This is a genomic window from Blautia coccoides, from assembly GCF_034355335.1.
GTDB classification, from domain to species: Bacteria; Bacillota; Clostridia; order Lachnospirales; family Lachnospiraceae; genus Blautia; species Blautia producta.
Genome location: NZ_CP136422.1, coordinates 1,665,417 through 1,780,759, shown reverse-complemented (window position 1 = coordinate 1,780,759; position 115,343 = coordinate 1,665,417). Strand labels below are relative to the sequence as shown.

The window sequence follows — 115,343 nt, the reverse complement described above, 5'->3', positions numbered from 1 at the left end:
TGGATATCATCTTTATAATAACCGTATTTGTCATACATGGCGATCATGGCATCCCACAGTGTCATGTTTTTTGTCTTGTAGTATGCGGCAGCCTCACACAGCGCCATAGTTGCCACAATGGCGTCCTTATCTCTTGCGTGGGTACCGATGAGGCAGCCGTAGCTCTCCTCAAATCCGAACAGATAGGTGCCTTTTCCTGATGTCTCGAATCCCAGTATCTGCTGGCCTATGTATTTGAATCCTGTGAGCACTTCGATGAAACGGATACCGTAATGTCTGGCAATGGCGCCTGCCATGTTGGTGGTAACAATGGTGGATACCATAGCTCCGTCCTCCGGCAGTCCCTTGTTCATCTCTTTTCTCTGACCGATCTCATAATCAGCAAGCAGGCAGCCTGACATATTGCCTGTCAGAGTGTGGTATTCCCCTGTTTTGCTGTCTTTTACGCGGACGCCCAGACGGTCTGCATCCGGGTCAGTTGCCAGCACCAGGTCTGCATCCACCTCTTTTGCAAGCTTCAAGCCCAGATCAAAGGCTTCGTCTGCCTCCGGGTTGGGGTAGCTGACTGTGGGGAATTCTCCATCCGGCAATTCCTGCTCTTTTACCACATATACATTTTCAAATCCCAGCTCTTTCAGCACGCGTCTTGCAGGAATATTTCCTGTGCCGTGCAGAGGGCTGTACACGATCTTCAACTCTTTTGCCATAGCTTTGATGGCATCCATATGGATCACCTGGCTTTTCAGCTCTTCCATGTAGGCATCATCCACTTCCTGACCGATCACCTGATACAGGCCGGCTGCCTTTGCTGAATCCTCATCCATTGTCTTCACTGCGGCAAAGTCTGTGACTTTTTTAACCTCGTCCATGATTCCTGTGTCATGAGGCGGTGTGATCTGAGCACCATCCTCCCAGTAAACCTTATAACCGTTGTATTCCGGCGGGTTATGGCTGGCTGTGATATTGATCCCGGCAATGCATCCGAGCTTTCTCACTGCAAAAGAAAGCTCCGGTGTGGGGCGCAGGGAATCGAAAATATAGGCTTTCACGCCGTTGGCAGCCAGGCACAGTGCCGCTTCTTTTGCAAATTCCGGGGACATACGGCGGGAATCGTGGGCGATCGCCACACCTTTTGCCTGCCCGTTCACTGCTGCTATGTAATTTGCCAGACCCTGTGTGGTCTTTCTCACGGTGTAGATGTTCATGCGGTTAATACCTGCACCGATCACACCTCTAAGGCCTGCGGTACCGAATTCCAGCTCTTTATAAAAGCGTTCTTTTATTTCATTCTCATCATCTTTGATCGCTTCTAACTCTTTTTTAGTCTCTTCATCAAAATACGGGTTGGAGAGCCATTCCTCATAAAGCTTTTTGTAGTCCATATTCTACTACCTCCCTGTGCAACGTTGATTTATAGTGTGCATCCCGGGCGCCAACTCCTCTATGGTCTGCCGGACAACACATTTATGGATTACATTATACACTATCACTGATGAAAATTCAAACATTGCACAGGGGTTTTCAGCAACTTTATACCGAAATATTTTCGACAAAGTTCATCCAATTATCATGCTGGGCTATGAGTTTCTCCAGTTTTTCCAGGTTTTTCTCAGAAATCCATGCCTTGCTGTGGGAATAGTAGTAGTTTGCCAGTTTCCAGTATTTCTCCGGATAGGCAAAACGGATGCGCAGGTTTTCCAGTTCCTGCACATTCAAGGGTTTCTCTTCGTGATAGGCCAGAAGCATCTGCCGCCCCATCTCCAGATCCCAGTTATGCTTTTCCAATATTTTGCGCATGAACTGGTAAAGGTCCTCCATCTGGATATCATAATGCCATCGGTCAAAATTAATGACCGCCGTATTCTGGGCCAATATCAGCACGTTATGCTGATTGTATTCTCCATGGCAGACATCCCCTGACTCCAGGGACCGGCATCGCAGATCCTCATACCCGGAGCAGTTAAGCCTCCTCTGAGCCTCCTCTGCATGCCACAGATAGCAGGAAATGCTGTCCAGATATCTAAGCTCGAAATCATTTTTCCGGCGTTTCTGGCAGACAAATTTGCGGATTTTCCGCAGCTCCCTGTTTTTCCTTTCATATTCCATGAGAAGCGGCTCCTTGACATAGTGTGTCTGAACCGGCATTTTCATTGTTTTATGTAGACTTGCCAGGGCTGTTACGCTGCGTTTGATGTCTTTCATTGACTGGGTATCACATTCTCTTCCTTCGTACCATCGCTTTACCACATAGGGTATGTTGTCTTTGTCAGTTGAGACGTATGCACCTTCCTGATTAGGAAGGAGTGAATCCACGCTGATTTGATTCCGGGTGCTTACGATCTCCAGAAGCTTCGCCTGATAACCAAGTTTTCTGGGTGATCCATTGTATTCACGGATTTGAACCAGACCGGCCTGGGTGTCGCAGATGAGTGCACCTCTTCCGCGGTATGTGGATTTTGCTTCCAGACCGTATTGCGCCAGTACGCTGAGACCCCTATCATACACTTCCTTGTCCCCCTTTACTTTGTGTCCTCTCTATTTTATGCAGGAGATGGAAGTAGTAGAAGGTGAAAAAATATGTGAGGTGGCGTGGACATGCAGGTGATATTGGAAAGAGCGGGAATGCAGATGGACGCAGATGGATGCAGGCGGACGGAAGCAGACGGGGAGGGCATGGCAGGGGGAGCAGCGGGTGGCTCCTGGCTCCGCTCCCCTCAGCTAACCGGCTCCCAGTTGCTAAATTCGTCAGCAATGGCTTCCTCATTAATCAACTGGGGCAGGTGGATCTTCGGCTCGCTCCACAAAACACTCGCCTCCCGCTGCTCCCCCTGCCATGCCCTCCCCGTCTGCTTCCTGACTTTTGACTTACTGCTTGTTTGTATTCGGCTTGCCTGTTGAAATAAATTTGTTATGTAATTGGTTCTCTCTATATTACAGGGGTAAGAACTCTTTTATTCTGTTAGACATTGGTTGGAAATAATGCTGATGTTAAAATATTTTTAAGAAATGGAAATTTACCTGGTTAAACAATATATAAGGATAGCTTGCTGAATTTGGAGTAAATATTGTTTAAACTCATAGCCGACAAAATATTCTGAATCTATTACATCCTCAGAAACTTCTTCTCCGCGGTAAAATGGAGGACAGGGGTTTAAAATTGCCCCTTTATTTGCCATTTTCATTACTTCAAGTGTAACTTGGCAGTTTTTAAAATCATGAAGCAAATTCGAGGGAAGAGAATCTGTACAAATAATATCTTTTCCTATAATTGCTTCTTTTATATTATTATAAACAGGTAATCCTTGCATCTCATGCCCTGTACTGCAGCATTGGGATAATTCAAATCCCATAACTTCGGATGCCTCCTTCCAGGCTAAACCAATATTCCCTAATTTACCGCAGAATAAATACTTATCCTTCACAAAATCTTCTCTTATCTTTGATAATGCATACATATCGGCAATGACTTCACAAGGATGATCAAAGTCCGTCATAGCATTTATAACCGGAACTTTTGAATAGGCAGCAAGTTGTTCTAGGATATGAATATCCTTATGTCTGGCAATAATTACATCTGCCCAATTATTCAGGTAGCCACATACATCTTTCAAATCTTCCTTCTTATCAAGACTTTCATTCGGAAACAAAATGGACTGTCCGTGCAACAAGTATATTCCTTTTTCAAAAGTAACCCTTGTTCTAATACTTGACTCCGGAAAAAACAGGACCACACTTTTTCCTTTTAAAATCCCCTTATAATTTCCTTGACAAATTCCATCCGCAATACGAAAAATATGATAAACCTCCCTGGAATCAAAATCCGTCAATCGAAGTAAATCTTTCATTCAGAATCACCTACACAATTCCAAAAATCTCAACACTCAACAACTTTTCCATATATCGCTCACCGTGAGGGCTCTCTTTCATCATTTCCCACACGTCTTCCACCGTCAGTCCGAACATGCGGTGCAGTATGAGAGGGCGGGCCAGGGATACAGACTGGCGAGTGTTCTGCGGAGCGAGCCGAAGATCCACTTGCCCCAGTTGATTAATGAGGAAGCCATTGCTGACGAATTTAACAACTGGGAGCAAGTTAGCTGAGGGGAGCGCAGCCAGGAGCCAGACTGTATCCCTGGCCCGCCCTCTCATACTGCACCGCATGTTCGGACGTCCGTGAGCCATAAACTTACAATCCAGTCTCCTAACCTTGCAATTCCTCCCTCACAATTTTCATCAATTCCCCCCTATCATTCCTATCCGGCTCCTCCAGCACCACCTGCAGCAGCCTCTCCAGCATCTCTCCCATTTCCGGACCCGGTTTCATACCCGCTGCGATCAAATCCCTTCCGTTGACAGCCAGCATCTTTACCGAAACGCACTCTTTCTTCTCCAGCACATCCCGGTAAATCTCCTCCACCTTCCGGATGCGCTCCAGCTTTTCCTCTCTTTGGTACTCACTCTGCGCCATACTGTCCGCATACTGCACTTTTAAAAGCAGAGGAAACAACTCCACGCCCACCTTATTCAGCGCTCTGCGCACTGCTTTGGGATTCGGTTCCGGCCGGTAATCATGCCAGTAAACCAGCTTTGTCACCTTGTCAATGGTGTCATTGTCAAGCTTCAGCCTTCTCAGCACATTCTTGGCAATTCTCTCACTGCCCAGACTATGCCCCTTAAAATGGTCTCTGCCATTCTCATCCGCAGTTTTGGAGGCCGGCTTTCCGGTGTCGTGAAGGAGCATGGTAAATCGCAGAACTTTATCTGCATCCACATACTCCAGGCTTTTCAGCGTGTGTTCACCCACGTTCAGATAATGATGGGGGGTATTCTGCGGAGTTTCCATCATAGCATCAAATTCCGGAAGGACAACAGCAGTGATGCCCGTCTCCCAGGCTGTTTTCAACAGATAAGGATTTTTTGATACCAGAAGCTTTGTCAGCTCTGACGCAATACGCTCCGCACTGATTTTTGCAAGTGAAGGGGCAAGCTCCCGGGCTGCCTTTTTTGTCTGCTCCTCTATGGAAAATCCCAACTGGGCCGCAAAACGGACTGCGCGCAGGATGCGCAGCGCATCTTCCGTAAAGCGCTCATAAGGGTCACCTACACAGCAGATGATCCCCTTTTCCAAATCCCTGATCCCGCCGAAAGCGTCCACCAGCCCTTCTCTGTCATTGTAGGCCATGGCATTGATGGTAAAATCCCGACGGCGGAGATCTTCCCTCAGTTCTCCTGTAAAGACCACCTCTTTTGGATGACGGCTGTCCTCATATTCCCCGTCAATACGGTATGTGGTCACCTCAAATCCTTCCCCGCCCAGCATGACCGTCACGGTTCCGTGAACAAGCCCTGTATCCACCGTGCGACGAAACAGCGCCTTGACTTCCATGGGTTTGGCTGATGTGGTAATATCCCAGTCCGCCGGAGACGAATGGAGGAGGCTGTCACGAACACAGCCTCCTACCGCATAAGCATCATATCCATGTTCCTGCAAGGTTTCTATTATCTCTTTTACTCTCTTAGGAACTTCTATTTTCATTCTAGTACGCACGCCCCCAGTAGACCATCTTCTTAGCCGGTTTTCCACAGCAGACACATTTATCTGATAAGGTTTCCTGCTCGAAAGGTATGCAGCGGGATGTTGCCTGGACGTCCTCTTTGATCTTATCTTCACATTCCTGGCATCCGCACCACATAGCTTTTACAAATCCCGGCTTCTCATTGACCGTCTGTTTGAACTCTTCATAATCAACTGCTACATATGTGTGTGCATCACGATGGGTTCTGGCACGCTCCAGCATATCACTCTGCATGGTTTCCAGGATTTCTGCTGCTTTCTCTGCCAGATCATCAAAGGATACCACTGTCTTCTCTCTGGTATCTCTTCGGACAATGACTGCCTGGTTGGCTTCCATGTCTTTTGGTCCGCATTCAATGCGGATCGGAATACCGCGCATCTCCTGCTCTGCAAATTTGAATCCCGGACTTTTATCTGTCTCATCCACCTTCACGCGGATTCCTGCAGCTTTCAATGCGTCGGCAAGTTCACGCGCTTTTTCCAGTACCCCTTCTTTTCTCTGCTGGATAGGAACAACCACAGCCTGCACCGGCGCGATCCTCGGGGGGAGCACAAGTCCGCTGTTGTCGCCGTGCACCATAATAATGGCACCGATCATACGTGTCGTCATTCCCCAGGATGTCTGGTGTACATATTTTAAGGTGTTGTCCTTGTCTGTATACTGAATGTCAAATGCCTTTGCAAATCCATCACCAAAGTTGTGGCTGGTACCTGACTGCAGGGCTTTTCCGTCATGCATAAGGGATTCGATAGTATAGGTTGCCTCTGCGCCTGCAAATTTTTCCTTGTCTGTCTTACGGCCCTTGATGACCGGAATCGCCAGAACTTCCTCGCAAAAATCAGCATACAGGTTCAGCATCTGCACTGTTCTCTCCTCTGCCTCCTCTGCTGTGGCATGGGCAGTGTGGCCCTCCTGCCATAAGAATTCCCTGGAGCGCAGGAACGGACGTGTTGTCTTCTCCCAACGGACAACTGAGCACCACTGGTTATATACCTTCGGCAGATCCCTGTGGGACTGGATGTCTCTTGCATACAGATCACAGAAAAGCGTCTCTGAAGTAGGACGGACACAGAGTCTCTCCTGAAGCGGTTCCAGACCGCCGTGTGTCACCCAGGCAACCTCCGGTGCGAAACCCTCTACGTGGTCCTTCTCTTTCTGGAGCAGACTTTCCGGGATGAACATGGGGAGATATACATTCTCCACACCTGTCTCCTTGAAACGTCTGTCCAGCTCATGCTGGATATTTTCCCAGATTGCATAACCTGCCGGTTTTATTACCATACAGCCTTTCACGCTGGTATAGTCTACCAGCTCTGCTTTTTTTACAACATCGGTATACCACTGCGCAAAATCTTCCTCCATGGAAGTAATGGCCTCTACCATTTTCTTGTCCTTTGCCATAGTAATGCTTTGTCTCCTTCTACTGTTTATTTTTTATAGGCAGCCGCACCCTGCCATCCACGGCCTTACAAAGGCGGCTCTGTAAACGGCACTGCTCACACATCAAAGCTGATGTTTCTGCCCGTGTGATTATATTTATAATATCGGACACCTGCGGCATCAAGCATTCGCTTGGAAGCCTGAACTGACGGAGTATCCGCGTATTTATCGCTGTCATAGACAATTGTCTTAATTCCTGCTTGAATGATAGCCTTGGCACATTCATTGCATGGAAACAGGGATACATAGAGCTTGGCACCTTCCAGTGAACCTCCCCTGTAGTTTAAGATGGCATTCAGCTCACTGTGGGTCACATAAAGATATTTGGTATCCAGTTCGCCGCCTTCCCTGGCCCATGGAAACACATCGTCTGAGCATCCCTTTGGGAACCCATTATAGCCCATAGACAAAATCTTGTTATCCGGGCTGACAATACAGGCCCCCACCTGGGAATTGGGATCTTTGGAACGCATTCCGGAAAGTTTTGCAACGCCCATAAAATACTCGTCCCAGGATATATAGTCACTTCTCTTATCTGTCATCTTGTAAAACCTCCCGAAAACACCTGCTATTTAGTTCCGAAAATACGGTCTCCGGCGTCACCAAGTCCAGGCACGATATAGCCGTGATCGTTTAAATGTTCATCCAGGGCGCCGATATAGATATCAACATCCGGATGTGCCTCACTTAAGGCCTTTACCCCTTCCGGAGCCGCGATAACACACATAAAATGGATATTTTTCACGCCTTTTTCTTTCAGCATGGAGATAGCTGCCTCTGCGGAGCCGCCCGTAGCCAGCATAGGATCTGTAACAAAAACTTCCCTCTCTTCACAGTCAGCAGGCAGCTTGCAGTAGTATTCCACCGGCTTGAGTGTCTCCGGGTCACGATACAGACCGATATGGCCTACCTTAGCGGCAGGTATCATGGTGAGCATACCCTCCACCATGCCCAGTCCTGCACGCAGAATGGGAACTACAGCCAGTTTCTTTCCTGCCAGTTCTTTGACAGTCGTCTTTGTGATCGGTGTGTCTATTTCAATGTCTCTTAACTTCAGACCTCTCGTAGCTTCATATGCCATAAACATGGCGATTTCACTTACCAGCTCCCGGAAATCCTTTGAGCTTGTCTCTGTGCGGCGGATAATACCGATCTTGTGCTGAATGAGCGGATGCTCCATTACCATTATTTTCCCCATCTATTTTCTCCTTTGTCCTCTATTTTTTAGTCTTGTTTTATCTTCGATTCGTAACTGTTCAGTTCCCTTCAGTTACGAGCCAAAATCCATGCAAATCGCCTTTGGCGATGGGATTTTTGCCTGGCTGATGAACGTTTTCTTACGGTCAGCACAGTAAATGTGCAGATTTACTGAATAGTTACTTCTATTCTTCTATCAGATCGATCCTTCTCTGATGTCTCTCCTCACCGGAAAACTCTGTATTCAAAAAAGTATCCACTATCTTCACAGCCAGCCCCGGCCCTACTACGCGGCCTCCCAATGCCAGTACATTGGCATTGTTGTGCTGTCTGGTGGCCTCAGCACAGAAGCAGTCTGTACAGAGCGCTGCACGGATTCCCTTCATCTTGTTCGCTGCTATGGAAATGCCTATACCTGTGCCGCAGATCAAAATTCCCTTGTCACACTCTCCGCTCTGAATGGCTTTTCCGACTTTTCTCGCATAAATGGGATAATCCACAGACTTATTGCTGTCACATCCGAAATCCTTGTATGGAATCTTGTGCTCCTCCAGATATCCGATAATCTCCTGTTTCAGCTCAAATCCGCCATGGTCACAGCCTAATGCTAACATGTAATTTTCCTCCTGTATTTTACTTTCTATTATGACAGTGCAGACACACTCTGACACAGCCTGCGGCCGATAGGATCGTGTGTCTTGTCACGCCCAATATCCCTTTTTCCGGTCTCCGGCTGCAAGGGCGTCAAACGTGTATAAGATGATGCCCTGCTGCCTTGAGCAGACGATTCATAATGGCCTGTCCCATCCTTGGTGTATCAAAAGCCTCCGAAAAAATATAGTCCACCTGTTCCTGGTCAAATTCTCTCAAAAGTCCGAACAGATGTCTCGCTATACTCTCCTCGTCCTGCCGCGCTCCGATACTTTTTATAACCTGTGCCTCATAGTATCCCACAGTCTCGTCCGTGCCGATAACACCCACACGCTTGCCCTTTGACTGCAGATCACGGCTTTTTTCATTGATGGTTCTAATGACCATCTCTGTACTGCCTTCCACAATAGTCAAACCGGCCTTTGGCGCATAGTGGCGGTACTTCATCCCCGGGGCCTTTGGCTTAATATTTTCATCTGTGATCAAAAGCCCTCTGTCCATCCGCACAGGTCCTATCACGTCCTCAGCCATCTTCTGATTAATATATCCGGGACGCAGAATGACGGGGATTTCTTCTGTAAAATCCACGATCGTGGACTCCAGGCCGATCCCCACATCTCCGCCGTCCAGGATCATGTCCACTTTTCCGGTTAGATCCTCTGCTACATGGGAGGCACTGGTGGGACTTGGACGCCCGGAGGTATTGGCACTGGGCGCTGCAATATATCCTCCGCCGTGACGGATCAGCGCCAGGGCTACCGGGTGAGAGGGCATCCGCACCGCTACGCTGTCAAGACCGCCCGTAGTCTCATAAGGCACCGCATCGCTCTTTTTTAAAATCATGGTCAGCGGGCCGGGCCAGAACTTTTCAGCCATTTTCTTTGCCTTTTCCGGAATCTCCTTGACAATCCTGCCAAGGCTCTCCATGTCCGCAATATGGATAATAAGCGGATTGTCAGAGGGCCTGCCTTTTGCCGCATATATTTTTTCAGAGGATTCTGCGTTCAGCCCGTCTCCGCCCAGCCCGTACACAGTCTCTGTGGGAAAAGCCACCAGGCCGCCGTTTTTCAGGATTTCTCCCGCCTGTCTGATCACAGTTTCATCCGGGTGTTCCCTGTCTACTGTCAATAATATGGTATTCACATTTTCTCTCTTCTTCCTGTCTGTTCTTTACATACATAACCATAATACCATTGTCTCTGCGGTTTTTCCACAATTTTTTTATAACCGACATAAGAAAGTGTTACCGAACTCAACAGTCCAGGCAGGTCCAGGCATTTACTGTGCTGACTGTACGAACAGGCAGTGCCATCGGTCAGTCATTAGACATTTGGCTTCACAGCAGCAGGAGTACACACACAGACTGTATCAGATACAGTCCGGTGTGTGGCTGCTCCGGGATTTCCCTGCATTTTAAATTCATTTCTATTTGTCACCCAAATATGTAAGAATGCCGTCCCGGACTGCTTTTGCCACCTTATCCTGATATTCGTCTGATTCCAGCAGACCTGCCTCCCTGGTATTACTCAAAAAACCGCATTCCACAATATTTAAGATTCCCTCGCTGCGCTTCAGCAGATAATAGGTAGAATTTGCTTTCTCTATCCTTGGTCTGCTCACATCAAGCTGGCTGTTCATGGCGTCCTGAATGCACTTTGCCAGCTTTCCTCCCTCTGACGAGTGAGTAAAATAGAAAACTTGCGGACCGCAGACTGCCTCGTCAGGATAACTGTTCTGGTGGATACTCACAGTGAGAAGCGGCTGTTTTTCTTTGATAAGCTCGCACCGCTTCTGCATATCCTGCACTTTCTTGTTCCTGCTGTCCGCATCGTACAGCCCCCCATCCTCAGACCTGGTCATTATCACCTGATATCCCTCTTTTTCCAATAGCTTCTGGAGTTTTTTTGATATTTTCAGGTTTATTTCTTTTTCCTCCAGTTTTTTTATGCCCACCACTCCGGGATCCATTCCCCCGTGTCCGGCATCCACAACAATGACACCTTTCTTTCCTTCTGCTTCTTTGCTCACCAGCCGCGCGCCTTCCCTGGAGAGGAGAAATGCGGATGCGAGCAGAAGAACAGCCATCCCCAGTTCCACAAAACGTCTTTTCTTCATCAAATAAAAATCCCTCAAAGCCTACTCGTTAAAGTATATGCTTTGAGGGACTATCCTAATCTTTTAATTTTCCGCAGCCGTCCAATACCCTGACTGTCATGTGTAAAAACCATGCCGTATGGTCTTTGGCAAATTTTGCCCGGACACGGAACGGTACTAACCGCCGCTTTAGTGAATGCGCAGAACTGCTGAATCGTTACAGATTTTCAAAGAACTTCTCAGCGGGCACCGGACGCCCGAAATAAAAGCCCTGTATCAGTCTCAGCCCCATATTGCCCACACTGCCGTACTCCTCTTTTGTCTCCACACCTTCCAGGCAGACCTGTTTGCCTACATCATTGCACAATTCCGTGATAGACCGGATGAATGTGGCGTTGAACAGATCTGTGGTGATTCCTTTCACAAATCCCCTGTCAATCTTTACAATATCGGCAGGGATATGCTTGAGCATAGACAGTGAGGAATACCCCACTCCAAAATCATCCATTGCCACCCGGACACCCATTTTCTGAAAACTCTCCAGTGTCTCCCTGACAATGGCATCCTCTTTTACAAAGTATGACTCTGTCAGCTCCAGCGTAAGATTGGAGGGGCTGAGATCCACCTCTTTCAGCGTGTCTCTTACAAAGGACGTCAAATCTCCTTCCAGAAACTGTTGATAAGACAGATTTACGCTCATATTAAAATCCGGTTTCCGTTCACACCATTTTTTGCACTGAGCTGCGGCTTTGCGCAGGATCCACATGCCCATCGAGACGATCAGACCATTCTGTTCCAGCAGAGGTATAAACTCACCCGGGGAAACATCGCCATATTTGCTGCAGTGCCAGCGCGCAAGTGCCTCCGCGCCGTAAAGCTCTCCTGTCTTTGCATCCACCTGGGGCTGGTAACAGACAGAAAAGCCTGCAAAACCTCTCTCTACGCTCTCTCTGAGCATCTGTACCATTTCCAGCTTCTTCTCTTTTTCCTTAGGTATCTCTGAAGAATAGACCGTCATCCTGTTCTTGCCCATAGCCTTGGAGCGTTCAAGCGCATAGTTGGCACACTTTAAAAGCTCCAGATAATTATCTGCATTATCAGGACAGACTGCATATCCCCCTGATATGGTGCAGTAATATTTCTTTCCATTATATTCCTGCTGGCGTGTATATTGCTTCTGGATCTCTGAGAAAATATCCTCTGCGTCCTTTTCCGTTCCGTTTGTGATGATAATGCCAAACTCGTCTCCGTCGAGACGGTAAATTCTGGAATTTTCCGGAAGTATGCTTCTTATATTCCCTGCCGTCATCCGAAGGATCTCATCTCCAAACATCCGGTCATAGAGATCGTTTATATTTTTGAAAGCGTCCATATCCAGGATCATGACTCCGATCCGGGTGATCTGGCTGCCATCCATGAGATATTTCTTAATGCTGCCTTCAAATTCAAACCGATTGTACAGTCCAGTCATATGGTCGATCTGTTTTTCTTTGCCCAGATTCGTGATCATTCCGGCAAACATGTCAGGATTGCCGTACTGATCGCGGACCAATTTTCCTCTGCATCTCAGCCAGATCCATTCACCTTCTGCATTTCTTGCCCGGTACTCAATGTCGTGCTCCTCTGCACGCCCATCCGCAATTTCCTGATTGCTCTCTAAAAAATGCGCTTCATCATGGGGATGGATCAAACCGCTCCAACAGGCTGCTGCATTCTCCACCACCTCACCCGGCAGAGCAAATTCTGCCGCCATTGCAGGCGGGTATCTGAAAACACCGGTCTTCATATTACCTATAAATATATAGTCATCTGTACTCGCTGTCAGTGCATCGTAAAGACGTGCCTGATTATATTGAAAATCATCTTCGGTTACCGATTCCGCATCAGCATGCTTCAATTTGCTTTTCGCGCGCAAAATATGGTAATTCCGCTTCTGCACATACATCAGTTCGTCCGCTTTCGCTATAATATCCGAAACCGTAAAGCAGTCCTCCGGGTAGATTTCCACTGCCCCGTAGGAAAAAGACGGACTGCATTCCAGTCCATACTCCTCATACTCTCCTGCCAGTATTTCCAAAATCTTCTGTATACGTTTATCCGCACTGGCCAGCTCTTCCCCATAAACTGCCACAATAAACTCATCACTGCTCAGACGGAAAATAATATCCTCGGGACGCAGACAACGCCTGGAAGCAGACGTGACAAATTGAAGCACTCTGTCACCTGCCCTGTCTCCATAACGGTTATTTATCCAATTCAGACTGTCAATATCAAACATTGCCACTGTCAGCGTCTTTTTCTCTTTTTTAGCCCTTTTTATGATCAATTCCAGCCTGTCCTTGCCTTCTCTCCGGCTTGATACTCCTGTCAAAGTATCTGTTGCTGCCAGCTGCCACAACTCCCTGTGCTCCATAACGACCTCTCCTACACAAAAAACCTTATCCCTCTGCTGCTTGCTATTATAGATGACAGCAGGGAGCGATACAAGTCTATTCTACCACATATTGACAATAAATTCAAAAAAGTCCCCGGGATTTGTCTTCCCGGGGCAATAGGCAGTAAAAATCATACTCCGCTTTTCAGCTTCTATCTTTCGTTTTCCAGTTCTTCCTCAAGAAGAGCCTCATCTTCTTCACTCAGAAGTTTTGATATCTGCATTGCAATTTTGGAGTCTTCATCTTCCTCAAACTCCTCAAGTTCCGCAATATCATCCAGTGCATCCAAAAGATCCAGTTCCTGGGTATCTCCCAAATGAAGCTCCTCTGCATCCTCCGCCGGCGGCGGAAGTTCTACATCCGGCTCCTCTTCAATATCATTCAGTGATGTAGGCATTGTACTGATGATCTGATGTACCTCTTTATAAGAAGCCATGAAACGCTTCTGGGCCTGATTGATCAACTGTACGATCTCATTCATCTCATCCTGAACCGCTATGTATTTTTTCTTGCCCTCCCGCAGTTTATCATCAATTTCTGACTGCACTGCTTCCACGCGCTGTTTTGCCTCTGCTTCCGCGTCGGAAATCATGGTATTGCACTTCTCCTCAGCCTCTTTGATCATGGCGTCTGACTTTAACTGGGCATCAAAGACCAGTTTTCCTATGCTCTCATAATTGTCAATGTACTTCTGATATTTCTCATGGATTTCCATTTCCAGACGCTCCTGATGGGCGTCCTTTAACTCAATGCGCTTCATAAGCTCTGCTATCTTGGCATCCTTTTCCGAAATAAGCTTTTTCAGCCTTAACTGTTCAGAGGCAGCTTCATCCTTCATTCGCTGCACCTGTTCCAGCACATCCTCCTTATCAAATCCCCCCATGATCGTGGTTTTAAACAATTCGTGTTCTCCCATTACTCCACCTGTTCCTTTCTGAATCACATTCTTGCTGTTTTTGGCCTTTACTGCAGGTACTGGCTGATGGTGTTCCACACATCAGCTCTCTCAAATCCCAGTTTCCATTCTGCCACGCCTCCCAGCTCATACTTTTGTATCAACTGCATCTTGGCATCCAGTGACTGCTCATCCTCCAGCCATATCTGATACAGGCCGTTATCTGTAGCCAGTTCCGCATAATTTTGTGAAACCTCTTTGTTCCAATACTTTTCCATACCCATCTCTGCCACAATCTTATCTGCCTGGTCCATACCCATAATCTCACTCGTCACAGTTCCGGCATTGTCCGTAAACCAAAGTCTCGTATAGAAGGGAACCCCATTGATCACCTTATTCTTCGGAACCTCCTTCAATGTCTGCTGAATTCCCTCCTCCACAAATGGCAGGGAGGCAACAGAACCTGCTTTCTCAGTTCCGTCTGTATGCTCATCATACCCCATGATAATGACATAATCTGCCACGATTCCCTGTTCTTTCCTATTATAAAAGGAAGTAAACTGCGGAACCGGATCATCTATGGACAGAACCAGATTGTTTTTCCGGCAGGAAATGGACAGTTCGCGGATAAACTGGATAAAATGAGGTGCTTCCTCCTGGGTCAGCGTCTCAAAATCCACGTTAATGCCGTCCAGACCCACTCTTGCCGCTTCTTCTATGAGTTTCTGAATGAGATGTTCTCTGGATGTGCGGTTTGACAGCGTGTCCAGAGTGCTCACATCTTTGTTGAAATTATCGATCAGGCCCCAGACTTCCAGCCCCTTTTCATGGGCCAGCTTCACATAATCCGCACTGGCCAGGGAGGAGATGGTTCCCTCTGCCCCCGTGACGGAAAACCACGTGGGAGAAATCACATTGATCCCTGTTATGCCCTCCAGCGTCTGGGCTAGCCCGGCATTGGCATCCTCAGAGGTAACCTGATGCCACGCCAGATTGATCTTATGATCTCTTGTGAGACTGGTAAACTCTTCTTTATAGCTGCCGTCATACTCCACGTCCTTCTCCTCTGACGCTGTCAGGTCTTCTTTTGCCACATAGCCGTTGAAGCCGTCCGGAGTTGCCACCTGAGACCAATTGTCCAGCTCTTCTATCAATGTCAGTTCCGTACCTTTTGCCACATCTGCCAAAATATCGCTCTTGATGCCGCCCCGGTAACGGATCACCGTGTCATTCTTCGCTTTTACGATCTTTTCACTCCCCCACTGGTAGCGAATTACCGCCTTGTTGGGGTTTTCTGTCACCGTACTGGTGATTTTCATATATTTCTGAATAAAATCAAGTGCCAGATAAATTTTATCATCGGTCTGGCGGATGATCTTATAGCCTTCGTCTTTATTTTCACCGTTCACTGTATAAGCAGTGCTCTCCGGTGCTATGGTAAGAATCTCATTTGGTGTGGTGTAAAGCATCTGTGAGCTGTCCGCTTCCCAGTAAAAACGCCCTCCCAGCACATTTGACACGGTATCGTAATCCAGATAGACGTGTCCATCCATCAATTTACCCTTCGCTTCACTCACTGTATTCTGGAGCACTAAGGCCACATCATCCTCTTTCTCCAATCCATAATACGTGTTCAGATCCATTCTCGTATCGGAAGGTGTACGTCTCTTGATCGCGGCAGTCAGCACTCCCACAGCTGCAACCACTACTATGAGAAGGATAACTACCAGTACCATAACGGCATTGCTGTTCCTTCTCCTTCTCCGCCTTCTCTTCTTTTGACTCATAATTTAACTCCTTATTTTTTCTCGCATTTCTCCACCATTATAACATACTTTTTTCGTTCGTCATTACTTTCTTCGACAATTTATATTTTTTTAATAGTAGAACTTAACAGCCGGATTGGGGAAAATCCCTCACAAGCACAGAGATCCCCCCTGTTCCGGCCCCCTGTCATACATACCGGGAACGCAAATATCACAGGGTTTCCTAAATGGCTTACTCGTTTTTCACGAAATCAAACTGCAGCTTTTCAACCTCCCCTCTCTCATTCTGCACATAGTCCCGCATATAGACACCTTCCTCTGCGACACTGCATGCCTGTTCAATTTCTTCCGGAGTGCTCGGACTTCCGTTCAGCATAAGGGGAATCCCCTGACGCCGGTAGGTTTCCAGTTCACACCGGAGCGCTGAAGTTTCCTTGTCTTTCTTCATGTTTACTGTGGACAGCAGTTCGTGATATATTATACCTCTGCCCTCTCCTTTCTTCTTGAAACGCGGTTCCAATATTACAGATAAAGAAAGGCGCTGTAATCCCCATAAAAAATATATCCATAGTCTGTGTTCTCTGTCACATGGGATCATGCAAATCGTACAGAATGTACTCTCTGCCTGCGGTCAGACGCCGCCTGAAATGAAAATTAAGAATATTGTCATTGACGAAGGCCTACGGGATGTCATCACTCCCCTCTGTAAAAAATTTTACAGCACTCCTTCTTTGTCTGTGGAAATCATTATATCATATATGAATTTGACTTAGCAAGCCATTTTATGTAATTATTTCTTATTTTGATCATATTTTTACTTTTTTCCACATATATGAAAAAAGTATGAAGCGCTTTACATACCTGCGTTTCATAGTATATAATATAAGTGAGATACCAGCATCTTTGTTTTGCCTGAAGGGCAGAACTGACAGATAGACAGGATGTGATAAAATGAAGATAGAAAAAATCAACGACAACCAGATACGTTGCACGCTCACAAAGGCTGATCTGGAAGACCGTCAGATTCGTTTAAGTGAACTGGCTTATGGTACGGAAAAGGCCAAAGACCTGTTCCGTGATATGATGCAGCAGGCAAACTATGAATTCGGTTTTGAAGCCGATAATATACCGCTGATGATTGAGGCGATTCCGGTTTCTGCGGACAGCATTATCTTGATCATTACCAAGGTGGAAGATCCCGAGGAACTGGACACACGTTTTTCCAAGTTTACGCCTTTCGGCGGACCTGCAGGAGATAATTCACAGCCGCCTTTAGAATTTGAAGGAGCTGATGACATCATTGATGTATTCCAGAAAATTTATGAGGCCAAAGCAAAAAGCGCAGCCAAGAAAAAGGGAGTGAAAACACCAGCGCCGACAGAGTCACCGGAAGTACCGGTCCGTCTTATACGGCAGTACCGTTTTCAGGACCTGGACGGCGTGATCCGCGCAGCCCGCGGTCTGAACAATTTCTTCCAGGGAGAGAACTCCCTCTACAAGGACGGTGCAACAGGGGAATATGAACTGGTCATTCACCAGTCAGAGAACACCCCGTCCGATTTTAATAAAGTCTGCAACATGCTTTCCGAATACGGAAAAGGCAGTGCTTTTTCACAGGCAGGCGAAGCTTATCTGAGGGAACACGCCGAACGCATTATTGCCGGCAAAGCACTACAGAAATTGGCAGCCCTATAACCGGATGCTGGTAAAAAGCCCCGGCGGATATCCATTTTTATGGAGACCGCCGGGGCTTTTCATCTTCAATTATTTATCTGCCAGAAAATCGTTGATCTGAGCAGCCAGAACATCTGCATCAATTCCATGAACCATAGCAGCTTCTTCCAGGCTTTCACCCTGAGCGGAAGGACAGCCGATGCAGTGCATACCGGCTCTCATCAGAATCGGAACAATATTTTCATCCACACGGAGTAATTCGCCGATTGTCATATCTTTGGAAATTGTCATGATAGTTTCCTCCTTTTTTCGTACTGTGTATTATTATAAACTCTTTTTCTCCTATATTCAACTGTTTTTCTCCGGTTTTCTTTTTCTTTCCAAAAATTGTGGCAGTGATCACAGCAGATGCCTTGAAACGGACAGCTGGTACTCCTGTCTGCAGACTTGAACTCCATTTCCCGCCGGATAGCCCACTTGCCTGCAAACAAGAATAATTCACGGATTGTTTAGAAATAAAGACTTGTATTCTAATACCAAATATATTAGAATATGCGTAAGAACTGAATCTTATACCAACGGATGTTCCGAATTTTACCGCTGCGCTGACGCGGGGATAAGATAAGGTAGGGTTCAGAAATTATAAAAGGAGGATTTTAAGTATGGCATATGTAATTACAGACGAATGCGTAAGCTGTGGAACTTGCGAAGGAGAATGCCCATCTGAAGCTATCTCCCAGGGCGATGACAAATACGTTATCGATGCTGACAAATGTGTTGACTGCGGAACTTGCGCAGAAGCATGTCCTACAGAAGCAATCGTAGAGGCTTAATAAAAAAAACACAAACCTGTTTTACTGCAGGTTTGTGTTTTTTTATTATCTTTTTTTCTTAAACAATTTTTTATTCTTCTGCCGCTCCTGCTCCATGGCCGCCGCCACTTCCCTGCGGGATTTCTGACAGATTCTGATTCTCTCATCCAGCCTTTTATAGCGTTCTTCCCCGGAATGAAGGGTCCGCATCCGCTCTTTTACCAACCTGTCCAGTATTTCCATAAACTCTGCCGGAACCTGGCTTTCAGCTTCCGCCTCAGCCTGTACTGGCGCCTGCCGCGTTTTGCCGGTGACTGCACGGTTCTTTTCCTGAGCGGAGTTATGATTCTGAACCGGGTTATGATTCTGAACCGGCCTGTTCTTTCTGGAGGCCGCTTTTCTTGCAGCTGCCCTTTTGCTTTTCCTTGATGTAGGTATTTCTCTTCTCTGCTCTGCCGGTCTCTGTCCTGCCGGCTCCGGTGTTTTTTGCTGTACCGTTTCAGTCACTTTCTCCCGGCTGCCGGTTGTCCTTTGTTCTGTCTCATCCCGGTTTTCCTCATCCTTATATAAAAAGGGAATCAGGCTGCCGATTTCTTTTAATGCAAGTCCCTTTTTCTTCAGTTCTTTAATAGCCAGAAGTACCTGGATATCATATCGGGTGTAGTATCTGTGCCCCATTTCGTTTCTGTCGATCGGCAGATGCAGCTCCTCTTCCCAAAAGCGCAGGACATGTGACTGCACGTCCAAAAGCTTCGCCGTTTCAGAAACCGAATAGCTGGTTTCACTCATACACTGACCCCTTCCATTTTGCGTCGCAACTGTTCAGTATCTTCAAAGTTTGCGTCTTTCTTTAAGGAATATTATAGCAGGGGATGAAAAAAATGCAAGAAAATGTGTTCGACAAAAGCTGCGGGAATCTTATTGGCAAACGTAAGCTCCATCCACGATCAGGTCGGTTCCGGTCGTATATGCAGAGGAATCCCCGGCCAGATAAAGAACCGCCCCGATAAGTTCTTCCGGAGTCCCCATCCTGCCGTAGGGCATCATGCCTTTCCAGGCATCTTTAAGCTCCTGGGGTGTATCGACAGACATTGGTGTGGATATGTATCCGGGACTTAAACTGTTTACCCGTATTCCGTAGGGAATCCATTCCAGAGCCAGAGACTTTGTCAGATGTATCACACCGGCTTTTGAGGCATTATAGGAGGCCTGCCACTGAGGTATGTTCACAATGGTACCTGACATGGATGCCATGTTGATGATGCTTCCGTGTATCTTTTTCCGTACCATAAGCTTTGCAGCGCTGCGGGCCATAATATACTCCCCGGTCAGGTTCACATCAACCACACGCCTGAATTCCTCGATACTGGCCTCAAAGGTACTTTTGTGGATGCAGATACCGGCATTGTTGAACAGCACATGAATACCGCCGCTTCTCTTCTCAATCTCTTCTACCGCCCGGTCCACGCTCTTCTCATCCGTCACATCTGCCTTGATATCATAGGCCCTATTCCCATCCTCCTGAATGATCCTTACCGTTTCGCCCCCACCGGAACGGCTTAATATGACAACCTCAGCCCCTGCATTTGCCAGTCCTCTGGCAACTACCTGACCAATTCCCCGGTTTCCTCCCGTTACAACAGCAGTCTTGCCCTCAAGTCCAAAAAGTTTGTCCAGATATCTTCCTGATTTTTCAGACACGATCATATCCCTCCTTCAGCTCTCTGTAGATTTCTTCTATATCCGCGATTCTGGGGTTTGCCTGATAATCAGGCAGTTCATGTCCCCTCTCTGCTATCTTCCTAAGTATATCATATTCCACACCAAATTGAGGGAAATTCAGCCACATTCCTATATCTTTCATGAGTTTTTCTATTTCCCTGCAGCACTCTGACGCGGCTTTGGCATCAGGTGCCTCTCTCAGGGCAGGATTGAAGATACGCCCAACTTCTGCAAATTTTTTCTCCGCCGCCGGACAGGTAAACTGCAAAAAGGACGGGTATATCAAGGCCAGAGATTCCCCGTGCATGATCTGGGGGCAATGGCCGCTAATAGTCATGCCCACACCATGGGGAAGCGTCACTCCTGCATTGGCAATCGCCAGCCCACCGCACGTGTCTGCCCAGGCCATTCCTTCTCTGGCGTCCATATCCTCACCGTTTTTCACTGCTCTTCTCAGATATTCCACAGTGTACTTCATACCCTCAAGTGCGATCATGTCCGTATACGGAGAAGCCTTGACATTGATATAGCTTTCAAAGCAGTGACAGAACGCATCAAATCCGGTGGACGCTGTTATATGGGCCGGCATGGAAACGGTAAGTTCAGGATCGATCAGTGCAACGCGGGGATAGATCAAATTGTTGAAAATAGCGCTCTTAGTACAGGTCTCTGTCTCTGTCATGACCGCTACCTGCGTCACCTGTGACCCTGTACCCGCGGTTGTCGGTACCGCGATCACAGGCAGCGTGGCTTTTGGCTGCGGACTTTTAAAAAACAGATGATCCCACGCCTTGCCTCCGCTGGCCGCCGTCACAGCAATGGCTTTTGCCGTATCCATGACAGAACCACCCCCAAGGCCTATCACTGCCTGACATCCTTCTTTTTTTGCAACAGCGGTACCCTCCTCCACGCATTTTGTGGTGGGGTTTTGTGCTACGTTATCAAAGTGCCAAACAGTAAGTCCGCTGCTTTTCAGGCTTTCTATGATTCCATCATACAATTTTTCCCTGGTGGACTTTTTCCTGCTCGTGACCAGAAGGATCTTATCACCAAATCCCGCTGCCAAACCGGGAAGTTCTACAATGCTGCCCTTTCCGAAAATAATTTTTGTTGTCTGCTCATATTCAAACCGTTTGTTCATATGCACGCCCCCGTCATCCGTAAATATTCTTTCTCTTGATCTTCAGGACAGTGGCAATGTTGTTCTTCCTGACATTTGCTGTGTCAATAAGGAGTACGTCATCTTTTGCAGTCCATGTAAGCGGCCGTCCGTCACCCAGAACGCTTATGCTCTCAATCTCCTCTTTATAGACCATCGGAAGTATATGGTGCAGTGCCGTCTTGTCTCCTATTTTTCCCAGCGCGGATGCATAGATATATTCGTCCCTCATGGTATACCGAATGTCTCTCGGTGTATATTCCACTTCATCCATCTCACAAAAAGCACCGGAGCCTGTCATTTTTGTAGGTCCTTCCTCTGCTGTGCGCCATGGTGTAGTATCATAGACAGCTTCCCCGTTCTCTTCAAGCCATTCTCCCATTTCCAGAAGGATTTTTCGGGCTTCTTCGGGAATCGTTCCATCCGGCTTTGGTCCCACATTCAGAAGCAGATATCCGTTTTTACTCACATTGTCCAGCAGATAGTGGATCAGGGATTTGGCTGATTTATACTCTGCATCCTGCATATATCCCCATGCTTCCCCTGCGTCCACGGTGGTGTCGGTGATCCAGTCATGATATGTAGCTTCAGCAAATCTTCCCTGTTCCAGATCAATCAGACCGGCTCCCACGGGCAGATGGTTCCATTTATAGGAAACTGCTGTCTCCTGTCTGTTTTTCTCTGCCATATCCCTGTAATACGTCAGAAATTTTCTCTGGTAAAAATCATTGATAAAGGCCAGACCGAAATCAAACCATATGTAATCCGGCCTATATGCGTCTATAACCTCTTTCAGCTTTATAAACCACTTTTCATGGAATGCGGCACTTGGAAGGTCCTGGGCTATCCACTGCCTGTCTATGGCTCCGTCCATGGTATTAGACCAGCGGATCGGTTCCGGCATATATCTCTTATCAGAACCCCAGTCCATATTGTGTGCTTCTCCGTACAGGCCTGCGTATCTGGGATCTGAGGTGTCGTATTCTTTTACCCAGTGAGGGTAAAACTTCCAGTTCTCTGCGTGATGAAAAGCTGTCATAAAATACATGCCCTGTTCCCGCACCGCTTTTTCCAACTCTCCTACCACATCCCTCTTAGGTCCCATAGCTGCCGCATTCCATTCATTCACACGGCTGTCCCACATGCTGAACCCGTCATGGTGCTCCGCCACCGGGCCTGCAAATTTAGCACCTGCTTTTTTAAACAGCTCTGCCCATTCTGCGGCATCAAATTTTTCTCCGGTGAACATAGGGATCAAATCTTTATATCCCGTTTTTGACGGATGTCCGAAATGTTTGCAGTGATAAGCAAACTGATCCGTCCCCTCCTGGTACATCTTATATGGATACCAGGAAACATTCGGTCCGAATGCCGGCACACTGTAGACACCCCAATGAGTGTAAATGCCGAATTTTGCTTTTCTCATCCATTCCGGTGTCCGGTAATCTGTCAGTTCTTTCCATTCTTTAACTTTTATCCCCATAAATTTCTTCTCCTTTTTTATTTATTGGCTCCGCTTGTCAGTCCTTTAACCACATTTTCCTGAAGCACCAGATACATGGTAAGAGGCGGCAGAATAGCTATGAAAATGGCTGCCATCAGCGCACCGTAATCACTTTTTCTGGCCCCTACAAAATTCAGCAGACCCACAGAAATGGTTCTGAGTTCTGCTTTTCCGATGAATACCATGGAGACCAGAAGGTCATTCCAGGTATACATAAATACAAATATCCCCACAGTGGCAATGGCAGGCTTTACAAGCGGCAGGATAATTCTGGTGAACACTTTGTATATACTGCATCCATCAATGATCGCAGCTTCCTCCAGAGAGGTGGGCAGACTGTTCATGGAGCCTGTTATGATAAAGGTGGCCAGAGGCATATGTGACGCCGTAAAAAGCAGGATCAGGATCAGATAGTTGTCCCGGATGTCAAAATTATTGATCGCCCAGGCTAAAGGTACAATGATACTCTGAATAGGCACCATCATGCCCATGACAAAATAGACTCTGACTGCCCCTTGTCCCTTAAAGCGCAGACGTGAGATGGCAAAGGATACCATGCTTGCCGCCAGCGCCGTCAGTGCCAGCGTCACAACGGCCAGGAACATACTGTTCAAAAACTGCCTTCCTATATTTCCAATTTCAATAGCCGTTTTATAATTTTCAAAATGAAACGCCGAAGGAAATTTAAACGGTGATGTAAAAATCTCTGTATTCGTTTTAACGGATGATATCATAACAAAATACAATGGGTAAATAAAAATAAAGAGAAAAAATAGGGAAACCAGGTATAATATGACTTTTTTCGTTATTTTTCTAGCGTGATCGTTCATTTTTCCTCCTTAATATTCCAGCCGTTCCCGTTTTGTAATGCGGAGACTTATGACAGTAAATATAATGCTCAGGATAAAGATATAAACACCGATAACAGATGCTTTCCCAAAGTCATTGTATCGAAATGCCTCTTTATAAAGCAGTGTACTCGGCACATCTGTCAGGCCGTTTGGACCTCCTTCTGTCATAACATAGACAAGATCAAAGGTTTTCAAAACCGCAGTTACGATGACCACAATGCTTGAAATAATAGATTCCCAGATCATTGGAATGATTATATGGAACACCTTCTTTATTCCCACAGCTCCGTCCAGCTTCGCAGCCTCCACCACATCATCAGGGATCCCTGAAATGGCAGCATAGCTGACTGTCATGTGGAAACCGATGCCGCACCAGGCATTTACCAGGATAATGGTTGTCATGGCAGTATTTTTATCCACCAGCCAGCTCTTTACCAGGCTGTCCAGACCGATTCCCTGAAGCATGGTGTTCAAAACACCTGTGGGCATCAGTATAAAATACCATAAGAGACCGATAACCGTTGTGGACAGTACCTGTGGTACAAAATAAGCAAATTTGAATAAACGGTATCCCCGGAATCTCTCACTGAGCATAACTGCCAACAAAAGCCCTATGGGAAGCTGCGTACACAATGTCAGCACCATGAACCACATGATATTTTTGATGGAATGCCAAAACATGGCATCTGTGATAACCGCCTTAAAATTACTGAACCCCACAAACACCATGGGGACATTCTTGATCCCGTTCCATTTAAAAAAGGACATAACCAGGGAACCGCCGATGGGAACCATTAAAAGTACCGTATATAAAAGGAACCCGGGAAGCAGAAAACATAACACTGCCTTTTTATTCCTTCTTATTCTCTCCATTGCTGTGCCTCCTTTTCTGAAGAGGCCGCCGCAGCATCATACTGCAGCGGCCTCGTGCTGCTCCCGGTTATTGACCTGAACCGGCCGCCTCCAAACGGCTCTGGATCTGTTCTGCCGCTTCATCTGCCGTCATTCCTGTAAGTGCTCCGATAAATGCTTCTCCGACGATATCTTCCAATACGGCTACAGTATCGTATGCCCACGCATCACTGCCCCATACCTTTACGTCCTTTTCCTTGATCTCCAGCAGATCAGAGAGGAGCGGACTCATTTTGTCTGCATCCAATTCCACATCGTTTCTGACCGGAATATTTCCGCAGTCATATGCGTATCTCTGCTGGGTCTCTTTGTCAGCGAACATACAAGCCAGTTCCCACACGTATTTCAGTTTCTCCGGTTCATCCTTCAAGTGTCCTCCCAATTCCAACTGTGACGGATACGCAATGTCATTGTCTTTAAATTCTTCTCTGTCTGACATATACGGCATACGGAATACGCCCACATTGTCCTCCATATCGGTCAGTTCTGCGATCCTCCAGCTTCCGTCAAATGACATGGCTGTCTGTCCGCTTACAAACATGGCTTTTTCCGTTTCATAGTCAAGTCCCAGGTAATCTTCTCCAAAGATTCCTCTGTCTGCCAGGTCCTGGATAAATGCAATAGTCTCCACAACATCTTCATCTGTCCATTTTGCTTTTCTTCCGCCCAGTTCTTTTGCCTTTTCCACACCGCACATTTTATAGAGAAGCCCTGTCTGGATATGTACCACACGCCATGCATTGGATGCCCCCACCACCCATGGCGTGACGCCTGATTCTTTTAATTTATCGCACACTTCATAGAATTCATCCCAGGTTTCCGGTGTTTTCTCAATCCCCGCTTTTTGGAACAGTTCTTTATTATAATAGAAGACTTCCATCTGGTTGTTAATGGGCAACGCATATGTTCCCTCTGTCCCCACAGAAGATAATTCCATCATATCGAGAAGTGTGGCGTCCACATTGTCTTTCACATCCGGTGTCTCTGCGATCAAATCCGTCAAATCCAGAAAAACACCTGTATCTGCGTATTCTTTCATAATACTGATACCCGGCCACTGGATAATATCCGCTACATTTCCGGATGCAATATCTGTCTTAAACTGGTTTGTAAAGCTGTTGCTGTCATTGGTGCTCTCATCCTGGATCGTAATACCCGGATATTTCTCCTGAAACTCCTTGAGCACTTCCTCTTTCAGCTTGGTACCGCTGTCAGCCCCTGACATTCTTGTGAGAAGCCGGATCGTGATCCCTTCTCCGCTTCCTTCTTTGTCAGAATCCGTTTTCCCAGCTTCTTCCTTTGCCTCTGTCCCGCTTCCTGCATCCTGGCCTTTGCCCCCTGTATCCGACTCATTGCTGCCACATGCGGAAAGTCCTGTTGCTGCCATAGCTGCTGCCAAAAGTGCTGCGATTTTCTTTCTCATTCCTTTACTCATGATCAATACCTCCATAATTTTTGCTGTACCCCTAAAGTGCGTTTATATTTATTTCGGATCTAATTCCCATATTTAATGAACTTTTTCAGCACCAGGGACGCAGACCCGACTGCGGTGCCGTTCTCACCCATCTGAGAAATTACTAACTTCACCTGCCTTCCTGCAAATTTCATCTGCCTCTCACGAAGCACTTCCTTAATTTTCTTTAAAAATATATCACCTGCGTTAGTCAGACCTCCAAATAATATGATCAGGTCCGGATCCAGCAGATTAATATAATTTGCCAGCCCAATTCCGATATACTGCATGGCGCGCTCTGTGATCTGGATCGCCATTTGGTCTCCCAGATGTGCCGCTTCAAATACTGTCTTCGCCTCAATGCGGTTGATGTCTCCATTTACCAATTCCATTATTTTTGATGCATTGCCCTCCAGCACTGCTATCTTGGCATCTCTGGCAATCGCGTTTCCTGAGGCAATGGCCTCCAGGCATCCTTTGTTGCCGCAGTTGCATTTTGGCCCGTTCTTTTCCAGAATGATATGTCCGATTTCCCCGCTGCTTCCGGAACTTCCCCTGTAAAATTCCCCTTCCCGCATAATAGCAGAACCAATACCGTGACCCAGATTCACAACTAAAAAATTTCTGGAATCTACTCCGGCGCCAAAGTAATACTCTCCCATAGCCAATGCACGGTTGGCATTTTCGATTGTTATATCCATCTTAAACCGCTCACGGATGGGTGTGAGCATATCCACATTCTCCCATTTAAAATCAGGAGAAAACAGAACTTTCCCGCTTTCCTCATCCAGAATTCCCGGCATACCGATTCCCATTCCTAAAATCTGCTTCTCCGGCAGACCGCTTTCCCGTATCACATTTTCTATTACCCGGATCAGTCTAGATATCCATACCTCCGGCACCACTGTGCCTCCTGTCTCCATGATCTCACGGATAAAAACCTCACCTGCAAGGTTCATCATCAGCACATTTGTTTTGCTGCGCCCTACCCCCACTCCGATAATATATTTTGAGTCGGGTATCAGTTCCAGTAATTCCGGGCGTTTCCCCCCGCTGGATTCCCCTTTTCCCACATCCTGCACAAACTGTTTATGAGAAAATTCCTCCGTTATTTTCATAACTGTCGGAATGCTGAGGCCAATGGTTCTGGCGATCTCCGCACGGCTGATCGGTCCTTTTCTTCTGATCAGATCAAAGACCATGCTCCGGTTCATCTGTGCCATTGCAAACTTATCGTATTTCACTATTCTCTGCTCCTCGTTAACTTACTTAATTTAACTAACTAACTGAATAAAAAAAATAAATATACAAAATTACGACAAATTATTATTTTTCATTCTAATATGCGCTCTAATTTACTCTTAATTCAACAGTTACTTAATTAACTTAACTAACTTTATATGTGAATTATAACGTACTGTTTTTCAATTGTCAACTCTTTTTTGTGCGTTTTAACGTAAAATTTAAAAATGCATTATTTTATTACTGCCTTACAAAAGACATGCTTTTGCGAATGCTGACAAAAGTGCTGCCGTAAAGCCCCCAAAAGACTTTACGACAGCTTCTGTGTCCGTCAAAGTTCCCCTCCGTTTTCTATAAACAACCTTATCAGCATGGCGGCAGCACCTATGGCTGTAGCGTATTCTCCCAGGGTACCGGTCCTTATAGACACATTTTTCCCGGAATACTTCATTTTGTATTTTTCTACTGTCCTCTGCAGCTGGTCCAAAAACAAATCTTTAGATTTTGTGAGGCCGCCGGCCAGTATGATCATATCCGGGTCCAGCAGATTAATGCTGCTGGCTATGGCGATCCCCACATACTCCATTGCCTCATCTATTATTTTCCGGCTCAGTATATCGCCTGCCCTGGCGGCCTCAAATACCATCTCCGCCTCTATTTTCCCCTGTTTAACCGCTGCCCTGCTGACTAGAGTCTGCTTTCCTTCCATTATTTCCCCTTCCATCCGCTTTGCAATGGCGTTCCCGGAAGCCAGCGCCTCCAGACACCCCTGATTGCCGCAATCACAGAGAGGACCGTCCGGCTCCATGATCATATGTCCGAATTCGCCGCAGGTCCCGCTTTTACCATAGAGCAGCTGGCCGCTCTCAATAATTGCCGCCCCAATACCGTATCCCAGATTGATGCAGAGGATATAGTCCGCGTTTTTTGCCGCGCCGTAGATATATTCTCCAAGCGCCAGAGCACGGTTAGCATTTTCCAGAAAGATCTTGTAAAACGGGAGTCGGTTCCTGAATATCTCCATCAGCGGCACATTTACCCAGTTAAAGTCCGGGGAAAAAATAACGTCTCCCCTGGCGTAATCCAGAATCCCCGGCATACCAATGCCGATCCCCATAAAGCGTCCTTTGGAAATCCCGCTTTTTATGATCAGAGCTTCCACACGTTCGGCTATTTTTTCCAGAAACTGTTTCGGTTGTTTAATGTCCTCCTCCGTAGTAGGAAAACATTCTTTTGACATAATGACAGCCGCCATATCGATAATCACGATTTTCACGTAATGGCGGCCAATATCTATTCCTGTTATGTAATAGGCATTTGAAACGAATTCCAGTAAATCAGGTCTTTTTCCTCCTGTTGACTCACCTTTTCCGATAGTTTTTACCAGATTCTCCCGTTCAAATTCCTCTGTGATCTTCATTACAGTGGGAATACTCAGCTCAGCCTTTCTTGCGATTTCCGCTTTATTGATGGGGCCTTGTGTACGAATCATTTCCAGCACTATCTTCTTGTTCAATTGTGCCAACATAGCCTTGTTATATGACATTCTCTTCCCTCGTTTTTCTCCCTGATGTACTCTCGTAATCTCCTGGTGTTTTTTTCCAGGGTTTCTACTTCTTTTATTTTAATCTAGGCTATTCAATTTTTCAACTGTTGATTTGCAGCTTCTCTTTTGCGCTTCTCTTTTATCTTTCCCTGTTTTTACAGATGACCGGCAGATAGATTCTGCCGGTCATCATAATACGTCTCTGCTTCTGGTTTCAGGTTTCCCACTTAAAAATGACAATGCCTGCAATGGCCACTGCCATGCCAATCAGCTTTCTCCACTCAAATCCTACTTTTTCCACTCCAAAGACACCGAAAACCTCGATCAGGTATGCCACTGCAAGCTGTGCTATTACGATGAGCATAGCTGCGCGGGCTGGTCCCAGGGAAGACATACTCTGGATAACCGTAACTGTGATGAACGCGCCGATGACTCCCCCTAATAAAATGTACTTGTGGTCAACTCTCGCCAAATCGGTTATCTTGTCCCGTCCTGTAAACAGCCATGCGGCTATGCAGACCAGAAATGCCGATATCTGCACCCATCCTGTAGATACCCATAAGCTGGTCTGTTTTGTCAGCGCTGTATTAAAAACACCCTGTACGCTCATCAGCGCACCTGACAGAAGCGCAACTAAAATTCCCCACATAAAAAATCCCTCCACATCCTTTTTCTTACTAGAATGTCCCAAAAAACAATTTTTATGTGGATATGCCGCAACAATCTAATAGGTCTGCGCATTTCCTGCAGTATATAAATACGGACCATCCGCATATGGACAGTCCGCATCTTTTCTGATTTCATATATTTAAAAGCTTTTTTCTAATTTTTCTATCATCTCATCCACATCCCGCTCCGTGATCACAAGAGGCGGCACAAGGCGCAGCACATCACTGCCTGCAGATATGACCATCAGGCCGTTCTCTATAGCTTTTGACACGATTTCTCCCACCGGACGGCCAGTGACAACAATCCCCTGCATCAGTCCTTTTCCTCTCCTTGCTGTAAGGAAATCGTATTTCTGCACAAGTGCATCCAGCTTCTCTTCCAGGTATGCGGATATTTTTTTTACATGTTCCAATATTTTTTCACTCTCGAACAAGTCGAAAACCTTGCTGACTGCTGCACAGGCAAAAGGATTTCCCCCGTATGTGGTTCCGTGGTCCCCCGGCACTAGAGACTTTTCTGCAGTCTTTTGATTCAGGACAAATGCTCCAACGGGAACACCACAGCCCAGTGCTTTGGCAGTTGTCATCACATCCGGCTCGACACCGTAATCCTGGAACGCGAACATACATCCGGTCCGGCCCATACCGCACTGGATCTCATCCAGGATCAGCAGGATATCATGCTCATCACACAGAGCACGCACACCTTTTAAGAATTCCGGTTCTACCGGATAGATACCGCCCTCTCCCTGGACGGTTTCCATGATGACAGCACAGGTCTTCTCTGTGATCTGACTCTTTACACTCTCCAGATCATTAAAATCAGCAAACTTAATACCGCCGATCAACGGCTTAAACGGTTCCTGATAATGGGTGTTGCCTGTTACAGACAAGGCGCCCAAACTCCTGCCGTGGAAAGAATGCCTCATGGCAATGATCTCATGGTCTGTATTTTTATCTTTCAGCCAGGCATATTTTCTTGCCACTTTAATAGCCCCCTCAATAGCCTCTGTCCCGCTGTTGGTAAAAAATGCCTTGTCAAGGCCGGAAGCTTTTGTGAGCTTTTCAGCCGCTTCTACCATGGGCACATTGTAGAACAGGTTTGAGGTGTGGATCACTTTGTCAATCTGGTCTTTCAGCGCCTGATTATATGCCTGATTGTTATAACCCAGAGCAAAAACAGCAATACCTGCCGCAAAATCCAGGTATTCTTTTCCGTCCACATCGTAGAGACGGACACCGTCTCCTTTTTCCAGAACTACCGGAAAACGGTTATACGTGTGAAGGATCACATTCTCGGCACGTTCCATATATGCATTACTCTTGGTCTTCATGATAATATTTCCCCTCGCCTTTCCTTAAGATTGCTGTTCCGATCCCTTTATTTGTGAAGATTTCCAGAAGCAGACAGTGCGGAATCCTGCCGTCTAATATATGTACTCTGGAAACGCCTTCCTCAATGGCGTCAATGCAGTTCTGAAGCTTCGGGATCATACCACCGCCCACATTTCCGTTTTCAATGAGGTTTCTTGCATCATTTACGAAAAGCTCTGATATGAGGCTGGAAGGGTCATCCGGGTTTCTGTATACCCCTTCAATATCTGTCAGGAATGCCAGTTTCTCAGCTTTCATGGAACAGGCAATGGCACAGGCAGCATCATCGGCATTGATATTATAGGTTGCGAAATCATCTCCCAATCCTATGGGACACACAATGGGAAGAAAATCTTTTTCCAGCAGATCGTAGAGGATCTTTGGATTCACTGTTTTCACGTCTCCCACATATCCGATATCCTGTCCGTCGGAAAGTTTTTTGTTGACTGACAAAAGACCGCCGTCTTTTCCGCTGATACCCACAGCCCTTACACCCAGGGACTGTACCAGAGTCACAAGTTCTTTGTTGACTTTTCCCAGGACCATCTCTGCGATCTCCATAGTCTCATCATCTGTGACACGCAGACCGTTTACGAATTTGGCTTCTTTTCCCACTTTGCCTACCCAGCGGCTGATTTCCTTGCCTCCGCCGTGGACAATAATGGGTTTGAAACCAACCAGCTTTAAAAGTACCACATCCTTGATGACATCGCGTTTGAGCTGTTCATCCACCATTGCGCTTCCGCCGTATTTTACAACGATCACTTTCCTGTTAAAACGTTGTATGTACGGGAGCGCCTCAATGAGTACCTCCGCTTTGTCCAGATATTTTTGATTCACCATTTCCCTATCCTCCGTTACTGTTCTGTGTTATTACTGTTCTGTTTGATTTTTGTTCTGTATGGTTACTGCTCTATACGCTTTTTGTTCCGTTTCTTTTATGACCGGTAATCCGCGTTTATCTTTACATAGTCATAGGTCAGGTCGCATCCCCATGCCGCAGCCTGGGCCTCTCCCATCTTAATATCCGCAATAGCTGTCACTTCTTTTTCTGACAGTATCTTTGTGGCCTCTTCCTCGCTGTATCCGGTTGCCACACCATCTTCGATTATTTTCAGTTTTCCTGCTGCGCTCTCAAAGTATAAATCCACTTTTTCAGGATCAAACTTGGCACCAGAATATCCCATAGCGCACAGGATACGTCCCCAGTTTGCGTCGTGTCCGAAAATAGCTGCTTTTGTAAGGTTTGAGGTGATAATGGATTTGCTCAGGGTCACTGCCTGCTCCTTGCTTTCCGCATGGATAACTTTTACCTCAAACAATGCGGTAGCACCCTCTCCGTCCGCTGCAATGTGTTTTGACAGCCAGGTATTCACATATCCGAGAGCTTCTGTAAATTTGGAATAATCCTCATTTTTCTCTGTGATCTCTTTATTGCCTGCCTGACCGTTAGCCAGGAGGAGCACCGTGTCGTTGGTGGATGTATCCCCGTCTACGGAAACCATATTGTAAGTGTCCTTGACATTGTCACTGAGTGCTTCCTGCAGCAGCTCTTTGCTAATATTCACATCTGTGGTCAAAAAGCCGAGCATGGTACACATATTGGGATGGATCATGCCGGAACCCTTGCACATTCCGCCGATGGTGACTTTTTTACCGTTGATCTCTGTCTCTACTGCGATTTCCTTCTTCACAGTATCTGTGGTCATAATGGATTCTGCCGCCAGTGTGCCTGCCGCCTCTGTTTCTGAGAGCAGGGGAACCATTTTCTTCACACCTGCCTCCAGGATATCCATGGGAAGCTGTTTTCCGATAACCCCTGTGGAAGCCACCAATACGGAATCCTCCGGGATTCCCAGGATCGCTGCTGCTGTCTGAGCTGTCTTTTTGCAGTAGCTGTATCCCTCTTCCCCTGTACATGCATTGGCAATACCGCTGTTGCAGACTACCGCCTGCGCTGCTGGTGCATGATAGACGATCTGCTGGTCCCATTTGACAGGGGCTGCTTTTACAATATTGGTGGTAAAGGTTCCCGCTGCCCTGCAGGGCACTGTGCTGTAAATCATTGCCATGTCCTTTGCGTTTCCTTTTTTGATCCCTGCTGCGATACCTGCTGCCTGAAATCCCTGTGCCGCGGTCACACCGCCATTTATTACTTTCATCTTCTTCATCCTCCTATCATTTACGGGAACATGGGTACCAGCTTCAGCCCCTCTGTCTCCTCAAATCCAAACATGAGATTCATATTCTGCACCGCCTGCCCTGCTGCGCCTTTCACCAGGTTGTCAATAGCGCCCATCATGATCACACGGTTTGTTCTGCTGTCGATCTTAAAATTCACATCCACAAAATTACTGCCCTCCACCCATTTTGTCTGGGGGCACGCCTCTTTATCCAGAAGACGTATAAAATATTCACTTCCATAATATTTCTCATAAGCTGCGCGGATGGTGTCATAGTCTGCGTCCTTTGCCAAGGAAGCATAGGCAGTCACCAGGATTCCCCTGTTCATGGGTACCAGATGCGGTGTAAAATTCAGACAAAACGCTTTGCCTGCCGCATACCCCAGCTGCTCTTCTATCTCAGGTGTGTGCCGGTGAGTTGCCACGCCGTACGCCTTAATATTTTCATTGACCTCACAGTAGAGATTATCAATCTTGGCTCCCCTGCCTGCACCGGAAGTCCCTGATTTTGCGTCAATGATCAGTGTCTCAGGCCGGATCAGTCCCTCCTTTACCAGAGGATAACAGGTCAGGATACTGCATGTGGTGTAACAGCCCGGGTTTGCCACCAGACGTGCTGCTTTTACATCCTCGCGGTTGAGTTCACAGAGTCCATAGACAGCTTCTTCAATATACTCAGGAGCTTTATGCTGTATTTTATACCACTCCTCGTACACTTTTACATCCTTCAGGCGGAAATCCGCACTCAGATCCACAATTTTTACTTTCGAGAGAATCTCCTCATTCACCAGAGATGCACACAATCCCTGAGGTGTCGCCGTAAAAATCACATCCACTTCATCTGCCAGAGCTTCCATATTGTCATCCATACACTTATCGTCTACCAGTTTGAACATGTTCTGGTAAACCTCGTAGTATTTTTTATCTATGTAGCTTCTGGAACCGTACCATTTAATTTCCACTTCTTTATGATTTAAAAGTAATCTGACAAGTTCGCCTCCGGCATAACCGGTAGCTCCGATGATTCCTGCTTTTATCATGTTCTTCAACAACCTTTCTCAATGATCTTGATATTCATTCGTGTCTGCGGCGCTGCGGCCGCCCGTGTATGCTTTTATCATACTCCAGTTATTTTGCATAGTAAAGCTTTATCCTGTCAACAGGATTCGTTACTATTCAGCCTTTCGGCTTCATAGCAACAAAAGCATGTAAACAGACTGCAAAAACCGCAGTCTGGCGCATGGCTGTCTCGGGATTGCCTTGCAAATGCCAGGCAACACCTCGCGGGACAGTGGAAGTCTGAACTGTTACCAGGATTCTGCATAAACTGTTCTTTGATTGCATAATCATACATCTTTTCTGTATAATATGCAAGCTTTTTCTTGAGAATTTTTCCAGTTTTTTTGTTATATGAGTTTAGAAAATTCCATATATTAATTAAGGAAACTTCCTTTCTCAAAAATATCTCTCCTAAAATAATTTTACATTTTTTTCATTTTCCTATTGCATAAATATAAAAGATGTTGTATAGTAAAGCATGTCGAAAGCAAATACAAAATTTTTAGTACATAGAAAACGGAAAATACAGGAGGAATTCATCATGAAGGAAAAAGTTATCTTAGCATATTCAGGCGGACTGGACACCACAGCGCTGATACCGTGGCTGAAAGAAAATTTTGATTACGAAGTTATCTGCTGCTGTGTGGACTGCGGACAGGGAAATGAACTGGACGGACTGGACGAACGTGCCAAATTATCAGGCGCTTCCAAATTATATATTGAAAACATCATTGACGAGTTCTGTGACGACTACATTGTACCGTGTGTACAGGCAGGCGCTGTATACGAACACAAATACCTGCTGGGAACCTCCATGGCACGTCCGGGAATCGCAAAAAAACTGGTTGAGATCGCAAGAAAAGAAGGCGCTACCGCTGTCTGCCACGGCGCTACCGGAAAAGGAAATGACCAGATCCGTTTTGAACTTGGGATCAAAGCTCTGGCACCTGATCTGAAGATCATCGCTCCATGGCGTATGACAGATGTATGGACCATGCAGTCACGTGAGGACGAGATTGAGTTCTGTAAGGCACACGGCATTAACCTTCCCTTTGACGCCAGCCACAGCTACAGCCGTGACCGTAACTTATGGCACATCAGCCACGAAGGACTGGAACTGGAAGATCCGGCACAGGAACCGAATTACGACGACCTGCTGGTTCTGGGTGTAACACCTGAGAAGGCTCCTGATGAAGGGGAATATGTGACAATGACCTTTGAAAAAGGTGTTCCCACAAGTCTGAACGGAAAATCCATGAAGGTTTCCGAAATCATAACAGAGCTGAATGCCATGGGCGGAAAACATGGGATCGGTATCATTGATATCGTGGAAAACCGTGTTGTTGGTATGAAATCCCGCGGAGTTTATGAGACACCGGGCGGAACTATCTTAATGGAGGCTCATGACCAGTTAGAAGAACTGATCCTGGACCGTGACACTATGGAGACCAAGAAAAAACTGGGCAGCCAGTTTGCTCAGATCGTATATGAAGGAAAATGGTTCACACCACTGCGCGAAGCTATCCAGGCTTTTGTTGAGAGCACACAGCAGTATGTGACAGGTGAAGTGAAATTCAAATTGTACAAAGGTAATATTATCAAAGCCGGTACCACTTCCCCGTACAGCCTGTACAGTGAGTCACTGGCCTCCTTCACAACCGGAGATCTGTACGACCACCACGATGCGGACGGATTTATCACCTTGTTCGGTCTCCCACTGAAGGTTCGCGCTATGAAGATGGCTGAAGCAGAAAAGAGCCAGAATAAATAAGCCTGTATTTTCTTTTACTTATATTTTATGCCAAAGGCAGCCGGGACTTTTCCTGACTGCCTTTTTGCATATCAGAATCCGGAATAGAAAGATTTACAGGCACAGTGTACTGCCTTTTTATTATGATTGGGTCTGCATGGATATTTTCGTAACTGTGAATATACGGAACAGTTCCGATAATATCATAGATGATAAGATGCAGTCCGCCGGACGGGCAGATTCCCGCCCGGTACTGCAAAGAAATTTATAGATATGAGAATTTAGATATGATACTGTTTTAATAGCCGATCCCTGAGTTCAGGATCTTCTGTTATAAGCGGTATCTGTTCTGCCTTGCCATCACGGAGAAGAAGCCTGATCAGCTTTGACATTTGGGCCAAGCCCTCTTCTCTGCCTTCTTCTCTTCCTTCCTGTTCTCTGTCCAACAGTAACTCCTCAAATTTCATATACTTCGCCTCCCATTCCCGGCTCTTTTTCAGCTCTGTAACTTGATCATGGATCGTCTTGATCACCGGGTCATTTGCTTTCTCCACAAACTCGTCTGTGGTGTTTTCCACATATTTGAGAAAATGCACGAGTTCAAGGGGTACATCTGGATCATTTCTCCCTTTTGTGTTTAGAAATATCTTTTTTGTTCCGTCATTGAGGGGCATACCTCCGGTATTCCTAAAACCAATGCAAACAGAAACGCATTGCTCAGATCAAGCTCCTGAAAGGTTTCGCTTTTTGCCATATTTGCTCCTATCCGGCAGTTATCTGCGGACGGAAATCTTTCTCTTCCTACCTCTTATTATGAAGAAAATGTGTTACCTTGTCAACGGAAACCATTCAACAAAAAAACCAATTTTTCAACTTAAAATACCAAAACCCCGGAATAATCCCAAGGTCATTTAGACAAACAGACATTCCCTGCCGGTGCCTCTTTTCCAGTCACGTCCGGGACGATGTTCAGCAGCACCGAGGCATAGAATACTCCCGCTTTCTGCTCAAACTGCGCGGTCCCGCCATACCGTACAGCAATCTCCCGAACAGAGTAAGTTCCAATCCCGGCTCCCTTTCGTTTGGAAGACAAGGGCATGTCCCCGTCAAACACAACAGGTGTCAGGCATGGATTATCCACCAGGATCAGAAGTGCCGAGCCGCCTCGCTGCTTTATCCGAAGCTTGATGGTCTGAGCCGTGTTCGCCTGCCGTTTACAGGCTTCCACCGCGTTCTCTAACAGGTTCCCCAACAGCACCGTGATATCCGTGCTGGACACCGGGCAGTTTTCCGGGTAATCGATCCCCGTTTCAAACCCGATACCGCCATCCTGCGCCAGAGCAGCATAATAGCAGACGACAGCGTTCACCACATCGTTTTGACAATACCGCTCCCGCAGGTCCGGGGAAGATGGTTTTGATAGAGGCGAATATAGTCGGCAAGGCCCGCCTTGTCGTCGCGCTCTATGTAAGACTGCACCGCAGCCAGATGCTGACGGAGGTCGTGGCGGGCTTTCTTCATTTCCTCCATATGGGAGGTAAGGCTTTCAAACTGTTTTTTCTGCACCGACATACTGCGGTCAGCGTATTCCAGAGCGGCTTCCAGCTGCACCCGTCTGCGAGAGGTTTCCAGCACCTTCAAAGCCACATAAGACACATAGCAGGCCCCGAACAGCATGAGGTAGCGGGACACCATAAACTGCCATGTGGCATAGGCGTACACATCTTCGGTGAAGCAGTACAGCATACCGAACAGGGTGGGAAACAGCGGAATGACCCACAGATACCGCCACATGATCCTGTCCTCGATTTTCAGCGCATCTCTCACCGTATGACAGAGGAACCGGAACACGAATGGGCAGGTGATCATGTAGATCACCACACGAGCCATATTGTAAACCAGGTACGGGTGCAGTTCGGAAAGCTCCCAGAAATACCGGCTTTCAATAAAATTCGCATTGCCATACACAAAAAACGACCACGCCATCATCAGCAGATAAGTAAACATCAGCTTTGATAAGCTCTCCTTGATGAGAAGGAAGGATAACACCAGGTTGACCAGCGTGAAGCCGTAGCGCATGAACGTCGTCCACTGTGCCGCTGTCTCATACCCGCCTAAGTTGATGTAGTAAAAAACCATGCTGTTGACTGCCGCAAGTATAACCATCATCGCCATGATATACCGAAACGGAATCCGCAGCCTGTCCCGGAACAGCCAGTACCGGGGCAGGCCAAAAACTTCAAGTTTAGGCCATCCTATTGAAAAAACAGCCTTTGTTTACTCTATGGCAAAGAGGTAAAAAAAGCCCCGCCAGATGAAGAATATCTAATCCAGCATGGACTTTCTGTTCGATGACCCTTGCAAAGTCAAATATTGTCAGCAATAAGCTTTCAAAGTAAAGTTAAGAAAAAGGCCGACAAACAGTATTTGTCTGTCGACCTGGTAAACGTGATGCTTCAAATATCATGCTTTAAATGACATTTGGAATAAACCGTTCCTTTTTCTTTAATCCTCATCCACATATCTCTGAATATTGGAGGCATTCACATATTTTTTTGTCTCCTCACCATTGATCACGATCAGTGTCGGAGCCTGCATAACGCCAAACTTGCGGGCCAGTTCAGGATTCTTTTCCGCATCCACCAGCTCGTAATCCTCACCTTCCAGCATCTGTTTTGCAATCTTACAGTTTGGACAGGTTTCTGTGGTAAAGAGATATTTTGCCGTAACCTGTCCGGCATCTGACTCCTGGATCCTCACATCGCTCTCTGGCGCTGCCGTCATTTGGGTCTGGATCTTGAAATCGGAATGGGCAATGTCATAGACCGTACGGTTCTTGTATTCCTGGCTTTTTCCGTCGTTCCAGTTCTGTACAGGACGATAATAGCCTGTAATACGGCTGTAAACCTCAGCCTTTTTGCCGCATTTGGGGCAGACAAAATGTTCACCGGAGAGATATCCGTGGTCTTTGCAGACAGAATAGGTTGGTGACAAGGTATAGTAAGGAAGGCGGTAATTCTGTGCGATCTTTCTCACAAGTGCCGCGGCAGCCTTCCAGTCAGGCAGTTTTTCTCCCAAAAAGGCATGGAATACTGTGCCTGAGGTGTACAGAGTCTGCAGTTCATCCTGAATATCCAGCGCGTCGAAAATATCTGCTGTATAATCCACCGGAAGATGGGAACTGTTGGTGTAATATGGAGTATCTCCCTCATTTCCCGCTGTTCTGATATCCGGCCAGCGTTTTCTGTCATGCTTTGCCAGACGATAGGAGGTGGACTCCGCGGGAGTTGCCTCCAGGTTGTATAGATCGCCGTACTCTTCCTGATAATCTTTCAGACGTTCTCTCATGTGGTTCAGTACACGTTTTGAGAACTCCTGGGTCCTCTCATCTGACATATCACATTTCAGCCACCTGGCATTCAGACCTGCTTCGTTCATGCCCAGAAGACCAATGGTGGAAAAATGATTCTCAAAGCTTCCCAGGTATCTCTTGGTGTATGGGTAGAGGCCTTCATCCAAAAGCTTTGTGATCACATCTCTCTTAATTTTCAGAGAACGGGCGGAAATATCCATCATATGATCCAGACGGCGGAAAAAGTCCTCCTCATCCTCCGCCATGTAAGCGATCCTCGGCATATTGATGGTCACAACACCCACAGATCCGGTACTCTCCCCTGAGCCGAAAAATCCGCCTGTTTTCTTTCTCAGTTCCCTCAGATCAAGACGGAGACGGCAGCACATACTTCTGACGTCACTCGGCTCCATATCACTGTTGATATAATTTGAAAAATATGGTGTGCCGTATTTGGAAGTCATCTCAAATAACAGCTTATTATTCTCTGTGTCAGACCAGTCAAAATCTCTGGTTATGGAGTAGGTGGGAATGGGATACTGGAAACCGCGGCCGTTTGCATCGCCCTCGATCATAGTCTCAATGAAGGCTTTATTCACCATATCCATCTCTTTTTTGCAGTCCTTGTACTTAAACGGCATCTCTTTTCCGCCTACGATTGCCGGAAGCTCTGCCAGATCATTGGGCACAGTCCAGTCCAGGGTAATGTTAGAAAATGGTGCCTGGGTACCCCAGCGGCTCGGTGTGTTGACACCGTAAATAAAGGATTCCACACATTTCTTCACTTCCGGATAACTCAGGCTGTCGGCCTTGACAAAGGGTGCCAGATACGTGTCAAAGGAAGAAAAAGCCTGTGCCCCTGCCCATTCATTCTGCATGATCCCCAAAAAATTCACCATCTGGTTACAGAGTACGCTCAGGTGCTTGGCCGGAGAGGACGTGATCTTTCCTTCAATGCCGCCCAGTCCTTCTTTGATCAGCTGTTTTAAAGACCAGCCGGCGCAGTATCCTGTCAGCATGGACAGATCATGAATATGGATATCCGCATTCCTGTGCGCTTCAGCAATCTCTGTGTCGTAAATCTCGGACAGCCAGTAATTAGCGGTTACAGCACCGGAATTGCTCAGGATCAGGCCTCCCACAGAGTAAGTCACTGTGGAGTTTTCCTTTACCCTCCAGTCTTCCACTTTTACATAGCTGTTTACGATCTCTTTGTAGTCCAAGATCGTAGACTTCATATTGCGGATTTTTTCTCTCTGCTTTCTGTACAGGATATAAGACTTTGCCACATCAGAGTAGCCTGCCTGGATCAGTACATTCTCCACGCTGTCCTGGATATCCTCCACAGAAACTTTCCCCTTTACAATTTTCTTCTGGAAATCTGATGTCACACGGAGTGCCAGCAGATCCAGCATGTCACTGCTGTATTCATTCTCTGTGGCATCAAATGCTTTCTTGACTGCTTCAGCAATCTTATCCAGACGAAATTCTGCAATTTCCCCATCACGTTTTACTACCTGAAACATTCCTTTTCCTCCTTATATGTAAAGAAGCAGGACCGTCTTGCCGTCCCGCCTCGCATTCACAGAGTATGGCCTCTGTATAAACGCTGTAGGTCTATTGTAGCAAAGGTTATACTTTTCGTCAACAGTAAAAACTACCATATATTGTAAACATTCTTTGAAGTTTCCAATATATGGTAGTTTATTAATCAAATTATTAATTCCGGTCTTGGCATTTATCTGCCTGCTGACTGCAGGAATGACAGCCTACAGCCGTCCGTAGATGTCCTTGGGAACCCTTGCTTTTACTGCGATCCCGCCGTCTGTGTACTCCTCTTCCATAAGCTGTCCGTACTTCCTGATCTGCTGCAGAATCCCCGCGTCTTTATAAGGGATTACACGCTCCAGATAGATCTGATCCTCTGTCACGATTTTCTCCAGCACATCCTTAAGCTGTTCCAGTCCCTCCCCTGTTTTCGCTGAGATACGCAGCACATGATCCGCATTGGGATCTCTGAGGATCTGTTCTGTCAAAAGCTTATCCTGCTTATTAAAAGGAGTAACCATCTTTTTATTGGTCACTTCCAACTCCTGGAGGGTGTCATATACCACTCCCATCTGATCTTCCATCTGAGGATTGGACGCATCCACTACATGCAGAATGATATCCGCATATTTTGCTTCCTCCAGAGTGCTTTTAAATGCCTCGATCAGGTGATGGGGCAGTTTCCGGATAAATCCTACGGTATCTGTAAGGTAAATCCTGGTTCCCCCGGATAGCTCCAGCATTCTCGTTGTGGGATCCAGAGTGGCAAACAGTTTGTCCTCCGACAAAACGCCTGCATCTGTGAGTGTGTTCAGAAGAGTGGATTTTCCGGCGTTGGTGTATCCCACGATAGCGGCTGTCATGACCCGCTCTCTTTTCCTACCCTCCCGAAGTAATTCTCTGTGGCGCTTTACCTGTTCCAATTCTCTCTTCAACTGGGAGATCCGCTCTTTGATCAGACGTCTGTCCATCTCCAGCTTCTTCTCACCGGGTCCTCTGGTTCCGATCCCGCCGCCCAGACGTGACAGGGAATTCCCTAGTCCCACAAGACGGACAGCCCGGTAACGGAGCTGTGCCAGTTCCACCTGGATCTTCCCTTCACTGGTGGACGCATGGTCTGCAAAAATATCGAGTATCAGAAGCGTCCTGTCCATCACCTTGCAGTCCAGTTCCTGCTGCAGATTGTTCATCTGCACCGGTGACAGCTCATCATCACAGATGATTCCTGTGGCGTCCAGCGCTGTGAGCAGCATTTTCAGCTCCTCCATCTTGCCTTTTCCCACATAGGTGCCGGGATGGATCCGCTCTCTTTTCTGGATCACAGTGCCCACCACCTGCGCGCCTGCCGTCTTGGAAAGCTCTGCAAGTTCTTCCACGGATTCCTCCGCGTCCTCACCGTCCCCCTCCTGTACCCCCACCAGGATAACGCGTTCCTCTACATCGTTCAAATCGTATAACTGCATAAATATCTCCTATAATAAGCCGTATTAAAATCCGTATAAATAAAACTGTCCTATCATCATAACGCTTTTTCTATACGCTGACAAGGGGACATTTTTCACAAAAACGTTCCTTCTATTACAGGCAGACCGGATACAACTCATATACACTCTTTTTTCTCATATATTTTCATTGAGATCCAAAAGGATAAGGAAGTAAACGCGATACAAAATACCCCAAATCCCACCACTGCTATATTCTGATTCTGTCTCAGAAATTCTGTCATGGAAGTAAAAAGGGAGGAGCTTGCAAACATTGAACTGGCAAATCCCAGGATCACTACAGTACCCGATAGTAAATATTGAACCTTTATCACTCCTACCTTATATACAACAGGAATAAATATGCCCATCAGCAAAAGATAAACGGAAAATACCTGCATGATTTGCCATATATATAATATCTTTCCGCTCATGACCAGACCAACCGCTTCATATCCTGCTGCGCAAAGCAAAAAAAACAGACTCATCACCAAATATCTCACAGCCACCAGCATTTTCCTGGAACAGGGCGCACACAACAGCGCGATCTCACCACCGGGACATTTTTCTTCCTCTGTACATATATTTCCAAAAAGGATCAGTCCCAGTATACTGGACATCAGCAAAAGGGGGACTCCGCCCGCATCCATTTTTGTATCGACTCTCCAAAAAAGAAAAATCGGCATACCAATAATCATGACAGCCATAACAGCAAAATTTTTCCTGATCAGCCTGATATCTTTCATAAACAGCGCTCTTACCATATCCCTAGCTCTCCTTTCCCATACATGACATCAGAATTTCCTCCATATCCGGCTTCTCAAACAATACATCCGGAACCAGATGTCTCATTTCCTCCACTTTGTTCGTGACACCGGTAAATCCGTATTTTGTTTTCCGGAGACTGATACACAATTCTTCTGCCTCACGGCTCAGATCCCTGCTGTCCCCCTTTGCTATCCTGTATTCTTCCATCAGAACATCCTTCTCCTTCTGGAATACAATTCTGCCTTTTTCAATGAGTATCACAATATCCGCCACCTTCTCAATGTCTGTTGCAATATGAGTGGAAAAAAATACACCTCTGCCTTCCCGCTCCATATACTCCCGCAGACTCTCCAGGATCTGCGCCCTGGTAAGCAGATCAAGACCGCTGGAGGGTTCATCCATGATCAAAAATTCCGCGTGATGGGACATGGCAAGAGCAAGGGCGAACTTCACCTTCATTCCCCTTGACAATTCCTGTATCCTCTGCTTCTCATTCAGGGAAAACTTTTTGATCCAGTCCTTATATACCGAGTCATCCCAGTTCCTGTACAGGGAAGAAAAAAGGGAGGCTGTTTCCTTTAATGTGAACATTCCGTAAAAACCTCCGCTGTCGGTAACTACACCGATGCGGTTTTTGATCTCCTGTTCCCTCTCCTTTTTTTCATTCATATCCATTCCCAGAATCTGTACCTGGCCGCCGTCTCTGTGGATCAGATTCAAAATGGCACGTATGGTGGTGGTCTTACCGGCACCGTTATTTCCCACAAATCCCGCAATACAGCCCTCCGGGATGGCAAAGCTCACATCCTGAAGCTCAAATCTGGTATATTTTTTTCTAAGACCTCTTACTTCCAGCACATTATCCATTTCCAATCTCCTCACTTAAAATGTCGATCATCTCCATGATCTCCTCTTTACCGATATCCAGCATGGAAGCCAGTTTCAGAGCCTCGGTAAGCTTTTCCTCGATCATTCTTCGCTTAGACTCCTTAAAAAGCTCTGTATTCCCTGCCTTTACAAAAGTTCCCACTCCTACCTGGCTGACCACAAATCCTTCTTTTTCCAGTTCCTCATAGACTCTTCGGATGGTCAGAACACTGACCTTGAGATCATTGGCAAAACTGCGGATCGAGGGCAGCAGTTCTCCCTCCTGTAACTCTCCGCTCAGAATACTCTCTTTCATCTGCTCCATGATCTGCTGGTACAGAGGTTCATTGGCAGTGTTTGATATTGTTATCTTCATGTTTCACCCCTTTAGTGTGTATCTCTATACATCACACTATACACTTACATATCACTCTTGTCAATAGCAGGACGAAAAAAACTGCTGAAGGTAACGGTTCAGACAATCTGAACAGTTACCTTCGGCAGCTCAATACGATTCGTTTATGCTTCAAGATCCGGTTGATACAGTCTTATGTTTCCTTCCAACTTTTCCACTCTCCACTGTTTTTTGCCAAAGGGCACCGTGAGAGCAAACCGTCCTATGGAATCCGGAATGTGAGGTTCAAATCGAAATCCCTTCTCCTCTTTTGGGTCAGGACGTATCCCCGCCAGTTCTTCTATCAAAATACTGATGGGCGCAGATGCCCAGGGATGACACAGGCTGGTATTCCATTTCTGTTCCTTTCCCCATGCCTCAAAGCAGGTGTCAGCCCCTTCCCGCAGCATGTTGACCCAGCCGTGCTCCCCTTCATTGACAAGAAGCCGGTATACACCTTCATAGCGTCCGGCCTTTCCAAGGGCTTTCAGAAGAAAAAAGCTTGGCATAACACCGCAGCAAAATCCCTTTTTCTCAAGAAAATCTCCCACGCACTCCACCGCTTCCTCCGGCACCAGATCAAAATACAGGGCGTATATATTGGAGTGAAGAGAACAATGTACACTGGTTTCACTGTCGGCGAACAGTTTTTTATCCGGCCTGTAGAACGCTTTGATATAAGACCCCCTCACTTTTTCAAAGGAATACGAGACAGGCAGACCCAGGATCCTTTCTATTTCCGTCAAAGTCTTTATGGCCCCTGCATACAGGGCATTGATGACATTGTGACAGCCTTTTGCCACTATGGGACGGCTCAGGATAAAATCATAATCATCCCGCAGGTTTTCCGGCCAGTCCACCAGATTCCATTTTTCTGACACCTGATCCAGCAGGCCTTTTTCATCCTCATATCCGGTAAAATAATGTACAATGCCTTTGGCAGTCTCATAATATTTTCTCAAATATTCCCTGTCCCCTGTAAATACATGATCCGTCAGCAAAAGCTGTGACCACAGCAGGGAAAAATCAGCGATCTCCTGCATAAAAGCCCCGGGAGCCACAGCCATTAGACCCGGGCAGATCTTCTCTGTCAGGGCAAACTGGTCAATACATTTTCTCAGCATATCCGTCTTTCCTGTAAGCCACACATGGGAACGTGATGTGATAACAGCATCCCCCAGATACTGTCCCTTCTCTCTTGTGGGACAGTCAAGATATGCCTCCTGCGTGCCGTATTTTACTGCATTTTTGCAGATAGAAAAAATGCCCGCCAGCTTTTCATCTGTAGTCTTCAATGTGCACAGAGCATCCTCCATGGGGTAATGGCGTACCTCTGCGCAGACCTCCAGGATCTCCACCCTGCTTCCAAAGTGGATTTCCCCATAACGAAATCCTTTATAATCATATGGTTCCAGCTCACATATACCACCGTCCAGTGTCCATATCTCCCGGTAACAGCAGCCGCAGCGCATATCAAAGCGGACACTGCCGTCCTCCTCCCGTTCCTCCCCACAGAGGATCTCCACCTTCTCGCCGGGAGGGCCGGAGGCTTTTATACACAGGCTCCCTGTGATCTCCCGGCCTATATCCACAGACCAGCAGCCCTCCTCTTTTTTTATCACCTCCGGCTCTCTTCTGTATACTGTCAGCATTTCCGTGGGCTGTTTGATCAGCTTGTAGTCCGCCCATTCTGCCGCTTCCATTGGCTCCCACCGGCTGTCATCAAAGTCCGCGAGATTCCAGCCGGCATCCCAGCGTCTGCTGTCAAAATCCTCCAGAAATTGTGTCTCATATCCAATGGTCCTGCCGGAATAGGCCTCCGATATTTTATATCTCCATATAAGGGGGAGCACTTCTTCCCCTGTATTCCCGCAGACAAGCTGCGCGGCCAGGGCAAACCGCCCGTCTCCGCTGTTCCAGACACGGTTCACAAGTCCCTGATAATACAGATGCACAGCTAGCACATTTTTTCCCGGCCGGAAAAACGGGGTGATATCTATCTCATTATAATAGTATTTCTCCGGCCACGCCGGGGCCGGTCCCTGTCCGGCAAAAGTGCCGTTGATCCAGAGCTTGTAGTGATCATCTGCAGATATGCGCAACAGATATCTTTGTCCGTCCCCTTCTGCCTCCACGTCTGTCCGGGCAAGTACATGCAGATTTTTTACCGGAAATTCCTCATGATCACAGTTCTCCTGTTCCTTGTGGTAAGGTGTTTCCGGTTTTATGCAGGCAAACTGAGGGATGGTCAGCCAGTCCGGTTCAAATTTTTTCATAAGTCTCACTCCTGTCGATTCGCTGAAAGTTTTTATTCATCCATATGCTATATCTTAATGCATTCCGGATTTTAAGTACATGTAACTTTTTTTGATTATATGTACTATTTCGTAACAGTTCAGCCCTCCACTGTCCCGCGAGGTGGATCTATGGCATAACGCGTACGTTCTCATAAAACCGCCTTTTTAAATGAAAGGTAAGCGCTCAGACAATAGATCAAATAGATACTGAAGAAGACACCTGCCGTCATCCCCAGAATGCCCATGCCCTCACCAAATCCTATTAAAGTCATTCCCTGATATGCGTCCCAGTTTATGCTGCCTGTGATTGCCATGTACACAGCAGCACCGCCTAAAGCGGCGGGAAGTACCGGAAGGAAATAATAGACGGCAAAATACCTACGCAGTATCCTCCTCTGCTCTGACTGATCCATCCCGCATTCTCCCAGTATGGCAAACTGCCGCCTCTCCTGCTCCAGATCACTCAATATCTGTACAGTCATGATAGTTGCCGCAGCCGCCAGAAAGATAAATGCCAGATAAAACAGGGGAAAAGAAAAGCTCATGACAACAGAAGCCCCAGTCTCCCGAATCTCCGGCTTGCCGGTCAGATACGTCCTATCCCCCCGTTCAATAGACAAAAGTCCCTCATAATCTTCCATGGACAGCTCTTTTGGCGTCACCCCCACATACAGTTCCTCTATCACCTGCATATGCTCCACCGTCCAGTCCGGCACGATCAAAAGATAATAACTGCCGTTTCCGAAGAACTCCTGCTGAAAAAACGCGCCTGTGAATGCCCCGCCGAAGGAAAGGATCTCATCCTCTTTGCCATTCACTTCCAGATTCCGGCTTTTTGCATACCGCTCCAGCTTCTCTTTTGCAAATCCGCTACAGTGCATATAATAGCTGTCCTGGTCAAGATGCACCTTTTCCATCCCCAGCATATCTCTCAACTGCTCATATACGGACATTTTCATATAGCAGTCATTATCCATGGCATCCATGTGGGAAAATCCCATAAATTTCCCCATATTTTCCGTAGAAAAATACCGGCCAAAATCCCGTTCTCCGGAGGTGTAGATCTGATACTCCCCAGTGACAGCCTCAGGCAGTTTACTCTGTGCATATTCCTTAAAAAGTGTCAGGTCCTCCTGCCCGTACAGGGAACCTGCGGCAAAGTCAAAGGCTGTCTCCTCCACCCTGCTGTCCACACGCCTGTTAAAAAACAGGCCCAGGCTCACTGCCAGAAATACCAACAGGAATAAAATGCTGACACTGGCTAACGTCAAACTGAGATTCCGTATTTTACCTGAAAAAATGCGGCCCAGGACAAGATTTCTGCCTCTGTATTTCCACTTCACTCTGTCAAGCCTCTGTTCCAGGACTGCCGGAAATCCCATAAAAAACCCAAACACGGACAGCACGATCATAACAAGGCCCAGCAAAGCCACCGCCCCTCCTGCATCATTACCCACTTCACTAAAAAGAAGCGCCGCAAGCAAGACACAGCCAAGAAACAGGGCAGATATAGACAATAGAAAAAGAATCCTCTTCCGCTTCTTATTCTGCACAGGCGCTTTTTCGTTCTCCGTGTCCATGGAGAGCAGTTCCCGAATGCTGACCGCCATCACCTTCTTTTTTATCCTTTTCCCTGAAAGACCAAATATACAGAACAGATACACACCAGTCAGGCAAAACGCCTCCCAGGATACATCCAATCCCATATGGAAAGGCCGCAGAAGCAGGCGCATGACCATGGCTTTTAAAATCTGATAAAAATAAGTGCCTCCCACCAGCCCTGCGATCCATGCTGCCACTCCTATCATTCTGCTCTCACGGGCAAACATTTTAGCGATCTCCCGGTTTTCAATTCCCAGCATCATGTAGGTTCCGAACTCCCGGCTCCTTTTCCTGAATATAAACTCCGTGATATAGCTCACCAGTCTTCCCAGGATCAGTACAATGACAATACTGATGAAAATAATGATAAAGGGCATCATAGACCACGAACCCAACACGGCCTTCACTTCCTCTGAAAATACCAGCAGGTGAAAAGAATACATCAGTGTCACAGACAGGATCAATGTCAGAAGATACACCATATAATCCTGCATCTGCCGAAACGCATTTCTCCTTGACAGCTTTTTCAGCATGATACCTCACCTCCCAGAAGGGACTGTACCTGTAGGATCTCCTCATAAAACTCCCGCTGTTCCTTTTCTCCCCGCACGATCTCATTAAAAATCCTTCCGTCCTTCAGGAAAAGAACACGTCTCCCAAAGCTGGCACAATAGGAGTCATGGGTCACCATGAGTATGGTCACCTGCAGTTCCCGGTTCAGTTCCTCCAAAAGTCCCATAAGCTGCCTGGAGCTGCGGGAATCCAGCGCCCCGGTAGGCTCGTCTGCCAAAAGGATCCTGGGCTTTTTGACCAGTGCCCTTGCACAGGCACACCTCTGCTTCTGTCCCCCTGATACCTGATAAGGGAATCTGGATGCGATCTCCGCAATTCCAAGCCTCTCCATCATCTCTACGCTTTTAGCGTGCACCTTTTCTGCCGGCATTCCCAGCAGGACCAGAGGCAGGGCAATATTCTCCTCAATAGTCAGACGGTCCAGGAGATTAAAATCCTGCACCACAAACCCCAGATTTTCCCTGCGGAATTTTGCCTGTGCCCCCTGTTCCACCGCAGTGATGTCCATGACTCCCAAAGCCCCCTGCTTTCCCGTGTTCAGATAAATATGTCCCGCACTCACACAGTCCACAGTGGAAATACAGTTAAGCAGCGTTGTCTTGCCGGAGCCGGAGGCCCCCATGATACCGGTGAACTCACCTTCCTCCACCTGAAAGCTCAGGCCGTCCAGTGCTTTTTTCAGATTCTCCTTTGTGCCGTAATATTTTTCTATCTGTTCCGCTCTCAAAACCTCTGTCATCTTTTCTTCCCCGCCTTTCTTCTTAAAATGCAAATGCGCATACCTGCCGGATCGCTGCATTCTTTTTACTTTTCTATTATAAAGAAAATGAGGCCGGGATACCTGTGATCTTACCGAATGTTATCTTACACTTTCGTAAGATGGAGGCAGATGTTCCGTTTGTATTGCTGTGGGCATTTCAAATATGATCCTTGTATACTCCCCCCATACTGACTCTGCCCGTACAGCCATTCCCAGCTTTTTACAGAGTTCTCTGCAGATATACAGACCCATTCCCGTAGACTCCCTGTTTTTTCTGCCATTGCTGCCTGTGAATCCCTTGTCGAATATTCTCCCTATTTCACTGTCCCGGATTCCGCATCCATTATCCTCCACAGACAGGAACACAGTGCTCTCGTTTTGTTTGGCCTCTATTTTTATGCAGGGAGATTCCCCCATATATTTCAGACTGTTTGACAATACCTGCCGCAGCATAAAGGTCAGCCACTTACTGTCTGTACTGGCTTCTGCCTTAAGGCCCTCTGTCTCGATCCTTACGCCTCTCTGTCTGAAAGTCTCCTGGTCTGCCGCTGCAGCCTGTGCCACGCAGGAATCCATTGAGGTTTTTCGTATGATATAATCCTGTTCCGGGTTTTCCATCCGGCTCATATAGAGAGCCTGCTCAATCTCCCTGTCTATATTTTCCAGGCTTTTTAAGATCCGGCGGTTTTCTTTCTTTTTATCATTTTCACATATGAGCTGGGCTGAAGTGAGGGGCAGCTTAACCTGGTGTACCCAGTTCTCCACATATTCCTGATAAGCTCTGCGCCTCTGCTCAGCCTCAAAGACCTGCTCCTCCATTGCCTTCATGGAAATCTTCACGGCCTCCCAGTATTTCTTTCCCTCCCAGGTATCCGGGGATTTTAAAACCTCTGTGACCAACCACGGTTTTTCCATCTCCCTGACGGTCTCTATAAGCTGTTTAAAATATTTTCTCTCCCTGTAAAAAGAAAACCCGGTCCAGGCAGCAAAAATCCCGAACCAGGTGATCAGAAGCAGCGCTGCTTCCCTTGTCTGTACTCCAAGCGCCGTCAAAAAAACAAAAAGTGCCCAGGCTGCTCCCAGCTGCAGAAGCACCACGCCTGTTTTATCTCCTAAAAACTCTCTGAATTTCATACCTTATATCCCATCCCCCTCTTTGTCTGTATCAGACCGGGCAGGCCTATGGAGGCCAGCTTCTCTCTGAGTCTGCGCACATTTACGCTGAGTGTGTTGTCATCAATATAAATCTGGTTTTCCCAGAGATGATCCATCAGTTCCTCCCGGCTCACAACATTTCCGGCATGTTCAAAAAGCCTGCACAGTATCTTCTGTTCATTTCTGCCAAGCTCCAGACTCTTTTCCCCATAAGTCAGCCGGGCAGCCCCCAGATCAAGGGTGATGCCCCGATATTCCAGAACTGCAGGCTTTTCCGGTCCTTTGGTTCTGCGCAGCACGGTCTGTATCCGTGCCAGCAGGATCGGTGCCTTATAGGGTTTTGTGATAAAATCATCCCCGCCGCTTTGCAGGGCTTCCAGTTCATCCATGGAAGTGCTGCGGCCTGTAAGGAAGATCACAGGAAGTGAACACACGGTTCTGATCTCCCTGCACAGGGCAAATCCGTCCTGCCCCGGCAGATTAATGTCCAACAGGATCAGATCAGGCCCCGTTTCTTCTATGATATCCCTAACGCTTCCTCTTCCGTCCCAGAAAACGGCCGCGTATCCCTGGTTTTTCAAAACAGAGGACAGACCCCAGGCGATCTCTTCCTCGTCCTCCACGATCAATATCTTATCCATGTTCTGTCCTCCTCTGTTACAAAGCCCCAGGTAGAACCGCCTTTAGCGGTGGAATTCCTGTCCAGGCACTGAACTGCTGCTTTTCTCTTTAAAAGATAAAAGAACAGAGTATACTCACATACTCTGTTCTGTAAAATCGGAAATCCGGCATTTCTCTACCTTGTCTCCAGAAAATAATTTTCTTTCACTGCCCTTTCATCTGTGGGATATGCCTCCAGATAAGCAGCAATTTTCTCTTTTGCGGACGCATAGTCCATTTTCTTTTCATAGGCCACGATTTCATTGAACAGAAGTGCCTGTCTCTCGTCCTGGTCTCCTGTATCCAGTCCCTTCTGGATATTGGAGAGGGCACTGTCATAGTCCCCGTCCAGGATATCACAGTAAGCCATACCGTTGTAAGCTTTTGCCTGCAGTGACTGTTCACTCAGGCTCTCTTTATAATTGGCCCGGGCATTGGCTGTATCTCCCTGTTCCGCATATACCTTGCCCAGATAAATGGACGCCTCCTTATATCCGTCGTTGTAGGATGTGGTCAGCTCCTTCTTGGCCTCATCATACTCCTCCAGATAATAGTAGACACGGCCTCTGTCGTAGTGGTCCTGTTCATCGCTGCCCTCAATATCCAGAGCCAACTCCAGATAGGACTCCCCGTCCGCCTTCATGTCACACTCTTCGTACACACGGTAAATTTCCAGATAGTCATTGTACTCTTTGGAATCCGCCACCACTTTTCCAAAGTCGGAAGCGGCCTTGTCATACTGGTCTAAATGAAGATAGGCAGTTCCCCTGAGGAAATATCCCTCTTTACTGTTCTTCACATCCAGCAGCTGGTCGCAGGTGGCCGCACTTACCTCAAAATCGCCTCTCTGATACTGTACTACGGCCAGATAAGCCAGTATATCGGCTCTCAGGGCCTTCTCCGAATCAGCAGCCAGGTCCCTGGCTTTTTCCAGGGCCTGCTGTGCCTCCTCGTATTTTCCCATTTTCAGATAGGCAATGCCCTCTCCCCTGAGCGCCTCCACCTCATACTTCTCCTCAGCGATGGCCAGTTCAAAGTTTTCTATGGCACTCTGATAGTTTTTCCCCTCTAAATCTTCCGCACCCAGTTCATAATAGCTGGGCGTCTCTTTTTGGCATCCTGCCATAAGGCAGAGGATGCATCCTGTCAGTACAATAAATTTTCCCTTCACAAATAAGTTCCCCGTCTGCTTACTGCACGATCAGATTCTCAGACCTCATGACAGCAATCACTCTATCTACATTTTCTTCACAGATTTCATTGGAAGCTGCCTCCACCATAACGCGGATAACAGGCTCCGTACCACTTTCACGCACCAGGATCCTTCCGTCATCTCCCAGGACTTTTTCCACCTCTGCGATGGCTTTTATCACTTCCGGATTCTCTCTGGCTTCTTTCTTATCATATACCCGCACATTTTTCAGTACCTGGGGATAAATCTTCACTTCTTTTGTCAGCACGCTGAGGGGCTGTTTTTTCTCTATGATAACTTCCATCAGTTTCAGGGAAGTGAGAATTCCATCACCTGTGGTGGCGTGTTTTGAGAAGATAATATGTCCTGACTGCTCGCCTCCGATGGAATGGCCGTTTGCCATCATATTCTCGCAGACATATTTGTCTCCCACGGCTGTTTTCTCATATGCGATGCCCTCTCTCTCGCAGGCTTTGTAAAGGCCCAGGTTGGACATGATGGTGGTGACAATGGTGTTGTTGTTTAGCTTGCCCTGCTCCTGCATGAATTTGCCGCACACATACATGATCAGGTCGCCGTTCACTTCCTCACCGTTCTCATCCACTGCGATACAGCGGTCAGCATCTCCGTCATAGGCAAAGCCCACATCCAGGTGGTTTTCCCTGACAAAGTTTTTCAGCTCCTCAATATGTGTGGAACCGCAGTTTGTATTGATGTTAGTTCCGTCTGGGTCATTGTGGATCACATAGGTCTTGGCTCCCAGCGCGTCAAATACGCTCTTCGCAATGGCAGACGCACTGCCGTTGGCGCAGTCAAGTCCCACTCTTTTATTCTTAAAAGCACGTGTCGGAATGGAGATCAGATAGCCGATATAGCGGTTTCTTCCTGCTGAAAAGTCAACGGTACGGCCGATATCTTCTCTCTTTGCCAGCGGCAGCTCCGGTACCTTTCCGTCAATGTAGGCTTCGATCTGCTCCTCAACGGATGCCTCCATCTTCTGTCCATTGCCGTTGATGATCTTGATCCCGTTGTCATAGAAAGGATTATGGCTGGCAGAGATCATGATACCGCAGTCAAAATTCTCTGTGCGAACAACATAGGAAACACTTGGTGTTGTTGTCACGTGCAGAAGATATACATCCGCGCCGGATGCTGTCAGACCGGCAACCAGTGAGTATTCAAACATATAGCTGCTTCTTCTGGTATCCTTGCCTATTACGATCTGAGCCTTATGTTCCTGTCCGAAATACCATCCCAGGAAACGTCCCACTTTAAACGCATGCTCAACTGTCAGGTTTACGTTAGCTTCCCCGCGGAAACCGTCTGTTCCAAAATATTTTCCCATATCTGACTCCTTATACAAATATTCCATTTTTTTGTCTTTTCGTTACCGTATTATAAAATATCATATTTCCGGCTATTTGTCACTGTTATTGCAAAATCTTTATCCGCCTGCTGATGTTTACAGCGGTGTATTTTCCGGCCCTGCTCCATTATGCGTATAAATTTTCCGCGTAAACACCCTGCCTCACCAGATCTGAAAAAGCCTCTGTCACTTTTTCCTTGTCCTCCTGGTATGTAACGCCAAACCAGGTGTCATGTGACTTTAAAACTGCCACATCCGCTTTCTGCTCTTTGATGAGTTTATCCACGATCGTTGGAAGCAGATATTCTTTTTTCAGATCCTCAGGTCCGCATTCCTTCAAAAACTCCACAAATCCCTCTTCCAGAGTCTTTAAGAATGCAGGTGTCAGTCCCCACATATTCATGGATACCAGATTTTTGGGGTCCAGCATACGCAGACTTTTGTCCTCATTCTCCACTGCAGGGCCTTTTGCTGTCTTTTTAATATTATAGGTCTCAGCAATCCCCACCAGATTTTTATTGTCATCCAGGGAACAGATACCTCTTGTCACAGAACCGTTGTCACTCAATGTGTTCTCCAGGATAAAGCCTGCCATGCAGATATCCAGCTTTCCTGTGTCCTGATGCTCTTCCACCAGATAGTCGTGGATTTTCACATAGGCTTCTTTGCCGTAGTAATCATCTGCGTTGATAACAATGAACGGCTCAGAGAGCACATCCTTAGCTGCCAGGATCGCCTGACCGGTTCCCCACGGCTTTGTGCGCTTTTGCGGACAGGTAAAGCCTTCGGGAAGGTCGTGCAGGTCCTGGAATACATATTCCACCTCTGCTGTTTTTTCAATCCTGTTTCCGATCACCTCACGGAACTCTTCCTCTATATCTTTTCTGATGATAAATACAATCTTGTTGAATCCTGCCTCCAGGGCATCGTGAATGGAATAGTCCATGATGATCTCTCCGCTCGGACCTACTTTTGCGAGCTGCTTGATTCCTTTTCCAAAGCGGCTGCCGATTCCGGCTGCCATGATTACCAGTGCAGTTTTTTTCATGATTTTTCTCCCGTTCCTCATTCCTATATTCTATATGTTCCCGGCCAGCCTGTCTGTATGTCAAGCCGGCAGTATACCAATTACCACTTTTACCAAAAAATACTTACTTCCATAATATATTACAATTTACAGGGAAATGCAATGTCATTTTCCTTATGGTAACAGGAAACCTGCCCTTATTTTTCAGGAACTATTCCTGATTACGGTTTCTATTGTATCATAGATATGCTGTCATACACAACCTGGAATTCCCGTATGAGTACGTTTTTCATAACAGTTCAGACTTTCAATGTCCCGCCAGGTGCGGCCCTGCATTTGCAGAGCAATCCCGAAGCAGACACGCGCCGGACTGCGGCTTTCGCAGTCTGTGTGCATGCTTTTTGCTATGAAGGCGAAAGGCTGAATAGGAACTGTTTTTCCCCTGCTGCCGTATCGATAAAATCCCCCTTATCAGCCTATTACAGCTAATAAGGGGGATCTATTACCACAACACAAGAGCTGTGCTCTCAATTATTTTTCATTCATCTTCGTCAGCTTAGCCGCCTGATCCGCAGCGGTCAGACTGTCAATGATCTCTTCCAGATCACCGTTCAGCACACCATCCAGACGATGGAGTGTCAGCTTGATCCTGTGGTCAGTCACCCGCCCCTGGGGGAAGTTGTAGGTTCTGATCTTTTCAGAACGGTCTCCTGTACCTACTTGGCTTCTTCTGGATTCCGCTTCCTCGTCGTGGCGCTTCTCCAGTTCCATCTCATACAGTCTGGAACGCAGGACCTTTAGCGCCTTGTCCTTGTTCTTGAGCTGTGACTTTTCATCCTGGCAGGAGATGACGATTCCTGTGGGGATATGGGTCAGACGCACCGCGGAGTCTGTGGTATTGACACACTGTCCGCCGTTTCCGGAAGCACGGAACACGTCGAACTTACAGTCATTCATATCAAGGTGGAAATCAATCTCCTCTGCCTCCGGCATGATGGCCACGGTTATGGTTGAGGTATGGATCCGTCCGCCGCTCTCTGTCTCGGGCACACGCTGCACCCGGTGTACACCGCTTTCATACTTCAGCCTGGAATAAGCGCCTCTTCCGTTGATCATAAAGGTGACCTCTTTGAAACCGCCGATGCCGTTCTCATTGAGACTCATCATATCTGTCTTCCAATTCTGGGATTCTGCAAATTTTACATACATGCGGTAGATCTCTGCGGCAAAAAGTGCTGCCTCATCCCCGCCGGCCCCTGCTCTGATCTCCACAATAACATTTTTCTCGTCATTGGGGTCTTTTGGCAGAAGTAAGATCTTCAGATCACGCTCCAGCTCCTCGATGCGCTTCTTGGCATCTGAAAGCTCTTCCTTGAGCATTTCCCGCATCTCAGGGTCTGATTCTTCGTCCAGCATCATAAGGCTGTCTTCCACTGTCTGCTTACAGTTTTTATATTCACGATACGCATCCGCTATGGGCTGCAGGTCGCTCTGTTCCTTCATCAGCTTCTGGAAGCGCGCCGTGTCATTCGCTACGGTAGGCTCATTTAATTCATTTAAAATCTCCTCCAGGCGAATCAAAATATCATCTAACTTATCAAACATGGTGTTCCTCCTGTTTCTTTCTTCCCAGCACCACCCGGTCAAGGCCTGCCAGGTCTTTCACTACTCTTGTCTCTTCATATCCGGCGTTTTCCAGCATAAGGCGCACCGGGCCGCCCTGATCATATCCGATCTCAAATGCCAGGATCCCTCCCGACTTCAGATATCCCCCGGCTTCATGGGATATCTTCCTATAAAAATGCAGTCCGTCCGCGGTTCCGTCAAGTGCCATTCTCGGCTCATGGTCCCTTACCTCCTCCATGAGACTGTCAATGACATGACTCTCTATATAAGGGGGATTGGAGACGATGATATCATATGTCCCGCTGATATGGGAAAACAGATCACTCTTCTTCCAAACAGCCCCAATCCCCAGCTCCCTGCTGTTTCTCTCAGCCACAGAAAGGGCATCTCCTGACAGATCAGCGCCTGTCCCCTCCGCTTCTTTCAAAACGGACAAAAGAGCCAGCAAAATGCAGCCGCTGCCTGTGCACATATCCAGGATTCTGAATCTGCTGCTGCCTGCCTGCATCTTCCCGGCTTCGAGGAGAACCTCCTCAACCAGAACTTCCGTATCCAGACGCGGGGTGAGCACACGCTCATCCACATAGAATTTCAGTCCGCAGAACCAGGCCTCATGGGTGATATGCTGGAGGGGGATATGCTGCGCCCGCCTCTGTATCATATTCCTGTAACTCTCTGCCTGGTCTTTCGGCATTTCCTCTGTCTCCCTCAGAAAATAGGAAGCCCGCGTCATACCTGTCACATATTCCATCAGAAGCCACGCATCTGCCGTATGATCTGCAATGCCTGCCTCCTCCAGTATCTTTCTTCCTTCTAACTGAAGTTCCCTATACGTCTGCATAACAGCCCTCTCCTGTTTCACATCTGTGTGAAGCAGCAGTCTGCCCCAGCTCCGCCTGCGCGATTTCCTTTCCGGCATCCGGAAAATTCTCCAGAAGATATGCTTTCCAGTCAAAGACTGCCTCCACCGCTGCTATGGCAACCTCCGCCATATCCGGTGTAGGTTCTTTTGTAGTCAGCTTCTGCATGGCCATACCGGGCTTGGAAAGAGCACACACAATGGGATTCTCACTTCTTCCCGCCAGACGGATGATCTCATAGGAAATACCTGCTATCACCGGCACCAGCAGTATACGGATCACAACGCGCAGCCACATGGTATGTACCGGTACAACAGCAAAAAATCCCAGAAAGAATATAATACTCACAATAATAACAAAAAATAAAAAGCTGGTTCCGCAGCGTTTGTGGAGTCTGGAACTTTCCATGACATTTTCCACGGTCAGTGCTTTTCCATGTTCCACACAGTTGATGCACTTGTGCTCCGCCCCATGGTACATGAACACTCTCTGGATATCCTCCATCTTGGAGATCAAGAGCAGATATCCCAAAAAGAGCAGAATTCTCACAAGTGCCTCCGCCAGAGTCACCCCTGTCTCAGACGCTCCTACCTTATGAAGCAGGCTGGCGATCAGATAGGGCAGTACCATAAAAAGACCAATGGAAAGGACAACTGAAAATATCACGGTTCCTGTCATCAGGATATTTTCCATCTTCTTCTGCTTTGCGTCGTATTTTTCCCGGTCTTCCTTGTTCAGAGCTTCTCTCTTCCTGATCTCCTCCTCTTCCTCCTCAAAGAACGTGGCAGAGTACATCAGACATTTTGTACCCACCACCAGGGAATCAATAAAATTGAACACCCCTCTGATAATAGGAAGAGAAAGAATTTTTTTGTTCTTGATAAAACTCTTGTAGTCTTCTATCTTAACTTCAATCTCTTTATCCGGCTTTCTGACAGCTATGGAATACTGGTCCTGATGACGCATCATGATGCCTTCCATGACCGCCTGTCCGCCGATGTTGGATGATTTCATCTATACCTCCATAAAATCCCGATCCCAAAGGCTGCTCTTGCGATACCAAAGCAGAGAGACTGCCCGGGAGATACAATAAGAGGCTGAAGTCCTAAAACCTCAGCCTCTCCCGTTTTTTTATTTGTCCATGCCGTATTTTTTGTTGAACTTATCAATACGTCCACGAGCCTGTGCAGCTTTCTGCTGTCCTGTATAGAAAGGATGACATTTAGAGCAAACTTCTACGTGGAGTTCTTTCTTTGTAGAACCTGTTTTAAATGTATTTCCACAGTTGCATACTACTGTACATTCCTGGTAGTTTGGATGGATTCCTTCTTTCATCTTTTTCACCTCTTCTATCGTTTGTTATTTATCTTTATTTTGCGTTTTACAAATTCAAACAGCTTTTAAATTATAGCATATGATTTTTATAAATGCAAGTATTATTATAGAAATCGTTGTTTTTTCACTGTCTGCACAAATTCGTTGTTATTGCGGGTATGTGCGAACATATTCAGGATGTTTTCCAGGGCGTCATCCGCCTTCATACCGTTCAGGGCTTTGCGCATGATATCCACTGCTTCATGCTCTTCTTTTGTGAGCAGAAGGTCCTCTCTTCTGGTTCCTGATTTGGCAATATCAATGGCCGGGAATACACGTTTCTCCTGAAGTCTTCTGTCCAGCACCAGCTCCATGTTACCGGTACCCTTGAATTCCTCGTAGACCACATCATCCATCTTGCTTCCTGTATCCACAAGGGCTGTAGCAAGGATGGTAAGGCTTCCGCCCTCTCTCATATTCCTGGCGGCACCAAAGAAACGCTTGGGCATATGCAGGGCTGCCGGGTCAAGACCGCCGGACAGGGTACGGCCGCTGGGCGGGACTGTCAGGTTGTAGGCTCTGGCCAGTCTTGTGATACTGTCTATGAAGATGGTCACATCCTTCTTATGCTCAACCAGACGTTTTGCACGCTCTATGGTCATCTCGGAAACTCTCTTGTGGTGCTCCGGAAGCTCATCAAAGGTAGAATAGATAATTTCCACATTCGGTCCCTGGATGGCCTCCCTGATATCGGTAACCTCTTCCGGACGCTCATCGATCAGAAGGATGATCAGATGCATCTCCGGACTGTTTTTCAAAATGGATTTGGCGGCGTCTTTTAAAAGGGTTGTCTTACCGGCTTTTGGCGGTGATACGATCATTCCCCTCTGTCCCTTGCCGATGGGGCTTACCAGATCCACGATCCGCATGGCAAGGCTTCCGCCCGGACGCTCCAGGTGAAGTCTCTCATTGGGGAATATCGGTGTCATATCTTCAAAATTGAGCCTGCGCATCTCATTGGGCTTGATCCCATTGATGGAGGTCACGTACAGAAGGGCAGAAAATTTTTCATTCTGGCTCTTCACTCTTGTATTGCCCCGCAGGATATCCCCGGTCTTCAGATTGAATCTGCGGATCTGTGAGGGAGACACATACACGTCATTTTCACCCGGCAGATAATTCTCACTTCGGATAAATCCGTATCCATCGGGCAGAACTTCCAGAATACCACTTACACTCATGCCGCTGTCAAGATCCGACTGCTCCATAGGAGGACGCTCTGTACGGCTCTCCTGCCTGGACTCCTGGCGCTCTTCCTGACGATTCGATGCTCTGCTCTCCTGTCGTTCTTCCTGACGATTCGATACTCTGCTCTCCTGGCGCTCTTCTGTTTTGCCTGCTCTTGCCCCGCTTCTCGACTCCTGCTCATTTTCCCTGGGAGCACTGCTCTCCTTCATCTGGCGTTCTTTCTCGTCTTCCTGGACCATGCGCTCCACGAGTTCACTTTTTTTCAAGGTGGAAATTCCTTTCATACCTCTGGCCTTAGCTATTTCTTTTAATGCCCCCAAAGACAGGGACTCATACTTTTCTCTCATTATACTGATCCTTTCTTTAAAAATCTGTAGCTGTCCAATACACTCACGGCTGCGGACAAAAATCGTAACAAATGGGTAATCGTCTGATTCGACATGAATAGATCTATGAATATTTCCGTTTCTTTTTTAATCCTATCATACTTTCTGGAAAAAAGCAAAAGAATAATATATCTTATTGTCATCTTCCCTTTCTTATTTTATAATATAAAAAAAGAAAAGGAGACTGAATTTTATGAAATTTCAAATGATACATGAAAATTATAACGTAGCAGACCTGTCACGCTCCCTGGCATTTTATGAGGAGGCACTGGGGCTTACGGAAAAACGGCGTATCACCGCTGATGACGGTTCCTTTATCATCGTGTACGTGGGAAATGAGACAACAGACTTTGAATTGGAACTGACATGGCTCCGCGACAGAGAAGAGCCGTACAATCTGGGTGACAATGAATTCCATCTGGCCTTCCGGACAGATAACTTTGAAGAATCCCACAGTCTTCATGAAAAAATGGGATGTATCTGTTTTGAAAATCATGATATGGGCATATATTTCATCTCAGACCCAGACGGCTACTGGCTGGAGGTTGTTCCCGCCAAATGATCCCCAATGCATGGGAGAGATATCCCATATTTCAAGGGCTGCTGCATCAGGTAAAACCTCTGATGCGCAGTCCTTTTATTGAGTAACAGTTCAGCCTTCCACTATTCCGGGAGGTGTTGCATTGTATGGGGAGCTGCCGGCCCCCGCAGGCAGGATCTTCCTGCCAACGTTGTCAAGTTCATGTTAGGTCAGTTCATGCCGATCCTGGGAACCTCCTGGCCCCGGAGAAGGATTCTCGGACCGCCGGTGTGTTCAATATATTCCTTAGTGATTATCACTTCCCCAATATTCTCATCCTTGGGAATTTCATACATGATATCCAGCATGTATTCCTCCAAAATAGCGCGCAGCGCTCTGGCTCCTGTGTGTTTCTCCAACGCCATCTTAGCGATGGCGCCCAAAGCCCCGTCGTCAAATTCCAGCTTCACCTCATCCAGTGCCAGCAGTTTCTGGTACTGCTTTAAAATGGCATTCTTAGGCTCTTTGAGTATCTGTACCAGCATCTCCTCTGTCAGCCCGCTGAGTGTGAAGATTATGGGAAGACGTCCCAAAAATTCAGGAATCATTCCAAACTTCTTCAGATCATCCACAATAACCTTATCCAATATATTGGCATCATGGTCGTACTTATCCTTCAGATCCGCGAAGAAGCCGATGGATGCCTGCTTATTCAGACGCTCCTTGATAATATTCTCCAGATCCGGAAATGCCCCGCCGCAGATAAACAGAATGTTCCTTGTGTCCACAGTGGTCAGGGGCACCATGGCATTCTTGCTGTTGGCTCCCACTGGAACCTCCACCTCGCTGCCCTCCAAAAGCTTCAGCATTCCCTGCTGTACAGCCTCACCGCTTACGTCCCTCTGGTTTGTATTCTTTTTCTTGGCAATTTTATCAATCTCATCAATAAATATAATACCGTGTTCAGCGCGCTCCACATCATTGCCCGCAGCCGCCAGAAGCTTGCTGACAACACTCTCAATGTCATCACCGATATAGCCCGCTTCGGTCAGGGAGGTGGCGTCCGTGATGGCCAGGGGTACGTCCAAAAGTCTGGCTAAGGTCTTCACGAGATATGTCTTGCCGCTTCCTGTCGGCCCGATCATCAGCATGTTGGACTTTTCAATTTCGATATCATCTTCCCTGTCCGCAAACACTCTCTTATAGTGGTTGTAGACAGCCACTGACATGACTTTCTTTGCCCGCTCCTGTCCAATCACATATTCGTCCAGGCTGGCTTTTATTTTGTGAGGCGCGGGAATACTTCTGATGTCAAATGCCTTTGGCGCTGTGTTCTCCTGCTTTGGCTCCTCTTTTTTCTTCTTCACACGCTGACGCTTTGGAATCTGGTTCTGCAGCGTGTTCAGATCGATCATGCTTACATTTGGCATGTTCTTCATTAAATCATTGTAGTCAATAGGCGCGTTGTTCATTGTGTCAAAGCTCTTCTGCATGCATTCCACACAGATATGGATATCGTTCGGCAGATCGATCATCTTCCCCGCCTTACTCTCCGGTCTTCTGCACATGAAACATATCTTCTCATAATCTTCCTCATCATTTGAGGCGTTGTCTGCTGTTGTTTTGTCTTTATCGGATTTCTCCAAATAGTCCTTATCGTCTGCCATTTCCTGTTATACCTGCCTTTTCTATATAAAATCCACACTAAAAAGTTTCTGCATCGTTTGTGGGTATCTTATCACAAAATTGTATGAGTAACAAGTAAACTTTTCATTAACTGCCTTCCCAAACTAACCAAAAGGTGTCTGCCTGCACGCTGACGCATACAGGCAGACACCTTTCTCTATACTTTTGGACCTTAACGGTTCTTTTCATCTTCTGTGGTTGTTGTCTTGGCATCTTTCTTGGCACCCAGAGTCACTGTGATGGTCTGCTCTTTGTACTCCCCGTTCTGAGCACGTGAGATGACAAAATCCACGCTCTCCCCTGCTTCATAGTATTGCAGTCTCTCGATCAGCTCATCCCTGGTATTTAAGCTTGTGCCGTCAATTTTCAGGATGACATCACCCTTCTGGATTCCTGCCTGTGCTGCAGGACCGTCTTCTTCCAGGCTGTAGACAAAGACACCTACCGGCATACCATATACCTGAACAGCCTCAGATGTCACATCCGTACACGTAATTCCCAGATATGACGCCTTACTCTCATCCTCCACCTTATATCTGGTCTCTTTGCTCATCAGATCATCCAGAATCGGCTCTGCTTTGGAGATCGGAATTGCAAATCCCACACCTTCCACCTCATTGGACGCGATTTTTGCAGAGTTGATGCCTACCAGTTCCCCGTTCATATTCAAAAGCGCACCGCCGCTGTTGCCTGGGTTTATCGCTGCGTCTGTCTGGATAAAGGTACTGTTGGCATTCTCAGAGCTTACCTGGCGGTTCAGGGCACTCACATAACCGCTGGTCACAGACTGTCCGTAACCAAGGGCGTTTCCGATAGCCACTACCTGATCTCCCATTGCCAGGGCATCGGAATCACCGATAGATGCCACTTTGATCTCCTCCAGAATATCCTGAGGAATGTCAGAGAGCTTTACTGAGATCACTGCAAGGTCATTGTCGGCATCTGTGCCTTTCACCTGAGCTGCAACTGCGCTTCCCGGATTATCAGAATCATCATTGGCATCATTCTGTCCGCTGCTGGTCTTCTCTACCTGGGAGCTTGTAACTGCGCTGCCGTCCTGGTTGGTAAAAAATACAGTGAGAGAATCCGCGCCGCTCACCACATGATTGTTGGTAGCTATAAGGAGTTCCGTGTCATTCTGGCTGACGATGATTCCCGAACCGCTGCTTTTTGCCTCCTGAGGCTGATTGCCGTAGAAATATTTGTAGATGTCAGGAAGTTCCTGAACACTCACACCCACAATGGATACAATAGAAGGCATGGCATTCTTAGCCACCTGTGCAACGGTTGCACCGGATGTATCGGAACTGCCTGTGCTGATGGCGTCATTTCCCTTTGATGCGTTGTCTCCTGTGGTCTGGGTGCTCTCTATCTTTATATTCTCTTTTGGGATTGCCTTGCCGCCCACATAATTCGTAGCCTGAAAAACCACACCTGCCACCAGACCGAAGACTGCTGCGCAGGCTGCCGCTGTGCCCAGCTTCTTTCCGATCCCGCCCTGTGGTCTTTTTGGCTTCTCTTTTTTATTATTTTCCGGAGGAACTGGGGAAGTAAATCTGTAGGAATCATAATTTTTCTTCTGTTCCTTCTCATACCATTCTTCTTTTTTCGGTTCGCTCTTGTAAGATTTGGCGTACACCGGGTTCTCCGGCGTGGGAGCTGCAGCGGGATCACCTTTGCTCTGCGGTGCATTGTCAGGCTGCTGTGTGCTGCTGCCGGACTGCTGTGTACTGCCGGTCTGCTGTTCATTGGCTGCAGCCGCTTCCGCCATTATGTCCCCATTCCCATAGTTGGGTGCCCCTGTTCCTGCTGCCGGACCAGGTGCTGCCTGTTCCGGTGATACCGGTGCTGCCTGTTCCGGCTGTGACGGCCTTTCATCTGCTGTATCTTTCATGGTAAAGTTCACTCCACCAGGAGTTTCCATACCGGAAGCACTCTCCTGCGGTCCCTTATGTTCTTCCGCCATACCGCGGTCCTCATTCATGCCCTCTTTAAATTCTTCACTCATAACACATTCTCCCTTCGCTGCTATCTATTACTTTAGTAACTATTCTGTAAGGGTACTGAACAGTTACATTGCCTTTTTATCTTTCTGAACATAGTCTACCAGGCATTTGTGTTCAAATTGTGATAAAACAGCAAAGAAAAGATGAAATTCTACTCTACAGTCACAGATTTTGCCAGATTTCTCGGTTTATCCACATCCAGGCCTTTTCCCAGTGATACGTAATATGCAAAAAGCTGAAGAGGCACTACTGCCAGAGAGTTGGTGAAATATTTATTGGTCTTTGGCAGGTAGATCACATAATCTGCTGTTTTTTCAATCTCTGTGTTGCCCACATTTGTCACAGCCAGCACAAACGCGCCTCTTGTCTTGACTTCCTGGATATTGCTGAGGGTTTTCTTGTACAGCTCCTCCTGGGTGGCAACCGCGGTCACCAGGGTATCCTCCTCGATCAGGGAGATTGTGCCGTGCTTTAATTCCCCTGCCGCGTACGCCTCTGAATGGATATAGGAGATTTCCTTTAATTTCAGGGAACCTTCCAGTGAGATCGCATAATCCAGACCCCTGCCGATAAAAAACACATGCTCTGTAGCCAGATAACGGTTGGCAAATTTCTGGATCCTCTTTTTGTTCTCCAGAAGCATTTCAATCTGTCCCGGAAGTTTCTTTAGATCCTCCACCATCTCTGCCATCTGCGCATCGTCGATCTCACCCCTGGCTTTTGCGAATTTCAGTGCCAGCAGGTAGTGGGCGATCAGTTGTGTGCTGTATGCTTTTGTGGTTGCAACGGCAATCTCCGGACCGGCCCAGGTATACATCACATTGTCTGCTTCTCTGGCAATGGAGCTTCCCACTACATTGACAATTCCCAACACCTTGATCCCGTGTTCCTTCGCCTCCCGGAGCGCTGCCAGGGAATCCGCAGTTTCTCCTGACTGGCTCACGATGATCGCCAGGGTATCCGGCTCATAGATGGGATGGCGGTAGCGGAACTCACTGGCCAGATCTACCTCCACCGGAATTCTCGCAAGCCCCTCAAATACATATTTTGCGGACACGCAGGTGTGATAAGCGGAACCACAGGCGATCATATAGATCTTTCGTATACTGCGGATCTCATCGTCGGACATGCCCAGCTCTTCAATGACCACATTTCCGTCCTTAATGCGGGGATTCAGTGTATCACCTACTGCCTGGGGCTGTTCATACATTTCTTTGAGCATAAAAAACTCATAACCGCCTTTTTCAGCCGCATCTATATCCCACTCAATAGTGGTTGGCTCTTTCTCCAGCTCCTCTTCATCGATATTAAAGAAGGTAATGTCATTCTTTGTCATGCAGACAATCTCTTCATTCTCAATAAAGTACACATCTCTTGTGTATTTCAGCACTGCCGGTACGTCAGAAGCGATCAGGTTGCCCACACTGCTTCTGCCCACGATCAGGGGACTGTCTTTTCTAACAGCGTAAAGCTTATCCGGCTGATCACTGAACATGATTCCCAGCGCATAGGAGCCTTCCATGCGGTGCATGATCTTTGCGATAGTCTCCAGCGGATCCCCTTTATAGTAATAATCCAACAGGTGGGCGATAATCTCTGTATCTGTCTCAGACACAAATTCATAGCCTTTGGATTCCAGCTTCTTTTTCAGCTTCATATAGTTCTCAATGATCCCATTATGTACTACCACAATGGATCTGTCTTTATTAAAATGAGGATGAGCATTGACATCAGACGGCGAGCCGTGGGTTGCCCATCTGGTGTGCCCGATTCCCACTGTTCCCGGAAGAGTTGCCCCGCCGTGGGTGAGTTCATCCAGAATTTTTAATCTGCCCATGGATTTCATCATCTCAATGGATGTTCCATTATAGACAGCGATCCCCGCGGAATCATATCCTCTGTATTCCAGTTTCTCCAGGCCCTCCAGCAAAATAGGCGCTGCCTGTTCTTCTCCGATATAACCAACTATTCCACACATAATCATTTCCTCCATGTAGCCGGATTCCTCTTCATAAGATTTATCGTAACTGTTCCGTACCCTTGCAGTCACTATTTATCTTATTATCCGGTGTGTTTATCTTTCTATCCATGAAACATGGCTTATTTTAGCAGATTATTGTGTTGATGTCCAGTAAGAAGCGTTCATGGTACAAAATTTTATTACGAATTCTGGCAAACGGCGATAGGATTTTCCCATTCGGTATCCCAGAAATTTAAATCCGCTCTTCACAACCAGCTCTGCGATGAGCCAGGGCTTGTGTATTTTACACAGGTATCCTGCTGTCTGCTTTACCAGACGGATGCCCTCACTCTCAGAGCGGATACCTGCAAAGATTTCCGGATGGTCAGCCTGGGAGACCGCCAGATCAAAATTACGCCGGAACTGCTGCATACATCCATAGTTGTGAGAATGGATCACCCTGGCATCTGCCCGGTATGCCACACTGCCGCCATTGAGGATCAGCCGCCCGGCAAAAATCATATCCTCATTGAAAATAGTATGCGTGATAAACCCTCCCAGTTCCTCGAATGTGCTCCTTTTGTAAGCCGCGCATACATTGGAGCAGAAAAAAGTTTTGATTCCCAGCTCCGGCAGATCTTCTTTGCTCTTGATGCTGCTCTCTGCCGGATAGTTGAAGGAACGTGTATACTTTTCAATGATCCTGCAGTCCTTGTCAGCAAGCTGTCTGCCGTAGGCTGCCCCTACCCGCGGATCCTGAAAGGCCTTCACCAGTTCTTCCACCACATGTTCATCTGCCGGCACTGCATCCTGTGTAAAAAATACCAGTATATTACCTGTACTCATGGCCGCCGCCCTGGCCCTTGTTCCCCCGTGGTCGAATTCCTCTTTTTTCAAATGCTCCACCCGGACATTCTCGATTCCCTGGATCCAGGCATATTTCCAGTATTCTTTTTCTGTATTCATGATCAGGATTTCTTTTATGGGATAGGTCTGTCTCTTCAGCCCATTCATCAGTCTCCTGAACTTTTCATCCGGTTTGTATACAGGTATGATCACTGTCACTGTATAAGAATCCATAGGATCCCTCCTTTATATGGCACAGGGGATGCCGTGTTATACACACAACATCCCCTGCCGCTTTTCTTATTTTTATTCGTAAGATTCTTCTCCGCTGCTTCCGTTGTCACCGGAATCATCTGAACCGCCGTCGCTATATCCGCTGTCTCCGCTGTCTCCGCTGTCTCCGCCGTCACTGTAACCATTGTCATTATTGCTGCCAGAGTCATTGGAATCATCATAATCGTCTCCGCTGTTGTAATCAGAGGAGCCGTCGTCGCTGTAGTCGGAATCACTGTAACCGGAAGACCCGCTGTCGCTGTAGTCGGAATCACTGTAACCGGAAGATCCGCTGTCGCTGTAGTCACTATAGTCGCTGTAATCACTGTCATTATTATCATTGGAACTGACAGAACCGCTGCCGCCTGACTGTTTCAGAGCTGACCCGTCATAAGTAGATGCCCGTTCCGATATCAATCCTTTTTGTTCATCTGAAACATACGAATTTCCAAATCCTGAAAAACCTGCTATATAATCGCTCCTCTTCTTTACCGTTTCAGAAGGTTCATAGCTCTCTTCGCCAAAAAGGAAATGATGCAGCGCCTTGACATTTGTCTCCAGAGTTGTAGGTATCACATAATCCTGGCCAATCGGACTTCTCTTCACCTCTTCTCCCATTATGTTGCTTGTGGGGAATCCACTGGTCTCTCCCAGCTTATAGGATAAAATACCCATGCCCAGCTTTACTAGATCGCTCTTGCTGAAGTCCGTGGCGATCATAGGAAATACCTGATCCATAATATCATTCAGCGTGGAAAGACTGGCTTTTTTGGCTTTTTCCACAATGAGGGAAATGATATATCTCTGACGCTCCGTACGCTTCATATCCCAGCCGCTGGTGTATCGGATACGGCAGTATGAAGTTGCCTGTACACCGTTCAGATGAAAGGATCCCAGGATTTCTGATTCCTGTTTGTCATCACCGGGATACTCCGGCATTTCGATAGGCTCATAATCCATGCCTGTCACCTCTGAAGTCTCAACGCAGTAGTCATTCATATTCTTGATCTCGACATAGGTCATCTCCACATCCAAACCGCCCAGACAGTCGATTGCCGTAGCCAAAGCCTTAAAATTCACGGCCACATAATTGGTGATATTCAAATCCAGGTTGGTGTTTATCATGGACATTGCCTGTGTGGGACCGCCGGTATTATATGCGGCATTACATCTGGTATAGACGTCATTGCCGATATTCAGATACGTATCTCTGTAAAGTGAAACCAGCTTTACTTCCTTAGTGTCATTATTGATGCTGGCAATAATGGTCGTATCACTCTGTCCTGATTTTACATTTTCTTCTCTATTATCCACACCAAACAAAGCGATATTGGTAAATCCCTTCAACGTTTTACTTCCAATTACATCCTCATTGACTTCAACCTTGCTTGCTTCCTCCGAGTTGTTGTCAAGATCCAGCTTGTTCATCTTTTCATTGACTTTCGCGTATATGAAGAGTCCGCCCACCAAGATCAGCAGTACAAACAGTTCAATACCAAAAAGCACTCTTCTTTTTCTGCGCCTTCTGACGCTTTTGTTCTTTTTTGCCATTTCACTTCCCCTTATTTACTAATAAGCGTTTTTGTTTACAAAGCCCTTAAACACCGTGAGAAACAGTATCTTTATGTCAAGTCCGATGGTCCAGTTTTCAATGTAGTACAGATCATACTCAATTCGTTTACGGATAGAAGTGTTTCCTCTGTATCCGTTCACCTGAGCCCATCCTGTAAGTCCTGGGCGTACCTGATGTTTGATCATATATCTGGGAATCTCCTCCCGGAACTTCTCCACAAAAAAGGGGCGCTCCGGTCTGGGACCAACCAGGCTCATCTCTCCGCGCAGTACATTGAAAAGCTGAGGCAGTTCGTCAATACTTGTTCTTCTCATGAATTTGCCGAAATTGGTGACCCTCGGGTCATCCTTAACGGTCCAGGCTTTTTTCTCCTCTTCAGGCGGCTGTACATCCATGGAGCGGAATTTGTACATCATAAAATTCCTGTTGTGCAGACCCACCCTCTCCTGCTTATAAATAAGCGGCCCGGGAGATGTGATTTTTATCATGATCACCGAGAAAAGCATAATCGGTGAAAATAATACAATTGCGGCCAGTGCACCTCCGAAATCCATAATGCGCTTGATCAGAGCATTAAAGGTATTGGAAAGGGGCACATATCGGATATTGATGACCGGCAGGCCCAGAATATCCTCTGTGTAAGGCTTTGTAGGGATGATACGGTTATAATCCGGTATAAACTTCGTGTGCACACCTGATTTTTCACAGAGCGCAACAATCTGTTCCAGACGGTAATATTCATTCAGCCCGAGAGTTATAGCGATCTCATCCAAATGGTTCTGCGGAAGGATCACCATTAAGTTTGCTATCCTCCCCAGCACTTTGATTCCCTTATACTCTGTACCGGCTTCAATATGGTCATCCAGAATCCCTCTCACCTTGTATCCCCACTGGGGATTGGCAAGTATACGGTCTATATATTCCTCTGCTGCACGGCTGTAGCCCACCAAAAGCACATGCTTCTGATTATATCCCTTGGAGCGCATCTGACGCAGTCCCAGGCGTATGAGGTTTCTGGACACTGTCTCCAGAATAATATTGACCACGTAAAAAATAAAGATGACATGGCGGGAAAAGTCTATCTGTTTGACCAGATATAAGGCCCCGACAAACAGGAACATCCCAATGGTATTGGCCTTGATGATATTGGAAAGCTCCAGCCTTCTTCCCTGCATACGCTTAGGCGTATACATATTAAACGCATAATTTAATATCAAATATCCGGGCACAATGAACAGCAGCGCCGACATGTAGACCCGGAAAGGTAATCTTCCTTCATTGTCGTTCAGGAAAGGTACATAAAACTTAATGACCCACGCCAGAAAATAAGAGAGTGCAATCACAAAAGCATCGATCACCACCTGCAGACGGTTGAAATGCTTTTGGTTCTCTTTTATCAAGGTTTATCACCTTCTCTTCTTAATAATTCGCAGCCATCTACACTTTACTGTATCAGCTGGCTACGATAATTCTAACTAATAATACTATAAATCTTACGAAAAGGCAACAAAACATTTTCTGAAGACTCCTTAAGAAGGCAAAAAAAGGGCGTTTTGCAGATTTTTTTACCACAAAATGCCCTTTTTCTATGTAACATTATCCCATATTTTTGTTAAATATTTACAATTTTCCCACGATTTCCCTGCAGATTTCTTCTGCGCTTTTTTTGTCCGTATCCACAATAAAATCTGCGGCTGCCATATATTTTTCTCTGCGCTTTTCCATAAGCGAACTGATGTACTCCACAGTCTTGTTGCCCTCAATGACAGGACGTTCATGGCTGTCCTTTACCCTCTCCAGGATCACCTCCGGTGAGGCTGATAAAAGTGCCACTCTGCCGTTCTTTTTCATCTCCGCAACATTGCGCTCCCGCATGGGCACACCGCCTCCGCAGGATATGACTACATTTTTTCTGTTCTGCAGCTCTATCAGAAGTTCTGTCTCCAGATCACGGAAGTATTCCTCCCCCCGTGACTCAAATATCTCCGGTATGCTCATATTCTCCCGCTGGGATATAAGCTGATCCATCTCCACCACTTCCAGGCCATACATATCACTCAGTGTGCGGGCAATTGTGGATTTCCCCGCTCCCATAAATCCGATCAGGACAATATTACAGCCAAAATCTCGCTTGTCTCTCATGCTGTTCCCCTGTTTCTCTTTCTAGACCCTCTGCGCATCAGCCAGAAGGCACTGAACCGTTACTGGACTTTATTATAGCAGAAACAGGAAAAATAGCAATTATTTTTTCATCAGACCGCAAACAGGTCGTTGAACGCCTCACTCATGGTAGGATGCGTATAGATCTGATCACGCAGCACCTGATACGGAGCGCCCAGATCCATGGCCAGTTTTATGGTATTTATCATCTCATAGGACTCCTCACAAAGAAGCATTGCTCCCAGGATCTGTCCTGTCTCTTCCTGGATCACTGCCTTCAACATTCCCTGAGGGTTCTTCAAAACCTGTGCTTTTGGAATGGCTGCCGCGGGAAGTTTTGCAATTTTCACCGGAATGCCTGCTTTTTTTGCCTCCGTCTCACTCATTCCCACACGGGAATAAGACGGGGAGATAAATACGCTGTAGGGAACCGCCTTTCTCTTTGAAAGGGCATAGCTGCCGCCGTTCATCAAAGACCATATAATTCTGAAATCATCTAAGGAAGTATAGGTAAACTGCAGGCCCCCGTGTACATCTCCCATGGCCCAGATATTGTCAGCCGTGGTCTTCAGCTCATCGTCCACCACTACCGCGCCTCTCCTGTTCAGCTCAACCCCTGCCCGCTCCGGGCGCAGGCCCTCTGTGTTTGGTTTTCTTCCTGTTGCGATCAGCACGGCATCTGCCTCCAGGATTTCCTCCTGTCCCTTGAATGTCAGTTTTATCCGGGCATGCCCGTCTGCCCGGACAATCTCCTGGATCTGTGCTCCCAGTTTGAATGTCACGCCGCGGTTTTCCAGTACACCCTGAATGGCCTCCGCTACATCTCTGTCTTCTCTTGGGATCAGCACTTCCCCGTCCTGCAGGACCGTTACTTTTGTCCCAAAACCGGAATACATAGAAGAAAATTCAAGTCCGATATAACCGCCGCCCACGATCACCAACTGCTTTGGATATTCTCTCAGATCCATCAGTTCCGCGCTGGTGTATACATAGGGATTGCCTTCCAGACCTTTGATGGGCGGGATCACAGGAGTTCCTCCTGTATTGATAAAAATTTTTTCTCCTTCAATTTCAAGAGTTTCCTCAGACGTCTTTATTTCCACAACCGTGTTGGAGACAAAAGACGCGGTTCCATTGTATACATCCACATTGGCCAGGTCATCCAATTTTTTGAAATTCTTTTCCCTTAACATGGAAGTGAGCCGTCTCTTTTCATCTATAGCCGCCTCATAATCCGCAGCCCTCTCTTCCAGGGAAGCGTCTTTCTTATTAAATGCAAGTCCGGAGCTTCTGACCAGAGATTTTGACGGGATACAGCCCACATTGATACAGGTTCCGCCGTACATACCCGCATCTTTCTCGATCATTGCCACCTTTTTCCCCTGTCCTGCCAGCTTACCCGCCAGTGTCTTGCCGCCCTTGCCGAAACCGATAATCACCGCATCGTATTTTTTCATTTTCCTTTCCCCTTCTTTCCTTGGAAAATCTTTCTGTCTATATCCTCTATTGTGATCTGACTCAATTTTTCTCTGCACACTTCATTGAGCTGTCCGTAAATGTCATCCATGATATCCGCCATTCCCGAGGCCACCATGCAGTCCATATCAGGATTGCCGGACTTCCAGGAAGGGCACACTGCCTCTGTCTCCAATGCGTCATAGATCATGGCAAGGTTCACATCTGCCGCCTCCATGGAAGTGTGATACCCTCCATTTTGTCCCTCTTTTGTTGCAATGAGATCCTTCTTTTTCAGTTTTGCCATAACCTTTCTGATACGTGCAGGATTGGTACAGACATTCTTGGCCAGCTCCTCACTGGCCAGAGTCTCCTGCTTATGGTTCAGATAAACCAGCGCATGTACTGCAATTGCAAATTCACTTGTCATTTTTCTCACCCTCACTCCTGTTCTTTTTTATACTTGTGCATATAGCGCCCCGTTTACAGCTCCTGATACAGTCGCCGCAGCGGATACACTCTCTGCTGTTGGGATTTTCCCATACACGGATATCCATCCTGCAGGCTCTCTGACAGCTTCCGCACTGATTGCACTTGGTCTCATCCACCTGATATCTGTACAGGGCAATGGGATTAAAGAGACCATAAATCGCTCCCAGAGGACATAAATACTTACAGAACGGCCTGTATACCATAATGGAAAGAAGTACCACCACTGCCAGTATTGCAGCCTTCCAGGCAAACAGAAAACCGACGGCCCCTTGCAGGTCATTATTTAAAAGTACCAGGGGAATTCCTGCTGTCAAGGTTCCGCTGGGACAGATAAACTGACAGAACCAGGGACTTCCCTGTCCGATGATATCCACATAGAACATAGGCAGCAGTATGACAAACACCACTAAGATCACATATTTCAGCCATACTAACAGCTTATGCCCCGGCAGGTTCTTCCTCTTTCGGAAAAATGGGATCTTGTAAAGCAAATCCTGTATAAGCCCGAAGGGGCACAGCCACCCGCACACAAATCTTCCGATCAGGGAACCGATAAAGATCAAAAAACCAATGATGTAAAAGGAAAACCGGTAATTCCGGCTCCCCAGCACTGCCTGCAGAGAACCAATGGGGCAGGCCCCAAGCGCTCCCGGACAGGAGTAACAGTTAAGTCCCGGCACACACAGTGCCTTGGTGGGCCCTTTATATATTTTTCCTTTGATAAATCCTAAAACATAGCCATTTGTCAGAGCAGTGAATCCCACCTGCACTATGAGCCGCAGCCTGTTTTTCATCTTCTGCAAGATATCAGCCAATTCCTATACACTCCAAACATATATTGATCGCTTTTGTAAGTACCGTATCTGCCTCTCCCCGGCTCACTCCAAAAATTATGAAAGCTGCCGCCGTAACGAGAAGCAGAGTTCTGATCACTGCCGCTCTTCTATTACTCATTCTGCACCTTCTCAAGCATTTCGTCAATAACTGCTGTCCACTGCTTCTTACTCTTTGCCCCCGGATAAGTATCGCCTACCTGATTGCCGTCCTTATCCAGAAAGATGGTTGTGGGCACTACCTGCGCGTTTTTCAGGATCCTGTACTGCATATTTGCATCCTTGGGAATCACCAGGTGCGTGTAGTCCGCCTCTGTTTTCTTTACGATCTCAAGTGCCGTGTCATCTTCCGGCTGGCTCACATCGCTGATGATGCCTACCATCTGAAATCCTTTGTCTGCATATTCCCGGCTCAGTTCTCCAAGCTCCGGCATTTCCCTGATACATGGCCCGCAGAAGGTTCCCCAGATGTTCACCATAGTCAGATCTGCCTTTGCAAATATATCCTGGTCCACCTCCTCACCGTCCAGAGTTTTTGTCTTAAACTCCCCGAAGATCTCATTTTTCTCAGACGCTTCTGCTGTATTGTCTGCCTGGGCATCTGCCTGGGCATCTGCCTGCGCTGTCTCTGCCTGGCTGTTGTCCGTTCCAGTGTCCTGCTTTTTCTCTTCTTCTGCCTGCACGTTTTCTTCAGACGCATCCTTGCCTGCGCTTTTGGAAACTGCACTTTCCTCTTTCTGGCTTTCTGCGCTCTCCTCAGTCTGTGCCTTTGTCTTAGCTGTATCATCCTCTTTATTTCCACAACCTGCAAGTACCCCGGCCGCTACCACTGCTGTCACTGCCATTGCCGCCAAATACTGTCTCCGTCTTCTCATGGTATAACCTCCATATTGTTATTTTCATTGTTACAGTTCATACTGAAATTATATTAGTTACAGTTACAAATGTCAATAGGTTTTCTCCATAAATTTCATATTTATAAATCTTATGTGACCAGATCACATAATTTCTGTTTGATCTGGGTATTTTTCAGAGCTTTATTATCATAAGAAAGACGCAGGCTTCCATTTGGAAAAAAGGGATACTTTCACAGAACATGATAAGAGCTGCCGGGTGAAAATCTTTCATCTTCCACCCGGCAGCTCTCACAATATCACATTATTTTTCCGGAGAGATAATGTACTTCCCATTGGCCCTTATCTCCGGCCTGCTCAATACATCCTCCAATTCATTAAGCCCGCATACCTCATACACCATACTGCTCACATCCAGTCTTCCGGAATTGATCAGGTCCAAGGCCCTTCTCTGTGTATAAGGATTAATATAAGATGCCTTCAGCACCAGCTCCTTCTGGAAGATCTGAAATGGTTTCACTGCAATCTGTTCATCCGGCTTTGTCAGTCCAAACATCATCACAACTGCTTTATTCCCTGCTATGTCAATGGCCTGCTCAATTGTGGACGGACGTCCCACACATTCGATCACCACATTCACCCAGTTCATCCCGCATTCTGCCAGACGGCTTTTTACATCTTCTCTCATGGGGTCAATGCAGATATCAGCACCCAGCTTCTTTCCCACTTCTCTTTTATTTTCCACCGGCTCCAGAAGTGCCACCTTAGCTGCTCCGGCCAGCTTTGCAAGCTGAAGCATCAGAAGGCCGATCATTCCGCCTCCGATAACGACCACTTGGTGTCCGGGCTGGATCTCACACATGTCGATCCCATGAAGACAGCAGGCCACAGGTTCTGCCATAGCTCCCTGTTCAAAGGTGGTATTCTCTCCCAGAAGATATACCTGACGTTCATCTACCGAGCAATATTCTGCAAAACCGCCGTCCACGGTAGTTCCGTATCCTATCATATTCTCACAGTAGTGTGCAACCCCATTCCTGCACGGGTCACAGGCTCCGCAGTAACAGTTGGGGTCAATGCATACCCGGTCTCCCGGCTTGTAATTCTTCACCTGACTTCCCACTTCACTGATGATGCCGGCAAATTCATGCCCTAAAATAGTGGGCGGAGTCACTTCCGCAGCCCCCTTATCCCCCTCATAGATATGGACATCCGTTCCGCACACACCACATGCCTTAACCTGGATCAGTACATCATGGGGGCCCACAGCAGGCACCTCATGCTCTTCCACCCTCAGATCATGTTTTCCGTAAAATACCGCACTTCTCATATCCGAATCCTCCTGAACTATAAATTATCCAACTTATGATTATGTATTACGCATAAGTTCACTATATAGCAAAGGACAAACGATTACAATTGACAATAATGCCAATATTATATATAAATTTTTATTCATTTTGCTATATCTTTTGATTAGTAATTGTGTTTTTCTTTTCTGCATACTAAAATAGAATCAGCAAGACAGCGGGAGGAATTTTATGAAGACAACTGGAATGACCACAATGGAAATAAAAAAAATAAATAAAAGCAAAGTATATCATCTCATATATGACAGCAGGACCATCTCCAAGCAGGGAATTGCCTCTGCTCTGGAGATGGGTATGAACACTGTCACACAGAATCTGAAGCTTCTGGAAGAAGAGGGTATGATCGAGCGGAAGGGCTGCTTTGAGTCTACAGGAGGCAGAAAGGCCCGGGCGATCCGCATCCTGCCAACGGCGCGGATTTCTCTCGGCATTGAGATCCTCAGGAAAAGGCTTCATATTGCCGCTGTGGATCTGTACGGCAATATTCTGGAGCAGGAATCCTACACCATCCCTTTCCAGGTTTCCTCTGCCTACTGTGAACAGGTGGGGCAAAAGGTAAATGCTTTCACGGTAAAATACGCGTTTTCCCCAAGCCGGATCCTGGGGGCCGCAATCGCGATCCAGGGTCTGATCTCCACTGACGGCTCTTCGGTTAGCTATGGCAGGGTACTGGACCATACGGGTATGAAGCTTTCTGATTTTTCCCGCCATATTCCCTACCCCTGCCGTCTGGAGCACGACTCCAAGGCTGCCGGTTATCTGGAGACCTGGCATCAGGAAAAATTCCGTGATTCCATTGTTGTTCTGCTGAACCAGAATCTGGGCGGCGCCGTCATATTGGACGGAAAAGTACATAACGGCCTGGGTATGCACAGTGGTTCCATCGAACATATGTGCATCAATCCCGATGGTCCCCTCTGCTATTGCGGAGAACGGGGCTGTCTGGAAACCTACTGTTCCGCAGACAGCCTGGAGCATGCTGCCGGTACTGATATTCCCTCCTTTTTCGCGGAGCTGCGTCTCGGTAATCCTGCATTTTCTAAAATCTGGAAGGATTATCTGCGGCACCTGGCATTTGCAGTCTGCAGCCTGAATGTGGTGCTGGACTGCTATGTCATCATAAGCGGATATCTGGCCCCCTTTTTTCTCCCGGAGGATCTGGAACTGCTGACACAAATGATCACAGACATCTCACCCTTCAAACAGCAGAATGATTTTATCTTTTTGAGCAGTCACGGACAGCTTGCCCCACCTGTGGGCGCCGCCCTATACTATATTGATGAATTTCTGCACAACATGTAAAGAGGAACGGGAGCCGTCCGGTTGACTGCTCCCGTTCCTCTATTCAACTGTTTCCTCTATTCCTCATAAAAACAGACCTGGTTTTTCCCGCGTTTTTTTGCTTCATAGAGCGCCTTATCCGATTTCTGATAAAGCTCAGAAAAGGCTGTCCCGTCCCGGGGAACCAGCGCCACGCCTATACTGACGGACAATCTGCATCCGCCAAACCCTTCCGGCAGGCTGCTCTGGAAATTCACCATGAGCTGCCCGGTCTTCCTGGAAATTTTCTGGCGTTCATTGACATTTTTAATATATACCACAAACTCATCACCGCCCATACGCCCTATAAAATCATCCTGGCGGAACGTATTTTTCATACAGGCCGCAAAGAGCTGAAGCACCCTGTCCCCCTGGGGATGTCCCAGCGTATCGTTCACATTCTTAAAATTATCCAGATCCATGATCAGGAACGCTCCTGTATTACCGCTCTCCTCGATCATTTTGTCCATCTCCTGTTCCAAGGCCCTCTTATTTTTTAAACCGGTCAGAGAATCCCTGCCTGCGCTTTTGACAGCTTCTTTGAGCTGCTGCTTCTGATGGCTGATATCTATAAAGGCACACTGTACCACCAGGCTGCCCTCCTGTCTCTGCACATCAAAATTCCCATATGCCCATTTGTTCTGCTCATTCCTGCATTGTATGAGAAATTCTCTGGAGACCAGCCCTTCCCTGAGATTCAAAAACCACTCCCGGTCCTCCTCATCCAAAACCGGCTGAAGGGACGTACCATACTTTTTCCGGTACTCCTCAGCAGAATATTCCATAAACTGATAGAACCCATTGTTTGAATCCAGGATCGGCAGATCCCCTTCCAGGCGAAAACGCACTATGGCGCTGGGCACAGTCCGGTAAATAGAGCGGATATTTTCATACGCCTGTTTTATTTTTTTATGGGTTTTGCGGCGGCTGTTCAGCATTCCAAATGCCATCAGCCCCAGCACCAGAAGAACTGCGACGCAGTAAACCGCAGTGCCGTCAATGATGTCTTTTGTCTTGGCATCCACCACATTACAGGGGATCACCAAAAGCAGATACCAGTCATTGATCCCTACAGCCGTATATTCCAATATATACTCTTTGCCGCTTTTCTGATAACGGATATACCCATTTTCCTTTTCTTTCATGTGATCCGCAAACTCCCGGAGATCCTGTCTGCTGAACGCTCTGCCGATCACATTTTCCAGATCCTCCAGTATATTTTCTTTTGCGTTCCCCTGCTCTGAGTGCACTAAAACTTCGCCTGTGGAATCTGTGATATAGTTATATCCCTCTCCGTTAAAATATTGAATGGACATGAGATCTTCCAGCTCGTCCATGGTATACTGTCCCAGCACAACACCTTTCACCTCATTGTCACGATAAATAGGTACGCTGATCACCATCATTCTGCCGCTGTTGGTGCCGGTCACGCTTTCCACCGAACTCTCTCCCTGAACGGCCTTTTGGAAATATCCCCTGACCTTCACATTCCTCTGCTGTTCCATGCCGTTAAAATACATATTCCCGTCCAGATCCACCACAGCAAGCCTGGTAAAACGTGTAATCTTTGACTTTTGCTCCAGAATATCTAAAACTCTCTGGGAATTGACAGGCGTTGTCTGTCCTCCGATAGAATCGGCTATCCCTTCCAGATACAGATAGTCATTATTCACCCTCTCATTGATCAGCTTGATACTCTGCTGCGCAAGCTCCTGGGCATAGGCATTCGTTTCATTTTCCAGAATGTCATGAATATAAGCAGCATAGTAAAAGGATGCTCCTATTATGAAACCAATTGCAAAGATGAGAAGAACTGCTGTCATCCACCTCTTTTTTCTCTGCATAGTATTCCTTCTTCCCGATTTCCGGCTCTCTGCCTTTTCTATCTATTATATAGGAGCAGGGATGCCGCGTCAATTTGATAATGAATAAACTCCTTTACAGTTTCCCGGCAAGTCGATTATAATGAAAATATAGCGAAAAAGAGGAGGTACATTATGGAAAAAGCAAAAACCGTTTTGAAAGGCATTGGTATCCTTTTACTGATACTTGCAGGAATCTTACTGCTTCTTTTGGTTTTCCTGACAATACGGGAATACCGGCCAAAGGCGGAGGAGACTCTGACAGGCAGTTACAAAGACGGGGAACTCCTCTCCCTTAGCCGTCCATTCTCTGTCATGAGCTACAACACCGGCTATGCATCGCTGAGCAAGGACGAGGATTTTTTCATGGACGGCGGAAGCAAAGTTAAACCGGATTCCAAAGCTCTGGTAGAAGACAATCTGTCCGGTATCACAAACGTCCTAAAGGACAATCCCTCCGACATGTACTTTCTACAGGAGGTTGACATTAATTCCACTCGCTCTTACGGCATTGACCAGCGCACTGCCTACAGCGAAGCGCTGAATAAGAACAGCTTCTTTGCGTATAATTTCAAGTGCGATTTCGTACCTTATCCGCTTCCTCCCATTGGCCATGTGGAAAGCGGCCTGGTAACTTTAACGGATAACTATGTGACAGATGCTTCCAGAATTTCACTGCCGGAATCTTTCTCCTGGCCTGTTAAGACCTGTAACCTGAAGCGCTGTCTTCTGGTCACAAGGTTCCCGCTAAAGGATTCCTCCAACGAATTAGTGCTTATCAATTTCCATCTGGAGGCTTACGACAGCGGAGAGGGGAAAATAGCCCAGAGCAAAATGCTTGCAGATATACTTTCCCAAGAATATGAAAAAGGAAACTATGTCATTGCGGGAGGAGATTTTAACCAGACTTTCCAGGGCGTTGACAAATACCCTGTCACCAACAAGGAGGACTGGACCCCGGGTATCATCGGAGACAGTGACCTGCCCGATCACTTTTCCTTTGCCATTGACGATTCCTATCCCACCTGCCGTCTGCTGAATGCCCCTTACACAGGATCTTATGACACCTCTCAGGTATATGTCATTGACGGTTTCATCGTGTCTGACAACCTGGCAGTCAGAAGTGTAAATGTCATTGATGTGGGATTTGAACATACAGACCACCAGCCCGTGCGCCTGGAGGTTGCATTTAAGTAAGTATACTGATTTGAAGGATTCCCGCATAGAGTATCTACAGAAGATATTCTGTGAAAAGGAGTCTTTACATGAAAGAGATCAGCCATATCAAATTACAAAACAAGGGAGACTTCATAGTGCGCCCCGGCTTTGTCTATGTGGACTGCCGGGGCAGCCGGATCTATGAGAAGGGACGCACCATGCTCGCCACCGGTGCTTCCGCCACCATAAGCCTTAAGGATCACGGAATACCGGAAGGCTCCTGCATAACCTTTTATGCGGAAATTCCGCAGGGGCCTGACCGGGAGGCCCATCAGATATTTGTATACTCGGAATCCTGCCGGAATACAGCCAGCTATGTCATCAGCGGCACAGCGGCTGACAGTACCTTGGGTTTTATCTCTGATACACTCTGAGCCTTCTGTACACAGAATGGACAGCAAAAAATCAGGTATCGTCTGATACCTGATTTTTTGCTGCAGAAGAGACCCCCAGGCCTTCACACACAGGCGCGGGATTCCTGCGGGCAGTATTTCTGCCTGTCCGGTAGCATTCCCCGAAAAATAATGTTATATTATTGACTGAAGAACATGCATGATATATAGAGAAAATAATTACGGAGGAAAATATTGTGGGAAGTGAAATGGAATTACAGCAGGTGATCTACCATATTTTTGTGACACAGATAGAATTCGGCACCTATCGCTTAGGTGACCGTCTGCCGACAATAGAGGAGGCGGGCCAACTGCTGTTCGTTTCCCCGGACACTGTCCGTTCCGCCTATTTACGTCTGAAAAAGGAAGGGTATATCACACTTTCCAAACACATCGGAGCTGCCGTTGCCGTTCAATTTAACGAACAGGAGATCAGCAGTCACATACTGTCTTATTTTGCATTGAGAAAAAATGCCATGCTTGATCTGAGTCTCTCCATGAAGCCGCTTTTTGCCCATATCCAATGTGTCTGTCTAAAAAATGCCGGACCAAAATTATTGGATCAGATCGAGTCCATCACATCGCAGCAGGACTGCCTTGCCTCTTACTCCTTGATACAGTATATGCTGCACATCTACGGTTCCCTGAAAAATGATCTCCTCATGCGCCTGGTCTGGCAGGTATTCATGTTTTTTCAGGCTCCTTTTCTCAGCGTTCCACAAAATATAAAGCACTTTAAGTGGAAGGACAGCCCTCTGCTGCACACGCTCCAACTATGCCGGGAACAAAATTGGCCTTCGCTCCGGACTTCCGTGGAAGCCTTTCAGGACCGCCTGGCATCTGTATTATACGATTTCTATGAAAATAATATAGACTCCGGGGAACCCGTAACCCAAACAGCCTTCCATTGGAACAGTTATAAAAAAGCCTCCCAGCTCTGTTATACCCTTGGCATGGAAATATTGACGGATATCAACAGGGGCCGATATACTCCCGGAAGCTTTTTGCCCTCCCTGGAAAAAATGGCAAAAGAAAAGCAGGTCTCAGTCAGCACCATACGGCGCACCCTTTCCCTGCTCAACAGTATCGGGGTCACAAAGTCCGTAAACGGGCACGGCACCAAAATACTGCATAAGAATGAAATTTCAGAAAACTGCGACCTGACTCAGCCTGCTGTCAGGAGACGCCTTTCGGATTATGCACAGAGCCTCCAGATCCTCTTTTTATCATGCAGGGAAGTTTCAAAAATCACTGTGGAATCCCTGGATCAGGAGGCAAGGCTTCAGTTTATAAAGCGGCTGACTTTGCTGCGACGCCTTCAGAGATATGAACTGGCTGTCTACGGCATTCTGGAACTGCTCACACACTTTGCACCGCTGCAGGCCATCCGAATCGTATACGGTGAATTGTTTCGGCAGCTTTTGTGGGGGTATCCACTGCGGAGCATAAAGGAAGACAGCGAAGAATCAAAAAAAATCTGCCTTGCCTCCCTTGATCATTTTCTGGAATGTCTCAGCCGTTCCGATTGGGAGGAATTTTCCGCCAAACTGGAAGAACTGCTCCAATCTGAACTGGCCTTTACCGCAGAACAGCTCACCGCCATGGGAATCCGGTCATTCCATCCATTTATTTAACACATCAAGCAGCCTTTTTATTTCAATGGGCTTTGCGATATGGTCATTCATTCCCTTGCTGCGGGCTTTTGCCACATCCGCGGTAAATGCATCTGCTGTCAATGCTATGATCGGCACTGTTCCGGCGTCGCACCGGTTCAGTGACCGAATGGCAGTGGTCGCGTCGTAGCCATTCATGACCGGCATCTGTATGTCCATCAGGACCGCATTATATTCACCTATGGCGGAAGCTTCAAACGCTTCCACAGCACGCTGTCCGTTTTCCACTGCGTCTACAAGGATATTCTGCATCTGAAGCAGTTCCACTGCTATCTCACGGTTCATATCATTGTCCTCTGCCAGCAGGATCTTTTTACAGTCCATCCGGGTATGTATATTCTCCTCCTGCACATTTCTTTCATCACCACTGTCAGATGAGAGGAATACATGGAGGACCTGCAGCATTTTTGATTTAAAGAGAGGCTTTGTGATAAACGCATCTGCCCCTGCCTGCAAAAATTCATCCTCTATTTCAGAGTAATCATAAGCTGAGACGATTATGATTGGCACATCCGTATCCAGCTTTTCACGGATGGCTCTCACAGTCTCCAGTCCATCCATCTCCGGCATCTTCCAGTCCAGTATAACAGCAAAATAGTCATCCTTCTCTTCGTGAGCCTTTACAATAAGATGGACGGCTTCCCTTCCGGACATGACCCAGTGTCCGCGCATTCCCAGTTCATCAAGCAGTGCCGCTGCGCTTTCACATGTGATCCTGTCATCATCAACAACCAACACCGGCAGCCCGGCCAGTTCATCGCCATATTCCTCTTTTTCCAGACAGAGTTCCAAGGGGACAGAAACTGTAAATCTGCTGCCTTTACCCGGCTCACTCTGTACATCAATGGAACCGTTCATCATTCTGACAATATTCTCCGTAATGGTCATGCCCAAACCTGTTCCCTGTAGTTTGCTGATACGGGGGTCTTCTGCCCTGGTAAAAGGTTCAAATATGCGGGGTATAAATTCCTCTGATATCCCTATGCCGCTGTCGATACAGATAAATTCATACTGGCTTTTGCCGGGAGACGGTGAATACAGTTCATTGATACGCAGTATAATTCGTCCCTGTTCAGGGGTATATTTGATGGCATTTGATAAAAGATTCATCAATATCTGCTGCAGACGGTCACCGTCAGCAACTACATTCTCATGCCGTACCTGACCGATACTGATCTGGAATTCCAGCTTTTTTTCTATGACCAGAGGACGGCATATATCTGTTATGTTCTGGATCATATCCGGAAGATTGACTTTTTCCGGATTCAGATCTATTTTTCCGCTTTCAATCTTTGACATGTCGAGGACTTCGTTGATCAGACTGAGCAGATGGCGGCTGGAAGTGCCGATCTTGTTCAGACAATCGCGTATCTTTTCCGGTGAATCAATATTAGACTGGGCAATTGCCGCCATTCCCATAATGGCATTCATGGGTGTCCGGATATCATGTGACATGGACGAGAGAAAATTGGTCTTAGCCATACTTGCTACATGGGCTGCCTGATAGGCTTCTTCCAGGGCAACGCGCTGCCTCTGCTGCTCCTCCCGCTCACTGGTCATGTCAATCCCTACACTGTAAAAGGATGGAATACCATCCCAACTGTCCTCACCGTTTACAAAACTAAAGGTCACGGTCAGGATCTTGGTCCTGCCGCTGCGGGTGATGATACGGGCCTCAATACTGGTATCCTTCCCGTTTTTTCTGGAATCCTCCATAACCCTGAGCGTGCGTTCCTGATCGTCCGGGTGTATATAGTCACATCTGGAATGCAGTTCAGATTCAAACTGCTCCTTTGTATACTCAATGATCTCCAAAAAACCTCCGCCATACCAGAGAACCTTTTTCATGTCCTCTGCGTCCATGCGGGCAAATCCGCCGGGAATGGTCCTGACGATGGCTTCCTTTTCCCGGTCCTTTTTGGCCAGGTTATATTCCATGCTGTAGTTATCATGGGAAAGCTCCAGGCGTGCCCTGCGCCCTTCCCAATTGACAATACGGTCTTTGATCAGGAATGTGCGTTCCAGTACAGGATTATAAAATTCCCACTCATAAAATTCATCTTCCGTCAAAAGGTGGTTTGTACAAAAGGGACAAGGGCTGGTCCTTCCCTGTATCACCTCATAACATTTCTTTCCTGCCGCCTGCTCAAACTTTCGGCCCAGTGTTTCACAGGAAGATGGATTCAGGTAGAGAAGCTCGTAGGTCTCCATATCGGAGAGATAGGCATTTCCCTCGTATTCATCCAACATCCATTTAAAATAATCGGCCTTTTCCTCCAGATCGTGACAGCTCCCATTCCCGGGGCCTGGCAGCCTGCTGCCCTCACCGGATGGCTCCCTGCCTTTATCAGTTACTGTACGGTCCGTATTTCTTCCACATTCCATGCCTTTCTCCTTCAGCAATATAATCCATTTATATCTGTAACAACAGCTCTGACTTAAAATTCCTGCTTGTTCACATACCTATTTTGTATTATATCATAAATGAAGGAAATAGCAACGGTTAAGAAACCGGCTTCATTTCTATCCTCATGAACATCATAAGAAAACGGAGCAGTACATAACCGATGATCATTGTTGTAAGAAAGGTCTGGAAACCTGCAAGCTGTGTCACGGCATTACCTAGAGCCTCCTGCCCTCCTGCGGTGAGAAACGCTCCCATTTTTGAAGATGCCACGATTCCGATCGCCATGGGGAATGTCATTCCGGCAAATCCCGGGGCAAAGGGAAATGAAAAAAACGCAGGCAGCTTGATGATAATAAACAGCAGAGAGGCAAGTACGCAGAGATAAAGGAGGGTGACTAGTAAACGGTTGGGGTTTTCCAGTATATTCAGCACACTCACCACACAGAGACTGCAGGGTGCCAGCAGGACAGCCATGGTATGATAGACTGCCGGTTTTACTTCCACTTTCATAAGTCTCCATATCATAAAGGGGATCAGAAGTACATAGACCGCAATACCGTAATATGTGACCACAGTCAAAACTTTCCCGGCGTTCATGGCTGCCCCTGTCACGCAGCTTACCATGATACCATTGTAGGTAACAAACCAGCTTGGCACAAAAGTATTGATATCACGCTTCATAAGGATATTACGGACTGTAAACACAAGGATATGTACACTGTGGATGACAAGGCCTGCTCCCCAGATAAACTTTCCCCCAGAGAATCCCAATTCAAAAAAATAACTCCCCAGGATCATGGTGACCATGGAAAATCCCGCATAGAGGCTACCCGGCACCACTGCCTTATACTCCTCCAGGCATGTCTTTGGAAACCGGACAAGCTTGACAATGTAACAGATCAGGATTACTGCTGCTGTCCACATCATAAAATGTCTCAGCCAGCTATAGCCAAATCCCGCGTAAACATTACTCAGAGTCAGCGCGCCTACGAAAGTGGGCAGTATAGGCACAGGTAATTTTTCCAGTCTATTCATCGTTTGTGTCCTCCTGATAATAAAATTCAAAATTGTCGCTCACATGGAAAAAGTCAGAGTAATCTATCTCAAATAAAGGTTTCCTTACCTTTGACACGTCAATCCTTCTAGCTATAAGCTGCTGGAGAACTCCGCTGTAGGACAGATCCCCCTGGATAACAGCACCCAGGATACGTCCGTCCTTGTGGATGATCTTCTTATATCCGTCCTTTCCCTCCTGTGTCTCCACCAGCTCCGTCTCATCCTGAGGATCCGGCTGCCCCAGAGACATAGTGGGAATACCGAAGAAATTCATGGTAGACTTGCTGGCAAAGAAATCTGTCATCTTCCGCCTCACTCCTGCCATATTGCTGCCGGCAATAATGCCCTCCTTGACAGCCACAGGCCAGATCGGAGCTCTGCCGGATACATCTCCGGCTCCATAGATCCCCGGTACATTAGTCTCTCCGAATACATTGAACAGAAGGCCAAAGCGGTCTGTCTCCACCTGACATCCCTCCAGAAACTCCACATTGGCGCGCACACCGGCTGTCACAATAAGAAAATCACAGGGAATTCTGCTGCTGTCTGAGAGGGCAAGTTCTTTTATATTTCCCTCCCGGTCACAGAACACTTCCTGCACGCTAACGCCGTAATACTGTTTTACTCCCCTTTCCACCATAGCCGGTTCATAGACGGATGCCGCCTCTTTATCAAGCTGTCTGCACAGCAGATGGTCTGCCAGTTCCACCACCGTGGGCTTCACGTTGTTGTCAAGCAGGCCTGAAATTGTATCTAGTCCTACAAGCCCAGCACCCATGACCACCACATGTTTTGCTTTTGGCAGAATCTCCTTAATCCTGTCTATATCACTTAAGTTCCTGAATCCTATCACATTCCCTGCTTCTCTCATCCCCTTTACAGGAGGAATGAAGGTATGAGAGCCTGTCGCTATGAGAAGCCTGTCGAATCCAACGCTCTCTCCGTCCTTAAGAAGAACGGTGCGCTCTTCACAGTTTACAGAGACAGCCTCCCGGCCCCTCATAAATTGAATCCTGTATTTCTCCGTGTAATCAGGCTCCGTGAAGTTAAGCTGCTGTACAGTCCTGATGTTTCCCGGATAATGATGCAGGATACATCTGGAGTAAATGGTCTCATCCCCGGAGATCATCACGATCTCTCCGCCTTTATCCACCCTGCGGATTTCCTTTGCCGCATTGACGCCGGCTGCTGAGGAACCCAGAATCACATATTTCATAACCTATACCTCCTCAAACGTGATCGCCTGCATGGGACATTTTTCCACACACATAGGGGCGCCTTTTTTATCGCTGCTCCTGTGTATACACATATTGCACTTCATGATCTCCTTATGGTCATGACTGTCGCTTTTCAGAATGCCGAAGGGACATGACATGATACACATATAACAGCTCGCGCAGCGCTCCTTGTCATATTCCACATAGCCTGTCTCTGGATTCTTGCTCATAGCCCCTGTCATGCAGGTATATACACACTCCGGCCTCTCGCAGTGCCGGCAGAATATAGGTGCCGGCTTCGTCTCACTGTCGATCACCACACGGTTTCTGGCGTCTCCGCTGTCCGTCTCATGACTGACCACACAGGCGGTGACACAGGTCAGGCAGCCGATACATTTGCTGCGGTCTATTTTGATCCGATACATCTTCGTACCCCCTTATCTTTTTACAAAGCGGACTGCCGCTGATTTGTAGGATGGCTCTTTGGAATAGGAGTCATAAATGGAAGGTGTAAGCTTGTTGCACTCAATATAATGGATGGGCGCGTACAGTTCATCTTCCCTGACATTATCCGTGATCTTCACTGTAAAATCCGCATTCTGTCCGTTGGCAGAATACACACAGATCCTGTCATTTTCTTTTACACCGTGGCTTTTGGCAGTCTCCGGGTTCATGTACAGATATGCTTTTTTCAGAGAGACATCCTCTACAAATTTCACCTCTTTTGTCCGGCTCTGTGTGTGCCACTGCCCCACAGAACCGCGTCCCGTATTGAATACAAAGGGGAACTCTTCGGTTGTAGGCATGGGATTTTCCAGAGGCTTTTCAAATATAAACTGCGCTTTTTTAGAGGGTGTAAAGAACTGTCCGTCCTCATAAAGCCTTCTCTGGTCCTCCTGCAGTTTCTCTCCCTCTCTGAAGGGCCATTGGATGCCGTGGGAATTCTCAAGCTCTTCCCACTTCACCCCCGTAATATCACAGGGCATTCCCCTGGAGCATTCCTTCATCAGCGCGAAGCAGTCCTTTGGTGTCTCCCAGCCTCTGAGCAGATTTCCCATACCGAGAGCCTTTCCCACGCCTAATATGGCTTCGTAGTCGGATATCTCATTTTCTTCTCTCGGCAGTACCTGACGCATGGCGGAAAGCCTTCTCTCCAGATTGATATACGTTCCCTCTTTTTTCATGCCGGACACCACCGGGAAGAACACAGTTGCGCCTTCTGCACTCTCGATCGTATCATAGATATCCTGCACCACATATAATTCCAGTTTTTTTACAGCCTGGGCAAAGGTTTCATTGTTGGTCCAACTGTGTCTCGGATTGGTGCAAAGGATCCACAGCCCTTTGATCTCTCCCGCATTGATGCCCTCAATGATCTGGTTATAGGTTTTAGTGGGCTTTTCTGCCAGCACGCTTTCCTCCACGCCCAGCGCTTTTGCAACTTTTGCTCTTCTGGCCGGGTCCGTGAAGTCACCGCCTGCGTAGAGAACTGCTGTATTGCTATAGGCACGGGAACCCATGGCATTGCACTGGCCTGTGATGGAATTGGCACCTGTTCCGGGACGCCCCATATTTCCTGTCATCAATGCCAGATTGATCACAGCCTGGGCTGTGCGTACAGCCTCATACCCCTGGTTCACGCCCATGGTCCACCAGAAGGATACGCGTTTTCCTGTGTGGATCAGTTCCACAAGCTCCAGGATCTGACCCTCCGACAGACCTGTCACCTCTGCTGCTCGGTTCAATGTGTAGTCTTTTACAAATGCTTTGAATTCCCGGAACCTTTCGGTGTGCGCTTCTATGTATTTTTTATCCAGATAATCCTTCTCGATCAGAAGATTGGCAATGGCATAATACAGATATAGATCGCTCTTATGTTTCAAACCGTACCAGTAATCCGCGTTTCTGGCACTCTCAGACTTTCTGGGGTCTATGACGATCAGTTTTTTGCTGTGATTCTCTTTGATCTTTCCCCATACAATCGGGTGTGTCACCACAGGGTTCGCCCCGATAAGTATGATGGTGTCAGACAGCTCCAGATCCTTCAGTGTATAGCCGGGGGCATCAAAGCCGTAGCTCTGCTTATGCGCCACTACCGCGGTAGCCATGCAGAGGCGGGTATTGCCGTCCACATTTGTCTTCAGATAGTTGCGCATCACATGGCCGAACAGGGCAAACTCTTCCATGGTAAGCTGCCCGGTGCTGATACCTGCCACACTCTCTGTTCCATATTTCTCCTGAAGCTCTCTAAGCTTGTCAGCTACGTACTGAAAGCCCTCCTCCCAAGGTACTTCCTTCATACTTCCGTCTGCCTGTCTGATCTTTGGAAGGGGGGATGGTTTTTTTACTGTAAGCTGTTTGTCCAGAGACAAGCCTTTGATGCAGCAGAATCCGTCATTGACCGGATAGCCTTTTGTTGGGACAACTTTCCTGATCCTGCCGTCCTCCACATAAAAATCCAGATTACAGTCTATGGCACAGTAATTGCAGGTGGATTGTATTTTCTTCATGACTTCCTCCTCTTTTTCCCTGAAATATCACGTAGTCATCCGTGTTTTCTTCTATTTAAAAGGATAACGCCATATACGCAAAAAAACCGTGACAAAAATCACGGTTTTCAGACAATTACTCTTCTTTAAAATATCGGTTCAGTGCGTCCGTATCCGGTATCACAAATGTGTTCCTGTCATAACGGACAAGCCCCTGCTCTACCAGGACTTTAAGCTGGCGGGACGCGGTCTCCCTTTTTGTGCCCAGCATATCCGCAAGCTGGGTTACCGTTAGTTTCAGGGAGATGCGAACACCGACCTCCTCCTTTTTCCCATAATCACGGGCCAGTTTCCACAGCTTGGCTGCCATTTTCTTTTCCCCTCTTGTGGCATTGGTGGTATTCTTAAGCTGCCGGTACAGCCTGCGCACTTTATGGGACTGGGAGGAAAAGAGAAAACGCATGAGTCTAGCATCTGTCTCCATCAACGCCAGAAGCTGCTTTCTGGGAATGGCCAGGATCCGGGCAGATTCCATGATCTCACAGCTCACAGGCTCCGGCAGATCCTGAAGCACTTCCTCATTCAGCAGACTCCCTTTGCCCAGAACAAAGATCACTTTCTTTTCTCCCATGGAATTCATCTTATATAACGCAGCCGTCCCGCTGACCACAGCATATACTGTGACGATTTCTTCCCTCTCCCGATACAGATGCTGCCCTTTTTTCATTTCCAGCAGCACACTGTAGCGGGCCAGATGTTCCCGGCTGGACTGCCGTATCCCATCCGCACCGAATATGATCCTAAGTGATTCCTCTATCTCCTTCACTCTCGCGCTCCCATCTCACTGCTTTCACTCATCTGTCTGTGAATTGTTTTTATAACTGCCTTTTGCGGTCCAATAAACACACAAGCTTACTTCTGACTTATTATATCGTAACAGATGACAAATATCTACAATAAATTTCAGGATACACGCAGGGATATCAGCTCTGTATATGTGGTATAGAAGTATCCGATCCCTACAAACAGCAACAGCAAAACACCCAGAAACAACATAAAATGATACTGATGTTCACTTCGCATAACACTCATTTTATAATTCATGCACCAGGTTTTCACAGATTCCATGCTGCCCAATATGAGAAGTGCAGCCTGTACGGCAGGAAACACAAAGATTTCCGTCTCCTGCCTCAGGACAAAATACGCAGGAATAGCAGCAATCACCGTCACAGCAAAAACGATCCATGCCTTTTTATTATTCTGAAATATCATATCACATTCTACCTCCACAGCCTTTTTTCGCATCTTATGACTGTTTTGGCAGAATGTCAATAGGCTCCTCACAATGTCCCTTTTTTCCTGCATGAAATATTGCTTTGCGATTGGCCGGATACCGGGACTCAGCCCGCGTTAAGGGAACGTCTTCTTCTCTCCAGCTCTTCATCCATATTTCCCCGCTCTTTATCCAGTCTGTAAAAACACATGACCACGCAGATGACCACGCAGAGCCCCATGGGAATCCAGATAAAACTGGCTTCAATATACGCAAGTGCCTTTGGTGTCTGCGCTGCATTTGCCACATATCCGCCTTGTTTCAGAAGAAGACCGATCACTGCGCTGGCAAGGCCCATGCTCGCTTTTACAAAAAAGCCCTGGAAAGCGGCGATAAGGCCTGAAACGCTTTTATTTTTTCTGTATTCAGAATAGTCGATCACATCAGGCTGAATGGCAAAAGTGGTTCCGAATATGCCGTAGATACCAAGCCCTGTCACTGCCAGGCCGATAATCAGACATACTGCGGAAGTCTTACCAAGGTATATGATCAAATCTCCCGCTATATAAATGATCACACTCAGAAACATAACATTTCGCTTTGACATCTTCTTCTCCAGATATGGAAGCACAAGAAGCATGGGAAGGCCCGAAAGGATTCCAAACAATCCCACAAAGGTCAGCCATTCCGTCTTCTGAAGATTATATGTAAAATAATAAATAACTGTAGTATTGCGTACCACATAGATGGCAAAATAGAGGAAATTTACTGCAAAGAAAATCACGCTCTGTCCTGTCAGCCCTTTTAAATCCTGAGCAAGCGAAGATTTCTCCCGCTTGACAGAGGGCGGCACCACTTCCTCCGTATTTAAAAATGTAACTACAAAAATAAGCATGGCTGCGATTCCGTAGATGGTCATAGTCACCAGATATCCCTTTTTGGCATTTCCTCTTCCAAAAAACTCCACAAGGGGTGAGGTGATGGTCATAACGATTGCTGTTCCGATCATGGCGCAGATCATACGGGAGGAAACCAGACAGTTTCTCTCATGTAAATCTGAAGTAAGCCGCGGAACAATGGTGTTAAGCGGAATGTTCACCACTGTATAAGCTGTACAGAGCAGACAATAGGTCACATAAGCCCAGACAATCTTTCCCGTCATATGTAAATCCGGCACAAAAAATGTCATGATAGTAAAGACAGCAAACGGAACTGCTCCCACGAGAAAATAAGGTCTTCCCTGTCCCCATTTTGTGTGGGTCCTGTCCACCAAAATCCCCATTCCCGTATCAGTCAGCGCGTCAATAAACTTTGTGACCAGCATCAGCGTACCCGCTACGGCCGCTGATATTCCAAACACATCTGTATAAAATATCATCAGATAAGACGCCATGGTACTGAATACCAGATTGCAGCCGAGATCCCCCACCCCGTATCCAATCCTTTTTTTCCACTTTGATGTCACAGCGCCATTCCCCTCTGACGGGATGTTCTGCAAACACTCTGCCTGCTCCATATTCCTTCCTCCTTAAATCTTTTTCTTCCTTCTTTTTTATCTTTTTTACATCTTATTTTCCATGACAGTCCCTATTCTGCCAGTTTTGTAAGCTGCTTCATATCTTCCTTCAAATTTTGATAGATAGAGTGATACAACCTGAAATATTCATTGTATTTTTCATGGTTCTTCTCATCCGGCATGATTTTTTCGCCCAGCACCTGCCATTTTTTCACTTTTTCATAGGACAGAATGCCTGTACCGATACCTGCCAGGATCACATCTCCCATATTCGCTTCCACATCCTGTTTTGGACAGACCACCGGATAGCCGGTCACATCAGCGAAAATCTGTCTCCACAGTTTTGATTTTGTCACCCCTCCGGCCAGGAGGATATACTCACCAAGCTCCTCTCCTGTGGCTTCCATGGCGTCTCTCAGGGAATAGGCAACCGCCTCCAGAAATGCCCGGTACAGATGACCCTTGGTGTGCGCCAGGGACAGCCCCACTACAGTACCTTTTGCGTCGGAATCCCAGACCGGACTTCTCTCCCCCATAAAATAAGGAAGAACAACCAGTCCGTCACTTCCCACCGATATCTTTTCCGCCTGATGGTTCAGAAGGTCATAGGCACTGCCTCTCCCCTCTGACTCCGCGCGCATCTCTTCCTCTGCAAAGGTATTCCTAAACCATTTTACTATAGCACCTGCTGTTGCTCCCCCGGCAAAGTAATAGGAAAGATTTTTCGCATCATACAGGTAGGGCCATACGATCAGCCCGTTTCCTTTTACCGGCTTATCAGAAATCAGCGCCGCGCACATGGAGGTTCCGATGGCCGCTGCGTAGATGCCGGATTCCAGCACACCCAATCCGATATTGGCAGCGCCGCAGTCAATGCCCCCTGCAATGACCGGCATTCCCTCCATAAGCCCCAGACTCTGTGCTGCCTCTTTTGTCAGGCCTCCTGCAATGTCTGTGGATTCCACAAGCTTCCTGGGCATCTTCTCCATGGGAATTCCCATAGCCTCCATCATTTCCTCTGACCAGGTTCTTGTGCGCATGTCGAAGATCCCGCCAATATTTCCGGCTGAAGAATAGTCAATGACAATCTGTCCTGTCAGATGATATATCACATAATCGTTGGGAGGAAGAAAGAGTTCTGTCTTTTCCCAGTTTTCCGGCTCATGATTCTTTATCCAGAGCATTTTTGTGTATCCATAGTAGGGATCAGCGCCATTCTGGGTGATATCCAGAAGTCTTTCTTCCCCCACATGTGACAGAACCCAGTCACTTTCCTCCTGTGCCCTTCTGTCCATCCAGATCAAACATGGGCGGACCGGCTGCATCTCCTTATCAAGAGGTATACCGGAACCTCCGTAGAGACCGCTGACAGCAAGACCGCTGATGTCCTCTTTTGCCACACCGGATTTATTCACTGTTTCCCTGATAGATACAAGTGCTGCGTCCAGCCACACCTGGGGCCACTGTTCTGCCCATAAGGGGCGGGGTGTCAGCACATCGTACTCCACCAGATGTTTTGCTATGAGATTCCCCTCTGTATCCATTAATATAGTTTTTGTACCGGATGTACCGATATCCGTACCTAATAAATATTTCATTACTGTTCTCCTTCAGCAGACATTTTTAGCTGGCTGTAACTGCTCAGTACCCGCAGATCTGCCGAGCAGCTGCAGCCGTTGGCTCTTTTTTAGAAACAGGTGAAAGCTCCATCCACAATGAAATCTGAACCAGTGGTAAAGCTGCTGGTATCTCCTGCCAGATATACCGCAATAGACTGCAGTTCTTCCGGACGTCCCATACGTCCCATAGGCGCCATGGCATTCCACTGTTCGATCAAAGGCTTCAGGCTTGGAGAGTTCAGTGTCAACTCTGTTCCCATGTATCCCGGGCTGATGCAGTTTACCCTGACACCGCGCTTTGCAAATTCAATGGCCATGGATTTTGTAAGCTGGACAACACCTGCCTTGGATGCGTTGTAGGAACACTGGGGCTGGGGTACATTTACAATGTGGGCTGACATGGAGGCTGTGTTGATTATGGAGCCGTGTCCCTGTTTCAGCATCTGTTTTGCCGCCGCCTGTGCAGTTAAGAAGACACCGCTTAAATTGATATCAATAACTTTTTTCCACTGCTCATAGGTCATCTCCTCACAGGGGATGTTCATGCAGATACCCGCATTGCAAAAGGCTGCATCCAGTCTGCCAAATGTACTCATGATCTCTTCCATCATGGCGTTGACTTCCTCCGGCTTTGTAACATCGGTCCTTATGGTGATGGTCTTCACACCGTTTTCTTTTGCGATACCGGCCGCAGTCTTTTCTGCCTCCTCAATATCCACATCCACAATTGCCACATCGCTGCCCGCTTCAGCAAGGGCGATGGCTATCTGCTTTCCAATACCTCTGGCACCTCCTGTTACAAAAGATACTTTTCCGTCCAGTCTCATTTTCTCGATAATACCCATAGTTTTTCTCCTTTTCTCTGTACTGCTCGTTTTTGTGATTTAATTTTGTAAAATCATTTTGTAAAATATATTTATATAATAATCCTCCCAGTTCATTTCGTCAATATGTATAACCATCCAAATATAAGGGGTGATTTTTATGAATTTCTACTAAAGGTGTTCTCTGAAAATTTGTGCTATACTCTATTGTATAAAGTTTTTTTATAAATCTCCTTTACAAATACGGAAACGCCCTTATTCCATACCGGTGTATACGATGATATACAGAAAGGAAAGAATACCATTATGGGAAATATTACATTGACTGATATAAAGAAAAACAATTATTCTCTGATCTATAATCTGTTGTATGAACAGGAAAAGCTCTCCAAACAGGAGATTGCCAACCAACTCCATCTCAGTCTGCCCACAGTAACGCAGAATCTGGTGGCGCTGGAAGAAGCAGGGCTGCTCAAAAAGGGAGGACAGTTTGAATCGCAGGTGGGAAGAAGAGCGGTTGCCTACACCATATGTCTTCAGGCGGGAATCGGGATCGGTGTGGAGATTTTAAAGAAACAGATAAAGATCCTGGCGGTGGATTTAAAAGGCAGGATCTGTGGCTGTACAGAACAAAAGCTTCTCTATAGAAATGATGACGCTTATTATAAGGAGATTGCAGGATTTGTCAGCACTTTTATCCGGGAAAGCGGCTTTATGAAAAAGCAGGTTCTCGGCATTGGTTTTGCTGTACAGGGATTGACAACGGCTGACGGACAGGAGATCATCTTCGGAAAAACCCTGGGATATACCGGTCTTAAGATCACAGCCCTCTCCAGATATCTGGAATACCCCTGCATGTTCCTCCACGACGCCAAATGCGCTGCCGCCACAGAGCTGTGGAACCGCAGAGATCTGACAGATGCCATATATCTCTCTATAGGCAAACATCTGGGCGGCGCTGTGATCATCGGCGGCCAGACTGTGATGGGAAAACAAAACCATGGCGGTGCTGTGGAGCATATGACTTTGGTCCCCAAAGGACGGCAGTGCTACTGCGGCAAGTCCGGCTGCATGGAGACCTACTGCTCTGTCAACGCACTGCTTTTGGAGGAAGAGACACTGGAGGAATTCTTCACCGGACTGAGGGATGGGGATAAGGAGAAAAAGGGAAGGTTTGATGAATACCTGGATCACCTCTCCACAGCAGTCAATAACCTGCACATGGTGATGGACTGTGATGTGATCCTTGGAGGACATATGGCTCCATATCTGACAGAAGAAGATCTGCAGGTGCTGCACGAAAAGGTACGGGAGAAATCCGCTTTTCCGGATGAGCAGGACTTTATCTTTTTGTCTGAATCGGCAAAGGATTCTGTGCCTGTGGGTGCGGCGCTTGGATTTGTGAAAGAGTTTCTGGAAGAGATCTAGAGTGCGTTTTTCAGGGATCTCACCTTTCTCTCTGTCACCACATCCCCGGGCAAAATCTCACTGCAGAGGATGGGTGAATCAGCCGTATACCGACTCCTTCCCGCAGCCGCTGCCGCTCTGCTCCGGTTGGCATAGCAGTAGAGGCATCCGTGAGGACAGGTATCGTAGGAGCCTATGTCTATGCTCTCCATACAGCCGCACTCATTCCTCTGGTTTTTATCCTTTTTTATATCCAGGCCGCACCCGCACAGGTGCCGGATCAGTTCCCCGTCAATACAGCTCCCGTGACCGATCCCGTATTGCTGCAGATCCGCTTTCTCCGCGCAGGTCACGATCTGCATACCATGATTTTTTGCAGTATGAGCCAGCTTTTCGGCAAATTCACCCAGGCTTTTGTCCTCAAAAGCTTCACAGCCCAGCTTTTCCAAGTTCTTTTTTATCTTTGGATAATAGTCCAGAAAACTGATGACCACCTGCTTTGTGTACCCCTCCAGTTCTTCCGCGATCCGGGCAAAGGCCTGCAGATGGTATTGCGGGGTATAACGGGCATTGAAGAAAACCGGGTCATAGCGCCATACGGCCCGCTCTGCTCCTATGGTCCCTGAAAGCGATTTGAATGCGGGAAGCAGAATCTTTTTCTTATCCGGCAGCCCCGGCTCCACGTCCTTTCCATATCCGGTCAGGGTAAACTGAAAATAAAACATATACCGCTCCAGAAGCGGCAGCCTGTCAAGCATTGGCACAGGGTTCTTGGTCCAGAACACAATGCAGTCCACCACATCCGGCGCCAGGGATATCCTGCTCACCTGATGCCGGTTAAAGGGATTGCGGACACAGGCGTATCCCTCCTCTATTCTGCCAAAAAACCAATCCGCATAATATGCCGGCACATCCGTCCTTCGGCTCACACTCAATATCAATCAGACCACCTCTTTCTCGAAAATATGTTCGTTTTTTCTGATTATACACCTTTCTGTCTCCAGACACAACCGTGACACAAATTTCAAGAAAAATCCCCCAAAATTCGTCTTGTTCCATCCCTCTCCATTGTCTATACTTAAAGGCAGGAAAAGGTAATGAACCGTTACAGGAAACATTTTATGACAGGAGGAACGATCATGAACAGAGAATACCATGTGGCAGTCACAGGCTGCGATCATGCAGAGGGAACAAAAGAGAATCCCTTTAAGACCATATCAAGGGCGGCAAAGGCGGCTGAGACAGGAGACAAGGTCATTGTACACGAGGGTGAATACCGGGAATGGGTGAAACCAGAGCACAGCGGCTACAGCAATATCAGCCGGATCGTATACGAAGCTGCAGAAGGCGAAAAGGTTGTGATCAAAGGCTCCGAGCGCATCCAAAACTGGGAGAATATCGAAGGAACTGTCTGGAAAGCAGTGGTTCCCAACACACTTTTCGGGGATTATAACCCCTATAAGGAAGCCCTTTGGGGTGATTGGTTCATCTATCCCGATGACAACTCCGTCCATGCAGGCGATGTCTATTTAAACGGCAAATCATTTTATGAAGCCAAATCCCTTGACGACGTGAAAAATCCCCAGATCCGCACAGAGGGGTACAACCCGCCGTGGACAAAACATCCGGAACCGATCAAAGATAAAGAGTGGACCATCCATCAGTGGTATGCTGAGACAGACCATGATAATACATATATTTATGCCAATTTCCAGGGCGCTGACCCTAACAAAGAACTGGCTGAGATCAATGTGCGCAAATGCTGCTTCTACCCAGAGAAGACAGGTATGAATTATATCACCGTGCGGGGCTTTGAGATGGCACAGGCCGCCTGCCCGTGGACACCTCCAACCGCTGACCAGCCGGGTCTTATAGGCGCCAACTGGAGCAAGGGCTGGATCATTGAAAACAATATCATCCACGACGCAAAATGCAGCGGTATCAGCATCGGCAAAGAAGCCTCCACAGGCCACAACCTCTGCACCAGAAGACACAGAAAACCAGGTTACCAGTACCAGATGGAAGCTGTGTTCCGTGCCCTGAAGATTGGCTGGAGCAAAGAAAAGATCGGCTCCCATATTATCAGGAATAATGTCATTTATGACTGCGGACAGAACGGTATTGTAGGCCATATGGGATGTGTATTCAGCCAGATCTACAATAACCATATTTACAACATTGCCGTAAAACATGAGTATTTCGGTTACGAGATCGCAGGCATCAAGCTGCACGCAGCCATTGACGTACAGATTCATAACAATAATATCCATGACTGTACCCTAGGTACCTGGCTTGACTGGCAGGCACAGGGCACCCGGGTCAGCAAAAACCTCTACTACAACAATGACCGTGACCTGATGGTTGAAGTGACACATGGTCCTTACATGGTGGACAACAACATTTTTGTCTCCGCCTACAATTTTGACAATATCGCCCAGGGCGGCGCTTATGTCCACAACCTTTGCTGCGGAACCATGAGAAGAGAGGATGTCCTGAACCGTTCAACACCCTACCACTTCCCTCACAGCACCGAAGTTGCCGGCACCACACCTGTTTACGGCGGAGATGACCGTCTGTACAACAACATTTTCGTAGGCAGCGCAGATGCCTATACCGAGCAGTCCTTATGCGGAACGGTAGGCTACAACGGTTCCACCACTACCCTGGAGGAATATATGGAGACAGTTGCCTCCATGGGCAATGAGGATCTGGAAATGTTTGAACAGGTAAAACAGCCTGCATACATTGATCACAACGCTTATCTGAAAAACGCTCCTGCCTTTGATGCAGAAAAGGAAAATTATATAAGTACGTCTGATCCACAGGTAAAAATCTTGGTGGAGGAAGATGGAACTTATCTTGAAATCCATGCAGAAAAAGGGCTGCTTGACACCCCTGCTGAAATCATCTGTACCGAAAAGTTGGGAATGGTCCGGATTCCCGAAGCTCCGTTTGACGGCCCCAACGGTGAATCCATTGTTCTGGACACTGACTATAGCGGTTCCAAACGCTGCGAAGCACCATCTGTCGGTCCTCTGGAAGGCCTGAAAGAAGGATATAACAAGATAAAAGTCTGGGGATAATCTCCTCATGGAAAATGGGACGCCCTGTTACAAGGCGTCCCATCTTTTAACCACTTTTATCTGTTATCTGCTTTCATTTGATCTTTCATTTGTCCAGATATCGTTTTTCATATTCATTCACAGAGATAGGCTTGCTGAACAGGAATCCCTGTGCCAGCTCCACACCGCAGGCGCGGAGAACGGCAAGCTGCTCCTCCGTCTCAATTCCCTCTGCCACGATCTGTATCCCCATCTTCCTTCCCAGCTCCACAATAGAGCCTACGATAGCCCGGGCCTTGGTATTGTTCACTACATCATCCACCATACTTTTGTCCAGCTTCAGAACATCGAATTCTACTGCTGACAGAAGTGCCAGATTGGCATACTCTGTGCCGAAGTCATCAATCGTTACAATGAAACCCGCCTCCCTGAGATTTTCGATCAGAACTCCGATATCTATGTTATCAATGCTTCTCACCGTCTCTGTGATTTCGATTTCAAGATATCTGGGGGATATTTCATATTTTTCACAGATTGAGAGAAGCCGCTCTATAAAGTGCGGTTGGATCAGGGAATACCGGGAGAAATTCACGGATACAGGAAATCCTTTTTTCCCCTCCCTGCTCCATTCCTTTATCTTGGAACAGATGAATTCAAATACAAAGAAATCAATCTGGCTGACAGTCTGGGACTCCTCAAGCAGAGGCAGGAAATTGCCGGGAAGCACCAGGGAACCGTCTCTTGACTGATACCGGATCAAAGCCTCCGCCCCCACTGCCATCCTGTCCGCCGAAGAAATCTTTGGCTGCAGATAGACTACAAACTGGTTTCTGCTGATCTCCTCTCTGAGGATTTCAGGGTCCGTCAGATAAAGCAGTTCATCGCTGTGATGACGGTACCTTTTTGAAGCCGGATTATTTCTGTAGAATTCCTTTTTGTCCTCATACATTCTGGCGTCTGCATTGGCCACTGCCTGTCCCACATCCATAAGCTTTTCTGTCCACTGGGACCCAATTGCAGCCTTACAAAGCTCATCTCTTTTAAAAGCAGCCCTCAGCTCACTCACCATTCCCCGGAACTGTTCCTTGGAGACCGAAGGGCAGACGATCACAAACTCATCGCCTCCCACCCGATAGAAATTTCCTTCCCCAAAAACCTGCTTCATGCGCTCTGCGCACTCTATGAGCACTTTGTCCCCAAACGCATGGCCATACCGGTCATTGATGTCCTTAAGCCCGTTGACATCCAAATAGACGATACCAACACTTCCCACTTTTCCGGTCATCTCCTGCATATCTTCAATGTAACGGTTTCTGTTGTAAAAGGATGTCAGGGTATCGTGATAGCTGAGATGGGAAAGCTGCTGCTCATCCTCGGCTCTCCGATAGGCCAGCAGAATGAAGTAGCAAAGGGTCTGGAGAATGGAACCAATGTTCATCAGACGTTCCTCCGGAAGGTTATCCACTCCCAGACATCCCATCAGAACCCCTTCTCTCTCAAGTAGTGCCACAGCCGTATTGCGGATGTTCCGTTCTTCGATGATCGCTTCACTTCCCGGAAATACTTCTTTAAACTCTTTTGTATCCTTTATAACGATACAGCCTTTCTGGTTCAGCACCTCCCGCCACTGTTCCAGCCGCTCATGGGGCAGCCCCCTAAGAACTTTCTCTCCATTTTCCACACCCGAAGCACACCACTCATAATCTCTATACAAAAAGCCTTCACGCATATTGAACATATATGCTCTCTCAGCTTTTAAAAAGGTTCCGATCTCCTGGAGTACATCACTCACCGCATCTTTCATATCCTTTTTGCAGTACAGGGTTCTGACACACTCCATCACCATCTGTTCTGAACTCAGGGCGTATTTCAGCTTTTCTTTTTCATGTTCCGCTTCCGTAGTGTCAAAAGCCAGCTCCAGACGTGCCCGCCTTCCGTCCCATTCGATCAGACGGTCTTTTAACAGATAATGACGGCCTGTGATCGGATTGGTAGTCTCCCAGGTATAATTCTCTCCGCTCTTTAAAAATTTATTGGTACAGAAGGGGCAGGGGCTGTCCCTTCCCTGAAGTACGCGGTAGCACACTTTTTCTTTAATATCATCCACATGAAAACTGCGCTTTCCCGCATCATTTATAAATAACAGCTCATAGGTATCCATATCAGAGACATATAAAAGTTCCGATATTTCGTTCATGGGAGCCTGCAGATCCTTGGTCATTCTGGAAAGCTTTCGGCTTTTTTCCAAATTGGCATTTTCCATCATATCAACAGCCCTGCGCCGCTTTTCCTGCTTTTTCATATAGAATGCCAGCAGAACCGCCGCAACAGTACATATGAAAATCAGGGCGGCAAAGCAGATCTGTGCCATACGGACATAGCGTTCCGCATATTCCTCCGCAACGCCGACACTCTCATCAGCCAGCCAGAAAAAGTCTTCGCTGAGACTGTAAAGCCGGCCGCTGTCCGCGCCGTCTCTCACTTTCAGGATCTCCTGTTTTATTTCACTCCAGCGCTCCTGCATGCTGGTCATCATTTCCTGGTATTCTGAGTCCTTCAGCCTGACCAGATGGTTCTCCCCTTTACCGGTGCGCAGCTCTTCAATAATGCCGTCCAGTCTGCTGATCAAAGCGTCGTCTCTGTGACCTTCCAGTTCCTCCTTCACCAGCCTCTGGGTTGCTCCGCGCACAACACCGGTATAATTGATGACTCTTGCATTTCCCTGAAGATTTCCCATAGAATACAAGGACAGCAGACCTGATAAAATAAGAGCGACCAACAGAAAAATAGTCATCATTCTCTTTTGCATATGCCCTTCCCCTCAACCCTTTCTCACAGACAGCCCTGCAGCATTTAAGCTGTTCAGTACCCCCGCAGTTACCATATTTCTCTTTATTATTCTTAAGTATAGGATGTATTTTACTGCAAGTCAATCTGCTTTGTCTTTATACATTAAAAACCTTTTTCTATACTTTAATTTGGCGTAGTCCAGTATTCTTTTGAGATAGACGGAATCATAAGCTCCTCCGATCACGCCTGCCACGGGAATCCCCTGAAGGAACTTCATATACAGCAGTTCCCCGGAAAGAACAGCGGAGGTTTCTTTTATCTGTTCTCTGCTGTCATATCCATGGGGCAGGGTCTGTTCCATGATAAACCTGTCTGCCCGGTCATTGATTGCTTCCAGCTCCTCTCCGTAAGACAGGGCTGCCTGAATGAGCAGCAGTATGAAATATTTCTCCTCCTCCGTGTCATAAGGAAATCCATAGTGCAGTGCCGTCTCATAGATACTTTTCAGTATCATGCCCGTAAAAAGAGGAATATCCGGAAGACCGATACCCAGTATCCCAAGGCCTACTCCTTCCACTCCTGCCAGGAGAAGATTTTTATTTCCCGCAGCCTCCGCCTTCTTTTTAAAGGCGCGGAGTGTTTTTTTATTTTCCAGCAGTCCGGCTGCGTAGGCATCTACTTTATACGTGTGCTCTATCTTCTCCCTGGAATATGTCTTCTCTATCACATCCGTTCCCTTCTCAAATATGAGGCCGAATGCCTTTTCAAACGCCTTATCCAGAGTCTCCTGCAGCCTGGCCGGTACCTTTTCTTCTAAAGTCCGGTCAAGAAAAGACCCTTTCTTCTCCTCATTTCGTTTTAGAAATGCCTGCTCTTTTTTTAGAACCGCTTCTATCTCCGCTGTCATAGTAGTTTTTTTTCTTCTACCGATCATGTTTCCGCCTTTCCAAAGAAGTTTCTGTCTGCTGCTACTATATATATTCCAGTTCACTGAATGCTTTTATAAATTCTTTTTTTCCATATCCCTCGAATTCTGCTTCCAGCATGGTTTCATCCTCACTCACCACAACGCCTGTTCCATATCTGGAATGCCGGACAAGCTTCTGCTGTTTGGCCGGTTCTGTCTGTTCCAATCTCTCTTCCAGCCTCTCTTCCGTTCTCTGTTCCGGTCTCTCTTCCGATTTCTGATGCATTCTCTGTTCCGAATACCCGGCAGACATGCTGCGCCTCTGTTCCTGCACCTGGCGTTTTAAGTCCTGCAGGCTCACAGCAGGGCCTGTATCCTCGCAGCTTTCCAAAAGCTTTGGCGGAATCATGCGGATATAACGGCTCTCCCCCGGTTCAGCCCTCTCCTGAGGATTGGTGTAATAGGACAGCTCCAGATGATCCTTTGCTCTGGTGATCCCCACAAAAAACAGTCTTCTCTCTTCCTCCTCCCCCTCCATATCCCTGGTTCTGAGCGGAATCAACCCATAATTCACCCCTGTGATAAACACACATGAAAACTCCAGCCCCTTTGATGCATGGATGGTCATGAGTTTTACGCTGTCTTTCTCCCGGCTGATATCCTCCCGCAGCACATCCAGTCCGTAGAGCGAGGAGGAATTGACAAACTCCCGCATTCCTGACACCCGGTCTGTCTGCTGTTCTCTCACATAGGCATACATGATTCCAAACATTCTGTGCACTGCGTCACTGTCCTCGCAAAATGATACCGACACAGGGTTTAAATACCGGTCCAGTTCAAAATAGGAAAACAGCTCCTCCTCATTGTCCAGTTCCCTGCATTTTTCCATCAGTCCGCACATTTTATCAAACAAGACAGATTTTCCCCGCTGACCGTCCCGGACGATCTCCTCAGCTTTTTTCCCGCTGATGCCTTCCCCGTACTCCCGGCTGGACAGCACATAGATCCCGGATGCCGCGTCCTTTGTATTCAGAGAAAAGCGAAGAAGACGGATGCACCATTTGAGCACAGGCACATCACCCACCGTCTTCTTTAAGGATACCTCGAAGGGGATACCCTCTCTTAAGAACACATCCTCAAATATTTGGGACTGGCTCTGCAGACGGTAAAACACAGCCATCTCTCCATAAGATATGCCCTCTTCATGCAGTTTTTTCATTCTGGCCGCAAGATAGCAGGCGTCCTGAAAAGCATCATACTGGCGTCTGACTATGATCCTGCTTCCCGGCTCCCGGACTCCTGTAAGAGGGATGCCGTTCTGGAGAAAACACCGGGCAGCTTCCAAAATAGAGGTACTGGAGCGGTAGTTGACGGGAAGCGCAAGCTCCTTTGCCTGATATTTGTGCTTTAAAGTATAAAATATCTGAAAGGCACTGCCCCGCCAGCTATAGATCACCTGGTTTGGATCCCCCACCGCAAACAGGCTAGCTCCGCGGCTTATGAGAAGGTCCATGAAGACAAGCTGCTGGGTGTCACTGTCCTGGACTTCATCTACTATGACCCACTTGGGAGATACAGATTTCTGCTTTTCCTCCTTCAGGAGAAAATTTGCATTTTCCAACAGGTCAAAAAAAGTCATTTTATCCTGCTTTGCCTTCTCCTCCCCAAGCAGCCCGGCAAGCTTAAAAATATCATCCTGATATTTTGAAACCCTTTTTTCCTCCTCCCGGACAGCCATGGCTGACTCTAGTCTTTTTTTAAGGCGGTTCTTATATTTTATCTTCAGTTTATGCTGTCTGATCAGGTCATAGGCAAGCTCCAGTTCCTCCTCGGGGTCTATGACCAGAAACTCCTTCGTATAATCCAGGTTCTCCACTGGAAGGAATTCCCGCAGATAATACAGAGCTGTACTGTGAAAGGTGCCGAACCCCCTGAGCTTATCCGCAGGCAGGTCCGGTTCTGCTGCCAAAAGTCTGGATTTGATCTCATCTGCTGCTTTATTTGTAAAGGTGAGCACTGTCATATCCTCGTAACCCACCCCTTTTATATGGTGCAGATACTGGATCTTGGCGATCAGCACTGTCGTCTTGCCGCTCCCCACGTTTGCGTTCACCACACAGGCAGGACTCTCATCCAGAACCGCTTCTCTTTGATATGGATTCAATCTGTCCAGTTCTTTTTCAAAATTCAATTCCATGCTGTATCCCCCGCACTGTCAACCGTTTTTCCCGTCATGTAAATGCGAATATCTCCGTCTGATCTTTTCCTCTGTGTCCTTCTTATTGCTCCCCTTGTCTGACAGACGCACTTCCAGGCGAAGGGCAGCCGGGGCATCTGTGTAAAAGGCAATCATATTTTTCAGGCTCTGCCTGTTGGCGTCTTCCAGGATCCACATCTGATAAAAGGTGCTGGATGTGGGAAGAAACAATATGTTTCCTTCAATGTTTACCTCCTCCACAGTATTCAAAAATGCTGCCATGGACTCCCCATTCCGGCTCAGCAAGGCGCAGAATTCTTTCCATTTGGAGGGAAGCTCCGCAAACGCGAACGGTTTCTGCATATAAGTGGAGGGCGCGTGTTCGGGCAGTTTCATCCCCATGGGAGGATCCAGTTCCATCAGCAGATTTTCCAGACCCCAGCGCACAATGCTTTTGTCCAGCCGATAATCACCTACGCAGGCCGCGCAGCCGTCTTTACATTTACAGCCGCTTACCATCTCTATGGCATGTTCTATGATCTTCGGCATGAGTTCATAGGCTTTTTCCGCATATCCCAGGCCGCCCACATACTCATCAAAAATATAGAGGCAGACTTCTTCCTCGAGACCTGCACCCATATCCAGCGCATTGCCTGACATGGTGATGCCTATATCCTCCTGTTCTGTCATGGTTGCCATCCGGGCAGCATTCCGAAGTGCATAACAGACGCCTTCAAAATGGTTGTTTCTCAAAACCTGTCCGTTTCCTGTTTCCCTTATCAGACTCCTGTAAACCTTCACAACATTTGAGGGAATGGTGATCCAGGTACTTTCCGTGTCAAAATCCTTGGACAAGGGCTGCTCAAGCTGCCCGTATCCCAGATTCTGATGGTTGTGGAACTGCAGTTTTTTATACATGTAAACGGATTCCTTTACATTGACATCGCCGAATGAAACCCTTATCCTTTTATATTCCTTCTCTGCATTCCCATGTATGACACGGATCTCTGCGGCGCTTCCCGGCATGGTGTAATAGTTTCCGCAAAAGGGTACCGCATAGGAGGTTTTCGTCTCCCTGTCCATTTGTACGATTTCATACTGGGCGCCTCCGTGCATGTACACTGCACCTTCATGGATCTCCCGGAAAGCCTGCATCTCATCCATCTCTGTAATGATCCTGGAATTCTCCCGGTCCACCAGTTTATATCTGACCTTATCTATATTTCTAAGACTATAGTCACCTGCCGGAAATGTATCTCCGGACCAGGCAAATCTGCCATCCTGGGCATGCAGCTCTTTTACCCGCAGAAGAACCGGTATCGTCTCACCCAGATCGGGAAAAACAGCGATATCATCAAGAGTAAGGGGCAGTTCCGCCGCCGCTGCCCGGATATGGGCAAGTTCAATGAGAAGATTGTCTCTGTCCACCACTGCGCTCTCGCTCTCCCCGTCAAAAAGCCAGTCCGGATTGATGGAGATATACTGGTCAAACGGCAGGTTGTCCAGGATCAGATAGTTGGTACAGGCTCTGCCGCTTCTTCCGGCTCTTCCTGTCTGCTGCCAGAAGGAAGCTCTGGTTCCCGGAAATCCGGCGAGCACGGTTGTGTCTATTTTACCGATGTCTATGCCCAGCTCAAGAGCATTGGTGGAAATAAGGCCGCAAAGCTCCCCGGCCGTCATTTTCCTTTCAATCTCTTTCCGTTCTCTTGGGGTATAGCCTCCCCGGTAGCCTGAAATCCGCGCTGTAAGTCCTGCACCGGGAATGCCCTCCCCCTCCAGCAGATCACGGGCTTCTTTTAGGATAACTTCCACGTTTCTGCGGGATTTGGCAAATGTGAGAAAGCTCTGTCCCTTCTCTGTCAGTTCTGCCGCCATGGACGCCGCCACAGAGTTACTCTGCACCTGCCCGTAATACTGGTTGTCTTTCCCGTATATCTTAGGCGGCTGGAGAAAAACATATTTTTTCTCCGGAGCAGGGGAACCGTCCCTGTCAATGCAGAGAAATTCCCTCTGACAGACTGCCTGGGCAAGTTCCACAGGGTTTGCTATGGTAGCGGAACTGCAGAGGAACTGAGGAGTGGCGTGATAGTATCTGCATATCCTGGACAGGCGGCGGAATACATTGGCAAGGTGTGAGCCAAATGCACCGCGGTATGTGTGCAGCTCGTCTATGACTATGTATTTCAGGTTTGAAAAGATAAAATCAAAGCCGGCTTTGCTGTGGTTAGGAAGGAATGCGCTGTTGAGCATCTCCGGATTGGTAAGGATGATGTTGGCATTCTTCCTGATTCGGCTCCGCTCGGCAGGAGGAGTATCGCCATCATATACCCCTGCGGACAGTCTGTGCTGTCCAAATGCCTCCGTCCAGGGTTGTATTGCCCGGTATTGGTCGCTTGCCAGGGCTTTTGTAGGATACAGGAAAATAGCCCTGGACTGGGGATTGGTCAGTATTTCCTGTATGACAGGGAGAAGGAATCCCAGGGTCTTGCCGCTGGCTGTGGAGGTTGTGATGACTATATTTTTCCCCTGCATGGCCTGGGTAAACATCTCTGCCTGATGAGTGTAGAGGCTTTTGATTCCTGTGGAGGACAGGTGGGAGCAGATTTCCTCTGACAGGCCGGATGGATATGGGGCATACTGCGGGGGTGTTGATGGGATGGTTTTTTGGTATACGATTAAATCTTCTATTTGCATGGGGAACTCCTGTTGGTTTTTTGTGAGTGAGGAACGTTTGTTCTTAGTTTAGCATTTTTGGCGGGGAGATGCAATGGGGATGTGGTCCATGTGATTTGGGTGGTTTACGGACGGAAAGAGTAGCCCTCTGGGGATGATAATGATCACTTTCCTCTCCGGATTTGGGTGGCTCACGGACGGAAAGAGCAGCGGTCCGGGGGCAGGGCAGGCAGGGATAATTCATCCGACGTTCCGCTGGCAGGCAGCTAACCTGCTGGCATTCACTAAATTCGTCGGCAAAGGCCTCCTCATTAAGTGTCTGCCGCAGGTGGATCTGCCTGCCGCTCCACTTAGCCTACTGAATTATCCCTGCCTGCCCTGCCCCCGGACCGCTGCTCTTTCCTGTTGGTGGAATGCGGATGGGATAAATGAGTGGAGGTTATTTTGATTGTAAAGGAGATGGATAGACGGAGGTTCTCTGGGTCATGAATGGAATAAATGAACAGAGGTTATTGCGAATGTGAACAAGATGGATGAGCAGAGATTATTTGGATTATGAAGGAGATGGATGGATGGAGGTTCTTTGAGAGTGCGGGTGGGATGAATGGATGGAGATTGTTTGGATAAATGATGAAATATTGGGATTTTAGTTGACATTGGGGGGTGATGTGTTATTATGAAAGCATACGTTTTAAATCATATGTTTTAAATCGAGTGGTTTAGGACGAGTGATATAGCGGATATTTGAATATTATTAGGGATGGAGTGATGAGGGATGCCGCCTAAGGCTAAGTTTACTAGGGAAGAGATTGTGAATGCGGGATTGAGTATCGTGAGGAAAAGGGGGATGGGTGCGGTTACGGCCAGGGAGCTGGGGATGGAGCTGGGGAGTTCTGCCAGACCTGTGTTTACTGTGTTTCAGAGTATGGAAGAGGTACAGGAAGAGATTGTACGGGCTGCTAAGGATGTTTATAACCGGTGTGTGAAGCAGGGACTTTCACAGGAGATGGCTTTTAAGAGTGTGGGGATGGAATATATCGGATTCGCCAGAAGGGAGCCTCAGCTTTTCCGGCTTTTGTTTATGAGAGAGAGGGCGGAGACACCCGGGGTGAAGGATGTGCTTTTTGCAATTGATGATAATCATGAAGAGATCCTGCATTCGATTCAGGCACAGTATGGACTGAACGAGGAGGACGCATGGGCTTTGTATCGGCATTTGTGGATTTATACACATGGGATCGCTGCACTCTGCGCAACAAATGTCTGCAGCTTTGAGGAGGAGGAGATTGAAAAAATGGTGACAGAAATTTTTATAGGCGTATTGAAAAATATAAAGGCAGGTGAACGGTATGATCAGAGCTTGTGATATTTTTAAGTCTTACGGAAGCAGTGACAACTCTCTGCCCGTGCTCAGGGGGATTTCTCTGGACATAGAGGAGGGAGAGTTTGCTGTCATCCTGGGAGCTTCCGGCTCAGGAAAATCCACATTGCTGAATGTTCTGTCCGGACTGGAGACGCCGGATAAAGGAGACGTGTTCTATGGCGAAAAAAAAATTACAGGACTTGGTGAAAGCGAGCTGACACAGTTCCGGAAAGAATATGTGGGATTTATTTTCCAGCAGTATTATCTTCTGCCTCACATGAACGTGGATAAGAATGTGAAGATGGGAGCTGATCTGTCGGGAAATAAGGATTACCGGGATATGATCAAAGCGGTAGGGCTTGGCGATAAACTGGAAAAACTGCCGGGAGAACTCAGCGGCGGGGAACAGCAGCGTGTCTCTGTTGCAAGGGCATTGGCGAAAAAACCTAAAGTGCTGTTTCTGGATGAACCTACCGGGGCTTTGGATGAGGAAACTGGAAGGCTGGTACTGGATTATATCTGTAAGCTGCAGGACATGTACGGTTTTACAGTCGTCATGGTTACACATAATCAGAATATTGCCCAGATGGCTCATAAGGTGATCCTGATGAACAGCGGCAAAGTCACAGATTTATATAGGAATGCCGCCCCGAAAACTGCTTATGAGATAGGATGGTGATCATATGGTCGTAGGATTCAGAGACGCAGCGAAATTTACCGGGATTTTTATTATATCCTGCTGTGCAGTCTTCGTCTGCACCTTGTTCCTGAATTTTAATATGGATATGGCTGGGATACGGGATGAGATCACGCCGGGGGCAGTTACTGTATTTTATGAAGCCCAGGTCTCATCCGGCAAGATGATCAGTTGTGTGAGCGGAGGCTGTCTTTTGCTTACTTCTGTTATCATGTTATTTTTTTATATTAAGCATTATATTGACTGTCACCGAAAAGAACTGGGCATCCTGAAGGCTCTGGGATATTCCGATTTTAAGATTGCCCGAGGCTTCTGGGTATTTGGACTTTGTGTGCTGTTGGGTACCGGTATTGGATTTGCCTCCTCTTTTTTACTGATGCCTACCTTTTACAGGGTGATGAATGAAGATAAGATCCTGCCAGACATTGCCGTCCATTTTCATTGGGCGCTGCTCTTTTTTCTTGTTCTGATCCCTGTGGGATTTTTTTCCATTCTCGCGGTCCTCTATGGATGCCGTAAACTCGGAAGCCCTGTGCTGACTCTGCTTCGCGGTAAACAGGGCGGAATTTTCAAGCTAAGGCGACAAAAAGGTAACAGCCGGAAGTCACTTTCCTTTTTGCAGGATCTGAGGCAGAGCACTGCCAGAAGCCGTATCTCTCTTTTATTTTTTATTGGATTTGCTTCTTTCTGTTACTCTTCCATGATGCAGATGACTTTTGGTATGAAGGAACTGGCCAGTGCCATGTTTGCTGTGATCATTTTTGTCATTGGTATCGTGCTTTCCTTTACGACGCTTCTTCTGTCTGTCACAACAGTGGTGGATGCCAACACAAAGACGATCGCTATGATGCGGGTGTTCGGATATTCCCAGAAGGACTGCCGGAAGGCGATCCTTGATGGATACAGGCCTGTGGCTTATGGAGGATTTGCTGTTGGAACCATGTATCAGTATGTACTGATAAAAAGTATGGTTAAGATCATCTATAAGGATATTCCCAATGTTCCGGATTACACCTTTAACTGGCAGGCGTTTTTTATTGTTTTATTTTCTTTTATTTTGGTTTATGAATTTATCATGCTGTGTTATTCTGTTAGAATAAAGAACATTTCTTTAAAGGAAATTATGCTGGAGTGACTTTTCCTTTTGAGATGATCAAATACAAGATCAGGAGGCTCTCAGATGAAATTAACTGTTCTGGTGGACAATAACACGTATATCGACCAATATTATGCAGGGGAACCGGCAGTGAGCTATTACATAGAGATTGATGATCTAAAAATCCTCTTTGATACCGGCTACTCCCATTTCTTCATAAAAAATGCTGTTTCCATGGGTATAGACTTAAATGCTGTCACGCATATTGTGCTCTCCCACGGTCATAATGACCACAGCAGAGGCTTAAAATACCTGCGTGAACAATATGCCCTTCCAAATGCCCGGCTGGTGGCCCATCCTCTGTGTTTCCGGCCAAAATCCTATGAGAACGAGTACATAGGTGCCCCCTTTTCCCTGGAAGAGATCAACAGGCTGTTCTGTTATCAGCCCGCTGAGGCGCCTGTTTTTCTCTCGGAAAACTGTATTTTCCTGGGTCAGATTCCGGAGCTTTACAGCTTTGAAAAGCGAAAGGCCATTGGCACGACCATAATAGACGGCGCAGAAAGGGAGGACCTCTGCCTGGACGATTCCGCACTGGTGTGCAGGACGGATCAAGGGCTTTTTATTGTCACCGGCTGTTCCCACAGCGGTATCTGCAGCATCACGGATCACGCTCGCAAAGTCTGTCAGGATCAACGTATTACAGGTATCATAGGCGGATTCCATCTGTTTGATACAGACTCAAAGCTTGAGGAAACCATTCGTTTTCTGAGCGATCTGTCTCCGGATATGCTGTATCCCTGCCACTGTGTTTCCCTGAAAGCCAAGGCCCAGATGCTGAAGTATATGGACATTGAAGAGGTGGGTGTCGGACTGACCATACAATTATAGACAGCAGGTGACAGCATGTTCAAAATAGGTGAATTTTCAAAATTGACACAGGTATCCATCCGCATGCTGCGGTATTACGACGAGGCCGGTCTACTGAAGCCTTCCAGCACTGACCCCTGGACCGGCTACCGTATGTACTCCGCCCAGCAGATCCCCACCCTGAATAAGATCATTTATCTGCGGGACAGCGGTTTCCAGGTTGCGGAGATTGCCGCTGCCCTTGCAGCAGATAGTGAAACTTCCCTGATGGAGCAGTTGGACCGAAAATATGCGGAAATCCAAAAAAACATTCAGGCAGAACAGGATAAGCTTCAAAAAATAGAACTTGCAAAAAAAGATATCCTACATGAAAAAAATGAAATGCAGTACCATGTCTTCATAAAATCCATCCCTGCCGTTCAGGTACTTTCCCTCAGACGCGTCCTTCCGGATTACTATGCGGAGGGCATTTTGTGGAAGGAGATGTGCCTTTTCGCAGAGGAAAACAAGATCCAGGTCTCACCCAATACCTTTTCCATTTACCACGACAGGGAATACAAAGAGACAGAAGTCGATGTGGAAATATGCGCACCTGTTAAAAAAGCGGGAAAGAGCACCAAAGATTTTACCTTTCGCCTTACGGATCCGGTGCCTTCTATGGCCTGCACAATGGTTTACGGTCCCTTTTCCAACATAGCCGGGGCCTATCTCTCCTTTGCCCGATGGCTGCAGAAAAACCACCGCTACCAAATGACAGGACAGAGCAGACAGATTGTCCACCGGGGTCCATGGAATGAAGAAAATCCTCAAAATTATCTGACAGAAATACAAATCCCATTGGAGATAAAATCCACCTCTTGACTCTCACACCGTGTCAGGGTCTATATTGACCTTACAAATAAGTGATATATGGAGGAAAACACAATGACAACATACCAGGTACATCCCATCGGGACCATCCACAATGATCAGGAAGAGGCGTTTATAACCCTTGATCCGGAATACCTCCCGGCACTGCAGGCTTTAGACGGTTTCAGCCACATTGAAGTTCTCTGGTGGTTCAGTGATTTTGACACCAAAGAAGCCCGCTCCGTGCTGGAAACAGAGCAGCCCTACAAAAAGGCACCTGCCGTCCTGGGCATCTTTGCCACCAGGTCACCCATACGCCCCAATCCCATAGCCCTCTCAACAGCCCAGGTCACATATATTGATCATGAGAACGGTGTGATCGGCCTGGCCTACATAGACGCCAATGACAACACTCCACTCCTGGACATCAAGCCCTACACGCCCAGCATGGACCGCATAGAATCACCAACAGTTCCCGACTGGTGCAGCCACTGGCCCAAAAGCCTGGAGGAATCCTCTGATTTTCCCTGGGAAAATGAATTCAACTTCTAAAATAAAACAATGGGGCGTCTGCTAAAGACACCCCATCTGCCATTCTTACTCATGCCTGTCTTCCCACAAGCTATATAAGAGCCTATATCACTCCTTTTTGCAGCATCACATTGGCATAGACAGCGCTTTCCCCTGTAGCCACGATAGCATAAGCTTTCCTTGCCTCCTCGTAAAAGGCAAATCTCTCCACATTTTGGATCACACGGTCTCCACGCTCTTCATACTTTCTCACAATCTCCCTGTAAGTATCCCAGATTGGCGTCTCCGCATCATCCCCGGGCATAACCTCCATAAGACTCATGGGGTGCTCCACATACCCATCCAGGGGAATCAGGCTCAGCACCGCGTCCAGTACCTCCGGCACACCATGGCCGTCCATCCGGATAACAATGCAGTCCTTTCCCATACTCTCCGCAGGAAAATTCCCATCCGCGATCACGATCCTGTCACTATGTCCCATCTCTGCCAGTACCTTTAAAAGCTCTGGCGGCACAATCTTCGGAATTCCTTTCAGCATCTCATTCACCATTTTCCTTCACATTATTTTTCTTCGGAAGTATATTTCTTATATCCGGGATGTCTTCCTGTCACGCCATATCCCTTTCTCATGGAGATCAGTCTGTCGATATTTTCCCGAGAGATTTCCTTTGCCCCGCCAAGCAGATGCGCATTCAGACTGATCTGCGCAAACAGTTCCAGGGTTTCCATCCGATAATAAGCGGTGATCACATCCGCCCCCACTGTCAGTGCTCCATGATTCTGCAGAAGCACAGCGTCGTGTTCCCCCAGATAAGGAGCGATCGCTTCCGGCACTTCATAAGTGGAGGGAGTTCCATACGGAGTTACAGGCACAGATCCCAGAGCAATCACAGTTTCAATCATGGAATATTCATCAAGAGCCTTATTCGCCACCGCAAATCCTGTGGCTACAGGCGGATGTGCATGCAGGACAGCTCCCACGTCTTTCCTCTCCTGATAACAGCGAAGATGCATCTTGATCTCTGAAGAAGGACGGCAGCCATCCTCGGCTTCCAGAATACTTCCTTCTTTGTCAATGTGCACCAGCTTTTCCGGGGTGATAAAGCTTTTGCTCATCCCCGTAGGGGTTGCCAGAAATGTCCCGTCCTCTAATTTTACGGAAACATTCCCGTCGTTTGCCGCCACCCAGCCTTTTTGCCACATTTTATGGCATACATCGCAAATCTGTTCCCTAAGCTCCATATAACTTAATTCCATTTCATTTCCTCCATTTTTGTCTCAAAAAATGTTGCTATTCACAGCCCTGCAAAAAGCGCAGTGCTGTGAATAGTAACCAGAAAATCCCTGCTGCATTTCTATGTATTCCCGCCCTACCGGACAATTGTTTTATAATGACCGTAGGCCTCCTGCCACTGCTCCGTGTCCTGTGGCTCATACACCTTCATATTCTCAGAATTTCGGATGATCCTCCGTACCTCTTTCAGATCCTTTACTTCTCCTGCAGCCACAAGCTGCATGGCCAGATTTCCATAGACCGTGGCCTCCACAGGCCCGGCGATCACAGGAAT

At 47.2% G+C, this 115,343-nt stretch carries 99 protein-coding genes (2 of these 99 cut by a window edge); 17 read left to right on the top strand and 82 right to left on the bottom strand.

The genetic code is table 11. The features are described 5' to 3' along the window. Together BLCOC_RS07755 and BLCOC_RS07750 are read right to left on the bottom strand one after the other, a co-directional pair. Nucleotides 1–1,382, bottom strand: partial view of a phospho-sugar mutase gene (locus BLCOC_RS07755; protein WP_029469935.1) — the 5' portion only. The gene continues 355 nt to the left of window position 1, outside the view; the window shows 1,382 of its 1,737 coding nt (coding positions 1–1,382); the start codon lies at nt 1,380–1,382; the stop codon falls past the left edge of the window. A gap of 148 nt (nt 1,383–1,530) precedes the next feature. After that, nucleotides 1,531–2,505, bottom strand: a complete 975-nt coding sequence (locus BLCOC_RS07750) for a CotS family spore coat protein (protein WP_029469936.1) — start codon at nt 2,503–2,505, stop codon at nt 1,531–1,533. A 90-nt stretch (nt 2,506–2,595) separates the two neighbouring features. Here BLCOC_RS07750 and BLCOC_RS07745 point away from each other — a divergent pair, with 90 nt between their 5' ends. Then, nucleotides 2,596–2,898 (top strand): hypothetical protein, encoded by a 303-nt coding sequence (locus tag BLCOC_RS07745; RefSeq protein WP_165907220.1) that lies wholly within the window; start codon nt 2,596–2,598, stop codon nt 2,896–2,898. A gap of 116 nt (nt 2,899–3,014) precedes the next feature. On the opposite strand, the gene BLCOC_RS07740 is transcribed toward BLCOC_RS07745, so the two are convergent. The 12 genes from BLCOC_RS07740 to BLCOC_RS07685 all read right to left on the bottom strand — a co-directional run bounded on the left by BLCOC_RS07740 (nt 3,015) and on the right by BLCOC_RS07685 (nt 16,502). Beyond that, nucleotides 3,015–3,845, bottom strand: coding sequence for an ornithine carbamoyltransferase (locus tag BLCOC_RS07740; RefSeq protein WP_115624924.1), 831 nt, complete (start codon nt 3,843–3,845; stop codon nt 3,015–3,017). Nucleotides 3,846–4,201: 356 nt separating this feature from the next. After that, nucleotides 4,202–5,536, bottom strand: a complete 1,335-nt coding sequence (locus BLCOC_RS07735) for a CCA tRNA nucleotidyltransferase (protein WP_115624923.1) — start codon at nt 5,534–5,536, stop codon at nt 4,202–4,204. A gap of 1 nt (nt 5,537) precedes the next feature. Continuing rightward, nucleotides 5,538–6,977, bottom strand: coding sequence for a proline--tRNA ligase (proS, locus tag BLCOC_RS07730; RefSeq protein ID WP_115624922.1), 1,440 nt, complete (start codon nt 6,975–6,977; stop codon nt 5,538–5,540). A 95-nt stretch (nt 6,978–7,072) separates the two neighbouring features. After that, nucleotides 7,073–7,558 (bottom strand): deoxycytidylate deaminase, encoded by a 486-nt coding sequence (locus BLCOC_RS07725; protein WP_029469940.1) that lies wholly within the window; start codon nt 7,556–7,558, stop codon nt 7,073–7,075. Between the two features lie 26 nt (nt 7,559–7,584). Beyond that, the gene (gene upp / locus BLCOC_RS07720) at nt 7,585–8,214 is read right to left on the bottom strand and encodes a uracil phosphoribosyltransferase (RefSeq protein ID WP_029469941.1); all 630 of its coding nucleotides are present in this window, start codon (nt 8,212–8,214) and stop codon (nt 7,585–7,587) included. Nucleotides 8,215–8,398: 184 nt separating this feature from the next. Further along, complete coding sequence (gene rpiB, locus BLCOC_RS07715) at nt 8,399–8,827, bottom strand: ribose 5-phosphate isomerase B (protein WP_029469942.1); 429 nt, start codon at nt 8,825–8,827, stop codon at nt 8,399–8,401. A gap of 130 nt (nt 8,828–8,957) precedes the next feature. Next, nucleotides 8,958–10,007, bottom strand: coding sequence for an L-threonylcarbamoyladenylate synthase (locus tag BLCOC_RS07710; RefSeq protein ID WP_115624921.1), 1,050 nt, complete (start codon nt 10,005–10,007; stop codon nt 8,958–8,960). A gap of 282 nt (nt 10,008–10,289) precedes the next feature. After that, nucleotides 10,290–10,979: an N-acetylmuramoyl-L-alanine amidase gene (locus tag BLCOC_RS07705; protein WP_029469944.1), complete on the bottom strand. Its 690-nt coding sequence runs from the start codon at nt 10,977–10,979 to the stop codon at nt 10,290–10,292. A 196-nt stretch (nt 10,980–11,175) separates the two neighbouring features. Continuing rightward, nucleotides 11,176–13,371: a bifunctional diguanylate cyclase/phosphodiesterase gene (locus BLCOC_RS07700; RefSeq protein ID WP_115624920.1), complete on the bottom strand. Its 2,196-nt coding sequence runs from the start codon at nt 13,369–13,371 to the stop codon at nt 11,176–11,178. A gap of 173 nt (nt 13,372–13,544) precedes the next feature. Continuing rightward, nucleotides 13,545–14,309 carry a coiled-coil domain-containing protein gene (locus BLCOC_RS07695; protein WP_029469946.1) on the bottom strand — a complete coding sequence of 255 codons (765 nt, stop codon included), beginning with the start codon at nt 14,307–14,309 and terminating at the stop codon, nt 13,545–13,547. A gap of 47 nt (nt 14,310–14,356) precedes the next feature. Beyond that, nucleotides 14,357–16,075 (bottom strand): glycosyl hydrolase family 18 protein, encoded by a 1,719-nt coding sequence (locus tag BLCOC_RS07690; RefSeq protein WP_029469947.1) that lies wholly within the window; start codon nt 16,073–16,075, stop codon nt 14,357–14,359. A 211-nt stretch (nt 16,076–16,286) separates the two neighbouring features. Next, nucleotides 16,287–16,502 carry a hypothetical protein gene (locus tag BLCOC_RS07685; protein WP_029469948.1) on the bottom strand — a complete coding sequence of 72 codons (216 nt, stop codon included), beginning with the start codon at nt 16,500–16,502 and terminating at the stop codon, nt 16,287–16,289. 503 nt (nt 16,503–17,005) lie between these two features. On the opposite strand from BLCOC_RS07685, the gene BLCOC_RS07680 reads away from it, so the two are divergent. After that, the gene (locus tag BLCOC_RS07680; RefSeq protein ID WP_029469949.1) at nt 17,006–17,749 is read left to right on the top strand and encodes an adaptor protein MecA; all 744 of its coding nucleotides are present in this window, start codon (nt 17,006–17,008) and stop codon (nt 17,747–17,749) included. A gap of 69 nt (nt 17,750–17,818) precedes the next feature. Here BLCOC_RS07680 and BLCOC_RS07675 read toward each other — a convergent pair whose 3' ends face one another. Then, the gene (locus BLCOC_RS07675; protein WP_018593741.1) at nt 17,819–18,019 is read right to left on the bottom strand and encodes a DUF1858 domain-containing protein; all 201 of its coding nucleotides are present in this window, start codon (nt 18,017–18,019) and stop codon (nt 17,819–17,821) included. Nucleotides 18,020–18,390: 371 nt separating this feature from the next. Between BLCOC_RS07675 and BLCOC_RS07670 the strand changes: the two genes are divergently transcribed. Then, a complete protein-coding gene (locus BLCOC_RS07670; RefSeq protein WP_018593743.1) occupies nt 18,391–18,561 on the top strand; it encodes a DUF362 domain-containing protein in 171 nt (56 codons plus the stop codon). Nucleotides 18,562–18,606: 45 nt separating this feature from the next. Here BLCOC_RS07670 and BLCOC_RS07665 read toward each other — a convergent pair whose 3' ends face one another. From BLCOC_RS07665 to argC, 14 genes are all read right to left on the bottom strand, one after another. After that, the gene (locus BLCOC_RS07665) at nt 18,607–19,329 is read right to left on the bottom strand and encodes a helix-turn-helix domain-containing protein (RefSeq protein WP_115624919.1); all 723 of its coding nucleotides are present in this window, start codon (nt 19,327–19,329) and stop codon (nt 18,607–18,609) included. A 129-nt stretch (nt 19,330–19,458) separates the two neighbouring features. Next, entirely contained in the window at nt 19,459–20,241 is a 783-nt protein-coding gene (locus tag BLCOC_RS07660; protein ID WP_242999058.1) for an SDR family oxidoreductase, read from the bottom strand. After that, nucleotides 20,234–21,403: an iron-containing alcohol dehydrogenase gene (locus tag BLCOC_RS07655; RefSeq protein ID WP_029469952.1), complete on the bottom strand. Its 1,170-nt coding sequence runs from the start codon at nt 21,401–21,403 to the stop codon at nt 20,234–20,236. The genes BLCOC_RS07660 and BLCOC_RS07655 overlap by 8 nt, the downstream gene beginning before the upstream one ends. Before the next feature lie 13 nt (nt 21,404–21,416). Beyond that, nucleotides 21,417–22,904, bottom strand: a complete 1,488-nt coding sequence (locus BLCOC_RS07650; protein ID WP_115624917.1) for an alpha-L-fucosidase — start codon at nt 22,902–22,904, stop codon at nt 21,417–21,419. A gap of 17 nt (nt 22,905–22,921) precedes the next feature. Continuing rightward, the gene (locus tag BLCOC_RS07645; protein ID WP_226985001.1) at nt 22,922–23,530 is read right to left on the bottom strand and encodes a carbohydrate ABC transporter permease; all 609 of its coding nucleotides are present in this window, start codon (nt 23,528–23,530) and stop codon (nt 22,922–22,924) included. Between the two features lie 234 nt (nt 23,531–23,764). Then, nucleotides 23,765–24,649 carry a carbohydrate ABC transporter permease gene (locus tag BLCOC_RS07640; RefSeq protein WP_018593749.1) on the bottom strand — a complete coding sequence of 295 codons (885 nt, stop codon included), beginning with the start codon at nt 24,647–24,649 and terminating at the stop codon, nt 23,765–23,767. Nucleotides 24,650–24,716: 67 nt separating this feature from the next. Further along, a complete protein-coding gene (locus BLCOC_RS07635; protein ID WP_018593750.1) occupies nt 24,717–26,123 on the bottom strand; it encodes an extracellular solute-binding protein in 1,407 nt (468 codons plus the stop codon). Between the two features lie 59 nt (nt 26,124–26,182). After that, complete coding sequence (locus tag BLCOC_RS07630; protein WP_115624915.1) at nt 26,183–27,385, bottom strand: ROK family transcriptional regulator; 1,203 nt, start codon at nt 27,383–27,385, stop codon at nt 26,183–26,185. 329 nt (nt 27,386–27,714) lie between these two features. Continuing rightward, the gene (locus BLCOC_RS07625; RefSeq protein WP_242999056.1) at nt 27,715–28,929 is read right to left on the bottom strand and encodes an ROK family transcriptional regulator; all 1,215 of its coding nucleotides are present in this window, start codon (nt 28,927–28,929) and stop codon (nt 27,715–27,717) included. A gap of 214 nt (nt 28,930–29,143) precedes the next feature. Next, nucleotides 29,144–29,578 carry a DMT family transporter gene (locus tag BLCOC_RS07620; protein ID WP_018593754.1) on the bottom strand — a complete coding sequence of 145 codons (435 nt, stop codon included), beginning with the start codon at nt 29,576–29,578 and terminating at the stop codon, nt 29,144–29,146. A gap of 159 nt (nt 29,579–29,737) precedes the next feature. Further along, nucleotides 29,738–30,931: an aspartate aminotransferase family protein gene (locus tag BLCOC_RS07615; protein WP_115624914.1), complete on the bottom strand. Its 1,194-nt coding sequence runs from the start codon at nt 30,929–30,931 to the stop codon at nt 29,738–29,740. Then, complete coding sequence (gene argB, locus BLCOC_RS07610) at nt 30,915–31,814, bottom strand: acetylglutamate kinase (protein ID WP_018593756.1); 900 nt, start codon at nt 31,812–31,814, stop codon at nt 30,915–30,917. Before argB ends, BLCOC_RS07615 begins: the two co-directional genes overlap by 17 nt. 95 nt (nt 31,815–31,909) lie before the next feature. Next, nucleotides 31,910–33,133: a bifunctional glutamate N-acetyltransferase/amino-acid acetyltransferase ArgJ gene (gene argJ / locus BLCOC_RS07605; protein WP_029469959.1), complete on the bottom strand. Its 1,224-nt coding sequence runs from the start codon at nt 33,131–33,133 to the stop codon at nt 31,910–31,912. Nucleotides 33,134–33,153: 20 nt separating this feature from the next. Beyond that, complete coding sequence (gene argC, locus BLCOC_RS07600) at nt 33,154–34,194, bottom strand: N-acetyl-gamma-glutamyl-phosphate reductase (RefSeq protein ID WP_018593758.1); 1,041 nt, start codon at nt 34,192–34,194, stop codon at nt 33,154–33,156. A 560-nt stretch (nt 34,195–34,754) separates the two neighbouring features. Here argC and BLCOC_RS07595 point away from each other — a divergent pair. Then, on the top strand, nt 34,755–35,984 hold the full coding sequence (locus BLCOC_RS07595; protein WP_018593760.1) for an argininosuccinate synthase: 1,230 nt from the start codon (nt 34,755–34,757) through the stop codon (nt 35,982–35,984). Between the two features lie 260 nt (nt 35,985–36,244). On the opposite strand, the gene BLCOC_RS07590 is transcribed toward BLCOC_RS07595, so the two are convergent. The 21 genes from BLCOC_RS07590 to rho form a co-directional block, all read right to left on the bottom strand. Next, entirely contained in the window at nt 36,245–36,637 is a 393-nt protein-coding gene (locus BLCOC_RS07590; protein WP_115624911.1) for a hypothetical protein, read from the bottom strand. Nucleotides 36,638–36,870: 233 nt separating this feature from the next. Continuing rightward, nucleotides 36,871–37,335: an ATP-binding protein gene (locus BLCOC_RS07585; RefSeq protein ID WP_242999054.1), complete on the bottom strand. Its 465-nt coding sequence runs from the start codon at nt 37,333–37,335 to the stop codon at nt 36,871–36,873. Then, on the bottom strand, nt 37,329–38,132 hold the full coding sequence (locus tag BLCOC_RS07580) for a hypothetical protein (RefSeq protein ID WP_242999052.1): 804 nt from the start codon (nt 38,130–38,132) through the stop codon (nt 37,329–37,331). Before BLCOC_RS07580 ends, BLCOC_RS07585 begins: the two co-directional genes overlap by 7 nt. 336 nt (nt 38,133–38,468) lie before the next feature. Continuing rightward, nucleotides 38,469–40,841 carry a ribonucleoside triphosphate reductase gene (locus BLCOC_RS07575; protein WP_115624910.1) on the bottom strand — a complete coding sequence of 791 codons (2,373 nt, stop codon included), beginning with the start codon at nt 40,839–40,841 and terminating at the stop codon, nt 38,469–38,471. A 243-nt stretch (nt 40,842–41,084) separates the two neighbouring features. Next, a complete protein-coding gene (hflX, locus tag BLCOC_RS07570) occupies nt 41,085–42,326 on the bottom strand; it encodes a GTPase HflX (protein ID WP_115624909.1) in 1,242 nt (413 codons plus the stop codon). Nucleotides 42,327–42,463: 137 nt separating this feature from the next. Then, nucleotides 42,464–43,108 (bottom strand): ABC-2 transporter permease, encoded by a 645-nt coding sequence (locus BLCOC_RS07565; RefSeq protein ID WP_029469965.1) that lies wholly within the window; start codon nt 43,106–43,108, stop codon nt 42,464–42,466. A gap of 4 nt (nt 43,109–43,112) precedes the next feature. Continuing rightward, complete coding sequence (locus BLCOC_RS07560; protein WP_115624908.1) at nt 43,113–43,979, bottom strand: ABC transporter ATP-binding protein; 867 nt, start codon at nt 43,977–43,979, stop codon at nt 43,113–43,115. Next, the gene (locus BLCOC_RS07555; protein ID WP_115624907.1) at nt 43,972–44,355 is read right to left on the bottom strand and encodes a GntR family transcriptional regulator; all 384 of its coding nucleotides are present in this window, start codon (nt 44,353–44,355) and stop codon (nt 43,972–43,974) included. The genes BLCOC_RS07560 and BLCOC_RS07555 overlap by 8 nt, the downstream gene beginning before the upstream one ends. 143 nt (nt 44,356–44,498) lie before the next feature. Next, on the bottom strand, nt 44,499–46,649 hold the full coding sequence (locus BLCOC_RS07550) for a family 78 glycoside hydrolase catalytic domain (protein ID WP_115624906.1): 2,151 nt from the start codon (nt 46,647–46,649) through the stop codon (nt 44,499–44,501). Between the two features lie 170 nt (nt 46,650–46,819). After that, nucleotides 46,820–48,805, bottom strand: a complete 1,986-nt coding sequence (locus BLCOC_RS07545) for an FtsX-like permease family protein (protein WP_115624905.1) — start codon at nt 48,803–48,805, stop codon at nt 46,820–46,822. After that, the gene (locus BLCOC_RS07540; RefSeq protein WP_029469969.1) at nt 48,799–49,584 is read right to left on the bottom strand and encodes an ABC transporter ATP-binding protein; all 786 of its coding nucleotides are present in this window, start codon (nt 49,582–49,584) and stop codon (nt 48,799–48,801) included. Before BLCOC_RS07540 ends, BLCOC_RS07545 begins: the two co-directional genes overlap by 7 nt. Before the next feature lie 120 nt (nt 49,585–49,704). Then, complete coding sequence (locus BLCOC_RS07535) at nt 49,705–50,739, bottom strand: sensor histidine kinase (RefSeq protein ID WP_115624904.1); 1,035 nt, start codon at nt 50,737–50,739, stop codon at nt 49,705–49,707. Beyond that, nucleotides 50,736–51,401, bottom strand: coding sequence for a response regulator transcription factor (locus BLCOC_RS07530; RefSeq protein ID WP_115624903.1), 666 nt, complete (start codon nt 51,399–51,401; stop codon nt 50,736–50,738). The genes BLCOC_RS07535 and BLCOC_RS07530 overlap by 4 nt, the downstream gene beginning before the upstream one ends. Before the next feature lie 155 nt (nt 51,402–51,556). Then, complete coding sequence (locus BLCOC_RS07525) at nt 51,557–52,591, bottom strand: tetratricopeptide repeat protein (protein ID WP_115624902.1); 1,035 nt, start codon at nt 52,589–52,591, stop codon at nt 51,557–51,559. 19 nt (nt 52,592–52,610) lie between these two features. Beyond that, entirely contained in the window at nt 52,611–53,957 is a 1,347-nt protein-coding gene (gene glmM / locus BLCOC_RS07520) for a phosphoglucosamine mutase (RefSeq protein WP_018593776.1), read from the bottom strand. Nucleotides 53,958–54,105: 148 nt separating this feature from the next. Next, nucleotides 54,106–55,026: a nucleotidyltransferase family protein gene (locus BLCOC_RS07515; RefSeq protein WP_029469973.1), complete on the bottom strand. Its 921-nt coding sequence runs from the start codon at nt 55,024–55,026 to the stop codon at nt 54,106–54,108. A 510-nt stretch (nt 55,027–55,536) separates the two neighbouring features. Next, a complete protein-coding gene (gene prfA, locus BLCOC_RS07510) occupies nt 55,537–56,610 on the bottom strand; it encodes a peptide chain release factor 1 (RefSeq protein ID WP_029469974.1) in 1,074 nt (357 codons plus the stop codon). Continuing rightward, a complete protein-coding gene (gene prmC / locus BLCOC_RS07505; RefSeq protein WP_115624901.1) occupies nt 56,603–57,472 on the bottom strand; it encodes a peptide chain release factor N(5)-glutamine methyltransferase in 870 nt (289 codons plus the stop codon). The genes prfA and prmC overlap by 8 nt, the downstream gene beginning before the upstream one ends. Beyond that, the gene (locus BLCOC_RS07500) at nt 57,459–58,505 is read right to left on the bottom strand and encodes a DUF1385 domain-containing protein (protein ID WP_115624900.1); all 1,047 of its coding nucleotides are present in this window, start codon (nt 58,503–58,505) and stop codon (nt 57,459–57,461) included. Before BLCOC_RS07500 ends, prmC begins: the two co-directional genes overlap by 14 nt. Before the next feature lie 117 nt (nt 58,506–58,622). Beyond that, nucleotides 58,623–58,826, bottom strand: a complete 204-nt coding sequence (rpmE, locus tag BLCOC_RS07495) for a 50S ribosomal protein L31 (protein ID WP_018593782.1) — start codon at nt 58,824–58,826, stop codon at nt 58,623–58,625. A 104-nt stretch (nt 58,827–58,930) separates the two neighbouring features. Beyond that, on the bottom strand, nt 58,931–60,400 hold the full coding sequence (rho, locus tag BLCOC_RS07490) for a transcription termination factor Rho (RefSeq protein WP_115624899.1): 1,470 nt from the start codon (nt 60,398–60,400) through the stop codon (nt 58,931–58,933). Between the two features lie 232 nt (nt 60,401–60,632). Here rho and BLCOC_RS07485 point away from each other — a divergent pair, with 232 nt between their 5' ends. Continuing rightward, nucleotides 60,633–61,001: a VOC family protein gene (locus BLCOC_RS07485; protein ID WP_018593785.1), complete on the top strand. Its 369-nt coding sequence runs from the start codon at nt 60,633–60,635 to the stop codon at nt 60,999–61,001. A gap of 188 nt (nt 61,002–61,189) precedes the next feature. Here the strand turns inward: BLCOC_RS07485 and clpX are convergent, their stop codons facing one another. From clpX to BLCOC_RS07420, 13 genes are all read right to left on the bottom strand, one after another. Further along, nucleotides 61,190–62,626, bottom strand: a complete 1,437-nt coding sequence (clpX, locus tag BLCOC_RS07480; protein ID WP_018593786.1) for an ATP-dependent Clp protease ATP-binding subunit ClpX — start codon at nt 62,624–62,626, stop codon at nt 61,190–61,192. 191 nt (nt 62,627–62,817) lie between these two features. Beyond that, complete coding sequence (locus BLCOC_RS07475) at nt 62,818–64,653, bottom strand: S1C family serine protease (protein WP_115624898.1); 1,836 nt, start codon at nt 64,651–64,653, stop codon at nt 62,818–62,820. 149 nt (nt 64,654–64,802) lie between these two features. Further along, nucleotides 64,803–66,629: a glutamine--fructose-6-phosphate transaminase (isomerizing) gene (glmS, locus tag BLCOC_RS07470; RefSeq protein ID WP_026255313.1), complete on the bottom strand. Its 1,827-nt coding sequence runs from the start codon at nt 66,627–66,629 to the stop codon at nt 64,803–64,805. A gap of 135 nt (nt 66,630–66,764) precedes the next feature. Continuing rightward, entirely contained in the window at nt 66,765–67,691 is a 927-nt protein-coding gene (locus tag BLCOC_RS07465; RefSeq protein WP_115624897.1) for a glycosyltransferase family 2 protein, read from the bottom strand. A gap of 72 nt (nt 67,692–67,763) precedes the next feature. Then, nucleotides 67,764–69,281 (bottom strand): LCP family protein, encoded by a 1,518-nt coding sequence (locus tag BLCOC_RS07460; RefSeq protein ID WP_115624896.1) that lies wholly within the window; start codon nt 69,279–69,281, stop codon nt 67,764–67,766. Between the two features lie 18 nt (nt 69,282–69,299). Beyond that, the gene (locus tag BLCOC_RS07455; protein WP_115624895.1) at nt 69,300–70,703 is read right to left on the bottom strand and encodes an undecaprenyl-phosphate glucose phosphotransferase; all 1,404 of its coding nucleotides are present in this window, start codon (nt 70,701–70,703) and stop codon (nt 69,300–69,302) included. A gap of 220 nt (nt 70,704–70,923) precedes the next feature. Then, entirely contained in the window at nt 70,924–71,445 is a 522-nt protein-coding gene (locus tag BLCOC_RS07450; protein WP_029469982.1) for a shikimate kinase, read from the bottom strand. 110 nt (nt 71,446–71,555) lie between these two features. After that, a complete protein-coding gene (locus BLCOC_RS07445; protein ID WP_115624894.1) occupies nt 71,556–72,920 on the bottom strand; it encodes an FAD-dependent oxidoreductase in 1,365 nt (454 codons plus the stop codon). Continuing rightward, nucleotides 72,917–73,348, bottom strand: coding sequence for an RrF2 family transcriptional regulator (locus BLCOC_RS07440; RefSeq protein ID WP_018593794.1), 432 nt, complete (start codon nt 73,346–73,348; stop codon nt 72,917–72,919). The genes BLCOC_RS07445 and BLCOC_RS07440 overlap by 4 nt, the downstream gene beginning before the upstream one ends. Next, a complete protein-coding gene (locus tag BLCOC_RS07435; protein WP_044954190.1) occupies nt 73,338–74,204 on the bottom strand; it encodes a 4Fe-4S binding protein in 867 nt (288 codons plus the stop codon). Before BLCOC_RS07435 ends, BLCOC_RS07440 begins: the two co-directional genes overlap by 11 nt. A gap of 13 nt (nt 74,205–74,217) precedes the next feature. Next, complete coding sequence (locus BLCOC_RS07430; RefSeq protein ID WP_018593796.1) at nt 74,218–74,364, bottom strand: CD1871A family CXXC motif-containing protein; 147 nt, start codon at nt 74,362–74,364, stop codon at nt 74,218–74,220. After that, nucleotides 74,357–75,118 (bottom strand): TlpA family protein disulfide reductase, encoded by a 762-nt coding sequence (locus tag BLCOC_RS07425; protein ID WP_242999051.1) that lies wholly within the window; start codon nt 75,116–75,118, stop codon nt 74,357–74,359. Before BLCOC_RS07425 ends, BLCOC_RS07430 begins: the two co-directional genes overlap by 8 nt. Nucleotides 75,119–75,401: 283 nt before the next feature. Then, on the bottom strand, nt 75,402–76,427 hold the full coding sequence (locus BLCOC_RS07420) for a zinc-dependent alcohol dehydrogenase family protein (protein WP_029469985.1): 1,026 nt from the start codon (nt 76,425–76,427) through the stop codon (nt 75,402–75,404). 211 nt (nt 76,428–76,638) lie between these two features. Between BLCOC_RS07420 and BLCOC_RS07415 the strand changes: the two genes are divergently transcribed. Beyond that, nucleotides 76,639–77,769, top strand: coding sequence for an ROK family transcriptional regulator (locus BLCOC_RS07415; RefSeq protein ID WP_115624893.1), 1,131 nt, complete (start codon nt 76,639–76,641; stop codon nt 77,767–77,769). A gap of 56 nt (nt 77,770–77,825) precedes the next feature. On the opposite strand, the gene BLCOC_RS07410 is transcribed toward BLCOC_RS07415, so the two are convergent. Next, entirely contained in the window at nt 77,826–79,631 is a 1,806-nt protein-coding gene (locus BLCOC_RS07410) for a sensor domain-containing diguanylate cyclase (protein WP_115624892.1), read from the bottom strand. A gap of 153 nt (nt 79,632–79,784) precedes the next feature. Between BLCOC_RS07410 and BLCOC_RS07405 the strand changes: the two genes are divergently transcribed. The 3 genes from BLCOC_RS07405 to BLCOC_RS07395 all read left to right on the top strand — a co-directional run bounded on the left by BLCOC_RS07405 (nt 79,785) and on the right by BLCOC_RS07395 (nt 82,893). Further along, nucleotides 79,785–80,846: an endonuclease/exonuclease/phosphatase family protein gene (locus BLCOC_RS07405; protein ID WP_115624891.1), complete on the top strand. Its 1,062-nt coding sequence runs from the start codon at nt 79,785–79,787 to the stop codon at nt 80,844–80,846. Between the two features lie 68 nt (nt 80,847–80,914). After that, entirely contained in the window at nt 80,915–81,241 is a 327-nt protein-coding gene (locus BLCOC_RS07400) for a hypothetical protein (RefSeq protein ID WP_018593802.1), read from the top strand. A 215-nt stretch (nt 81,242–81,456) separates the two neighbouring features. Then, complete coding sequence (locus BLCOC_RS07395; protein ID WP_115624890.1) at nt 81,457–82,893, top strand: GntR family transcriptional regulator; 1,437 nt, start codon at nt 81,457–81,459, stop codon at nt 82,891–82,893. On the opposite strand, the gene BLCOC_RS07390 is transcribed toward BLCOC_RS07395, so the two are convergent. From BLCOC_RS07390 to BLCOC_RS07345, 10 genes are all read right to left on the bottom strand, one after another. Continuing rightward, nucleotides 82,873–85,317: a PAS domain-containing hybrid sensor histidine kinase/response regulator gene (locus tag BLCOC_RS07390; protein ID WP_115624889.1), complete on the bottom strand. Its 2,445-nt coding sequence runs from the start codon at nt 85,315–85,317 to the stop codon at nt 82,873–82,875. The genes BLCOC_RS07395 and BLCOC_RS07390 overlap by 21 nt on opposite strands. 118 nt (nt 85,318–85,435) lie before the next feature. Next, nucleotides 85,436–86,374, bottom strand: coding sequence for a TDT family transporter (locus BLCOC_RS07385; protein WP_115624888.1), 939 nt, complete (start codon nt 86,372–86,374; stop codon nt 85,436–85,438). Further along, the gene (locus tag BLCOC_RS07380; protein WP_115624887.1) at nt 86,367–87,611 is read right to left on the bottom strand and encodes an NAD(P)/FAD-dependent oxidoreductase; all 1,245 of its coding nucleotides are present in this window, start codon (nt 87,609–87,611) and stop codon (nt 86,367–86,369) included. The genes BLCOC_RS07385 and BLCOC_RS07380 overlap by 8 nt, the downstream gene beginning before the upstream one ends. Nucleotides 87,612–87,614: 3 nt before the next feature. Beyond that, a complete protein-coding gene (locus BLCOC_RS07375) occupies nt 87,615–88,037 on the bottom strand; it encodes a 4Fe-4S dicluster domain-containing protein (protein WP_115624886.1) in 423 nt (140 codons plus the stop codon). 12 nt (nt 88,038–88,049) lie between these two features. Then, nucleotides 88,050–90,122: a molybdopterin oxidoreductase family protein gene (locus BLCOC_RS07370; RefSeq protein WP_115624885.1), complete on the bottom strand. Its 2,073-nt coding sequence runs from the start codon at nt 90,120–90,122 to the stop codon at nt 88,050–88,052. A 115-nt stretch (nt 90,123–90,237) separates the two neighbouring features. Then, a complete protein-coding gene (locus tag BLCOC_RS07365) occupies nt 90,238–90,927 on the bottom strand; it encodes a Crp/Fnr family transcriptional regulator (protein WP_115624884.1) in 690 nt (229 codons plus the stop codon). Between the two features lie 137 nt (nt 90,928–91,064). Then, on the bottom strand, nt 91,065–91,373 hold the full coding sequence (locus tag BLCOC_RS07360; protein ID WP_131918323.1) for a hypothetical protein: 309 nt from the start codon (nt 91,371–91,373) through the stop codon (nt 91,065–91,067). A gap of 128 nt (nt 91,374–91,501) precedes the next feature. After that, nucleotides 91,502–92,890, bottom strand: a complete 1,389-nt coding sequence (locus tag BLCOC_RS07355) for an MFS transporter (protein ID WP_115624883.1) — start codon at nt 92,888–92,890, stop codon at nt 91,502–91,504. Nucleotides 92,891–92,961: 71 nt separating this feature from the next. After that, nucleotides 92,962–94,488 (bottom strand): FGGY-family carbohydrate kinase, encoded by a 1,527-nt coding sequence (locus BLCOC_RS07350; RefSeq protein WP_115624882.1) that lies wholly within the window; start codon nt 94,486–94,488, stop codon nt 92,962–92,964. Nucleotides 94,489–94,577: 89 nt separating this feature from the next. Continuing rightward, nucleotides 94,578–95,354 carry an SDR family oxidoreductase gene (locus BLCOC_RS07345; protein ID WP_115624881.1) on the bottom strand — a complete coding sequence of 259 codons (777 nt, stop codon included), beginning with the start codon at nt 95,352–95,354 and terminating at the stop codon, nt 94,578–94,580. A gap of 285 nt (nt 95,355–95,639) precedes the next feature. Here BLCOC_RS07345 and BLCOC_RS07340 point away from each other — a divergent pair, with 285 nt between their 5' ends. Next, complete coding sequence (locus BLCOC_RS07340) at nt 95,640–96,761, top strand: ROK family transcriptional regulator (RefSeq protein ID WP_029469997.1); 1,122 nt, start codon at nt 95,640–95,642, stop codon at nt 96,759–96,761. On the opposite strand, the gene BLCOC_RS07335 is transcribed toward BLCOC_RS07340, so the two are convergent. Next, complete coding sequence (locus tag BLCOC_RS07335; RefSeq protein WP_115624880.1) at nt 96,758–97,681, bottom strand: DUF1848 domain-containing protein; 924 nt, start codon at nt 97,679–97,681, stop codon at nt 96,758–96,760. The two genes, BLCOC_RS07340 and BLCOC_RS07335, sit on opposite strands and share 4 nt — an antisense overlap. A gap of 198 nt (nt 97,682–97,879) precedes the next feature. Between BLCOC_RS07335 and BLCOC_RS07330 the strand changes: the two genes are divergently transcribed. Then, nucleotides 97,880–99,823 carry a right-handed parallel beta-helix repeat-containing protein gene (locus BLCOC_RS07330; protein ID WP_115624879.1) on the top strand — a complete coding sequence of 648 codons (1,944 nt, stop codon included), beginning with the start codon at nt 97,880–97,882 and terminating at the stop codon, nt 99,821–99,823. An 85-nt stretch (nt 99,824–99,908) separates the two neighbouring features. On the opposite strand, the gene BLCOC_RS07325 is transcribed toward BLCOC_RS07330, so the two are convergent. The 4 genes from BLCOC_RS07325 to BLCOC_RS07310 form a co-directional block, all read right to left on the bottom strand. After that, nucleotides 99,909–102,611: a putative bifunctional diguanylate cyclase/phosphodiesterase gene (locus tag BLCOC_RS07325; protein WP_115624878.1), complete on the bottom strand. Its 2,703-nt coding sequence runs from the start codon at nt 102,609–102,611 to the stop codon at nt 99,909–99,911. Nucleotides 102,612–102,731: 120 nt separating this feature from the next. Beyond that, complete coding sequence (locus BLCOC_RS07320; RefSeq protein WP_029470001.1) at nt 102,732–103,526, bottom strand: EcsC family protein; 795 nt, start codon at nt 103,524–103,526, stop codon at nt 102,732–102,734. A gap of 37 nt (nt 103,527–103,563) precedes the next feature. Next, nucleotides 103,564–105,696: an ATP-dependent helicase gene (locus BLCOC_RS07315; RefSeq protein WP_174717648.1), complete on the bottom strand. Its 2,133-nt coding sequence runs from the start codon at nt 105,694–105,696 to the stop codon at nt 103,564–103,566. 18 nt (nt 105,697–105,714) lie between these two features. After that, the gene (locus tag BLCOC_RS07310) at nt 105,715–108,390 is read right to left on the bottom strand and encodes a DEAD/DEAH box helicase (protein ID WP_115624877.1); all 2,676 of its coding nucleotides are present in this window, start codon (nt 108,388–108,390) and stop codon (nt 105,715–105,717) included. Between the two features lie 754 nt (nt 108,391–109,144). Between BLCOC_RS07310 and BLCOC_RS07305 the strand changes: the two genes are divergently transcribed. From BLCOC_RS07305 to BLCOC_RS07280, 6 genes are all read left to right on the top strand, one after another. Next, complete coding sequence (locus BLCOC_RS07305) at nt 109,145–109,735, top strand: TetR-like C-terminal domain-containing protein (RefSeq protein ID WP_029470004.1); 591 nt, start codon at nt 109,145–109,147, stop codon at nt 109,733–109,735. Continuing rightward, nucleotides 109,719–110,411 (top strand): ABC transporter ATP-binding protein, encoded by a 693-nt coding sequence (locus BLCOC_RS07300; protein ID WP_115624875.1) that lies wholly within the window; start codon nt 109,719–109,721, stop codon nt 110,409–110,411. Before BLCOC_RS07305 ends, BLCOC_RS07300 begins: the two co-directional genes overlap by 17 nt. A 4-nt stretch (nt 110,412–110,415) precedes the next feature. Next, the gene (locus tag BLCOC_RS07295) at nt 110,416–111,564 is read left to right on the top strand and encodes an ABC transporter permease (RefSeq protein WP_115624874.1); all 1,149 of its coding nucleotides are present in this window, start codon (nt 110,416–110,418) and stop codon (nt 111,562–111,564) included. Nucleotides 111,565–111,609: 45 nt separating this feature from the next. Next, nucleotides 111,610–112,416, top strand: a complete 807-nt coding sequence (locus BLCOC_RS07290; RefSeq protein WP_115624873.1) for an MBL fold metallo-hydrolase — start codon at nt 111,610–111,612, stop codon at nt 112,414–112,416. A 15-nt stretch (nt 112,417–112,431) separates the two neighbouring features. Further along, entirely contained in the window at nt 112,432–113,256 is an 825-nt protein-coding gene (locus BLCOC_RS07285) for a MerR family transcriptional regulator (RefSeq protein WP_018593822.1), read from the top strand. Nucleotides 113,257–113,319: 63 nt separating this feature from the next. Continuing rightward, nucleotides 113,320–113,796 (top strand): SAM-dependent methyltransferase, encoded by a 477-nt coding sequence (locus BLCOC_RS07280; RefSeq protein ID WP_018593823.1) that lies wholly within the window; start codon nt 113,320–113,322, stop codon nt 113,794–113,796. 82 nt (nt 113,797–113,878) lie between these two features. Here BLCOC_RS07280 and BLCOC_RS07275 read toward each other — a convergent pair whose 3' ends face one another. The 3 genes from BLCOC_RS07275 to BLCOC_RS07265 form a co-directional block, all read right to left on the bottom strand. Continuing rightward, a complete protein-coding gene (locus BLCOC_RS07275) occupies nt 113,879–114,313 on the bottom strand; it encodes an RbsD/FucU family protein (RefSeq protein ID WP_026255316.1) in 435 nt (144 codons plus the stop codon). A 23-nt stretch (nt 114,314–114,336) separates the two neighbouring features. Beyond that, a complete protein-coding gene (locus BLCOC_RS07270) occupies nt 114,337–115,032 on the bottom strand; it encodes a class II aldolase/adducin family protein (protein ID WP_115624872.1) in 696 nt (231 codons plus the stop codon). Nucleotides 115,033–115,145: 113 nt separating this feature from the next. Beyond that, nucleotides 115,146–115,343, bottom strand: the 3' end of a protein-coding gene (locus BLCOC_RS07265) for a rhamnulokinase (protein ID WP_115624871.1). The gene runs 1,299 nt beyond the window's last position; the window shows 198 of its 1,497 coding nt (coding positions 1,300–1,497); the start codon falls outside the window, past its right edge; its stop codon occupies nt 115,146–115,148.

What these genes read in the sequence shown, in the direction of transcription:
- BLCOC_RS07340 (WP_029469997.1), top strand. Translation starts at nt 95,640, where the DNA reads ATGGGAAATATTACATTGACTGATATAAAGAAAAACAATTATTCTCTG.
- BLCOC_RS07595 (WP_018593760.1), top strand. Translation starts at nt 34,755, where the DNA reads ATGAAGGAAAAAGTTATCTTAGCATATTCAGGCGGACTGGACACCACA.
- BLCOC_RS07410 (WP_115624892.1), bottom strand. Translation starts at nt 79,631, where the DNA reads ATGCAGAGAAAAAAGAGGTGGATGACAGCAGTTCTTCTCATCTTTGCA.
- upp (WP_029469941.1), bottom strand. Translation starts at nt 8,214, where the DNA reads ATGGGGAAAATAATGGTAATGGAGCATCCGCTCATTCAGCACAAGATC.
- BLCOC_RS07420 (WP_029469985.1), bottom strand. Translation starts at nt 76,427, where the DNA reads ATGAGAAGTGCGGTATTTTACGGAAAACATGATCTGAGGGTGGAAGAG.
- BLCOC_RS07430 (WP_018593796.1), bottom strand. Translation starts at nt 74,364, where the DNA reads ATGAGTAATAGAAGAGCGGCAGTGATCAGAACTCTGCTTCTCGTTACG.
- BLCOC_RS07545 (WP_115624905.1), bottom strand. Translation starts at nt 48,805, where the DNA reads ATGCTGAAAAAGCTGTCAAGGAGAAATGCGTTTCGGCAGATGCAGGAT.
- BLCOC_RS07670 (WP_018593743.1), top strand. Translation starts at nt 18,391, where the DNA reads ATGGCATATGTAATTACAGACGAATGCGTAAGCTGTGGAACTTGCGAA.
- BLCOC_RS07615 (WP_115624914.1), bottom strand. Translation starts at nt 30,931, where the DNA reads ATGAAGACCAAGAGTAATGCATATATGGAACGTGCCGAGAATGTGATC.
- proS (WP_115624922.1), bottom strand. Translation starts at nt 6,977, where the DNA reads ATGGCAAAGGACAAGAAAATGGTAGAGGCCATTACTTCCATGGAGGAA.
- BLCOC_RS07745 (WP_165907220.1), top strand. Translation starts at nt 2,596, where the DNA reads ATGCAGGTGATATTGGAAAGAGCGGGAATGCAGATGGACGCAGATGGA.
- BLCOC_RS07390 (WP_115624889.1), bottom strand. Translation starts at nt 85,317, where the DNA reads ATGGAATGTGGAAGAAATACGGACCGTACAGTAACTGATAAAGGCAGG.
- BLCOC_RS07330 (WP_115624879.1), top strand. Translation starts at nt 97,880, where the DNA reads ATGAACAGAGAATACCATGTGGCAGTCACAGGCTGCGATCATGCAGAG.
- BLCOC_RS07725 (WP_029469940.1), bottom strand. Translation starts at nt 7,558, where the DNA reads ATGACAGATAAGAGAAGTGACTATATATCCTGGGACGAGTATTTTATG.
- BLCOC_RS07415 (WP_115624893.1), top strand. Translation starts at nt 76,639, where the DNA reads ATGAAGACAACTGGAATGACCACAATGGAAATAAAAAAAATAAATAAA.
- argC (WP_018593758.1), bottom strand. Translation starts at nt 34,194, where the DNA reads ATGATAAAAGCAGGAATCATCGGAGCTACCGGTTATGCCGGAGGCGAA.
- BLCOC_RS07645 (WP_226985001.1), bottom strand. Translation starts at nt 23,530, where the DNA reads ATGTTCCTGGCCGTTGTGACGCTGGCACTGACGGCGCTGGCGGCAAGC.
- BLCOC_RS07320 (WP_029470001.1), bottom strand. Translation starts at nt 103,526, where the DNA reads ATGATCGGTAGAAGAAAAAAAACTACTATGACAGCGGAGATAGAAGCG.
- BLCOC_RS07500 (WP_115624900.1), bottom strand. Translation starts at nt 58,505, where the DNA reads ATGAAATCATCCAACATCGGCGGACAGGCGGTCATGGAAGGCATCATG.
- BLCOC_RS07280 (WP_018593823.1), top strand. Translation starts at nt 113,320, where the DNA reads ATGACAACATACCAGGTACATCCCATCGGGACCATCCACAATGATCAG.
- BLCOC_RS07445 (WP_115624894.1), bottom strand. Translation starts at nt 72,920, where the DNA reads ATGAAAAAATACGATGCGGTGATTATCGGTTTCGGCAAGGGCGGCAAG.
- BLCOC_RS07300 (WP_115624875.1), top strand. Translation starts at nt 109,719, where the DNA reads ATGATCAGAGCTTGTGATATTTTTAAGTCTTACGGAAGCAGTGACAAC.
- BLCOC_RS07325 (WP_115624878.1), bottom strand. Translation starts at nt 102,611, where the DNA reads ATGCAAAAGAGAATGATGACTATTTTTCTGTTGGTCGCTCTTATTTTA.
- BLCOC_RS07355 (WP_115624883.1), bottom strand. Translation starts at nt 92,890, where the DNA reads ATGGAGCAGGCAGAGTGTTTGCAGAACATCCCGTCAGAGGGGAATGGC.
- BLCOC_RS07305 (WP_029470004.1), top strand. Translation starts at nt 109,145, where the DNA reads ATGCCGCCTAAGGCTAAGTTTACTAGGGAAGAGATTGTGAATGCGGGA.
- BLCOC_RS07405 (WP_115624891.1), top strand. Translation starts at nt 79,785, where the DNA reads ATGGAAAAAGCAAAAACCGTTTTGAAAGGCATTGGTATCCTTTTACTG.
- BLCOC_RS07310 (WP_115624877.1), bottom strand. Translation starts at nt 108,390, where the DNA reads ATGCAAATAGAAGATTTAATCGTATACCAAAAAACCATCCCATCAACA.
- BLCOC_RS07690 (WP_029469947.1), bottom strand. Translation starts at nt 16,075, where the DNA reads ATGAGTCAAAAGAAGAGAAGGCGGAGAAGGAGAAGGAACAGCAATGCC.
- BLCOC_RS07565 (WP_029469965.1), bottom strand. Translation starts at nt 43,108, where the DNA reads ATGGTAAGAGCGCTGTTTATGAAAGATATCAGGCTGATCAGGAAAAAT.
- glmM (WP_018593776.1), bottom strand. Translation starts at nt 53,957, where the DNA reads ATGGGAAAATATTTTGGAACAGACGGTTTCCGCGGGGAAGCTAACGTA.
- BLCOC_RS07680 (WP_029469949.1), top strand. Translation starts at nt 17,006, where the DNA reads ATGAAGATAGAAAAAATCAACGACAACCAGATACGTTGCACGCTCACA.
- BLCOC_RS07555 (WP_115624907.1), bottom strand. Translation starts at nt 44,355, where the DNA reads ATGAAGATAACAATATCAAACACTGCCAATGAACCTCTGTACCAGCAG.
- rho (WP_115624899.1), bottom strand. Translation starts at nt 60,400, where the DNA reads ATGAGAGAAAAGTATGAGTCCCTGTCTTTGGGGGCATTAAAAGAAATA.
- BLCOC_RS07440 (WP_018593794.1), bottom strand. Translation starts at nt 73,348, where the DNA reads ATGACAAGTGAATTTGCAATTGCAGTACATGCGCTGGTTTATCTGAAC.
- rpiB (WP_029469942.1), bottom strand. Translation starts at nt 8,827, where the DNA reads ATGTTAGCATTAGGCTGTGACCATGGCGGATTTGAGCTGAAACAGGAG.
- BLCOC_RS07685 (WP_029469948.1), bottom strand. Translation starts at nt 16,502, where the DNA reads ATGAAGAAAGACAAGGAAACTTCAGCGCTCCGGTGTGAACTGGAAACC.
- BLCOC_RS07435 (WP_044954190.1), bottom strand. Translation starts at nt 74,204, where the DNA reads ATGAAAAACAGGCTGCGGCTCATAGTGCAGGTGGGATTCACTGCTCTG.
- BLCOC_RS07575 (WP_115624910.1), bottom strand. Translation starts at nt 40,841, where the DNA reads ATGTTTCAGGTAGTAAAACGTGATGGGGAAATTGCAGAATTTCGTCTG.
- BLCOC_RS07640 (WP_018593749.1), bottom strand. Translation starts at nt 24,649, where the DNA reads ATGGAGAGAATAAGAAGGAATAAAAAGGCAGTGTTATGTTTTCTGCTT.
- hflX (WP_115624909.1), bottom strand. Translation starts at nt 42,326, where the DNA reads ATGCAGTTATACGATTTGAACGATGTAGAGGAACGCGTTATCCTGGTG.
- BLCOC_RS07550 (WP_115624906.1), bottom strand. Translation starts at nt 46,649, where the DNA reads ATGAAAAAATTTGAACCGGACTGGCTGACCATCCCTCAGTTTGCCTGC.
- BLCOC_RS07375 (WP_115624886.1), bottom strand. Translation starts at nt 88,037, where the DNA reads ATGTATCGGATCAAAATAGACCGCAGCAAATGTATCGGCTGCCTGACC.
- rpmE (WP_018593782.1), bottom strand. Translation starts at nt 58,826, where the DNA reads ATGAAAGAAGGAATCCATCCAAACTACCAGGAATGTACAGTAGTATGC.
- BLCOC_RS07625 (WP_242999056.1), bottom strand. Translation starts at nt 28,929, where the DNA reads ATGTCATATAACAAGGCTATGTTGGCACAATTGAACAAGAAGATAGTG.
- BLCOC_RS07345 (WP_115624881.1), bottom strand. Translation starts at nt 95,354, where the DNA reads ATGGGTATTATCGAGAAAATGAGACTGGACGGAAAAGTATCTTTTGTA.
- BLCOC_RS07590 (WP_115624911.1), bottom strand. Translation starts at nt 36,637, where the DNA reads ATGCCCCTCAATGACGGAACAAAAAAGATATTTCTAAACACAAAAGGG.
- prmC (WP_115624901.1), bottom strand. Translation starts at nt 57,472, where the DNA reads ATGCAGACGTATAGGGAACTTCAGTTAGAAGGAAGAAAGATACTGGAG.
- BLCOC_RS07700 (WP_115624920.1), bottom strand. Translation starts at nt 13,371, where the DNA reads ATGGAGCACAGGGAGTTGTGGCAGCTGGCAGCAACAGATACTTTGACA.
- BLCOC_RS07380 (WP_115624887.1), bottom strand. Translation starts at nt 87,611, where the DNA reads ATGAAATATGTGATTCTGGGTTCCTCAGCAGCCGGCGTCAATGCGGCA.
- BLCOC_RS07635 (WP_018593750.1), bottom strand. Translation starts at nt 26,123, where the DNA reads ATGAGTAAAGGAATGAGAAAGAAAATCGCAGCACTTTTGGCAGCAGCT.
- BLCOC_RS07360 (WP_131918323.1), bottom strand. Translation starts at nt 91,373, where the DNA reads ATGATATTTCAGAATAATAAAAAGGCATGGATCGTTTTTGCTGTGACG.
- BLCOC_RS07650 (WP_115624917.1), bottom strand. Translation starts at nt 22,904, where the DNA reads ATGGGGATAAAAGTTAAAGAATGGAAAGAACTGACAGATTACCGGACA.
- BLCOC_RS07530 (WP_115624903.1), bottom strand. Translation starts at nt 51,401, where the DNA reads ATGGATAAGATATTGATCGTGGAGGACGAGGAAGAGATCGCCTGGGGT.
- BLCOC_RS07535 (WP_115624904.1), bottom strand. Translation starts at nt 50,739, where the DNA reads ATGAAATTCAGAGAGTTTTTAGGAGATAAAACAGGCGTGGTGCTTCTG.
- BLCOC_RS07735 (WP_115624923.1), bottom strand. Translation starts at nt 5,536, where the DNA reads ATGAAAATAGAAGTTCCTAAGAGAGTAAAAGAGATAATAGAAACCTTG.
- BLCOC_RS07475 (WP_115624898.1), bottom strand. Translation starts at nt 64,653, where the DNA reads ATGAGTGAAGAATTTAAAGAGGGCATGAATGAGGACCGCGGTATGGCG.
- BLCOC_RS07740 (WP_115624924.1), bottom strand. Translation starts at nt 3,845, where the DNA reads ATGAAAGATTTACTTCGATTGACGGATTTTGATTCCAGGGAGGTTTAT.
- clpX (WP_018593786.1), bottom strand. Translation starts at nt 62,626, where the DNA reads ATGGCAGACGATAAGGACTATTTGGAGAAATCCGATAAAGACAAAACA.
- BLCOC_RS07485 (WP_018593785.1), top strand. Translation starts at nt 60,633, where the DNA reads ATGAAATTTCAAATGATACATGAAAATTATAACGTAGCAGACCTGTCA.
- BLCOC_RS07705 (WP_029469944.1), bottom strand. Translation starts at nt 10,979, where the DNA reads ATGAAGAAAAGACGTTTTGTGGAACTGGGGATGGCTGTTCTTCTGCTC.
- BLCOC_RS07450 (WP_029469982.1), bottom strand. Translation starts at nt 71,445, where the DNA reads ATGAGAGACAAGCGAGATTTTGGCTGTAATATTGTCCTGATCGGATTT.
- BLCOC_RS07695 (WP_029469946.1), bottom strand. Translation starts at nt 14,309, where the DNA reads ATGGGAGAACACGAATTGTTTAAAACCACGATCATGGGGGGATTTGAT.
- BLCOC_RS07315 (WP_174717648.1), bottom strand. Translation starts at nt 105,696, where the DNA reads ATGGAATTGAATTTTGAAAAAGAACTGGACAGATTGAATCCATATCAA.
- BLCOC_RS07370 (WP_115624885.1), bottom strand. Translation starts at nt 90,122, where the DNA reads ATGAAGAAAATACAATCCACCTGCAATTACTGTGCCATAGACTGTAAT.
- argB (WP_018593756.1), bottom strand. Translation starts at nt 31,814, where the DNA reads ATGGTGAATCAAAAATATCTGGACAAAGCGGAGGTACTCATTGAGGCG.
- BLCOC_RS07675 (WP_018593741.1), bottom strand. Translation starts at nt 18,019, where the DNA reads ATGACAATTTCCAAAGATATGACAATCGGCGAATTACTCCGTGTGGAT.
- BLCOC_RS07515 (WP_029469973.1), bottom strand. Translation starts at nt 55,026, where the DNA reads ATGAAAAAAACTGCACTGGTAATCATGGCAGCCGGAATCGGCAGCCGC.
- BLCOC_RS07460 (WP_115624896.1), bottom strand. Translation starts at nt 69,281, where the DNA reads ATGGCAAAAAAGAACAAAAGCGTCAGAAGGCGCAGAAAAAGAAGAGTG.
- BLCOC_RS07655 (WP_029469952.1), bottom strand. Translation starts at nt 21,403, where the DNA reads ATGAACAAACGGTTTGAATATGAGCAGACAACAAAAATTATTTTCGGA.
- BLCOC_RS07295 (WP_115624874.1), top strand. Translation starts at nt 110,416, where the DNA reads ATGGTCGTAGGATTCAGAGACGCAGCGAAATTTACCGGGATTTTTATT.
- argJ (WP_029469959.1), bottom strand. Translation starts at nt 33,133, where the DNA reads ATGAAAGTAATAAATGGCGGTGTGACCGCGGCACAGGGATTTCAGGCA.
- BLCOC_RS07665 (WP_115624919.1), bottom strand. Translation starts at nt 19,329, where the DNA reads ATGAGTGAAACCAGCTATTCGGTTTCTGAAACGGCGAAGCTTTTGGAC.
- BLCOC_RS07270 (WP_115624872.1), bottom strand. Translation starts at nt 115,032, where the DNA reads ATGGAATTAAGTTATATGGAGCTTAGGGAACAGATTTGCGATGTATGC.
- BLCOC_RS07425 (WP_242999051.1), bottom strand. Translation starts at nt 75,118, where the DNA reads ATGAGAAGACGGAGACAGTATTTGGCGGCAATGGCAGTGACAGCAGTG.
- BLCOC_RS07580 (WP_242999052.1), bottom strand. Translation starts at nt 38,132, where the DNA reads ATGATGGTTATACTTGCGGCAGTCAACAGCATGGTTTTTTACTACATC.
- BLCOC_RS07540 (WP_029469969.1), bottom strand. Translation starts at nt 49,584, where the DNA reads ATGACAGAGGTTTTGAGAGCGGAACAGATAGAAAAATATTACGGCACA.
- BLCOC_RS07620 (WP_018593754.1), bottom strand. Translation starts at nt 29,578, where the DNA reads ATGTGGGGAATTTTAGTTGCGCTTCTGTCAGGTGCGCTGATGAGCGTA.
- BLCOC_RS07350 (WP_115624882.1), bottom strand. Translation starts at nt 94,488, where the DNA reads ATGAAATATTTATTAGGTACGGATATCGGTACATCCGGTACAAAAACT.
- BLCOC_RS07560 (WP_115624908.1), bottom strand. Translation starts at nt 43,979, where the DNA reads ATGGATAATGTGCTGGAAGTAAGAGGTCTTAGAAAAAAATATACCAGA.
- BLCOC_RS07400 (WP_018593802.1), top strand. Translation starts at nt 80,915, where the DNA reads ATGAAAGAGATCAGCCATATCAAATTACAAAACAAGGGAGACTTCATA.
- glmS (WP_026255313.1), bottom strand. Translation starts at nt 66,629, where the DNA reads ATGTGTGGAATAGTTGGTTATATCGGAGAAGAACAGGCAGCGCCTATT.
- BLCOC_RS07385 (WP_115624888.1), bottom strand. Translation starts at nt 86,374, where the DNA reads ATGAATAGACTGGAAAAATTACCTGTGCCTATACTGCCCACTTTCGTA.
- prfA (WP_029469974.1), bottom strand. Translation starts at nt 56,610, where the DNA reads ATGTTTGATAAGTTAGATGATATTTTGATTCGCCTGGAGGAGATTTTA.
- BLCOC_RS07275 (WP_026255316.1), bottom strand. Translation starts at nt 114,313, where the DNA reads ATGCTGAAAGGAATTCCGAAGATTGTGCCGCCAGAGCTTTTAAAGGTA.
- BLCOC_RS07285 (WP_018593822.1), top strand. Translation starts at nt 112,432, where the DNA reads ATGTTCAAAATAGGTGAATTTTCAAAATTGACACAGGTATCCATCCGC.
- BLCOC_RS07290 (WP_115624873.1), top strand. Translation starts at nt 111,610, where the DNA reads ATGAAATTAACTGTTCTGGTGGACAATAACACGTATATCGACCAATAT.
- BLCOC_RS07465 (WP_115624897.1), bottom strand. Translation starts at nt 67,691, where the DNA reads ATGGATTCTTATACAGTGACAGTGATCATACCTGTATACAAACCGGAT.